This window comes from uncultured Polaribacter sp. (assembly GCF_947495205.1).
Taxonomy (GTDB): Bacteria; Bacteroidota; Bacteroidia; order Flavobacteriales; family Flavobacteriaceae; genus Polaribacter.
In genome coordinates, this window is sequence record NZ_CANLXV010000006.1 from 57,672 (window position 1) to 173,014 (window position 115,343).

Here is a 115,343-nt window from a genome sequence, read left to right on the forward strand (position 1 = left end):
AAGCACCACTTTTTAAGGAAGCGCAACAAATGCTTTTAAAATGGGAAGCTGGAGACCAAGAAGTTGTACAACTTTGGGAAACTATGAATGCTTGGGTGTACGCTGGTTTTGATGTTACTTACAAAAATTTAGGTGTAGATTTTGATAATTTATATTACGAAAGCAATACTTATCTTTTAGGAAAAGACATTATAGAAGAAGGTTTAAAAACCCAAGTTTTTTACCAAAAAGAAGACGGTTCTGTTTGGTGCGATTTAACAGAAGATGGTTTAGATGAAAAACTGGTATTACGCTCTGATGGAACTGCAGTTTATATGACGCAAGATATTGGTACAGCCATACAAAGAGCTAAAGATTTACCAAATGTTGGCGGAATGGTATATACTGTTGGTAATGAGCAAGATTACCACTTTAAAGTATTGTTTTTAATCTTAAAAAAATTAGGATATTCTTGGGCAGAAAGTTTGTTTCATTTAAGTTACGGAATGGTAGATTTACCTTCTGGAAAAATGAAATCTAGAGAAGGAACTGTAGTTGATGCAGACGATTTAATGCTAGAAATGGCAAGTACTGCCAAAGAAATTTCTGAAGAATTAGGCAAATTAGACGGTTATTCTGAACAAGAAAAAGAAGAATTGTACAAAACCATTGGTTTAGGAGCTTTAAAATATTTTATTTTAAAAGTAGATCCTAAAAAGAGAATTTTATTCGACCCAAAAAGTTCTGTAGATTTTCAAGGAAATACGGGGCCTTTTATACAATACACATACGCAAGAATACAATCTATTATTAGAAAAGCAGATTTTGATTATTCAAAACCTGTTGCCATAGATTTACATGAAAAAGAAAAGGAGTTGTTGAAACAATTGGAATTATTTCCAGAAACAATTCAACAAGCGGCTGCCAATTATTCGCCAGCAGTTATTGCAAATTATACCTATGATTTGGTAAAGGAGTTTAATTCTTTTTATCAGAATATTTCTATTTTAGGCGAAGAAGATTTAAACAAAAAAATATTTAGAGTACAATTGGCTAAAAAGGTTGCAGACACTATAAAAGCTGCATTTTCTTTATTAGGAATTACAGTTCCTGAGAGAATGTAGAATCCCATCCTAACCTTCCTGAAGGAAGGAACTAGTTGTGTAAATTTTATGTTTTTATTGAAAAAAATTGAAGAATAGTAGTAAGTAAATATTAAATAAAGTTTTAGTAAATAACAAAAGTTCGTAAATTAGCACGCGTTAAGGATTGAACGGCTTGTTTGAGCTCTTTTTTATTCTTTTTCTGAATAAAAAAAGCGAGTAGTGAAAGCCTGTTAAAACGCCCAAATTAGATAAATTAAAAGAAATGAAATACGACATCATTATTATTGGAAGTGGACCTGGAGGTTATGTTACAGGAATTAGAGCATCTCAATTAGGTTTTAAAGTTGCCATTGTAGAGAAAGAATCTTTAGGTGGAATTTGCCTTAACTGGGGATGTATACCTACAAAAGCGTTATTAAAATCTGCACAGGTTTATGATTATTTAAAGCATGTAGATGAATATGGTTTAAAAGCAGAAGCTATTGATAAGGATTTTGATGCCGTTATTAAAAGAAGTCGTGGTGTTGCAGATGGAATGAGCAAAGGTGTTGCTTTTTTAATGAAGAAAAACAAAATTGATATTTTAGACGGTTTTGGTAAGATTAAAACCGGTAAAAAAGTTGATGTTACTGCAGAAGATGGAACAGTTACAGAATATAGTGCAGACAATATTATAATTGCTACAGGTGCACGTTCTAGAATTTTACCAAACTTGCCACAAGATGGTGAAAAAGTAATTGGTTACAGACAAGCAATGACGTTGCCAAAGCAACCAAAATCTATGATTATTGTTGGTTCTGGTGCTATTGGTGTAGAATTTGCGCATTTTTACAATACTATGGGAACTGAGGTTACTATTGTAGAGTTTCAAAGTAACATTGTACCTGTTGAAGATAAAGATGTTTCTAAGCAATTTGAGCGTTCTTTTAAAAAGGCTGGTATTAAGGTAATGACAAATTCTTCTGTAGAATCTGTTGATACTTCTGGCAGTGGTGTTGTTGCTACAGTAAAAACTAAAAAAGGTGAAGAAAAATTAGAGGCAGACATTTTATTATCTGCAGTGGGTATTAAAACAAACATTGAAAACATTGGTTTAGAAGATGTTGGTATTATTACAGATAGAGATAAAATTTTAGTAAACGATTTTTACCAAACAAATATACCGGGTTATTTTGCCATTGGTGATGTTACTCCTGGACCTGCATTAGCGCATGTTGCTTCTGCTGAAGGAATTACTTGTGTAGAGAAATTGGCTGGTTTACATACAGAAACAATTGATTATGGAAACATACCTGGTTGTACGTATGCAACTCCAGAAATTGCATCTGTTGGTATGACAGAAGAAAAAGCAATTGAAGCTGGTTATGAAATTAAAGTTGGTAAATTCCCGTTTTCTGCATCTGGTAAAGCAAGTGCTGCTGGTACAAAAGATGGTTTTGTAAAAGTAATTTTTGATGCTAAATATGGCGAGTGGTTAGGTTGCCATATGATTGGTGCTGGTGTTACAGATATGATTGCAGAAGCTGTTTTAGGACGTAAGTTAGAAACAACTGGGCATGAGGTTTTAAAAACAATTCACCCACACCCAACAATGAGTGAAGCTGTAATGGAAGCTGTTGCAGATGCTTATGATGAAGTGATTCATTTATAAGAAAATTTTAATTCTTGAATGGTTAGATTTATTACAGAATTTACGATTTAACGAATTTAAATATACATTTATCGAAAAACCAAAGCATTTTGCTTTGGTTTTTTTGTATATTGATATCAGAATTAATTAATAACCAAAAAAAATAAAATTAAAAATGAGAGCAAAATATCAAAGTGTATTAAGTCTAGGAGAAGAATTAGCTATTAAAAATGGCGATGTAAAAGAAGAAAATGGAGTTTTACATGTAACAGGAACTGCCAAAACACCTTATGAAAAAAATCTTTTATGGGATGAAATTAAAAAAGTAGGTGGCGAAAACCCAACAGACATTATGGCAAATATTGATGTAGAAGACGAATCTGTTTTTGCAAGACATACTGTTGCCAAAGGGGAAACTTTAGGTAAAATTGCAAAACAATATTATGGACAGCCAATGAAATATACTGCTATTTTTGAAGCAAATACAGCTATTTTAAAAAATCCTGATGTAATACAGCCAGGGCAAGAATTGGTAATTCCTAATTTATAAGAAATTACTTTTTATAAAATTGAAACCGAAGTTTTTACTTCGGTTTTTTTTATATTTGAGTTTTTAAAGTAAGAGATGAATTCTAAAGAATATTACAAAAAGAAAACCGAAGGTTTTATAACATTTTGGGAAACAAAAAGAGATCATAAACTAAAGTATGCTTTGTTACAAAGCGTTTATTATGCCATACCTTTTAGTATTGTTTTTCAGGCATTAGAAAATACAAGCGGCTTTTTAACTTTACAATTTGGTTTTAAATTGTTAGCTATTTTTTGTATTTATTTTTTATTGAGTTTCTATGTATCATTCAACATTTACGAAAGAAAATATCAAAAATTAAAAAAAAGAGGCTCAGAATTTTGATCACTAACAAAAAGAAATTTTTAGTTGAACTTCTAAAAGGATTTTTAAAACTAGTTATTGCTGGTGCTTTTATTGGCTATCTTAAAGAATATGATTTTTGGATTGCATTACTCCTGTTTTTAAAAATTTTACACAACTTATATAAAGATATTTACAAACCAAAACAAAAAAACTGGTTGTTATTAGTTGGTATGTTACTTACTTGTTTTGGCGGCATTGTGGGCGAAACTTGGGGCGTTGCCAATGGATATTGGGAATATCATGCCGTTTCTAGAGCCTTGCCTTTATGGTTGCCCTTTGCTTGGATTTTGGCTTTTCATTACTTGTATAAATTAGAAGGAAAGTTAATTCCGTTATTGAAAAATCCGTCTCAAAAAAATAAAATAATCCTTGCTATTTTACTTGCTTTAATTTTACCTGCTTTTGGTGAAGTAATTACCATTTATCTTGGAGTTTGGACGTATTATTGGCCTTATCAACTATTTGGTGTGCCTTTATATGCTTTTATTTGTTTGCTTTTTGTGCACATGTTGGTATATACTATTTTACATTTTATTTGCAAAAAGTACAAAATTAAAGATGTAGTTTTTAATTAGCAATTGCACAGATATTCACCGAGAAAAGAAGATACGAATTAGACAATTTACACAGATTCTTTTGAGTTTTCATCTAAAGGATGACTGAAAACTGCCAACTGAAAACCGTTACTGAAAACGCCAACAAACAATTCTGGTTACTTTGTTTCCTTGATTCATTGGTATTACTTTAAATTCTGTGACACCTAATTTAGCAGATGATTTCTCTAAACTTTCTACATTTTCTTTTTTAGAAACCAAACTAGTAAACCATTTAGATTTTTCTTTAAACAAAGAACTTTCATACAAATAATTGTGTAAAAACGCTTTTTCTCCACCAACATACCAAAGCTCATTATTGTTTCCAGAAAAATTTCTAACGGCATTACTGCCCAGGTTTCTTGTTTTTCTTCTATTTGCGCCTTGGGCTTCTTCTGCAGATTTGTAAAAAGGCGGATTGCACATAACCGCAGAAAAAGAATCTGTTTCTTCTAAAATTCCTTTTAAAATATTTTGTTCGTCAAATTGTTGTCTTAAGGCAATGTTGTCTGTAAAACTATTGTCATCTATAATATCTTGTGCACTATCCAAAGCATCTAAATCAATGTCTGTAGCCACAAAACTCCAGTTGTATTCTGCAACTCCTAAAAGCGGATAAATACAAGTGGCGCCTGTGCCAATATCTAAAATTTTAATATTTTTTTCTTCTGAAATTAAATCTGCCAAATAATGTATGTAGTCTAAACGCCCAGGAATTGGCGGACATAAATTTTCATCGGGAAAATCCCAAACGGAAATGGTATTGTAAGAAAATAATAAAGCTTTGTTTAATTCTTTTACTGCTTTTGGGTTAGAAAAATCTATGGTTTTATTGCCATGCTTGTTTTCTGAAACATAGGTTTCTAAACTAGGATTTTCTTTTGTTAACGCATCAAAATTATAACCTGAATTAAATTTATTTCTAGGATGTAAGTTTTTTTGTTTCATAATTGTAATCATTCTAAAGAAAGCAGCAATGTGTTCATCAATTTATTGCAAAAATAAGATTTACACCTCATGCTTACTCTAAATGACGGACAGTAAAATTACATTTCTAAAATAGTAAATTGTAAAGCTAAAGGTTTAAGATTTAATTTTAGCGTTTCTATAAAAGAGTTTCCATACTCTAAATAATATTCAGAAAAGTTACGTTGTCTTTCTTCTAAACTTTGGTTTGGCAAAATTTCATTTTGAAGTGCAGTAATTCTTTCTACCAAATCGTTTTGTCTTCTTTTTTCTGCTTTTATCAATCTTTTTTGTAGGTTTTGTAAACCTTTAATTTGTTTTACTTCTTGAGCTTTAACAGCACCAATAAAAGAAACATCTGTTTTTTCTGCAACGGTTTTTAATTCTGCAAACTGCTTTTCTAAAGCTTTAATTTTCTCTTCAAAATTTACTACTAAATCAGAATTTTCAATTACTTTTTTAGCAAGTAATTGGTGTTGTTTCAAAAATAGTTCTTTGTGAGAAATAGCTAAATTATTTAATTTTTTTTGTTGTTTCTCTGCTAAAACTTGTACTGAATTTCGCAATAATAAAATAGGGAAAGGAATATTTACACTATTAAAATAATTTTTCAACTCAAACCAATATGCCATTTCGCCACCACCACCAATGTAACAAAGGTTGGGTAAAATTACTTCTTGGTACAAAGGTCTCATAATAACATTAGGTGAAAAAGCCAAAGGATTTTCTGCTACTTCCTTTAAAATTTCACTTTTAGAAAAAGAAATTTTTGTGTTGTTTACTTTGTAAATTCCATCTTCAAAAATAATGCGTTCTCTAAAATTATCTCCCAAATAAAACAAATTAATTTCTCTAGGATTTACCTGTATTTTATAGATTTCCTCTAATTTTTTAATGGTTTTAGAAACTTCTTTAAAAGCGGTATTATTCTCTAGTTCGTCTTTTACAAACGGCGTGAATAATTCTTTCAATTGGGTATCATCTCCGTCTACAATTACCAAACCATACTCTTTAAATAATTCGTTGGCAATAAAACGCATAGCATCTGCTAAATTGTGGTGTTTTAAATAACCATCTGCAAACAATTGCATAATAAATTGTGCATTTTTAGACGTTCCCAATTGCGTTTTAAAAACGGCTAAAACATCTTTTAAACCTTCTGTAGAAAAACGTCCTACTGCCCCACCATCTTCTCTGTTCCATTTTACTTTTTTTCCTTCGAAATTAAAGTAGTTTATTTCCTCAAAATCATGATCTTCTGTTGCCATCCAATATACGGGTACAAAATTTTTCTCAGGAAATTTAGCCGACAGTTCTTCAGCTAAATTAATGGCAGAAATAATTTTATATAAAAAATATAAAGGTCCAGTAAATAAATTAAGTTGATGGCCTGTAGTAACTGTAAATGTATTTTTTAACTTTAATAAAGCTATATTTTCTTCTATTTTTTCTGAAACATTAAAAGTTTTATATTGATTTTTTAAAGCCTCAACCAAAACCAAACGAGATTGCAAACTGTAAGCTTTCTCTTTTTCTTCTATCTGATTGTAAAACCCAGCAATGTCTGGAAAATTGTTATAAAAATCTTGTATGCTCTCTTTTTGCTCTAAATAATCTACCATAGTTTTAGAGAAAAAACCAGTGGTTTTAAAAGGTATTTGTGTTATTTTCATCAATTTAAAATTTTATAACACAATTCATACAACAATCGGCGTCGGTCATTTTAGAATAATTTTTGTTAAAAGTACAATTATTTTATGGGTAGTCGAAAATGAGAAATCAATCTAACAAAGTTTTAACAAGTTTAAAATTTATCAACTTAAAAACCAAAATTAAATTTCTTATTTTTGATTTTCTAATGACACTTTTTTTTATGAAAATCAAAGCATTTTTACTTGTTTTTGTGCTATGTACAACAACAATTTTTTCTCAACAAATACAAACTCCATCAGCATTTTTAGGATACGAAATTGGTTCTCGTTTTACAAGACACCACAAAGTAGTAGACTATTTTACTTATGTTTCTAAAACTTTAGCCAATGTAAAATTAGAAAAATACGGAGAAACAAATGAGCACAGACCTTTGTATTTAAGCTATATTTCATCAACAGAAAACATTAAAAATTTAGAAAATATTAGAAAAAGTAACCTATCTCAAACGGGAATTATCAGCGGAAATTCAGAAAACAAAAAAGCCATTGTTTGGTTAAGTTATAATGTACATGGTAATGAAGCCTCTAGTACAGAAGCTGCAATGACAACACTTTACGAATTGGTAATCAACAAAAAAGCGTGGTTAAAAAACACTGTTGTAATTATAGATCCATGTGTAAATCCAGATGGAAGAGACAGGTATGTAAATTGGTACAATCAAGTAAAAAGCACACCTTTTAATGTAGATCAAAACGCAAAAGAACATAAAGAACCTTGGCCAGGTGGAAGACCAAACCATTATTTATTCGATTTAAATAGAGATTGGGCTTGGGCAACTCAAGTAGAATCTGCGCAAAGAATAAAAATGTATAACAAATGGATGCCACATGTACATGTAGATTTTCATGAACAATACATAAACAATCCGTATTATTTTGCCCCAGCTGCAGAACCTTTTCACGAAATAATTTCTGATTGGCAACGTAATTTTCAAACCCAAATTGGTAAAAATCACGCTAAATATTTCGATAAAGAAGGTTGGCTATATTTTACAAAAGAAAGTTTCGATTTATTGTACCCAAGTTATGGAGATACCTACCCAACTTATATGGGCGCAATTGGTATGACTTATGAACAAGCAGGTCATGGAATGGCAGGTTTAGGAATAAAAACCGATGAAGGTGAAGTTTTAACACTAAAAGACAGAGCAAAACATCATACCACAACAGGACTTTCTACCGTGGAAATTGCTGCTAAAAATGCAGAAAAACTAAATATAGAATTTAAAAAATATTTTAATAATTCTAATTTAGAATACAAAAGTTATGTTTTAAAAAATGAAAATCAAGATAAAATTAATCGTTTAAAAGTGCTTTTAGATTTGCATGAAATTAAATATGCAAAAACAAAAAAAGGCATTGTAAGGGGTTATAATTATGCAACACAAAAAGAAGATAAATTAAACGTTACAGAAAAAGATTTAGTAATACATACCAAGCAACCAAAAGGTAAAATGGTAAAAGTTTTATTTGAGCCTAAAGCAAAATTAGTAGATTCTTTAACGTATGATATTACTGCATGGTCTTTACCTTATGCACATGGTTTAAATGCTATTGCTAGTAAAAATGCGGTCCCTTCAATTACTAAAAACAAATCTTTTTCTTTTCAAAATAGAACAGACAAAAACGCATACGCCTATATTTCTAAATGGAACAGCCTAGAAGATGCAACATTTTTAGCAGATATATTAAAAAACAATATCGTACCAAGATTTGCAGAAAAAGCATTTAAAATTAATGGTAAAAACTACGAATCTGGTAGTTTAATTATATTAAGAAATGATAATAGAGCTTCTAATTTTGATACAGCATTAATTAAAATAGCAGATAGAAATATGCGTCAATTAACAGCTGTTTACACTGGTTTTGTAGATGCTGGTTTAGATTTTGGTTCGGCCTCTGTAAAACCAATTAACAAGCAAAAAATTGCAGTAATTTCTGGTAAAGCAACCTCTTCTTTAAGTTTTGGAGAAGTTTGGCATTTCTTTGAAACACAACTGCAATATCCAATTACTAACATTAATTCAGATAATTTTAGATCTGTAAATTTAGATAATTATGATGTTTTAATTTTACCAAGTGGCTATTACAGCAGTATGTTAAATTCATCTGGAATAGACAAATTAAAAAACTGGACACGAGCTGGAGGAACTTTAATAGCCATTGGAAACGCATTAAATTCTTTAGCAAACAAAAAAGATTTTGCGCTAAAAACAAAAATTAATACAGACAAAAGCGAAGATTTAAACTTAACACCTTTTGCAGAAAGAGAGCGAGAAAATGTTGCCAATTTAATTACAGGAAGCATTTTTAAAAGTACTTTAGACACCACACATCCTTTGGCCTTTGGTTATAAAAACAAGTATTTTTCTTTAAAATTAAGCAGTACAACTTACAGCTATTTAAAAGAGGGTTATAATGTTGGTTATTTTGATAAAAACACTAAAAATGTTTCTGGTTATGCTGGCAGTAAAGCCATAAAAAACATACCAGAATCTCTATTTTTAGGAGAACAACCTATGGGAAAAGGAAGTGTAATTTATATGGTAGATAATCCTTTATTTCGTTCTTTTTGGGAAAACGGAAAATTATTTGTTGCCAACGCTGTTTTCTTTTTAAACTCAGATAAGTTGAAGTAATATTTTTATTTGGGCGTTTTAACGGGCTTTCCACTATATCTTTTTGCTGAGTTCTCGATACAAATTTGCAAAAAAGCAAATTCACTCGAACTAAGCAAAAAGGATGCCGTTGCAATCCCTAACGCACATTGCACATTTAAAAACTTTATTTACTTTTTTACAAGTTATAGATTTTAAAAGTAAGCAAAAAAAAACCTCACAAGTTTTTAAAATCTGTGAGGTCTTATCATTTATAGTTTAATTGCAATTTAAATTTTTAATCAAATCTTCAAAACCTTCTCTTTCAGAAGATTTTAAATGATTACAGTTTTCTGAGATTTTAAGTAATTCAGAAATATCATTTTTATAGTTTAAACAATTTGCACTGCTTTTATCATTTACATAATCTGTAGCAGATTTACTCAACTTACCATAAATATCCTGTAAATCTTTATCACAACTTTGTGGTGGTGTTACAATTTCATTTTCAGTACAATTGCATAAAATAAAACATAAAAACAAAACTACTTTTTTCATATTATTTTTTATTAAAAAAAAGACCTCACAGGTTTTAAAAACCTGTGAGGTCTAAAATATCAAAATATTTTAAAAACTACTTCCTTTTTTGATGCAAAGGAACTGGTTTTTCTTGTTTTTTAACTGGCGTACCATACAAATCATAATCTCCAGCATCGTGAATTTTTACATCTATAAACTCACCTATTTTAATGTAATGTTCTTTGGCATCAACTAAAACATCATTATCTACATCTGGCGAGTCAGATTCTGTTCTTCCATAGAAAAACTCACCATCTTTTCTATCAAATAAACATTTAAATGTTTTGCCTATTTTCTGCTGATTCAATTCCCAAGAAATCTGAGACTGAACTTCCATAATTTCATTTACTCTTTTAAACTTCACTTCTGCAGGCACATCATCTTCTAAAACATAAGCGCCAGTATTTTCTTCATGAGAATACTCAAAAGCACCCAAACGTTCAAAACGCATTTCTTCTACCCAATCTTTTAACTCTTGAAACATTTCTTCTGTTTCTCCAGGATAACCAACAATTAAAGTGGTTCTAATGGCCATTTCTGGCACTTTTTCTCTAAATTTATGTATTAACGCTGTCGTTTTTTCGTGAGTTGTACCACGTTTCATCGACTTTAATAACTCAGTATTTATATGTTGTAGAGGAATGTCTAAATAATTACACACTTTTGGTTCGCGTTTCATAACCTCTAAAACATCCATAGGAAAACCTGTTGGAAACGCATAATGCATTCTAATCCATTCAATTCCCTCTACTTTTGCCAAAGCTTCTAAAAGTTGTGCTAAAGCACGTTTTTTGTAAATATCTAAACCATAATACGTTAAATCTTGTGCAATAAGCATTATTTCTTTAATACCTTTTGCTGCTAACTTTTCTGCTTCAGTTATAATGTCTTCAATTGGTGTAGATCTGTGCTTACCACGCATTAAAGGAATGGCGCAAAAAGAACAAGGTCTATCACAACCTTCTGCAATTTTTAAATAGGCATAATGTTTTGGAGTTGTAGTTAAACGCTCGCCAATTAATTCGTGTTTATAATCTGCTTCTAAAGCTTCTAATAAATTAGGTAAATCGTGCGTACCAAAATACTGATCTACATTTTTAATTTCCGCTTCTAAATCTGGTTTATAACGTTCACTTAAACAACCAGAAACAAAAACTTTATCTATTTCACCTGCTTCTTTTCTTTGTGCATAATGCAAAATAGTATCTATAGATTCCTCTTTTGCTTTGCCTATAAAACCACAAGTATTAATTACAACAATATTTCCATCGTCATTTTCATCTTCATGAACTACATCTTTTCCGTTTGCTTTTAGTTGGCCCATTAAAACTTCACTATCGTAAATGTTTTTAGAGCAACCTAAAGTAACAACGTTTATTTTATTTTTTTTGATGGTTTTTGTACGCATAAATAAAGCTTTTTACCTTAAGCTAATTCGCTTTTGGCAGTAATCATTTTTAAAAATTTGTTTTACTCATTTATAAAATTCAATTTGAATACAACAGAATTTTTTAAAATTAAAACGAGTGCAAAAATACTACTTTTAAAATTATAGATAATCTAACTATTGATAGTTTTTAGGCATTTTTCTAACCTTGGTTAACTGCTCAAACGCAAAACCAATTTCTAATAATTTTCTTTCCGAAAAAGGTTTTCCTACAAAAGTTAAACTTACAGGTTCTCCTGAATTTTTATAACCCATAGGTACTGTTAGTGTTGGGTATTTGGCTGTTGCTGCAAAACCAGAATGGTAGTTATTTATAGACAAAATAGCGTCTAATTTTTGATCTTCTAATGCACTAAAATACTTTTTACCTTCGCTTTCTAAATTGTTTTTAATAATTTCTAAAGCTTCTAATGTAGTTTCATCTGCTACAATTCCGTCAAATAATTGCTGGCCATAAGGCGCTCTTAAAACAGTATCTTTCAAATTAAAATTAACTACATCTTTTACAGATTTTACAGAAATGCTCTTATCTGCATTATTTGCTAAATATTTAGGTAAATCATGTTTCATATCAATATTTAAAAGCGTTACAAAACCATTAAATGAAATATTTGGTGGTGTAATTTCTACCAACTCTACTCCTGCAGCTCTCAATTTATCAATATTCATTTTATAAATTGAATCTGTTAACAAGGGCTTTAAAACTCCTAATTTTATGTTACTAAAATTGTTACTCAATCCATTTTTAAAATAATCTTCTTTGATTTCTTTTGATGCAGCATCGTTTTTATCAAAACCACGCATTGCGTTTAGAAAAATTGCGTTATCTATAACGTTTTTAGTCATTGGTCCTGGTGTGTCTAGAGTTGATGAAATAGGCACAATACCACTTCTGCTTAATACACCAATAGTTGGTTTTAAACCTACTACAGAATTTTGACTTGATGGTGATGTAATTGAACCAGCAGTTTCTGTACCAACAGCAGCAACTGCAAAATTAGAAGCCACAGTAACACCGCTTGCTGCAGAACTTCCGCCTGTTTCAAATTCTCCTCTTCCATAAGGATTTAAAGTTTGCCCGCCAATTGCAGAATAGCCTAAAGGACAACCAGAGCAGAAAAAATAAGCCCATTCACTCAAGTTTACTTTTCCTAGAATTAATGCGCCATTTTCTTTTAATTTTTCAACAATAAAAGCATCTTTTGTGTTTTTATTTTCTGCCAAAGCTAGTGCACCTGCTGTAGTTGGCATATTATTGGTATTAATATTATCTTTTAATAAAATTGGCATACCATAAATAGAAAAATCTGAGGTTAAATTTCTATTCTTGTCTTTTGCTCTAGCTTCTTTTAAAGCATTTGGATTTAGAGTAATAATACTATTTAAAGATTTTGTAGAATCACTTTCAAACTTTCTAATTCTGTATAAATAAAAAAGCGTAAGTTTTTCGTAATTCAAATTTCCTGCTGTAATATTTTTTTGAATTGATGGTATATTCTGCTCTAAAATAAAAGGTTTTAATGCATTGTAATCCGCTTCAGAAAAATAAGCCAAATCTTCTTCAAACGGTTTAAAAACAGTGTTCATATCTAAATATTTAGATTGAAACAATTTAAACTGCATTCTACTACTTTTATGATTTTGCTGTTTTTCTAAGGCAACAGTTTCATTATATTTTTTAAAAATAACAGGAGCTTGTTTTTCTTTCAGTTCTTTTTGCTGACAAGCAAAAACAAAAAGCGCAAAAAATAAAAGGATAACTATTTTTTTCATTAGAGTAATGTTTAGTTATCAAAGATAATGATTTATATATTTTTTAAATCCTAAACAATGTTTTAATAGTTCTATTTAAAACTTGAATAAGTAAAAAATTTTGAAAAAATAGTTAATTTTTTAAAATAAAGTATAAATTGCGGAAAAAACAACTATTATGAAAAAAATTACTTTACTACTACTTATTACAGTTACTAGTTTTCAATTTTTACAAGCACAAGATGACCCGATTGAAAGCGCCTTTAAAAGCGCCTTTGAAGGTGATAATGTATTTAATTCTAATTTAGGTTTAACCAGTATTGATGGTCAAAATTTCTTTGGAATGCGTTTACAGCCAGAATTTAGTTTTGGTAAATTTGGTTTAGGACTAGATATACCTTTGCTTTTTAATTTAGAAACTGGCGATATTAGAAAAGAAGAATTTGAACAAGGAGCAGGTCTTTTAAGAATGATTCGTTTTTTAAGGTATGGAAATAAAAATATAGATCCTTTTTATGCCAAAATAGGAGATTTAACTGGCGAGCGCTTAGGTTTTGGTAATTTAGTGGGTAATTATACAAATGCCACTTCTTTTGAAAGAAGAAAAGTTGGTGCTAGTGTTTCTATTCTTATCAAAAAAATGGTTGGATTAGAGGCAATTTACAGTGATTTAAATTTTAGCGGTTCTCAAAAAATGCTTGCTTTAAGACCGTTTATAAAGCCTTTTGGAAGAACTAATATTCCTATTGTAAAAACAATTGAAGTTGGTGCAAGTTTTGTAACAGATAATGATGATTTTCAAGAAGAAGGTGTAGATAACAGAACAACTAGATTTAGTGCAGATGGTGTTAGCGCTAATGGTTTTGATATGGGTTTGAGCCTTTTAAGAACAAGTTTATTAAACTTAAGAGTGGATGCACAATATAGTAAAATCTCTAAAATTGATTTGCTTGCTACTGAAAATCCAATGGCAGACTATGACGAAGGAGATGGTTTCTCTATTGGTGTTGAAACAGATTTTAGATTTCTTGCCAATACAATTTTTATGAATGCAAGAATAGAAAGACAATGGTATAGTGATAATTATATACCACAGCTTTTTAATTTTGCTTATGAAATTAATAAAGATGCAAGATTAAGTGAATTGCTTACAGCAAAAAAATCTCAAGGTATATTTGGTACATTAAGTGCAGAAATTTTACAAACGGTTAAAATTGGTGGTTCTTTATTAATTCCTGATAATCTTGATGAAGATGATCCTGATAGCAGAGGTGCTATTGTAAGTGTAGATTTAGAAACAAAACAAATTGGGCGTTTTAAAGCTAGAGGTACTTACCTTAAAGCAGGTTTAAATAATTTAGGCGATGCTTTTCGTTTAGATGAAAGATCTTTAGCTAATTTAATTGTAACCTACAGAATAGGTAAAATTTTTGAAGCTGGCGTAGACTACCAATGGACTTTTGCAGCTAATGAAAGCGGAAAATTTATTGCTACCAACCAAGTAAGACCATACGTTGGTGTGAGTTTAGACTTTTAAAACAAAATTTCATTATAAAAAAACCTCTAAAAAATTAATTTTAGAGGTTTTTCTGTTTTTTAAAATAGCTATAACTAAAGTAAACGTAATTTTATAATCTTGCTAAAAGTTCTGCTTTTTTACTTTCAAATTCTTCTTTAGAGATAATTTCTTTACTTTTTAGGTTTGCTAATTTTTCTATCTTAACAAAAATATCTTCTTCAGAATCGTTAGTAATAGTATTGTTTTGTACCGGTTCTGGTGTAATAACTTGTTCTTGAGGTGTATTTTGAGCATAATCATTAACAAACTCTTCTGGTTCTTGTTTTGCTGCTGTACCAGAAATAATTGGTAAAGTACTTAAATCTACCACACCATATTGACTAGAGAAATTAACAGAATAATTGCCTCCTTGCTGCTGTCCTACTCCACCAATTTGGTGATCTAAAGTATCAAAAATGGTAACTTTTCCATTTTGCTGAATTGCCAAACGATTGATATTTGAAAAAATAGCATAACTTGTATTGTTTTGGCTACCTGTAGAATTCGGAAATCCTAAATTTCCCCACCAATTTTGCTGAAAATTAGCTTGTGAATTTGAATTGTTTTCTACTTTAGGTAAAGGTTTATATTGAATGTTGCCTTGTTGTATTAAGTTAGACAACTCATTACATAAACCATCTACAGTAGCTTTTAATTGGTTGTTAAACATATCTCCAACCATAGTCATACCACCTTGCATCCATTGGCCACCGCCGCCTAATTCAAATATATTAAATTGAGCCATTGTACCATTACTTCTCATTAAAGTGTTCGTTAATTCTGTAACTGCATTAACACTTATTCCATAACGATTTGCTATTGCTGTTATATTTTGAAAACTAGCGTCTGTAAATATTGGATTCATAATTTCTATTTCCTATTAATTTTAAATGCCTTATTTGCATTTTGCTGCAAAGGTACTCTTAAACAGCAGATTATTATGTTTATTTGAAGTTTCTTTTTGCTAAAAAGGTTTAATTTACTTTTAATAAATGATGTTGGCTCTTGGTTGTAGCCCAGATTGAAATGGCATCCTTTTTTTTGATAAATAGCGTTTGGTATTTGTAAAAAAACTGCTGTTGTTTATAAAGCTATAGCTATTTTAAAATGTTTACATTAAAAAAAAAGATATAGTGGAAAGCTGGAAGTAGCTCCAAAAAAAAACCTTTCAACATACATTGAAAGGCTTAAATATTTATTTAAGAACAAATTGCTTTGTTCCTAACAATGACTCCAAATTAATACAACACTCTAAACTTAATTGTACCTTCTACAGCTCTTAATTCTTCTAATACTTGTTTGTTGTATTCTTTATCTAAATCTGTAATTACATACCCTACTTTTGGGTCTGTAGATAAATATTGGCCATTAATGTTTAAAGAATATTTAGCTAAAATCTCATTAATTTTTGCCATTACACCTGGTACATTTTTATGAATGTGTAAAAAACGGTGTGCATTGGTTTGTCTTGGTAAACGAATGTTTGGAAAATTTACTGCATCTACTGTGTTTCCAGAATTTATATATGCCATAATTTTGTTGGGTACAAAATCTGCAATGTCTCTTTGAGCTTCTTCTGTACTACCACCAACATGTGGCGTTAAAATTACGTTGTCTAAACCTTGTAATTCTGTAACAAACTCGCCATTTTTTCTTGGTTCTGACGGATATACATCTATTGCAGCACCTGCTATTTTTTTAGATTTTAAAGCAGCAACTAAAGCTGGTATATCTACCACAAAACCACGTGCTAAATTTACTAAAACTGCGCCGTCTTTCATTTGTGAGATTTCTTTTTCACCAAAGAAATTTTTATTGGCAGCATTGTCATCTACATGCAAACTAACTGCATCTGAAATTGATAATAATTCTTCTAAATTGCTAACTTTTGTTGCGTTTCCTAAAGCTAATTTGTCTTCAACATCATAATAATAAACGTCCATACCTAAAGCTTCTGCTAAGATTGATAGTTGTTTACCAATATTACCATAACCTACAATACCTAGTTTTTTACCACGTACTTCTCTAGAACCTGCAGCTGTTTTTTGCCATTGCCCATTGTGTATTTCTGTACTTCTTTGAAAAACAGAACGCATTAACATAATAATTTCTCCAATAGCCAATTCTACCACAGAACGCGTGTTGCTATAGGGTGCATTAAAAACAACTACTCCACTTTGTTTACAAGCGTCTAAATCTATTTGCTTGGTACCAATACAAAATGCACTAACTACCATTAATTTTTCTGCTGCAGCCACTACTTTTGCAGTTACCTGTGTTTTAGAACGAATTCCTAAAACGTGTACATCTTTAATTTTTGCAATCAGTTCTTCTTCTGATAAACTTTTAGACACTGTTTCTACAGAAAAACCATCTGCAGATAACTTTTTAAATGCATCTTGGTGTACGTTTTCTAGTAGTAATATTTTAATTCTGTTTTTTGGGTAACTTATATTTCTTGGCAAATCGTTTATGTATAAAAATTCGTCTAAATTGGGTGTAATGTGGTCTGCGTTTTCGGTTGTTTTTTGGCGAGAAACATTTTCTGTATAAGCAAAAAATTTATCTGCAATACCTGCTTCACGCGTTACATAATCGCTATAACCGTCTCCTATTACTTGTATTTCTCCTTCTAAATTCATGTCTTTTAAACATTGAATTTTTCCGTTGTGTTTTGATAGTGGATTATTGACATCAAAACCAATAATTTCTCCGGTTTTAGAAAACTCAAAAGTATTGGCAAATACTCTTTCTGTGGGTATGTTGTACTCTTTAACTATTGGATCTATAAATTCTTTAAAGCCACAAGAAATTACATAAATATCTTCTGCAAATTCCTCAAAAAAATCTTTATTGCTTTCTATAGATTTAGAAACTTGTTTTCTTAAAGCACTAACCAAACCTGTTAAATCTGCTTTATTTGCCTTTAATAATTTAATTCTGCGCTCTAAAGATTCTGTAAAGGAAATTTCTCCATCAATACCTAAATTGGTAATGTCAATAATTTCTTGAATTATTGCGTCTTTTTTAGGGTTTTCTTTTAACGTAATTTCTGCTAAAACATCTAACGCTTCTACTTTGGTTAATGTACTATCAAAATCAAAAACGTAACTTCTTTTCTTTGTAATCATTCCTTGTAATCTTGGTTGATTTTTAATTGGTAAATCTACAAATATCATAGCTTACTTAAAAGTACATTTTAAATTTTATGATATGTATTGTATTTTCCTAAAATTACCTTTAAGTTGATAAAAAAAAACTAATTTTTTACAAAAATTTATGAAATCCGAAAAGAAATAAGCTCCAAATTATGGGTAATGATTCTACCCAAAATGCGCTATAATATTTAGACTGATTTATTTTGGAGCGCATTAATAATATTAGCGTTAGAAAAAAGAAAATCATAAATACATTTTTAGAAATATCATTTGCATTTATGGCATATTCTATTAAAAGCGCAACAATCATAATACCTAATCCTAATCGTTTTGTTTTTTCGATGCCAATTTTCTTTGGAATGGTTTGCAAAGAAATGGCATCATACTTTACATCTCTTATATCAAAAGGTAATATTAAAACTACTACAATTAAAAAGCGCTGTAAAAACAACAAAAAAATAGTAGAATTTAAAACTCTGTTTGCGTTGCACGCAGGTATTAAAACTGTAAAACCTGCCCAAACTAAGGCCACAACAATAATTTTTAAATAACTAATTTGCCTTAAATTTTTTGATAATCCGCTTAAAAAAGGAATGGCATAAAGCACAGTAAGCAGCATAAACGGTATGGCTAAAAGTAATATTTTAACAGGTAAAACATAAGCAAAATAACAAAGTGTCAAAAAACAAAAAAACGAAAATATTTGAATTACTTTTAAATTATTTGTTAAACTCTTGTGATGCAATTTTGCCACACCCGCATATTTTACAAAATTATAGCCTGTAATAGTTCCAAAAAAAACAAAATAATTTAAATGCTCTTGTTGCGAAATTTCTAAATATTGTTCCGTTATTCTTAAAAAAGCATAAACCGCGAAAGCCACGTGAATGCTGGCATTTAAATAAAAATTAAATATATTTTTTAAAATCTTCATAAAACAAAAATAAACTATATGTTTATAACCTGCTATTTTAGTTAATAATTAACAGGATTTTATTCCTTTATGGCTTTAAAATAATTTGTGAAAGTCTTATTTTTGACAACCCTTAACTCTAATTTTTGGGAGTGTTAAAAATTTATACGAAATCGATTGAAATCAATCGTTCATAAAACTAAATTAATGAATACAAATTCGTTTCAACTTAGACATATTGGTCCTAATAAAAAGGAACAAGAACAAATGCTAGCCACTATTAAAGCAGATAGTTTAGAACAGTTAATTAGTGAGACTGTTCCTGAAAATATTCGCTTAAAAAAAGACTTAGATTTAGATCCTGCAATGAGTGAATACGAATATTTGTCTCATATTACAGCGTTAGCAAACAAAAATAAAGTATTTAAAAGTTACATTGGTTTAGGATATCACGAAGCAATTGTACCAAGCGTTATACAACGTAATATTTTAGAAAATCCTGGTTGGTACACTGCGTATACACCTTACCAAGCAGAAATTGCACAAGGTAGATTAGAAGCATTGTTAAACTACCAAACCATGATTTGCGATTTAACAGGTATGGAGTTGGCAAACGCCTCTTTATTAGACGAATCTACAGCAGCTGCAGAAGCTATGGCTTTATTATTTGATGTAAGAGAACGTACAAAAAAGAAAGCAGGTGCTAACAGGTTTTTTGTTTCTGAAGAAATTTTACCACAAACATTAGCGCTATTGCAAACACGTGCTACACCAATTGGTATAGAATTGGTTGTTGGTAATCATGAACAGTTTGATTTTGCCGATGATTATTTTGGTGCAATTTTACAATATCCAGGTAAATTAGGTCAAATTTTTGATTACGAAAGTTTTGTATCAAAAGCGAACGATAAAGCTATAAAAGTGGCTGTTGCTGCCGATATTTTATCACTTGTAAAATTAAAAGCGCCAGGAGAATTTGGCGCCTCTGTAGTTGTAGGTACCACACAACGTTTTGGTATTCCTTTAGGTTATGGTGGGCCACATGCTGCCTATTTTGCCACTAAAGAAGCTTACAAAAGAAGCATTCCTGGACGTATAATTGGTGTAACAAAAGATACAGATGGTGGTTTTGCTTTAAGAATGGCCTTACAGACTAGAGAGCAACATATTAAAAGAGAAAGAGCCACATCTAACATTTGTACTGCACAAGTTTTATTGGCAGTTATGGCTGGTATGTATGCTGTTTACCATGGAAAAGAAGGCATACAGTTTATTGCAGATTCTGTACATAATAAAACAAAATTAGTTGCTAATTATTTAGAAAAAGCAGGTTTTAAACAATTAAATTCGTCTTATTTTGATACGCTTTTAGTAGAAATAGATGCCATTAGATTAAAACCAATTGCAGAATCGTTTAAAGTAAACTTTAATTATGTTACCGATTGTTTGGTTTCAATTTCTATTAATGAAGCTACTACGCAAAAAGATTTAATGCAATTGTTTACCATTTTTGGTCAATTAAAACCAAGACCTAATCCTTTAAATGAAGATTTTAGTGGTAGTTTTTCTCAAATATTAACACAAGAACCTTTTCATTCTAATTTTGAAGTAATTTCTAAAAACGTAGCTAGAAATACTTCTTTCTTAGAAAATGAAATCTTTAATACGTATCAATCTGAAACAGACATGATGCGTTATATTAAAAAATTAGAACGTAAAGATTTGGCTTTAAATCATTCTATGATTTCTTTAGGTTCTTGCACAATGAAGTTGAATGCTGCTTCAGAAATGTTGCCCTTAAGCAATCCTCAATGGGGAAATATACATCCATTTGTACCTTTAAATCAGGCACAAGGCTATCAGGAAGTTCTGCAAAAATTAGAACATCAATTAAATATTATTACTGGTTTTGCAGGCACTTCTTTGCAACCAAATTCTGGTGCACAAGGAGAATTTGCTGGTTTAATGACTATTAGAGCTTACCACCAATCTAGAAATGAATCGCATAGAAATATTTGTATTATTCCTGCTTCTGCACATGGTACAAACCCTGCTTCTGCTGTAATGGCAGGTATGCAAGTAGTAGTTACCAAAACTGCTGAAAATGGTAATATTGATGTTGCTGATTTACGTGAAAAAGTAGAATTACATTCAGTTAATTTAGCAGCTTTAATGGTTACTTACCCATCTACTCATGGTGTTTTTGAGAGTGAAATTCAAGAAATTACTAAAATTATTCACGATCACGGAGGTCAAGTATATATGGATGGTGCAAATATGAATGCTCAAGTTGGCTTAACAAATCCTGCTACTATTGGTGCAGATGTTTGTCACTTAAATTTACATAAAACATTCGCCATTCCTCATGGTGGTGGTGGTCCTGGAGTTGGTCCTATTTGTGTAGCACCACAATTAGTACCATTTTTACCAACCAATCCGTTAGTAAAAACAGGTGGTAAGCAAGCAATTTCTGCAATTTCTGCGGCGCCTTGGGGTTCTGCTTTGGCCTGCTTAATTTCTTACGGTTACATAACCATGTTAGGTTTTAGAGGATTGACAAACGCTACAAAAATGGCAATTTTAAATGCAAATTATATCAAAGAACGTTTAAATGGCCATTATGATACCTTATATACAGGTGAAAAGGGACGTGCTGCTCATGAAATGATTATAGATTGTAGAAGTTTTAAAGAAAGAGGTATTGAAGTAGTAGATATTGCAAAGCGTTTAATGGATTATGGTTTTCATGCACCAACAGTATCATTTCCTGTAAATGGAACAATGATGATTGAGCCAACGGAATCTGAAAGTATTGCTGAATTAGATCGATTTTGTGATGCCATGATTTCTATTAGAAAAGAAATTGTAGAAGCTACAAAAGACGATACGAATAACGTACTTAAAAATGCACCACACACTTTAGCCATGTTAACTACAGATGAATGGGATCTCCCATACACAAGAGCGCAAGCTGCTTTTCCGTTAGATTTTGTATCTGATAATAAATTTTGGCCAACAGTTAGAAGAGTAGATGACACTTATGGAGACAGAAACTTAATTTGTTCTTGTAAACCAATAGAAGATTATATGTAGCAGACAAGGTCTGCAGATAAATTTTTAAAAACCGTTTCTTTTTAGAGGCGGTTTTTCTTTTTTCCTTTCAATTTTTAATGTTTATTTGTCAAAAACAAAAAATGAAGAAATTATTAATTATTACACTTTTATTTGCAAGCTTTTTAACATCTGCTCAACAAGCCAATAGTTGGGTGTTTACTGGTGAAATGAGTTTTTTAAGTGAGAAAACGGAAACTTTAAATTCCTTTTCAAATAACTCTGAAAATTCTCAAACTCGTTTATTAGGAAGTGTTGGTTATGTTTTAGCCAAAAGCAACTTAGAATTAGGATTAAGTATTGGTTACGATAGAAGCGATTTAGTTTCTTTCTTATCTGAAAACAATGATAAACTAGTCTCTATTAATTTTGCGCCTTACATTAAAAAATATTTCATTTTGAATGATAAATTTGCATTACATTTAAAAGGAGCGTTAGCTTTTGGAAAAGGTTATATAGAAAGTGATATGAGTAATGATGAATTTGACTTGAATCAAGTTGGGTTTATAATACGTCCAGGGTTTGTTTACTTTTTAACAAATAAAATTGGCTTAATAGGAAATATTGGTTCCTTAGCTTATATCTCTAGTACTACAAAATTTAGAACAGGTAGTGATAGTAAATCAAAAACATTTGGCTTCAATTTAAACGGATCAAATATATCGCTTGGAATTGCATTTTATTTGTAAACGTTTATTTCTGATTAAGGTTTTAAACATTTATAAATGTATTAGTTCTGGAAAAGACAAATATTGTTATTTTTAGTTCACATAATTCATAAATAAAGGTAAAGTTACATAGACTTCAAAATTGCCACAAAAAAAACACTTGATTCAAATTAAGTGTTTTTTTGTATTTTTTTGGTAATTAAATTATTGCTTTTCTATTTTTTCAAAAGTAGTATCTGCCCATCTAACTTGTGCTCTGCCTCCTTTTACGCGATAAGCTCCATATCTAATACCAGATTGTATACCTCTTTCTGGTTCTGGAATATTCCAGTTAAACTCTTTTCCGCCAATTGTAGCATCTGAATAGTGTATTTTTTTACTAGCATCTGCAGGATCTGTTCTAAAACCAACCTCTAAAACAATTTCTGTAGGTTCATTTCTTTTAACATTTGTTAAGAACACAAATTGTCTTCCATTAGCACCAGAACCACCTCTAAAGTTGATTTGCTCACGAAAAATATCAAAAGAAACTTGTACTCTTTTTCCATTAGTGTTTTGCCCATAAACAGGTTTAGCAATATACAAGCAAATTGCAGGATCATTAGAGCCACCACCACCTGTATGTTTTCCTTTGGCTTGCATAATGTAAGAACCATCATCATTATCTCTTACTGCGTCTCCAGCCTCTAAAATTCTTACAAGCCCAGTAAATTTTACGTAACTTCCTACTCCTGTAGTTTGTGCTCTAGAAAAAGAGCGTTCTATTCTGGGTTGTAATGTATTGGGTGCATCTTGGTGGTTAGAACCATCTGTTATATTATAAACACCCCAAGTTTTACCAAGGTAAGTACTTTCTGTATAATTCGCATAACAGCTTCTATCATCTATAGTACCAACATTTACAGAGTTTGCAATATCTGTTTGTCTGCTGCTATTATTACCTTCATCTGTACAAGTGGTTATAGGACTTGTATCTTCATCTGGAATTGCTTCTGCACTAACTGGATCTGACATATCCACAGGAATTACCACATCAACTGCATTTTCTTCTCCTGCCAAACTATCTTGAATAATTTGTTCTAATTGAGAATTCATTTCTGGCTCAGATTCACAAGAAGAAAATGTAATAATAATTGCTAATAAAGCTACGGATAAATATTTATTTATATTTTGCATATGACTTGTAATTTAAAGATTAATAGTAAAAAATAATGATTAAAAATTTTCTAAGAATCCAAAAACTACACTGCAAAATTTACAAATTATAAAAAATAAAATGAATTAAATAAAATTTTACAGTTTGTAGAGTTCATGTAAACTTAAAACTTCTTCGTCTTTATTTCGTCTGTAAACATCTAAAGAACTTACATTTTCTATGGAATTTTTCCCCATTGCTGCTATCATTTCTTTTACTGCTTGTATGGTTTTATTGTGATAGTTTTTAATTCTAACATTTTTTTGAGCTACCACTAACGCTTTTACCAAATCTGGATCTTGTGTTGCCACGCCCACAGGACAGGTGTCTAAATTACATTCTCTTGCTTGAATACAACCTAAACTTAACATAAAACTACGTGCCATACCAACAGCATCTGCACCTAATGCTAGATACTTAACAATATCAAAAGCATCTACAGCTTTACCACTTGCAATTATTTTAATTTGTTCTTTAAGTTTGTGTTTTTTTAGTAAGTTATTTACAAAAACCAAACCTTCTATTAATGGGGTACCTATATAATTGGTAAATTCTAGAGGTGCAGCTCCTGTACCTCCTTCTCCACCATCTACAGCGATAAAATCTGGGTAATTATCTGCTTTTGCGAAAGCAGTAATCATTTCTTCTATTTCTGCGTTGTTCCCAACACAAAACTTAATTCCTACGGGTTTACCGTTTGCTAATTCTCTTACTTTTTGAATAAAATTTATCATTTCATCAAAATTAGAAAATGCAGAATGTCCTGGAGGAGAATCTACTTGAGTACCTACTGTTACTTTTCTAATTGCTGCAATTTCTGGTGTATTTTTTTTGGCTGGTAAAATACCTCCATGACCTGGTTTTGCGCCTTGAGATAATTTTATTTCTATCATTTTTACTTCTGGTCTAATGGCATTTTCTTTAAAAACCTCTGCATCAAACATGCGTTTGCCGTTTACAGATTTACCTGCACCAAAATATCCTGTTCCTACTTGAAAAATTAAATCGCCACCAGTTAAATGATAAGGAGAAATACCACCTTCGCCTGTATTGTGTGCAAAACCACCCATTTGCGCGCCTTCATTTAATGCTTTTATTGCATTTTTACTTAAAGAACCAAAAGACATTGCAGAAATGTTTATAATAGAACTGCTGTATTTTTGTGTACATTTATCTGAACCAATTACTATTCTTTCTCCTTTTATATTGTGGTGGTCTTTTGGAAATAAAGAATGTTTTACAAATTCGTAACCTTTTTTGTACACATTATGTTGTGTACCAAAAGGTATGGTTTCTTTTTCTAACTTAGATCTTTGGTAAACAATACTTCTTTTTTCTCTATTTATTGGCGTACCATTTAAATTGTCTTCTATAAAATATTGTTGAATTTTATCTCTTTCTTCTTCAAAAAACCAACGCAAACGAGCTATTAAAGGAAATGCTCTTAGTAAAGAGTGTTTTTTTTGAAAGCTGTCATGCAACACAATTGCTGTAAGTATTACAGCTATAGATAAAAGTATATAACTCCCTGTTTGTGGTATAAAATATGCTAAGATTCCGCAAAGTATGGTCGCAACAATAAAAATAGCAAGAATAGTATTTCTCATAAAATAGTTGTAAAATTAAATGGGTATAAAAATAAACTATTCGTTTGAATTACTAAAAATAGTTGGCCAATAGTTGCGTTAGGGATTGGAGCATTTGTTTGAGCTCTTTTTTCTTTTTCTGAAAAAAAGCGAGTGCGTAAAGCCCGACCTTTAGGTAACGCCCAAAAATAAATGAAGAGTTCCTAAAATAGATTGCGTGCTAAACGAAAAAACTCCAACATTTCTGTTGGAGTTTTAAGTATGTTTAAAATTCTAAGCGTTTTACTTCTTGAATTTTGCGTATTTGTTTTTGAACTTGTCAATACGTCCTGCAGCATCAATAAGTTTAGATTTACCAGTGTAAAATGGGTGAGATGTTCTAGAAATCTCTAATTTTACTAAAGGATACTCAACACCATCAACTTCTAAAGTTTCTTTAGTGTCTACAGTAGAACGTGTTAAAAAAACATCTTCATTAGACATGTCTTTAAATGCTACCATTCTGTAATTTTCTGGATGAATTCCTTTTTTCATTTTATAATATTTTAATACTTTAATGTTTTATTTGTAAAGTAAAATTGGTAAGGTTTTACTTAATTTCTAAAATAGTTCTTTAAAAACCATTTTGAGGATGCAAATTTAATCTTATTTTTTAATTTACAAACATTTAAACCTTTTTTATTTCTGGTTTTTCTTACTTTCGTTAAAAAACCAATAAAAACAGGGTTTTTAGTTGCTTTTTAACCTTGTTTTTATGAATATTTACCAATATATTTTATTGAAATTCAGCAAACTAATGAAACAACTTACTTTTTATTTTACCATTTTAGTAACTTTCTTATTACTAAGCTCTTGTAGTACTGATTATAAATTTAATTTAGAAACGCCCAAAAAAGCAGTATTGGATGAGACCATAAATATTGCTTTAGTTGAGCAAGAAAATAAGCCTTTAGAAAAAGTGCAGTTTTATGTAAACGGAAAAGAATTTGCAAGTAATGGAAATAATATAGTAATGAAAACCAATAACTTGGGTGTTGGTAAACATGCCATTGCTGCTTTGGCTTTTTTTGATAAAAAAACAAAGAAAATAAATAGCACTATAGAAATTTTTGCTAAAAATAAACCGGCTATTTATAGTTATAAAATTGTAAATACTTATGCGCATGACACCAAAGCTTATACGCAAGGTTTAGAATACTATAATGGTTTTTTGTATGAAACTACAGGACGAAAAGGACAATCTACCCTGAGAAAAGTTGAAATTAAAACGGGTAAAGTTTTGCAAAAAGTGGCGCTAGATAATAATTATTTTGGTGAAGGAATGACGATTGTTGGTGACAAAATTATTTGGCTAACTTGGCAAAATAATAAAGGTTTTATTTATGATTTAAATACTTTTGAACAAAAGGGTGAATTTGCTTATGATAAAAGTAAAGAAGGTTGGGGTTTAACACAAAACGAAACCGAATTAATAAAATCTGATGGAACTCATAAAATTTGGTTTTTAGATAAGGAAACCCAAAAAGAAATTAGATACATTCAAACGTATACGCATGATAGAGCGTTAAGTCAGTTAAACGAATTAGAGCTAATTAATGGTAAATTATATGCCAATTATTACCAAAAACCCATTATTGCAATTATAGACCCTGCAACAGGAATTGTAGAAGGTTTAATTAACTTAAAAGGTTTGGAAACGGAAATGGCCAAAACTCAAAAATTAGCAGCAGGAGACGAAGTTTTAAATGGTATTGCTTTTGATAAAGTTAACAACCGACTTTTTGTTACTGGAAAATATTGGGGAAAGCTGTTTGAAATTGAATTGATAAAGCAATAATTTTATCAATTTAAAGTTTTAATGTAATAGAAATTTCATTTTAAAATATGCGTTATTTAATTACTCTTATTATAGGTCTTGGCATTATTTCTATGAGCTCTTGTAGAAAAGATTTTAGCACTACCTTTAGCTCTGGTAACTTAGAATTCTCTAAAGACACTGTTTTTTTAGATACTATTTTTACCAATATTGGGTCTGCTACCTACAATTTAAAGGTATATAATAGAAGTAATAACGCTATTACAATACCTACAATTGGCCTAGAAAAAGGAAACAATTCTAAATATAGATTGAATGTAGATGGTATTCCAGGAAAAAACTTTACAGAAATAGATATTTTAGCAAAAGACAGTATTTTTATTTTTGTAGAAACTACAGTTGATGTGGCTGCTGCAAATACACTTTTATATACCGACAGAATTTTATTTGATAATGGTACTAAGCAACAAAATGTAGATTTGGTAACTTTGGTAGAAGATGCCAATTTTATTTTTCCGGGTAAAGACCCAATTTCTATGAAAATTGATAGCCTAACTTTAGACGGAAATCCTACAACAATACAAGGTAGATTTTTAGAAGATGCAGAACTTAATTTTACCAAAATAAAACCCACTGTTATTTATGGTTATGCAGCAATACCTGCTAATAAAACCTTAACAATAGATGCTGGTGCTAGAATTCATTTTCATGACAACTCTGGTTTAATAATAGACAAAAAAGCTACGTTAAAAGTAAATGGAACACTTTCTGAAAAAGTTATTTTTGAAGGAGATCGTTTAGAAAATAATTTTAGCAATGTACCAGGACAATGGGGCGCAATTTGGCTTAGAGCTGGTAGTTTAGAAAACGAAATTAAACACGCACAAATTAAAAATGGTGTTATAGGTGTTTTGGTTGATAGTATTGGAAGCTTAACATCACCAACCTTAAAGTTAGAAAATACAGAAATTTATAACCATGCAAATTTTGGTATTTTGGCAAGAGAAACTAACATAGAAGCGCATAATGTAGTTGTTGGCTCTGCAAGACAGGCGTCTTTAGCGGCAACAATTGGCGGTACTTATAATTTTACACACAGTACATTTGCTAACTTCTGGAATAACGGAATTAGACCTTTACCCGCAGTCTTAATAAACAATTTTTTTGTTTTTAATGATGAAAATGGCCAAGAAATTACAGAAACAAGAGATTTAAAGGCCGCAAATTTTACCAATTGTATTTTTGATGGTAATAATAACATTGAATTTTTGGTAGATAGAGTTGATGATGGTAGCCTTTTTAATTATACTATTGAAAACTGTATGATTCAATTTAATGATACCAATAGCTCTTTTGAAGGTGTTTTTGAAGTTGATTTTGCCAATAACCCCAATTACAACAATATTATTTTAAACGGTTTTGCAAACTTTAGAAATTCGCAAAACAACGATTTTATTATTGGTGAAGAAAGCAGTGCTATTAACAATGCAAAGTTAAGTGTTTTCCCTTTTGATATTTTAGGTATAGATAGAACTGCAAGCCCAGATATTGGTGCGTATCAGCATATTATTTTTGAGGAAGAAGAATAAGCTATTCTTACCATTAAAAATGAAAAAATTTCGACTTCCAAGAAAAACTAAAAAAAATTAAAAGGTATTTGGCTATACCCAAAAGATGAAAGAGGAGACTCTTTAATGGCATTTCCTAAAAGAAATCAAAAAGATTATACTGCACTAAAAAAAGGTATTGTAAGAAATATTATTGATAAAAAAAACTCAAGGAAAAAAAGTAAAGAATTTCATAAAAAGATAAATTCTGAAATTTATATTACAGACAGTCTCTTAAAAATTTATATAGAGGAATGTTTTTGCAAAGATGTAAGAGCAAAAGCCTATCAATTGTTTATACGTGCTAAGAATAATAAAAAAGCAGTTGTAAGCTATTTTAACTTTATAAATGCCCATAAACTTAGTAAAAAAGATGTTAGTTATGGCAATATTGCAGCGATGTCTTTTGATTTGGCCGAGAAATTATTAAAGAAAAAATACAAGAAAAAACGTCATAGCAAAAATAAGCCTCAAAAAATTTAACTTTTCAGAGTTTAGCAATCTATAAGATCTTTAAAAATTATTTCTTATAAACAACACCATCTTTCATTACAAAAACTACATTTTCCATTGTAGCAATGTTTTTTGTAGGATCATCATCAACAGCAATAATATCTGCAAAAAAGCCTTTTTTAATTTGGCCAATTTCATTTTCCATTTTTAACAATTTTGCATTGGTAATTGTTGCAGATTGTATGGCTTCCATTGCTGGCATACCTACTTCTACCATAAAACCAAACTCCTTACCATTGTTACCGTGTTTAAAAACACCTGCATCTGTACCAAAAGCAATTCCTACTCCTTTTTTATACGCTTTTGCAAAAGTTCCTTGTATTTGTGGGCCAACTGCCAAAGCTTTAGGCACCACAATATCTGGATAAAAACCGGGTATTTTCGCCTTCTCCTCTACTTCTTTTCCTGCCGTTAAAGTTGGTACTAGGTAAGCATTGTGTTTTTTCATCAATTCCATAGTTTCTTCACTCATATATGTTCCATGTTCTATCGTTTTAACTCCGCCAATTACTGCACGTTGCATTCCTTCATCTCCATGTGCATGCGCTGCCACGTGCATACCGTAATCTTTTGCAGTGTCGCAAATTGCTTTTACCTCTTCTAATGTAAACTGCGGATTATCTCCAGATTTTGCAACACTTAAAACACCACCAGTAGCAGTTATTTTTATACAATCTGCTCCATTTTTGTAACGTTGTCTTACTGCTTTTTTAGCATCTTCTACAGAATTTACAACACCTTCTTTTGGTCCTGGATTACCAATTAAAACTCGGCTACTTCCGTTTGTTGGGTCTGCATGCCCACCAGTTGTTGCCAAAGATTTGCCAGCTGTAAAAACTCTTGGCCCAGGAATTTTACCTTTATTTATAGCATTTCTAACAGAAATATTTACACCTGTTCCTCCTAAATCTCTAACAGTTGTAAAACCTTTCATTAAAGTGGTTTTAGCAAAACCTACAGAGTTAAAAGCAATGTCTGCTTCGTTTAAAATATATTTATTTAATCTTGTGTTTCTATCAAATTCTTGTTCTATGTGTACATGAAAATCTATGAGACCTGGCATTACAACCTTGTCTCTTAAATCTATTAAGTTGCCACCTTTAGGCATTATATAGCCATCTTTAACCGCTAAAATTTTATTTTCTTTTACAAAAATTGTCTTTTTAGAAGAAATTTTACCTGATGCTGTATCAACTAATTTTCCACATAAAATATAAGTGGTTTGCCCCGTTGTTGTTTGTATTAAAAAGACCATAATTAAAAGGAAAAATAATTTCTTCATTTGTATAAATTTTAAGTTTAAATGTATGAAAAAATACCTAATTTGCTCTTTATTAAACCAGAAAGAATGAAAAACGTTGTAATTACAGGTACAAGTAGAGGAATTGGTTTTGAACTTGCCCAAAAATTTGCGAATAACGGGCATAATGTCCTTGCAATTTCTAGAAATACAAAGCCTTTAGAAGCTGTAAATCATAAAAATATAAATAGTATTGCTGTTGATATTTCTAAACCAGTAGAATTGTCTAAAATAACTGACTTTGTAAAGTCTAATTGGCAAAAAGTAGATATTTTAATAAATAATGCTGGTAAATTGGTTAACAAACCTTTTACAGAAATTTCTTCGGAAGATTTTTTAGAAGTGTATAAAGTAAATGTTTTTGCTGTGGCAGAAATTACCAAATTGATGATTCCTTTTCTAAAAAAAGGGAGTCATGTTGTTACGGTAAGTTCTATGGGAGGCATACAAGGCAGTATGAAATTTCCTGGTTTAGCAGCATATTCTTCTGCAAAAGGTGCTGTGATTACGCTTTCTGAATTATTAGCAGAAGAATACAAAGAGCAACAAATTGCTTTTAATGTACTGGCTATTGGCGCTGTACAAACAGAAATGCTAGAAGAGGCTTTTCCTGGATACGAAGCACCACTTTCTGCAAAAGAAATGGCAGATTATTTGTTTAATTTCTCTTTAACGGGTAATAAATATTATAACGGGAAGGTTTTACAGGTTTCTTCTTCTACTCCATAAAGTAATGTACAGAAATTAAATTCGTGAATTACGTTCAATCAAAAGCGGGTATTATTTCTTTTAAAATTTCAATTTAAAAAAACATGAAATCTTTCTCTTTGGGAAATAGTTTAGCATGGGAAAATTTTGTTCCGCCAAAGGCGATACCTTTTGTTGGTTTTTTAATTGATGCGCATCAATTTGAATTAAAAATTGTGAATCAGCGTGCAACAAAACATGGCGATTTTAGGCAATTAACTAATGGAAAATTTCAAATTACAGTAAATAACAACCTCAACAAACATCAGTTTTTATTAACTTTAGTTCATGAAATTGCACACCATGTTACCCATCAAAAATTTGGACGAGTAATACCTCATGGCAAAGAATGGAAAGCTATTTTTCAGCATTTAATGTTGCCTTTTTTAAGACCCGATATTTATCCAAATGAAATCTTACCACATCTTGCCAATTACCTAAAAAACCCAAAAGCTAGCACAGATAGTGATGTGCATTTATCTTTAGCTTTAAGAGGCAATGTAGCAGAAACGGGTAAACATTTTATCTTTGAAATTCCTTTAGGTACAATTTTTATTTTTAAAAATATTGCTTATCAAAGAGGCAACAAAAGACGTACTAGATTTGAATGCTTAAATCTAAATAATAAAAAAGTATACCTCTTTAACCAAAATGTTGAAGTACGAATTAAACAAAATTAATAACTCAAAAAAAACTTCCAATACTGGAATTTTTTTTTTGAGTTAATCTCTTTTTATAAATAAAGTATCTAATTCCATTTCTTTCTGTAACCAAACTCTTAAATCGCTTTCTTTTGGAGTTATAATACTGTCTGGTAACTTTAAATTCCATTTTACAATTGCAATTGGTATGGTATCTATTTTTATAAAATCTTTAGAAGATAATACACTTGCAAAACCAATTTCTTCAATATCTACATACCTAATTTTAGCATCTTTAGCTATTCTACTAAAGGCTACTACTTTTTTATTATTATTAAGTGCATCTTGCTCTATTCTGTTATTTAAAGAAGAAATGGTAGTTTGCAAATCTGCAATTTCTCTTTGTAAACCGTCAATTATATTTTTACTCAATTGCAATTCTTCTCTTTTCTCTTTGTAAGCAGTAGTTATTAACTCAAAACTTTTTGTATCACTACCTTTTATTAAAATTTTAAAATCTTTAATTTTAGTATAGTTAATGTTATTTTTTAACTGATTACTTAGCAGGTTTTTGGTAACATCTGTTACTTCATTAAAAAAACTAAACTTAATTTCATTTTTATCAATATTAATATCTGGTTCTCCTATCAATTGAAAATCTGGAATTTCTCTTACCTCTGTATTTACAAAGTTTTGAAATTGCGTTTGAATTTGATTTTCATTAAAAACTCTTAAAAACGTAAAAATTGCAGGAATCATAACGGCAATACCCACAACAGATGCTATAGTTGCATAACGCTTTCTTTTAGCTGCATTGGCGTATTTATGCATAGGAAAACGTAGCATTTTTAATACAATAAAGGCTGCCAAAGCAATAAAAATAGTATTTATTGTAAATAAATACATGGCTCCAAAAAAGTAAGAAAAATTACCAACAGCCAAACCATAACCAGCAGTACATAATGGTGGCATTAATGCTGTTGCTATAGCAACACCAAAAATTACGGAAGCCATAGTACCTTTTTTTGTTCTGGCTACCATTAAAGCCAAACCACCAAAAAAGGCAATTAAAACATCTCTAATATCTGGACTAACACGCCCTAATAATTCTGAGGTATCTTTACTTAGAGGAAAAAAATAAAAAAATAAAAAGGAAGCAAACAAACTTAAACCAATCATTACACCTAAATTGGTTAATGATTTTTTAAAAGTAACAATGTCATTTAAAGCAAAAGAAGCTCCTAAACCCAAAATAGGGCCCATTAATGGTGAAATAAGCATGGCACCAATAACTACAGCAGTAGAATCTGCATTTAAACCAATGGAAGCTACAAATACAGCAAAAATAAGAATCCATGCTGTTGCACCTTTAAAAGGAATATCTGCCCTAATAGCCTCTAACGTGGCCTCGTGATCTGTATCATCTCTAAAATCAAAAAGATCTATTAAAAATGTTTTTATACTTTCAAATAAACCCTTTGCGTCTTTTTGAACATTTTTTTTAGCTGCATCTCCTCCAGAATTCAGCTCTACATTATTATTAATATTTTCTTCCATTAATTACGGTTTTAACCAGGGAAAGATATAAAAAAAACTAGTATAAACTGATATTTAGTTTTTATTGCAATTTTATAAAATCAATTTCTAATTTAAAATTTTGTTCTTTTTTATTTCCTATTAAAAAAGCAACTTCTTCTATAGTTGTAGATGAAAAATTAGGTATTTGCAATTTTCTTCCTCTAAAGGCTGGATACATTTCAGAAAGCGGCACTTTTATCGTTTGCCATTCACCTGTTGTTTCTAAATTATAAATGAAAGAATGGCGATTATAAACGTTATCTTTTATGCGGAATTGATAGTTTTTAGCATCTCCTTTTATCTTTAAAACAACAAAATTATAATTGATAACTTCTTTTTTTTCAAAACGAAATCTTAAAGACGAAAAACCTCCATTATTTTCTAAAGAAACGTTTCCATAAAATTCTCCAAAACCATCTTTATTCAATTTAAAATTCCCCTGAGATCTGCCACCCATAACAACATCATCTACAGTTCTCCATTGATTAATATTTACATTTTTAGTGAAATCAAAAATTATTTCTTGAGAATCTTGCATATATAAAAAGGGTAATAGGATTAAAAAATATTTGTTCATAATAAGTAGTAATAAACAAAGTTATTTTTTTTGAGAAAAGTATTGTGTTGCAGTTCTGTTAAAATAAAAAAACTTCATACAAAATGTATGAAGTTTTTTAGTCTGTGTGACCGGGCTGGGGCTCGAACCCAGGACCCTCTCCTTAAAAGGGAGATGCTCTACCAACTGAGCTACCAGGTCATTGTTTTTCTTCTTAGCGGGTGCAAATATATACCTTATTTTTAATAATCCAAATAATTTTTTAATTAGTTTTATTTAAATGTACTTCTCTCACTTTTTTTAATAAGTTAGAAGAATACACAAAATCTACAACTGCTTCATTTTCAGTAGAAAATATAGTTTCACTAGAACCTTCCCATGCTTTTTTACCTTTTGATAAAAAAACAATTTTTTCCCCAATTTCCATTACAGAATTCATATCATGTGTATTAATTACCGTTGTAATTTGAAATTCATCTGTAATTTCTTGAATTAATTTATCTATTACAATTGCCGTTTGTGGGTCTAAACCTGAATTAGGTTCATCACAAAAAAGATATTTAGGATTCATAACAATAGCTCTAGCAATTGCAACTCTTTTTTGCATTCCTCCAGACAATTCTGCTGGCAATTTATAATTAGAATTAGGTAAATTTACACGATTTAAAACCACATTTACACGGTCTAACATTTCTTCTTTTGTTTTATTAGTAAACATTTTTAAAGGAAACATTACATTTTCTTCTACAGTTTGCGAATCAAAAAGTGCACTTCCTTGAAAAACCATACCAATTTCTTGACGCCATTGTTGTTTTTCTTCTTCTGTAAATTTGGTATTAATTCTACCATCAAAAGTAATTGTACCTTTTTCTGGAGTATGCAAACCTACAAGAGATTTTAAAAACACAGTTTTACCAGAACCACTTTGCCCAATAATTAGATTTGTTTTACCTGGATAAAATTTAGTATTTATCCCTTTTAAAACTTCTACATTGCCAAAACCTTTATGTAAATCTTTTACTTCAATCATAATTATGTAAGTAATAATTGGGTTAAAATATAATTTGCTATAACAATTAGTATTGTAGTCCAAACAACAGATTGTGTACTTGCCATACCTACAGCAATAGAACCTCCTTTTACATAATACCCATGGTAAGAAGGCACAGTTGCAATTAAAAAAGAAAATACTAGTGTTTTTATCATGGCATAAACAATTAAAAAAGGTTTAAACTCTGTTTGTATCCCTAAAATATAATCGGCGCCCGTAAACAAACCAGAAAGTACACCTGCTAGCCAACCACCAAAAATACCCAAGCACATGGCTAATAAAATCAAAAAAGGATAAAAGAAAAGTGTTGCTAAAATTTTTGGCAAAATTAAATGGTTAATAGAATTAATTCCCATAACATCTAATGCGTCTATTTGCTCTGTTACACGCATTGTACCAATACTAGAAGTAATATAAGAGCCTACTTTACCTGCCAAAATGATACAACAAAATGTGGGTGCAAATTCTAAAATGATTGATCTTTTTGCAGCAAAACCAATTAAAGAATCTGGTATAAATGGGCTGTCTAAATTTAAAGCGGTTTGTAAGGCTATAACACCACCTATAAAGAAAGAAATAAACATAATTATACCAATAGATTTTAGGCCTAAATCTTCTAATTCTTTTAGTAGTGCTTGATAAAAAATACGTCCTCTTTGAGGTTTTTTAAAAACCCTACCCAACATCATAAAATATTTACCAATATGTTCTAAATAAATCATTATCGCTAATTTTGGGCTAAAGTATTAAAATATGATTAATTGATTGTTAAATCTACTCTATCAAAATAAAAAATATTTATTTTTGAAAAATAAAAATTCACCACTTATGAAAAAAGTTTTTTTTTCTCTTTTTACGTTGCTCATAATTATTTCTAGCTGCAAACCAGAAATAAAACCTACTAAAAAACCAAAATTAGTGGTAGGAATTGTAATAGACCAAATGCGTTACGACTATTTAACAAAATTTATGAATAGGTATGGAGACAATGGTTTTAAAAGACTTTTAAATGGTGGGTTTTCTTTAAAAAACGCCCATTATAACTACATACCAACTTATACTGCTGTTGGTCACACTTCTATTTATACTGGAGCTACACCTTTTAGTCATGGTATTATTTCTAACAATTGGTATGACAAATTTTTAAAAGAAACAATTTATTGTGTAGATGATAAAAATTACAAAACTATTGGTAATGATGACAATTACGGCCAAAAATCTCCTTATCGTTTAAATACAACAACTGTTGCAGATCAATTGCAATTGGCACAAAATAAAAGAGGAAAAACAATAGGTATTGCAATTAAAGATAGATCTGCAATATTACCAGTTGGTCATACCGCAAGCGGCGCTTATTGGTACCAAGGCAGTAAAGCAAACCAATGGATTTCTAGTTCGTTTTATATGGATAATTTACCTGAATGGGTTACTACATTTAACAAAAATAGCAAAGCAGACGCCTATTTAAGTAAACCCTGGAAAACACTTTACGACATTAAAACATACACCAATAGTAGAGCAGATAATAACGATTTTGAAAAACCTTTTAATGGCAATACAAACCCTGTTTTTCCTAAAGATATACCAAATATTAAAAGTAAAAATGGGAATTATTCAATAATTAGTAGTATTCCTGCTGGTAATTCTTTTACCGCAGATTTTGCTAAAGCAGCAATTATAGGCGAAAACTTAGGGAAATCTGAAACGAATACAGACTTTTTGGCAGTTAGTTTTTCTTCTACAGATTATATAGGACATAGATATGGCGTTGCAGCTGTAGAAACAGAAGATACGTATTTAAGGTTAGATAAAGATTTAGCTAATTTTTTTAGCTTTTTAGATAAAGAAGTTGGTAAAGACAATTATACATTATTTTTAACTGCAGATCATGCAGCTGTTCATGTACCCTCTTACTTGCAATCGCTAAAAATACCTGCACATTACATTAGAACAAGAAAAATGAGAAGTTATATAGATTCACTTACTTTAAAACATTTTAATTCAGATAAATTGATAGAAAATATTTCTAACTATCAAATATTTCTAGATAAAAAAGAATTAGAAAAATTAAAATTAGACAAGAATATTATAGCTGAAAAAATTGTTGATGAGATTGTAAATTACCCAGAAATTTATAAAGCGGTTTCTGCAAAAACACTACAAACCACAAACTTTACTTCTGGTATCTTAAATGCACTGCAGAATGGTTATAATCAAAAGTTATCTGGTGATGTAATGCTAATTCCGTTGCCTGCAACCTTAGGTTCTGGTAGAAAAGGAACAAGCCACGGTTCTGGTTACTCTTATGACACGCACGTACCTATAATTTTTTATGGAAATGGAATACAAAAAGGAAGCAGTTCTAAAAAATATAATATCACAGATATTGCACCTACAATTTCTACACTATTAGACATTGAGTTTCCTAATGGAACCACAGGTAAAGTAATTGAAGAAGTGCTTAAGAATTAATTTTTTTTACAGTTACACTAGAATAGCATTAAATTCTAGGAAGAAAGATTTCTGCCATCATGCAACGTGCACTTCCACCACCACAAGTTTCTATGGTTTTTAAAGAACTTGCTATTATTTTAGAATGATTGTTTATTTTAGCAAGCTGGCTTGCATTTAAAGAGTTGTAAGCAGCTTGACTCATTACCAAGAAAGACTCTTCTTTTTTATTATGAACTTGCAACATATTCCCTGCAAAATTATGCATTTGAGCTTCAGAAATTTCTATAATTTGTTTACCATCTTCTTTTAAATGCTTCAAAACAGCTTTACGTTCTTTTTTATCATCGATGGCATCTAGACAGATTACCGCAAAAGTTGTGGCAATACACATCATAACATTGGTATGATAAATTGCCATTCTTTGTTTGTTTACAGTTTGGTTAGCTGTAAAAATTACAGGTGTATATTCAAAATCTTCACAAAACTCAATAAACAATTCCTCATCTGCTCTTGGTGATAAAGCGCAGTAAGCTTTTCTATTTACACGATCTAAAATAATACTACCTGTACCTTCTAAAAATATATTTTCTTCTTCCGCAGAAGTATAATCTAAAACATTTTCTATAATAAAACCTTTCTTTTCTAACTCGTCTAATATATCTTCTCTTCTTTCTAACCTTCTATTTTCTGCAAACATAGGATAAAGACCTACCGTTCCGTTTTCATGAAAAGATATCCAATTATTAGGAAAAATAGAATCTGGAGTATTAAACTCTACTGTATCATCAACTACAATTACATCAATTCCAAAACTTCTTAATTTAAAAACGTATGCATCAAATTCTGCCTGTGCTTTTTTATTAATTTCAGTATTTTGTAAATTTAAATCTTCTTGAAAAAAATTATTAATAGCGGTTTGTTCGTTTTTCCTAAAACGTATAGGACGAATCATTAAAATAGTATTTGTAGTTTGTTTCATTTATCTATTTAATATCGTTTTTAAAATTTAGTAATTATTTGATAGTAAATTAATCTCTAATTAATGGCATTGTAGAGCAACGCAATAAACCTTCTTGTTTTGCAATTTCTGAGTAAGGTACTTCTTCTACTGTAAAACCATTTTTTCTTAACCAAGCATTTAATCTTACAAAGTTTTTTTCTGATATAATTACATCTTCAGAAATAGAAAAAATATTACTATTCATGTTATACATTTCCTCTTTATCAATCTCAAAAATGTTTTCTTTTCCAAAAAAGTTTACTAACCAATTATATTCTTCTTCAATTAAAAATCCGTTTTTATGCAAAATGGCTTTGTCTTTACCTATTGGTTGAAAACAACAATCTAAATGTAATGCATTTTCCTTAGCATTTGTATTAGATTTTCTTAGTTCAAAAGATTTTACAATTTTATGCGGAAATAATTCTTGTAAAGCATGTATAGCTTCTTTATTTGTTCTAGCCGTTATAAAATCTTCATAATCATTTCCAGAATAAGTACCTACAAAAATATAATTGTTCCAAGGCATAACATCTCCACCTTCTACGTGACATTCATTTGGTAAAGTAATAATTTTTTCTGTGCTTATTTTAGAGATTACATGATTTATAGCATTTATTTCTTTTTCTCTATCCGGTAAAATATTAGCTTTAATAAATTTATCATCTATAACAAAAGCAATATCTCTAGAAAAAATTTGGTTGTAATCTTGTATAACTTTTGGTCTAAAAACAGCTACATTATATTTCTTAAAAATAGCGGCAACTGCATCCATTTCTAAAATCATATCTTTTTCTATGGGATAAGTACCTGCCTTTACATGGGCTAAACTCTTAGGATCGTAGCAATCTTTTGCACTTGGAGTTGGCCCATTACTAGTTGCAGTTCCCAGAACAACTGCTCTTAGTCTAGAGGTTTCATTTGTAATATTTAAATTAAGCATAGCTATAAAATTAAAAAAAGCTTCATAAAATGAAGCTTTTAAATCTTTAATAAAAATATAAAATATTATCTATTTTTTATATCAACAAAAGGTCTAAGATTTTCTCCTGTATAGATTTGTCTTGGTCTACCAATTGGTTCTTTATTAAGACGCATTTCTTTCCATTGCGCTATCCAACCTGGTAAACGCCCCATTGCAAACATTACCGTAAACATTTCTACAGGAATTCCCATTGCTCTATAGATTATACCAGAATAAAAATCTACATTAGGGTAAAGTTTTCTGTCTACAAAATATTGATCATTTAAAGCTTCTTGCTCTAAACCTTTTGCAATTTCTAAAATAGGATCTTGTACACCTAAACTTGCTAAAACTTCGTCTGCAGCTTTTTTAATAATTTTTGCTCTTGGATCAAAATTCTTATAAACTCTATGTCCAAAACCCATCAATCTAAAAGGATCATTTTTGTCTTTGGCTTTTGCCATATATTTTTTAGTATCTCCACCATCTTCCTTAATAGCTTCCAACATTTCTAATACAGCTTGGTTAGCACCACCATGTAATGGACCCCAAAGTGCAGAAATTCCTGCAGAAAGTGATGCAAATAAACCAGCATGAGAAGAACCTACAATTCTTACTGTTGAAGTAGAACAGTTTTGCTCATGATCTGCATGTAAAATTAATAACTTATCTAAAGCATTTTTAATGATAGGATTAATTTCAAACTCCTCATTTGGTTGCTTAAACATCATGTACATTAGGTTTTCTACATACCCTAATGATTTTTGACCGTAATTTAAATGCAATCCTTTTTTCTTGCTCATTGTCCAACCTACTAAAACTGGAAATTTACCAAGAATTCTAACTATTGCCTTATACATATCTTCTCTAGACTCGATATTCACAGACATCGGGTTAAATGCAGTTAATGCACTTGTTAAAGAAGATAAAACGCCCATTGGATGTGCCGTTTTAGGAAAAGCCTCTAAAATTTTTCTAACATCATCATCTACTAAAGCATGTTCTCTAATATCTGCATGAAACTTTTCTAATTGCTCCTTATTTGGCAAGTCTCCAAAAATTAATGCGTAACATACTTCTAAAAAGTCTGCTTTTTCTGCTAACTCTTCTATAGAATATCCTCTATATCTTAAAATTCCTTTTTCTCCATCTAAAAAAGTAATAGCACTTTCACAAGAACCAGTATTCTTATAACCAGGATCTATTGTTACTACTCCATTTGTTGCTCCTCTTAACGTTTTAATATTTATGGCAACTTCATTTTCTGTACCCTTAATCAACGGAAATTCATATGAATCCTCGCCGATATGTAATTTAGCTATTTCTGACATTTAAACTGGTTTTTTTTGTATTTTCTTGTAGTTGCGAAGATAACATTTTTAAAGTATTTTTAAATTGGTTATCGCAGATTTTTGTTTATTTTAAATTAAAATTAACGAATAATTATAGAAGCAAAAAAAAACCTTGTAATTTCTTACAAGGTCTTTTAAATATTTGTTAAAATTTAGATTTTAAATGCATTTTCTTTTGGGAAATATGCTACAGAACCTAACTCTTCTTCAATTCTTAATAATTGATTGTATTTTGCCATTCTATCAGAACGAGATGCAGAACCTGTTTTAATTTGTCCACAATTTAAAGCTACAGCCAAATCTGCAATAGTATTATCTTCTGTTTCACCAGATCTGTGCGACATAACAGATGTATAACCTGCATTTTTTGCCATATTTACAGCGGCAATAGTTTCTGTTAAAGTACCAATTTGATTTACTTTAATTAAAATTGAATTTGCAATTCCGTTTTCAATTCCTCTACCTAAACGCTCTACGTTAGTTACAAATAAATCATCACCAACCAATTGTACTTTGTCTCCAATTTTTTCAGTTAAATACTTCCAACCTTCCCAGTCGTTTTCATCCATACCATCTTCTATAGAAATAATTGGGTATTTTGCTGAAAGTTCTGCTAAATAATCTGCTTGCTCTTGGCTAGTTCTTATTTTTCCAGTTTCTCCTTCAAATTTACTATAATCGTATTTACCATCTACATAAAATTCTGCAGCAGCACAATCTAAAGCAATTTTAATTTCATCTCCAAAAGAATAACCTGCATTTTTAACAGCTAATGCTATAGTTTCTATGGCATCTTCTGTACCTTCTAATGTTGGTGCAAAACCACCTTCATCTCCTACAGCTGTAGATAAATTTCTATCGTGTAAAACTTTCTTTAAGTTGTGAAAAATTTCTGATCCCATTTGCATAGCTTGTGAAAACGTTTCCGCTTTTACAGGCATCACCATAAATTCTTGAAAAGCTATAGGAGCATCAGAATGTGAACCACCATTAATAATATTCATCATTGGTAGTGGTAAAGTATTTGCAGAAACACCACCAACATATCTATATAAAGGCATACCTAATTCGTTAGCTGCTGCCTTAGCAACTGCTAAAGAAACACCTAAAATTGCATTAGCACCTAAAACAGATTTATTTGGTGTACCATCTAAATCAATCATTAATTGGTCTATTGTATTTTGTTCAAATACAGAAACTCCTAATAATTCTTCAGCAATTGTTTCATTAACATTTTTTACTGCTTTTAAAACACCTTTACCCATGTAAGCAGCGCCACCATCTCTTAATTCTACGGCTTCATGCTCTCCTGTTGAAGCACCAGAAGGAACTGCTGCTCTTCCTAAAACTCCACTATCTGTTACTACATCTACTTCTACTGTTGGATTTCCTCTAGAATCAAAAATTTGTCTTGCGTGAACGCTGATAATTGTACTCATTTTATTTTTATTTTAAAATAATCTATTATTAATATAATGGCTAATTTATGAAATATAGAACGTTTACTTATATTTTATAACAGATTCTTACGAAAACGTTTTCTACAAGTAATTCTAATTTCTTTAAACTAATTTTAACTTTTTACTGCTTGTAAACTTTCTATAAATTGATCAAAAAGATATACAGAATCATTTGGTCCAGGACTAGCTTCTGGATGGTATTGTACAGAAAATACAGGCTTGTTTTTCATTCTAATTCCTGCCACTGTATGATCATTTAAGTGAACATGCGTAATTTCTACATTCTCATTTGCCTCTGTTTCTTCTCTATTAATTGCAAAACCATGGTTTTGAGAAGTGATTTCTCCTTTTCCAGTAAGTAAGTTTTTTACAGGATGATTTATACCTCTATGACCATTATGCATTTTATAGGTAGAAATTCCGTTTGCTAAAGCAATAACTTGGTGTCCTAAACAAATACCAAATAATGGTAAATCTCTTTTAATAATTTCTTTAGCCACTTCTTGTGCACCAATTAAAGGCTCTGGATCTCCAGGTCCATTTGAAATAAAATAACCATCGGGATTAAAAGAAGCCAAATCCTCAAAACTTGCATCAAAAGGAAATACTTTTATATAAGCTCCTCTATTCGCTAAATTTCTTAAAATATTCTTTTTTATACCAATATCTAATGCTGCTATTTTTATATCTGAATCTTCATTACCAATGTAATAAGGTTCTCTGGTAGATACTTTAGATGCCAACTCTAAACCTTCCATTGAAGGTACGTTTGCAAGCTGTTTTTTCAATTCTTCTATATTATCGATTTCTGTAGAAATAATAGCATTCATTGCACCATTATCTCTAATATATGCTACTAACGCTCTTGTATCTACATCTGAAATGGCTACTAGATTATGCTTTTCAAAATAATCTTTTAAATTACCATTAGAATCTACTCTAGAATGCGTAAAACTAAAATTTCTACAAATTAAACCAGATATTTTTATTCCATCAGATTCTATTTCTTCATCATTTACACCATAATTACCTATATGTGCATTCGCCATAACCATTATTTGACCAAAATAAGAAGGGTCTGTAAATATTTCTTGGTAACCAGTCATACCTGTATTAAAACAAATTTCTCCTGTAGAAGTCCCTTCAATACCAACAGATTTACCGTAAAATATTGTTCCATCTGCTAATAATACTAATGCTTTTTTTCTAGTTTGATATTTCATTTCTAGTTGTTGCTATAATGTTGTTGTATTCGTTTGCAAATCTACAAATTATAAGTTTTATTTTTTTGTGATTTACGTATTGGTTTTCAAAAAATGTACTTTTTCAAACAAAAAAGTCATAAAAAAAGGGATAAACGCAAACGTTTATCCCTTTAATATTTCTTAAAAAACCTTCATTTTTTAATTACTCTTCTGATTTTATTTCTGTTGCAGTTTCTTCTACCTGAGCAGAATCAGCTTTTTTGCTTCTTCCTCTTCTTGTAGTTTTCTTTGCTTTTTTACCCTTTGGATTATAAATTTCGTTGTAATCAACTAATTCTACCATAGCCATAGGTGCATTATCTCCTTGACGGTTTCCTAGTTTAATTATACGAATATAACCTCCTGGTCTATCTGCAACTTTTACAGAAATCTCTCTAAAAAGTTCTGTAACTGCATATTTATCACGTAAATAAGAAAATACGATACGTCTATTGTGAGTTGTATCTGCCTTAGATTTTGTAATTAAAGGCTCTACAAATACTCTTAACGCTTTGGCTTTTGCAACCGTTGTGTTAATACGCTTGTGCTCTATTAAAGAACAAGCCATATTCGCTAACATTGCTTTTCTATGCGCTGTTTTTCTACCTAAATGATTGTGTTTTTTTCCGTGTCTCATTGTGACGTTTGTTTTTTACTTTCATCTTGCATCTACTCTCTTTGAGGAGCAAAATATGAAAGATTAATCTTTATCTAATTTGTATTTTGTTAAATCCATTCCAAAACTTAAGCCTTTAACAATAACTAGCTCTTCTAATTCTGTTAATGATTTTTTACCAAAGTTTCTAAATTTCATTAAATCGCTCTTATTAAAAGAAACTAAATCTCCTAATGTATCTACTTCTGCTGCTTTTAAACAATTTAAAGCTCTTACAGAAAGATCCATATCAATTAATCTCGTTTTTAATAATTGACGCATATGTAATGATTCCTCATCATATGTTTCAGTTTGTGCAATTTCATCTGCCTCTAAAGTAATACGTTCATCAGAGAATAACATAAAGTGATGAATTAAGATTTTAGCAGCTTCTGTTAAAGCATCTTTAGGATTAATTGAACCATCAGTATCTATATCAAATACTAATTTTTCATAATCTGTTTTTTGCTCTACACGATAATTTTCGATTGCATATTTTACATTCTTAATTGGTGTGTAAATAGAATCCGTAAAAATTGTTCCTATTGCTGCAGATGCTTTTTTATTTTCTTCTGCTGGTACAAATCCTCTACCTTTTTCTATATTGATTTCTGCGTTTAATTTAACAGATTTATCCATATTACAAATTACTAGATCTGGATTTAGTACTTGAAATCCTGAAATAAATTTTTGTAAATCACCAGCAGTAAATTGCTCTTGACCCGATACTGAAACCGAAACAGTTTCTCTGTCTGTTTCATCTATCTGTTTCTTAAAACGAACTTGTTTTAAGTTTAAGATAATTTCTGTAACATCTTCTACAACACCAGGTACTGTAGAAAATTCGTGTTCTACACCATCTATTCTTAAAGATGTAATTGCAAAACCTTCTAAGGAAGATAATAAAACTCTTCTTAAAGCATTACCTACTGTTAAACCAAAACCTGGTTCTAAAGGTCTAAACTCAAATCTACCAGTAAAATCAGTAGATTCAATCATAATTACCTTATCAGGTTTCTGAAAATTTAAAATTGCCATGTTTTTCTTCGTTTGAATTGTTACTTAGTTGCGCGATATATAAGTTTGAAGAAGCCTTATAAATCCTTTGGCTAAATACCAATATTATTAATAGATTACTTAGAATATAATTCTACGATTAATTGCTCTTTGATATTTTCTGGTATTTGTAATCTTTCTGGAGTTTTTACAAAAGTACCTGTTTTAGTATCATTATTAAAAGTCAACCACTCATATACATTACTGTTAGATGCTAATGCATCTTCAATAGCTTGTAAAGATTTAGACTTTTCTCTAACAGCAACCACATCACCTTCTTTTAATCTGTATGAAGGTACATTTACGATTTCTCCGTTAACTGTAATATGTCTGTGAGACACTAATTGACGTGCTCCACTTCTAGACTTACTTAATCCCATTCTAAAAGCCACATTATCTAAACGAGACTCACATAATTGTAATAAGATTTCACCAGTAATTCCTTGTGATGCAGATGCGTCTTTAAACAAGTTTCTGAATTGACGCTCTAAAATACCATAAGTATATTTTGCCTTTTGCTTCTCCATTAATTGAGTTGCATATTCAGATTTTTTTCCTCTTCTTCTTGCATTTCCATGCTGTCCTGGAGGGTAATTTCTTTTTTCGAAGTTTTTGTCTTCTCCAAAAATTGCTTCACCAAATTTACGAGCAATTTTAGTTTTTGGTCCTGTATATCTTGCCATTTCGTTGTTATTATAATTAGGGATTATGAATTAAGGCGTTCTCCTTCGATAATCGTGTTCCTAATTGATTAAAAATATAAATAAATACTCAAATAAATAATTAAAGTAGATTTTATAAAAATCTACTTTAATTGAATTATCCTTAAACTCTTCTTCTTTTCGGTGGACGACAACCGTTGTGAGGAATTGGTGTAACATCAATAATTTCTGTTACTTCGATACCTGCATTATGAATAGATCGAATTGCAGATTCTCTACCATTACCTGGTCCTTTAACGTAAACCTTTACTTTACGTAGACCAGCCTCTTTTGCAACTGCTGCACAATCTTCTGCTGCTAATTGAGCTGCATAAGGAGTATTCTTCTTAGAACCTCTAAAGCCCATCTTACCTGCAGATGACCATGATATAACGTCACCTTTTTTATTTGTTAAAGAAATAATGATGTTGTTAAAAGATGCAGTTACATGCGCCTCTCCAATAGCATCAATAATCACTTTACGTTTTTTTGTACTTGCTTTTGCCATAATTTAAAATGTTCAGCTATCGTTTTTTAGTAAATTGCACTACAAAAGTACGGCACACTAAATAGAAATAACTTGTTTAATCTCTAACTTATTTTTTCTTGTTAGCTACTGTTTTTCTCTTACCTTTTCTTGTACGAGAATTGTTTTTAGTTCTTTGTCCTCTTAAAGGAAGGCCAAGTCTATGACGAATTCCTCTTTGACAACCAATATCCATTAAACGCTTAATGTTTATTTGAACTTCAGAACGTAATTCACCTTCAATAGTAAATGTACCTACTTGCTCTCTAATTGCTGCGATTTGATCATCAGTCCAATCTTGAACTTTGATACTCTCGTCTACTTTTGCATCTGCTAAAATTGATTTAGATCTGCTGCTTCCTATACCAAAGATGTAAGTTAAAGCAATAACTCCTCTTTTATTCTTTGGAATATCAATACCTGCTATTCTTGCCATATTAATTAGTTATTAATGTTAATACATAATTTTTAGATAAAATCTAATAAGTTTAAGTATTAACGTCAACTCTATCCTTGTCTTTGTTTAAATCTAGGATTTTGTTTGTTTATTACGTATAATCTACCTTTTCTGCGTACTATTTTGCAGTCGGCACTTCTTTTTTTAACTGATGCTCTAACTTTCATCTGTTTCTTGTTTTTTAGTATCTGTAAGTAATTCTTGCTTTTGATAAATCGTAAGGACTCATTTCCAATTTTACCTTATCACCTGGTAATAATTTTATATAATGCATACGCATTTTTCCGGAAATATGAGCCGTAACTATATGTCCGTTCTCTAATTCTACACGAAACATAGCATTTGATAATGCCTCTGTAATAGTTCCGTCTTGCTGAATTGCTGATTGTTTAGCCATATTATTCTTTATTCGATTTTCTATTGCTGTTTCCTGCTTTCATTAAACCATCATAATGGCGATTTAACATATAGGAATTAATTTGTTGCGTGGTATCAATAGCAACACCTACCATAATTATTAATGATGTACCTCCGTAAAACATAGCCCAACTCTGTTGTACTCCAAACTGAACTACAATAGCAGGTAAAATAGATAAAGCTGCTAAAAACAATGAACCTGGAAAAGTTATTCTAGATAATACACTATCTAATTTTTCAGCAGTATCTGCACCTGGTCTAATACCTGGTATAAAACCGCCGCTTCGTTTTAAATCTTCAGCCATTTTATTCGTAGGAATAGTAATAGCAGTATAGAAAAAACTAAAAATAATAATTAACAACGCAAAAATAACATTGTACCATAAACCATTAATATCTTGCAAACTTGCCATTGCTGGAAACCTTTGCGCCAAAGCTACAGGCAAAAACATAATTGCTTGTGCAAAAATAATTGGCATTACACCCGCTGCATTTAATTTTAAAGGAATATAATCCCTAGATCCAGCAACATTCTGTATATTTCCGGCAACTGTTCTTCTAGCATACTGCACTGCAATCTTTCTAACGGCAGTTACCAATAACACTGATAGTAATATTACTACAAACCAAACAATAATTTCAATTAAAATCATCATAATTCCACCTGCTCCAGCGTTATTTGTTTTTGCAACAAATTCTTGCAAAAACGCAGCCGGGAAATTAGCAATAATACCTACTGTAATTAATAATGAAATACCATTCCCAATTCCTTTTTCAGTAATACGCTCTCCTAACCACATTGCAAATATTGTACCTGCAGTTAAAATAATAATAGATGAAATCCAAAAAGTTGCTCCACTTACTAAAAAAGCCTCTGGTCCTAAACCAAATTGAGTTTTAATAGCTGTAATATACGTTGGTGCTTGCACCAATGTAATTGCAATGGTTAACCATCTTGTAATTTGTGTAATCTTTTTTCTTCCACTTTCCCCATCTTTCTGTAATTTCTGTAAATAAGGAACCGCAATTCCCATTAACTGAACTACAATAGATGCCGAAATGTAAGGCATTATACCAAGTGCCATTACTGACGCTCTAGCAAATGCACCACCTGTAAATGCATTCAATAATCCTAAAAGTCCACCTGAAGTACTCTCTTTTAAAGCTGAAAGTTGTAATGGATCAATTCCCGGTAAAGGAACAGCCGCCATAAAACGATACACAGCAATTAAACCGATCGTAAGAAGAATTTTATTCTTTAATTCTTCAATCTTAAAAATGTCTTTTAGCGTATTAATAAAACTCATATTATAGGTTTATTATAAAGCAACAGCTTCACCTCCTGCTGCTTCGATAGCCGCTTTTGCTGATGCTGTAAACTTGTGTACAGTTATATTTAATTTAGATGTTAATTCTCCATTACCTAATATTTTTACTAGGTCGTTTTTACCAGCTAAACCATTAGCTACTAAAATATCTAAATTTACTGTATCTGTTAATTTTCCGCTATCTACTAAAGATTGCAATTTATCTAAGTTGATTCCTTGGTATTCTTTACGATTAATGTTTGTAAAACCAAACTTAGGAACACGTCTTTGAAGTGGCATTTGCCCACCTTCGAAACCAATTTTTCTAGAATAACCTGAACGAGATTTTTGCCCTTTGTGACCTCTTGTAGAAGTTCCACCATGACCAGAACCCTCACCACGTGCGATTCTTTTCCCTTTTTTTACAGATCCTTCTGCTGGTGTTAAATTATGTAAACTACTCATAATATAATATTGTTATTTAGTTTCTTCAACAGAAACTAAGTGTTTAACTGTATTTACCATACCAATAATTGTAGGAGTTGCCTCATGTTCTACAGTTTGGTTCATTTTACGTAAACCTAGTGCCTCTAAAGTTCTTTTTTGATTCTTTAAACGCCCGATTTGACTTTTTACTTGTGTAACTATAATTTTCGCCATCGTTCTTAGATTTATCCGTTAAATACTTTTTCTAAAGAAATACCTCTTTGCTTCGCGATAGATGCTGCACTGCGCAATTGCAATAAAGCATCAAACGTTGCTTTTACTGCATTATGCGGATTAGAAGATCCTTGAGACTTAGATAATACATCATGCACCCCAACAGATTCTAATACAATACGTACTGCACCACCAGCAATAACTCCTGTACCAGGAGAAGCAGGTTTAATGAAGATTTTTGCTCCACCAAATTTACCTTTTTGCTCATGAGGTAAAGTACCCTCTAAAATTGGTATTCTTACTAAATTTTTCTTTGCATCTTCAACCGCTTTCGCAATTGCTGAAGAAACATCTTTTGATTTTCCTAGACCGTGACCTACAACTCCGTTTCCATCACCAACAACTACAATAGCAGAAAAACCAAATGCTCTACCACCTTTTGTTACCTTAGTTACACGTTGTACACCTACTAATCTATCTACAAGCTCTAATCCGCTTGGTTTAACTCTTTCTACGTTTTTATAACCTTGCATAATTTCTTAAAATTTTAAACCAGCTTCTCTTGCAGCCTCTGCTAATACTTTAACTCTACCATGGTATAAATAACCATTTCTATCAAAAGCAACTGTTTCAATACCAGATTTTGTAGCTTTTTCTGCGATAGCTTTACCTACTGCATTTGCTGCTTCTGACTTTGATTCTGCCTTTATATCTTTATCTCTAGATGAAACTGAAGCTAATGTTACCCCGTTTACATCGTCAACTATTTGAGCGTAAATTTCTTTGTTACTTCTATAAACCGATAATCTTGGTTTCGCAGCAGTACCAGAAATAATCTTTCTAATTCTACGCTTTATTCTAGCTCTTCTTTCTAGCTTTGATAATGCCATAATGCTATATTATTATGCAGATTTACCTGCTTTTCTTCTTAATACTTCACCAACAAACTTAACACCCTTACCTTTATAAGGTTCTGGAGCTCTGAAAGAACGAATCTTTGCAGCAATTTGACCAACTAATTGCTTGTCAAAAGAAGTTAATTTAATGATTGGGTTTTTCCCTTTCTCAGATACTGTTTCTACTTTAACTTCTGGAGCTAATTCTAAAACAATATTATGAGAGAAACCTAAAGCTAAATCTAATTTTTGACCTTGGTTAGATGCTCTGTAACCAACACCAACTAATTCCAAGTCTTTAGACCAACCTTTACTTACACCTTCTATCATATTAGCGATTAAAGCTCTCATTAAACCATGTTGTGCTTTATGGTCTTTACTTTCTGATGCTCTATCTAAAGTGATAACGCCATCTTCTATACTTACAGAAATTCCTTCAGAAATTGTTTGAGATAACTCACCTAACTTCCCTTTAACTGTAACTACATTGTCTTTTATGTTTACATCTACACCTTGTGCGATGCTAACTGGGTTTTTTCCAATTCTACTCATCTCCTAAGATTTAATAAACGTAACATAAAACTTCTCCTCCAACATTTTCTTGTCTTGCTTTTTTATTTGTCATAACACCTTTAGATGTTGAAACAATTGCAATTCCAAGTCCGTTTAATACTCTTGGCATCTCTGTAGAGCCAACATATTTACGTAAACCTGGTGTACTAATACGTTGAATTTTTCTAATTACTGACTCTTTTGTTTCCTTGTCATATTTTAAAGCTATTTTAATAGTTCCTTGCACTTTATCTGCATTGAACTGATAACTTAAAATATACCCTTGATCAAACAAAATTTTAGTCATTTCCTTCTTCAAGTTTGAAGCTGGAATTTCCACTACTCTGTGTCCTGCTGCGATTGCATTTCTTACTCTTGTAAGAAAATCCGCGATTGGATCTGTATACATATTTATTTAAATTGCGATTACGGTTTTCAAAAAACGCTATTGTTTTTACAGATAATTCTGTGAATTTTGAACCTTTAATCAGTTAACATTCTTATACTCAAAAAAAATAGAGCGTGCAAATGTACACATTCTATTTTTAATTTTTAAGCTTTATTCAAAAATTCTACCAACTTGCTTTTTTAACACCTGGTATTAACCCTTGATTTGCCATTTCACGAAAAGTAACACGAGATATTCCAAACTGTCTCATATATCCTTTTGGACGACCAGTTAATTTACATCTATTATGTAATCTAATTGGTGAAGCGTTTTTTGGAAGTTTCTGCAATGCCTCATAATCTCCAGCTTCTTTTAAAGCTTTTCTTTTTTCAGCATACTTTGCAACTGTGCGTTCTCTCTTGCGCTCACGCGCTTTCATTGATTCTTTAGCCATTTCTTAATTTTTTTTGAATGGTAAACCTAATTCTCCTAATAGCGACTTCGCTTCTTTATCAGTGTTCGCAGATGTTACAAAAGTAATATCCATTCCATTGATTTTTTTAACTTGGTCAATATTAATTTCTGGGTAAATGATTTGTTCAGTAATTCCTAAGTTATAATTACCTCTTCCGTCAAAACCGTTTGCCTTAATACCGTTAAAGTCTCTTACACGAGGTAAAGAAGCTGTAACTAATCTGTCTAAAAACTCGTACATCTTATCTCCACGTAAAGTAACTTTTGCACCAATAGGCATCCCTTTACGTAATTTAAAAGAGGCAACATCTTTTTTAGACATTGTAGATATAGCTTTTTGACCAGTAATTTTAGTTAACTCCTCTAAAGCGTAATCTATTAATTTCTTATCTGCAATAGCAGCACCAACACCCTTAGAAACAACAATCTTCTCTAATTTAGGCACTTGCATTACATTCTTATAACTGAATTCTTCGGTAAGAGCAACAACTACTCTTTCTTTGTATTCTGCTTTTAATCTTGGTACGTAACTCATGATTATTATTATTTTTTAGTTTTTTTAGAGATTCTAGATTTTGTATCTCCATCAACCTTATAACCTACTCTTACAGCAACACCATCTTCTACTAACATAACGTTAGAAATATGTAATGAAGCCTCTTTTTTAACAATACCACCTTGAGGACTTTGAGCACTAGGCTTTGTGTGCTTAGATACAAGGTTTACACCTTCTACTAAAACTCTATCCTTATCTTTGATGATTTGTAAAACTTTACCTTCAGATCCTTTATGATCTCCTGCAATTACTTTTACAGTATCTCCTGATTTTAATTTAAACTTCTTCATTTTATTATAATGTTAAAGCACTTCAGGTGCTAATGATACTATTTTCATGAATTGTTTCTCACGAAGTTCACGTGCTACAGGTCCAAATACACGTGTTCCTCTCATTTCCTCAGTAGGATTTAAAAGTACACAAGCATTATCATCAAATCTGATATAAGACCCATCTTTACGTCTAACTTCTTTCTTTGTTCTTACAACAACTGCTCTAGATACTTGACCTTTTTTAACAGTTCCGTTCGGAGTTGCAGATTTCACAGATACTACAATTTTGTCTCCAATACTTGCATATCTTTTTCTTGTACCTCCTAAAACTCTAATTACTAAAACTTCTTTTGCTCCAGTATTATCTGCGACTTTTAATCTTGATTCTGTCTGTAACATATTATTTAGCTCTTTCTAGGATTTCTACTAATCTCCAACGTTTAGATTTACTCATAGGTCTTGTTTCCATGATCCTAACTGTATCTCCTTCGTTGCAATCATTCTGTTCGTCGTGTGCAACGTACTTCTTAGTCTTTAATACGAACTTTCCGTACATTGGGTGTTTTACTCTTTTAGTTTCTGCCACAACAATAGATTTCTCCATTTTGTTACTAGATACAACACCAATTCTCTCTTTTCTAAGATTTCTTTTTTCCATCTTTAAAATTGACTATAGAATTATTGTAATTCTCTTTTTGTTAATTCTGTTGCAATTCTTGCTACAGTTCTTCTTAAGCTTCTTAACTGCAAAGGATTTTCCATTGGAGTTATGGCGTGAGCCATCTTAAGATCAGTATAATTTTTCTGTAACGCTCCAAGCTTTTCGTTAAGATCAGCTACAGATAATTCTTTTATTTCTGATTGTTTCATTCTATTTAGAATTAAGCGTTAATATCAAAATCTCTTGCTATAACAAACTTCGTTCTTACTGGAAGTTTTTGAGCTGCTAAACGCAAAGCTTCTTTTGCTACTTCCATTGGTACTCCACCAACTTCAAACAAAATTCTACCTGGTTTAACAACCGACACAAAATGAGACGGTGCACCTTTACCTTTACCCATACGTACCTCTAAAGGTTTCGCTGTAATAGGTTTATCTGGAAATATTTTAATCCATAACTGCCCTTCTCTTTTCATATGACGAGTCGCTGCGATACGAGCTGCTTCTATCTGACGTGAAGTTAATAAATTCTGATCTACAGATTTTATTCCAAACATACCATTAGAAAGCTGGTTTCCTCTTTGAGAATTCCCAGTCATATTTCCTTTCGCCTTCTGTACCTTACGGTATTTTACTCTTTTTGGCTGTAACATTGTTAATTTCTAATTTTAAAAATTATTTTCTTCTACGAGGTGTACGCTTAGATCTATCATTACCTTTACCACCAGATTGTTTCTTAGACAACCCAACTAAAGGAGATAATTCTCTTTTACCATAAACTTCGCCTTTCATAATCCATACTTTCACACCTAATCTTCCGTATGTCGTATGAGCTTCAACAAGTGAATAATCAATGTCTGCTCTAAAAGTAGAAAGAGGAATTCTACCTTCTTTAAAATGTTCTGAACGCGCCATTTCTGCTCCATTTAAACGACCTGATATTTGGATTTTAATCCCTTCAGCGTTCATTCTCATTGTAGCTTGAATAGCCATTTTAATAGCTCTTTTATAAGAAATTCTATTTTCGATTTGACGAGCAACACTAGTTGCAACTAATCTTGCATCTAATTCTGGTCTCTTAATTTCAAAAATATTAATTTGAACCTCTTTTCCGGTAATTTTCTTAAGCTCTTCTTTTAACTTGTCTACTTCTTGACCACCTTTACCGATAATAATACCAGGTCTTGCAGTTGTAATAGTAACGGTTACAAGTTTTAAAGTACGCTCTATAATTACTCTAGAAACACTTGCTTTAGATAGTCTAGCATGTATATACTTTCTTATCTTATCATCTTCAGCAATTTTATCTCCGTAGTCATTACCACCATACCAGTTAGACTCCCAACCTCTGATGATTCCTAAACGATTTCCTATTGGATTAGTTTTTTGTCCCATTTCTACTTTGATTAATTACTTAAATTTTTACTACCTAACTCTAAAGTTACGTGGTTAGAACGCTTACGAATTCTATGAGCACGCCCTTGTGGAGCTGGTCTTAATCTCTTTAACATTCCTGCACTATCTACACAGATAGACTTCACATATAAATTTGCATCTTCTATAGTTGCATCTTCGTTTTTTGCTTGCCAATTAGCAATTGCAGATAACAATAACTTTTCTAAGTTAATTGATGCCTCTTTTGGACTAAACTTTAAGATCTGTAAAGCTTTTTCTACTTCTACACCTCTTACTTGATCCGCAACTAAACGCATTTTTCTTGGTGATGTAGGACAGTTAGTAAGCTTTGCAAAAGCACGTAGCTTTCTTTCTGCTTTTAGCTTATCTGCCATATTTTTTTTACGAACTCCCATTTCCTACTTATTTTTTTCCTTTATTTTTTGCACCAGCGTGTCCTCTAAAAGAACGAGTTGGTGAAAATTCGCCTAATTTATGCCCTACCATGTTTTCTGTTACATAAACTGGTACAAACTGACGGCCATTATGCACAGCAATTGTTTGTCCAACAAAATCTGGAGTAATCATACTTGCTCTTGACCAAGTTTTAATCACAGTTTTGTTACCAGCTTCTACATTAGCTAACACTTTTTTCTCTAATTTATAGTGAACGTAAGGTCCTTTTTTTAATGATCTTGCCATAACTTATTATTTCTTTCTACGTTCTAAAATATATTTATTACTAGCTTTAGTCTTAGACCTAGTCTTAAATCCTTTAGCTGGTATACCATTTCTAGATCTTGGATGTCCTCCTGAAGAACGTCCTTCACCACCACCCATTGGGTGATCAACAGGATTCATTCTTACAGCATTCGTTCTTGGTCTTCTACCTAACCATCTTGATCTACCTGCTTTACCAGAAACTAATAATTGATGATCTGAATTAGATACTACACCAATTGTTGCCATACAAGTTAACAAGATTAATCTTGTTTCCCCAGACGGTAACTTAACTGTTGCATATTTCCCATCTCTTGCCATTAATTGCGCAAAAGAACCTGCAGAACGTGCCATAACAGCGCCTTGACCTGGACGTAATTCTATACAAGAAATTGTAGTTCCTAACGGAATCTCACTTAAATTCATTGCATTACCGATTTCTGGAGCTACATTTTCTCCTGAAACGATTGTTTGCCCTACTTTTAACCCGTTTTGTGCAATCACATAACGCTTTTCTCCATCAGCATAACTAAGTAAAGCAATAAATGCAGTACGATTTGGATCGTACTCTATAGTTTTAACTGTTGCGGGAATACCTGCTTTATCTCTTTTAAAATCGATAATACGGTATTTTTGTTTATGACCACCTCCAATATTACGAGTTGTCATTCTACCCTGACTGTTTCGACCTCCAGATCGTTTTTTCGGAGCAAGTAAACTTTTCTCCGGCTTATCAGTTGTTATGGTGTCGAACCCATTTACAACTCTAAAACGCTGACCTGGTGTTACTGGTTTTAATTTTCTAACTGACATTCTGTCTTTTCTTAAAGATTGTTATAAAAATCAATGCTTTCTCCTTCTGCTAATTGCACGATTGCCTTCTTGTATCCACTCTTAATACCAGTTACCAAACCTTTTTTAGTAAACTTAGTATTTCTTTGAATTGGATAGTTTAAAGTTTTCACACTAGATATAGAAACTCCATAAGCAGCCTCAACAGCTCCTTTAATTTCTAATTTATTAGCTTTACTATCTACAACAAATGCATAACGGTTAAATAACTCGCTATCATTTGTCGCTTTTTCCGTAATAATAGGTTTTATTAAAATACTCATTTTGAATCCCTATTTGCTTAAATTTGTATTAATACCTTCTAAAGAACCTTCAGTAATAACTACTTTATTAGCATTTAACACACCATAAGTATTTAATTCTGAAGCCTTAACTACTTTAGAGTTTTTTAAGTTACGTGAAGACAAATACACATTAGTATTTTCATCACTTAAAACAAACAATGACTTTTTAGCATCCAATTGTAACGCTTTTAAAACATCTACAAAGTTTTTTGTTTTTGGAGTCTCAAAATTAAAATCCTCAACAATTACTAAATTTTTATCATTTGCTTGAATAGATAAAGCTGACTTACGAGCCAAACGCTTTAAATTCTTATTCAACTTAAAAGAATAACTTCTTGGTCTTGGTCCAAACATACGACCTCCACCTCTAAAAACACCAGACTTGATAGAACCTGCTCTTGCAGTACCAGTACCCTTTTGCTTTTTTATCTTTCTTGTAGAACCAACTATTTCTGCTCTTTCTTTAGCTTTATGCGTTCCTTGTCTTTGATTAGCCAAGTATTGCTTAACATCTAAATAAATAGCATGATCATTAGGTTCAACACCAAATACATCGCTAGAAAGTTCAACTTTTCTACCTGTATCTTTTCCTGTAATATCTAAAACTGCTACTTTCATTATTTCTGAATAGTTACAAAAGCATTTTTGTGTCCAGGAATTGCTCCTTTAACAACAAGTAGATTCTTTTCAGCCACTACCTTTAATACTCTTAAGTTTTGTACTTTCACTTTATCTCCACCCATTCTACCTGCCATACGCATTCCTTTGAATACTCTTGCAGGATAAGATGCAGCACCAATAGAACCTGGGGCTCTTAATCTGTTATGCTGACCGTGAGTTGCTTGACCCACACCTGCAAAACCATGACGCTTCACAACACCTTGAAAACCTTTACCCTTAGAAACACCAGAAACATCGACAAATTCGCCTTCTTCAAAGTGCTCAACAGTAATTGAGTCTCCTAATTTATACTCTTCTTCAAACCCTTGAAATTCAACGACTTTTTTCTTAGCAGTGGTGCCAGCTTTTTTAAAGTGACCGTCTAACGATTTGTTAGAACTCTTCGCCTTTTTGTCATCGAAACCAAGTTGCAACGCATTGTATCCGTCAACCTCTTCGGTTCTGACTTGGGTAACAACGCAAGGACCTGCTTCAATTACTGTACAAGGAATATTCTTCCCGTTTTCATCAAACAAGCTGGTCATTCCAATTTTTCTACCTATTAACCCAGACATTTTGTTAATTTTAAGACGATAGATTTAATTTATCCAGCGCGTCTATTTATAAATATTTGTTTGAAACTAAAGTTTCACTGTACACATCTTTTAAGTTTAGTTCAAAAAAAACAGCGCAAAACAAATTCAACGCTGATTTTGTTTTTACCGTTTTTCCTTTGCGAAACGCTCCGGACATGTAACTATTATTGAATTTTAAATCAAAATAGATTTCCCAATCTCTATTTGGGGTTGCAAAAGTATAAAAAACTTTCGGTTTAACAAAATTAAACCGAAAGTTATATACTTTTAAAATTTTAGAGATTCCGAGAAGAACTCGGAATGTATTTAAATTTTAACTTTTCTGTTGAAAAGTTCACTTAAATTACACTTTAATCTCCACTTCAACACCGCTTGGTAACTCCAATTTCATTAAAGCATCAATAGTTTTTGATGAAGAACTATAAATGTCTAATAATCTTTTGTAAGCAGCTAATTGAAATTGCTCTCTAGATTTCTTGTTTACGTGTGGTGAACGTAATACCGTAAAAACCTTTTTATGTGTTGGCAATGGTATTGGACCGTTAACTACAGCTCCAGTACTTTTTACCGTCTTTACTATTTTTTCAGCAGATTTATCTACCAAATTGTAATCGTAAGACTTTAATTTTATTCTAATTTTTTGACTCATCTTGTATTATTTAGTAGATTATCCTTTTGAAGCAGCGATTACTTCTTCTGAAATATTAGAAGGAGTTTCTGAATAGTGAGAAAATTCCATTGTAGAAGTTGCTCTACCAGAAGACATTGTTCTTAAAGCAGTAACATAACCAAACATTTCTGACAATGGTACAATTGCTTTTACAACTTTAGCGCCATTTCTATCAGACATATCATTAACCTGTCCTCTTCTTCTATTTAAATCTCCAACGATATCTCCCATGTTCTCCTCTGGAGTTAACACTTCTAATTTCATTAAAGGCTCCATAATTTTGGCTTTTGCAGCTTTTGCCGCATTTTTATAACCTAATTTTGCAGCTAACTCAAAAGATAGTTGATCAGAATCCACCGCGTGGAAAGAACCGTCTTTTAAAGTTATTTTCATAGAATCCATTTCGTAACCTGCTAATGGTCCATTTTTCATAGCTTCTTTGAATCCTTTCTCTACAGAAGGTACAAATTCTTTAGGAACGTTACCACCTTTAATTACTGATTCAAACTGTAAACCTTGAACACCTTCATCTGCAGGCTCCATAGTAAATACAATATCTGCAAACTTACCACGACCACCAGATTGTTTCTTATAAACTTCTCTATGGTCTGCAGTAGCCGTAATAGCTTCCTTATACTCTACTTGAGGTTGTCCTTGACTTACTTCTACTTTAAACTCACGCTTTAAACGATCTACAATTACATCTAAGTGTAATTCTCCCATTCCTGAAATAATAGTTTGTCCTGAAGCTTCATCTGTTCTTACTGTAAACGTAGGATCTTCTTCAGCTAACTTACCAAGTCCTATACCTAATTTATCAACATCTGCTTTTGTCTTAGGCTCTACAGCAATACCAATTACTGGATCTGGAAAATCCATTGATTCTAAAACGATTGGGTGCTCTTGAGACGATAAAGTATCTCCAGTTTTAATAGATTTAAAACCTACAGCAGCTCCAATATCTCCAGCCTCGATATAATCAATTGCATTTTGCTTATTTGCATGCATTTGGTAAATACGCGAGATACGCTCTTTTTTCTGAGAACGATTGTTTAAAACATAAGAACCCGCATCTAAACGACCTGAATATGCTCTAAAAAATGCTAAACGACCTACAAAAGGATCTGTAGCAATTTTAAATGCTAAAGCAGCAAATGGCTCCTTTACATCTGGTCTACGAATTTCTTCTTCGTTTGTATCTGGGTTTGTACCAACAATACCTTCCTTATCTGTTGGAGAAGGTAAATAACGACACACAGCGTCTAATAAGAACTGAACACCTTTGTTTTTAAACGCAGAACCACAAATCATAGGAATAATAGCCATATCCATTACAGCAGCTCTAAGTGCAGCATGCACTTCTTCTTCTGTAATAGAATCTTCGTCTTCCATAAACTTTTCCAAAAGATTCTCATCATAACTTGCTACTTCTTCAATTAAAAGTGCACGATATTTACGAGCTTCTTCTTTCATATCCTCAGGAATATCGATTACATCGAATGTTGATCCTTGAGTTTCATCATGCCAAATAATAGCACGGTTTTTTACTAAGTCGATAATACCTTTAAACTCATCTTCATCACCAATGTTTAAAACAATTGGCACTGCGTTAGACTTTAACATATCTTTTACTTGCTGACATACTGCTAAAAAATCAGATCCTTGACGGTCCATTTTGTTAACAAAACCAATTCTTGGTACTTTGTAGTTATCAGCTAATCTCCAGTTAGTCTCAGATTGAGGCTCAACACCATCTACTGCACTAAATAAAAATACTAAACCATCTAAGACACGTAAAGATCTGTTTACTTCAACAGTAAAATCTACGTGACCAGGAGTATCAATAATATTAAAGTGGTATCCTTTAGTTTCTGGAGTTGGTTGTGCATTTTCTAATGGAAACTGCCAAGTACAAGTAGTTGCAGCAGAAGTAATTGTAATACCTCTTTCCTGCTCTTGTTCCATCCAGTCCATTGTTGCTGCACCATCATGTACTTCTCCAATTTTATGAGAAACACCTGTATAATACAATACACGCTCTGTAGTTGTGGTTTTACCAGCATCAATATGTGCTGCAATACCAATATTTCTTGTATATTTTAAATCTCTAGCCATTTCTATTAAAATCTAAAGTGTGAAAAAGCTTTGTTAGCTTCTGCCATTTTATGAGTATCTGTACGTTTTTTAACAGCAGCACCTTCTTCTTTAGCCGCAGCCAAAATTTCAGCAGCTAAACGCTGTGCCATTGTTTTCTCATTTCTTTTACGAGTATACAAAATCATCCATTTGATAGCCATAGATACTTTACGATCTGGTCTAATCTGCATTGGAATTTGGAATGTTGCACCACCAACACGTCTAGAACGAACTTCTACGTGAGGCATTACATTAGACAAACCTTCTTTCCAAATTTCTAAAGCCGACTTTTCTTCGCCTTCTCCTTTTCTTTCTTCTACAATCTCTAAAGCATCATAAAATACTTTAAAGGCTACTGACTTTTTACCACTCCACATTAAGTTGTTAACGAAACGTGTTACGAGCTGATCGTTAAATTTTGGATCTGGTAATAAGACTCTTTTTTTTGCTGCTCTTTTTCTCATGTCTTCTCTTGAGTTTTTTTCGCTATTGACTGTTCGCTTTTTGCTATTGGCTTTTCGCTTTTCGGTTTTTACTGTTGGCTTTTCACTAACGGCAAACAACTAATAGTTAATCGCTAATTACTTTTTTGGGCGTTTTGCACCGTACTTAGACCTACGTTGAGTTCTTCCCTCAACACCTGCTGTATCTAATGCACCACGTACTACGTGATATTTAACTCCTGGTAAATCTTTTACCCTTCCACCTCTAACTAATACTATCGAGTGCTCTTGTAAGTTGTGTCCTTCTCCTGGAATGTACGCGTTTATCTCATTACCATTTGTTAATCTAACTCTGGCAACTTTTCTCATTGCAGAATTAGGTTTTTTTGGCGTAGTAGTATAAACTCTAGTACAAACTCCACGTCTTTGAGGACAAGACGACAAAGCAGCCGATTTACTCTTCTTAGTTATTTTGGTTCTTCCTTTACGAACTAATTGTTGAATAGTTGGCATACTAAATTATTACTGTTTTACGTTTATATTAAACATTCCCTTATTTTTAAGGGTCCGCAAATGTACAACTAATTTCTAATTATACAAATATCAGCAAGTTATTTTTTAGAATAAGAAAAGCTTAGAAAAATTTTGTACTATTTTTAGCATACTTTTACTCCATAAATCAAGCACATCTTTATAAGTGAATTTTAAAAAAATATTTTTCTTTACATTATTTATTTATTTGTTGGTAAATTTAAATATCGTTAGCCAAACTACAAACCTACGCCTCTTATCAATTAAAAAAAATGAACAACAGTTTCTAAATTCAGTTTCTTTAAGAAGTACTTATAATAAAAGTGAAGTTGCAAGCACGATTGCATTAATTCAAAAAAAAATAAAAGAAAAAGGTTACTTTTTTGCCAATTTAGACAGTATTGTAAAAAGAAAAAAAGAAATTTTACTACATTATTCTTTGGGTAAAAAATTTGACTCAATTTACATTGATACAAATTATTTAAAAAATGACCTCATTATTGAAACTGATAAACATCAACCAATAATTAAGTTGGGAATAGATGAAACCCAATCCTTTTTAAAAAAACAATCAAAACTGCTTGAAGATAAGGGCTATTCTTTTTCTGAGATAAAACTAAATGATTTCAAAACCATTGAGAATACCTTATATTGTACATTAACTATTCAAAAAAAAATAAAAAGAAAAATAGATAAAGTAATCTATAGAAACTACACCAAGTTTCCTGTTAGTTTTACAAATAATTATTTTAATATTAATAAGAGAACTATTTTTAATCAAAAAAAAATAACTCAAATATCTAATCTTACTAAAACATTAAAATTTATTGAAGAAATAAAAAGTCCAGAAATACTTTTTAAAAAAGATTCTACCTTATTATATCTGTATTTCAAAAAAAAACAAAACAATAGTTTTGATGGCCTTGTAAATTTTGCATCTAATGACACAGGCAAATTAAATTTTAACGGACATTTAGATTTAAAACTGAATAACGTATTTAATAATGGTGAAAAGTTTGAACTATTCTGGAACAGCTTGGTAAACCAAAGCCAAGAAATAAAACTTGCTACCACCCAACCTTATATATTCAATAGCAAAATTACACCTGAAATACAATTATCAATATTTAGGCAGGATTCTTTGTTTACCAATACCAAATTTGAAATCAAAACAAATTATCAAATCAAACCAAATTCTAACCTTAGATTAATTTATTCTACCACCAATTCATCAGAAAGTAATAATAATTTAGACGAATTAAAAAGTTTTCAAAATTCATTTTTTGGCATTGGTTACGAGTTTACAAAATTTGATAATGCTTACATTAATGATGAAAAAATTCACATCAACCTAGAAATTAATTTTGGAAAAAGAAAAACCGATATTTCAACCAATCAAATAAAGATTGAATCTACAGTATCTTATAATTACAAAATAAACGCAAGAAATAGCATTTACTTAAAAAATATAAGCGGTATTTTAAACTCCAGTAATTATATTCAAAACGAACTTTTTAGATTAGGTGGCGTTAATTCCATAAGAGGTTTTTTAGACCAAAGCTTATTTGCCAACACCTATAGCATTCAAAATATAGAATACAGATTATTAACCTCTAGAAATTCATATATTTTTAGTGTAACAGATATCGGTTTTTTAAAAAACAATCAATTAGAAGAAAAACTTATTGGCCTAGGTTTAGGCTTTGCTTTTACAGTAAACAATTCTAAAATTGAAATAAACTCTGTAATAGGCAACTCTTTGAATCGAAAATTCGACTTTAAACAAACACAATTACTCATAAGTTGGACCTCTTTTTTCTAATCTAACTACATAATTTACGAAATCGTTGTAATTATTCTAGCGAAATCAAAAAAAAATCAAAAATACTTAGTAATAAAAATAAAGGAGTGTATTTAAAAAATCACTACCAAAATCAATAAAAAACAATGAATATCACAACAAAAAGCTTAAAAAACAAACAATACCATAAATACACCAAACAGAAATGACTAAAAAAAACCAAAAACATTTAAACATTTTGTGTTAAAAAATTGTTTTATTAAGTTTAATTTAAGACTTTTGAAACTAATTAATTCAAATAATTATACAAATGAAAACAAAGTTTAATGGATTTTTAACGCTATTACTGGCGTTAGTTGTGCAAGTAGCCTTTGCACAAAAGAAAACAATAACTGGTACAGTTTCAGATAGTTCTGGAAGTTTACCTGGAGTTAGTGTTATTCTAAAAGGTAGTACCTCTGGTACGGAAACAGATTTTGATGGTAAATATTCTATCTCAGCAAAAAAAGGTGATGTATTAGTTTTTAGATATCTTGGTTACAAGACCATTGAAAAAACAGTAGCAAATGCTGTGGTTATTAATTTAACATTACAAGAAGATGCTAGTGTTTTAGATGAAATTGTTGTGGTGGGTTATGGTACTAACAAAAAAGAAACGGTATCATCTGCAGTAAATTTTTTAAAAGCAGAAGATATTGAAAATAGACCTACAGGATCTTTGGTGCAAGCAATGCAGGCGCAAACTCCAGGACTTAATATTTCTACAGCAAACGGACAACCAGGTGCTAATAGTACGATATTATTAAGAGGTGTTAATTCACTATCAGGGAATAACGAACCTTTATTTATTATCGATGGAATTCCTGTTGATGAAGATAATTTTAGATCTATAAATCAAAATGACATTGCATCGATATCTATACTTAAAGATGCTTCTGCAACAGCTATTTATGGTAATAGGGCAACTGGTGGTGTAATTATTGTTACTACTAAAAGAGGAAAAGCAGGACAAAAAACATCTGTTCAAGTAACCTCTCAATCTGGTGTTAACTTTATACCTGAAGCTAATTTTAGTTTAACAAATTCTAAAGAATTGTTAAGAATTGAGAGAGATAGAGGTGTAGCCATAGGTGGTGGTAGAGCTAGTGCATGGGCTGCAGAACAATTAGGCCTTCCTTTTGTTGCCGGTCAAGTTACTCCTTTAACTGATGCACAAATAGACCGCATTGGAGCTAGAAATACAGATTGGAAAGATCACCTTTTAAGAATTGGGTCATTTAACAATCATAACATTTCAGTTACAGGAGGATCTGAAGATTTAACAATATTTACTTCTTTAGGTTATTTTGAACAAGAAGGAATAACATTAAGATCTGGTCTACAAAGAATGACTTTAAGAAACAACACTACTTTAAAGAAAGATAGATTTAAGTTAAGCACAAATTTATCGGTTGGTTTTAGTAGAAGTGATTTTCCCGGTGGTATTGGAGGAGCTGGAACAGCGAGTGGTTCTTTAAGTAATCCATTCATCGTGCCATTTGTTGGAAAACCCTATTTAAATCCATTTAATGCTGATGGAAGTTTAAACTTATTTGGTGATCCTGATTTTGCAAACTCTTCTGGTTTCTTAAATACGCCTTATGTTTCTTTGAATGTAGCTGAATTTGACCAAAATAGAGACACAGAAATAAGATTAACAGGTGGTATAGGTATGGAATACGACTTTCTAGACAACTTGAAAGGATCTGTGAATTATGGTATTGACCATATAAACGAAACAAATTTTCAATTACAGCCAACCAATAGTATTAGAGGAAATACAATTTTTGGAAATGAAGACCCAGCGTTTAGAGGTTCTCAAAACGAAAGTTTAGATAAAGATACAAGAATGAACGTGGATGTAAGGTTAGCTTACAACGACACTTATAATGATAAGCATAATGTATCTTTATTAGCTTTATCAGAGTTTTTGTATTCAGAAAATAGTGGTTTTGGCTTTGGGCAAACAGGTTTGATTCCTGGATTGGAAGGTACTTCTGCTGGATTTGTATCTGGACAGACAACAGAAGATCCTGATGGTGACGGTGCAGATAATTACTTTTATATACCTGGTTTATTTTCTTTTAAAAATAACGTTTCGCAATTCTCAATTGTTTTTAGGGGTACATATGACTATGATGGTATAGTTGGTGGAGACTTTACAGTTCGTAGAGATGGATCATCTAGATTTAGCGAACAAAATAGATGGGGTACTTTTGGTGCTGTTGGAGCTTTTGTTAATTTAACAAAATTCTTAATTGAACCTTCAGATATTATAAATGATATTAAATTAAGGGGTAGTTATGGTACTACTGGTAACGATAGACTTGTTAATGCGTACTATGGCGGGCTTGTTAATCCTTTTGATCTTTTCAATACTGGAGTTGGATACAACGGATCTGTTGGTCTTTTTCCTAGCCAAATTGGAAATAGGGATTTAAAATGGGAAACTGCATTTAAAGCTAATATAGGGCTTGACTTTAGGTTACTTGACAATAGGTTGAGTGGTGCTTTTGAAGTATACAGAAATATTACAAAAGATTTATTTTTAGCAGGTAGAAACACATTAATCTCTGGATTTGGTACTATTTCAGGTAACTTAGGTGAAATGGAAAACAAAGGAATAGAGGCGAATTTGAATTATGATATTTTTTCTGGTCAAGATTTTAAATGGTCTATTGGAGGTAATATTGCCTACAATAAAAATACTATCTTAGAACTTAAAGATGTAGATCCAGATGACAATGGAGAAATAATTCTTAATCCGGGACAAAGATCTCCAGAATCTGTAGGAAGATCATTTAATTCTTTTTATGTAGTTAAATGGGCAGGCGTAAATCCAGCAAATGGAGCTCCACTATATTTGGATAGAGATGGAAATATAACTGAAGTATATGACGAAGCTAATAGGGTTTTTGATGATAGAAATTCTCTTCCAGGAATACAAGGTGGATTTAATACATCTATTTCTTACAAAGGTTTCTTCTTGGACGCATTATTTTCTTATGCGACAGATGTATATAGAAATAATGGAACATTAGGTGTAGCTGAAGACCCTACGCTAATTGGAATATCTAACGTAAATCGTACATTATTAGACGCTTGGAAAAACCCTGGAGATTTAACTTCTATACCTGCTTTAAACACAGGTTCTACTAGATTATTACTTACAGATAGATATATAGAAGACGCATCTTATATAAGATTAAAGAACGTATCTTTTGGTTATCAATTAACAAAAAAGTCTCTACAAAACACACCCTTTGATTCAGTAAGAATTTTCGCACAAGGGGAAAATTTATTAACGTGGACAAAATGGAGAGGTTTTGACCCAGAATTTGACCCTTTTGCTAACAGCGATTTCTTTTCGTTTCCAAACGGTAGAAGTGTAACTATAGGTATAGATTTAAAATTTTAAAATAAAATGAGAAAAATAAAATATACATTAGGAGTGCTTGCATTAGCTTTAATGCTAACCACCCAATCTTGTGAAGATAAATTGGAAATATTACCAAATTCATCTTTATTGACAGAAACTGCATTTAGAAATGTAGATGACTTACAAAACGCTCTAAACAGCGCTTATTTAAACTATAACAATACCACTGTTGCATTTAACTCTATATTTACAGATAATACGAGAATAGGTATAGATAATGGAGGGCAACAAGTGCCGTTACTTAGTTTAGTAATGAACCCTAATAATGGTACAGCTGCAAATTTATGGATATCTCGTTATACTATGATTAATCATGCTACAAGACTTATTGAAGCTTCTGATTTAGTAGACAAAACAGGTAGACAAGCGGAAGTAAACCATATTCTTGGTCAAGCATATGCTTTAAGAGCTTTTGCACATTTTGAATTGTTTCAATATTTTACGCCTGATTATTTAGATAGAACTGGACTAAGTGTTCCTGCTGTAGATCAAGTAATTACAGTAGAAGATTTGCCAAGAAATACGGTAGAGGAAGTAGATACTTTAATAGAATCAGATTTAGCTAAGGCACTACCATTATTAGATGCCTCAGAGACAAATGTAGAATTTATTACTACAGACTTTATAACTGCGTTAAAAGCAAGAAAAGCTTTATTTATGGGTGATTACCCAACAGCTCTAACGGAAGCAGATAAATTAATAGCTAAATACCCGTTGGCTAATCCTTTAGAATACCGCTTAATGTACACGGATCAGGACAATACCGAGGTCATTTTTAAGGCAGCAAGAGTATTGGGTAATGCAAGACCAGGAAATATTTGGCACTTTGGTAGTGGTAACCCATTTTTAGAAATGTCAGCTGGTTTACAAAGTATTCTTGAAGATGGTGACATTAGATCTGCAGTACTTTTCAACGACGAAAGAATATCAGAAGATGTATTTCTAATAAATAAGTACCCTTTTAACGTTGCTTTTCCATTCTTACTAGACGTTAAGGTATTTAGAGTTTCTGAAATGTATTTAATTAAGGCGGAAGCAGAATTAAGAGCAAACCGTTTTGAAGACTCTAGAGGTACTTTAAAACTTCTTAAAGATGCGAGATTTGGGTCTAGTCAGCCTGCTTTTACATATACAAGTTTAGCGGACGGATTAGAAGCGATTGTTAAAGAACGTAGACTAGAATTAGCATACGAAGGTCATAGATGGACAACTTTAAAAAGACTAGGTTTAGATTTAATTAGAGAAGCAAGCGATTGTGCTCCTTTAGATAATGCTTGTCAGTTATTGAATAATGACAGAAGATTTACATTACCAATACCTGCTGGAGAAATTGCTGCAAACCCACTTATGGTTCAAAACCCAGGTTATTAATTTTAAAAACAAATAAGATGAAAATAAATTTAATAAAAATAACAAAATTACTTTTCGCTTCACTATTATTCTTGTCAGTGTATTCTTGTAAAGACGCTGAACTAGAAGTATTAGATATTGGGGAAGGTTTCTTACAAGTTGCAAGAACTGCTGAAAATATAAGTGAAGGTAATGCTGCAGGAACAAAAGTAAGGTTTCTATTTGGAGGAACATCTAACGAGAATGGTATTACAGTAAAGTATACAGTAACATCTGAAGATGACTCGAGATTTACAGAATCTAATGGAGGTACTGTAGAAATTCCAGCAGAATCATTTGAAGCAGAAATTACAATTGTACCAATTAATAACTTGGCTACCGATGGTAATTTAGATGTAGTAATTACTTTAAGTACCGATAATGACTTTCCTGTGGGTATTGCTGGTGGTATAAATAATGTATCTAAAGTTGTATCTATTATAGACGATGATTGTCCAATTAGTATTAATGACTGGGTTGGTACATATGCCGTAGATGAAAACTTTACAGATGGTCCTAATGCGCCTAGAGGTTTAAGTGACTTTTTTAATGAACAATACCAATTTGAATTAGCCTTAGACCCTAATGATACTAGTGGTACTAAATTAATAATTACAAATTCAACTGGTTTCAATACTTATATGGCCAATGGTACTGTTTTAAGTTTTGATACTTGTAACAACAACGTTGCTTTTGATGATAGCAATACTGTGTTTATAGCTTTATTTGAAAATTTCACTTTTACTGAATCTTCTTATGATGAAGAAAAGTTTACTATAAAATGTGAAGGATCATACAGGGGTGAATATCAATTTACACTTACTAAGATATAATCAGTATAATTAAACTATTAAAACCATCACTTTTTAAGTGGTGGTTTTTTTTTGCTCTATATTTAAATTACATTTGCTACATGAATACAGAGATGACAACTATTTTTGGAATAAGAGCCATTATTGAAGCAATAGAAAGCGGTTCTACAATTAATAAAATCTATTTACAAAAAGGTTTACGAGGAAATCTATATTATGAACTAGATAAACATATCAAACAACATAAATTAACTACAAGTTTGGTTCCTGTAGAAAAATTAAATAGACTTTCTAAAAACAATAATCATCAAGGTGCAGTTGCTCAAATTTCTCCTATAGAATTTTACGACTTAGAACAATTAATAGAGCAAACACTTGCTAAAAAAGAATTGCCTTTATTCCTATTATTAGACCAGTTATCTGATGTTAGAAATTTTGGTGCCATTATAAGAACTGGAGAATGTGCAGGTGTAAATGGTATTATTGTTCAAAAAAACGGTAGTGCACCCGTAAATGCAGAAACTATTAAAACTTCTGCTGGTGCAGCGTTTAAAATTCCTATCTGTAAAGTAGATCATATTAAAGATGCTATTTTTCTACTACAAGCGTCTAACATAAAAACAGTTGCTGCTACCGAAAAAACAGAAGCATCTCTTTACGATGTTAACTTAAAACAACCTATTGCAATTATTATGGGATCAGAGCATAGAGGTATAAACCCATCTATACTAAAAATGGTAGACTATAAAGCAAAATTACCTTTACTTGGAGAAATTGCTTCTTTAAACGTATCTGTTGCCTGTGGTGCTTTTCTTTATGAAACTGTAAGACAACGGTTAGCAGTTGTTAGTTAATGGTTTGTGGTTTGTGGTTTGCAAATCTTATCAAAAAAGGTGTTTTTATTTTAGTTAAGTTATTTTTATTTCATAATTTTAATCTATTATTTTATCATCTAACTTCTCCTCTATTTCTGGAGGAATAAAATTTCCATCTGAATCAAACATTAAATCAAATTCAGTTGCTGTGAATTGATGTTCTTCCTTAACAATACCCTTATTTTTGTAAATAAAAGCAAGTATTAAACCCATTATAAAACCTGACAAATGCCCTTCCCAGGACATGCCTTCTTTTATGGGTAGCACATACCAAATCATACTTCCGTATAAAAAAATAATTATTAAAGAAAGTGCCACTAACCTGTAATGTTTTCTAATAATACCGCTAAAAAAAACAAAACTGAACAATAAATATATAATACCACTTGCCCCAATATGATAACTTTCTCTTGCAATACACCAGGTTAACAAACCTGTACATAAACCACCATAAATAAGTACTTTTAAAGCTACTTGGTTATAAAAAGAATAAAGACTGGCTAAAAGAACAAATAATGGTATAGAATTATTAAAAAGATGATTTGTATCACTATGAATAAAATGAGTAAATACCACTCCTCTTAATCCCAATAAATCTCTTGGATAAACGCCAAACTTGTTAAAATTAAACCCAAATTTAATTTCTACAAAATATAAAACCCAAATACCTACAACATAAATTGTGGGTATTAGAAAAATGCTTTTCGTAGTATCTATTTCATTTTGTTTATTCATCAAAATTAAAATAGCAAATATTTTACCAAATTAAAAAACTACAAATTCTGTCATAAAACTTTACTATTTTTACCTTATGAATGAACCTTTGGCAGAAAGAATTAGACCTAAAAAACTAGAAGACTATATTAGTCAGCAACATTTGGTTGGTAAAAATGGTGTTTTAACCAATTTAATTACAAAAGGAATTATACCTTCTTTAATTCTTTGGGGACCACCAGGTATTGGTAAAACCACGCTAGCAAATATTATTGCAACAGCATCTAAAAGACCTTTTTATACATTAAGCGCTATAAGTTCTGGTGTAAAAGATGTTAGAGAAGTAATAGAAAAAGCTAAAAAAAGTGGCGGCTTATTTACTGCAAAAAATCCTATTTTGTTTATAGATGAAATTCATAGATTTAGTAAATCTCAACAAGATTCTCTTTTAGGTGCTGTAGAAAAAGGATGGGTTACTCTAATTGGCGCCACTACAGAAAACCCTAGTTTTGAAGTAATACCAGCTTTACTTTCTAGATGCCAAGTATATATTTTAAACTCTTTTGATAAAACAGATTTAATAGCGTTAGTACAAAGAGCAATAAAAGAAGACAAACTATTATCTACAAAAACAATTAAATTAAAAGAAACAGAAGCATTGCTACAAGTTTCTGGAGGTGATGCTAGAAAATTATTAAATATTTTTGAGTTATTGGTTGCCGCAGAAGAAGAAATTGACATTACGAATAAGCTGGTGTTAGAAAAAATTCAACAAAACACAAGCAGATATGACAAAACAGGCGAACAACATTACGATATTATTTCTGCTTTTATAAAATCTATTAGAGGAAGTGACCCTAATGCTGCAGTGTATTGGTTGGCTAGAATGATAGAAGGTGGAGAAGATGTGAAATTTATAGCTAGAAGATTGCTAATTTTAGCGTCTGAAGATATTGGTAATGCCAACCCAACTGCGTTAATTTTAGCCAATAATACTTTTCAGGCGGTTAGTACAATTGGTAATCCAGAATCTAGAATTATTTTAAGCCAGTGTGCCGTTTATTTAGCCAATTCTGCAAAAAGTAATGCTTCTTATTTAGCAATTGGTGAAGCTCAAGAATTGGTAAAAAAAACAGGAGACCTTTCTGTACCTTTGCATTTAAGAAATGCACCAACCAAATTAATGAAAGATTTAGATTATGGTAAAGCGTATTTGTATGCACATAATTATCCAGATAGTTTTATAGATCAGGAATTTTTACCTCATGAAATATCAGGTACTAAATTGTACAAACCAGCTAATAATGCAAGAGAAAATCAATTTAAAGATATTTTAAAAAAAAGATGGAAAGACCGTTATAATTATTAAAATTTAATTTGATAAGTTTCTTTTACTAGCACATTATTTTTATAATATTCTGCTATCCAAACTTGTCCTTTTTTAAATAATAATCCATTTTTTTCTTTTAAAATAAAGAGATCACTCTTAGTTGTATTTAGAATCACAAAAATTATTTCTGGTTTTTCATCAATCAATTGAAAACCATTTTTTTTAGGCTGCGCATACAACGTTTTCAATTTATGTTCTAATACTTTTTTCTTACTAGCATTTCGAACCTTTGTAACCTTTACTTCTTTTTTGGGACTTAATTTGTTTTTTATTTTTTCTACAGGCAATTGATTTAACACTACTTCTTCTGGTTTTGACAAAGTTATGTTTTTTGAATATCGAAGTGTATTCATTGTAAGATGCGCATTTCTAATGGCTTTTTGAAAACTCTTTTTATAATCTTTCTCTTTACTCTCCCCTACTTCAGAAGTATATACTACCTTTCCGTTACAATCTTTTAGAACAATAATCAATTTTGTTCTAAACATAGAAGACTTACTCTCTACCTCTGCCTCTAAAGCATTACATGGATTTAGTTTAATTTCTGTGGGTAATTCCTCTGAGTTTAAATACACCTTAAAACCGTTTTTTTTCAACAAAAATTTAGTTAAGGAACTCGTTTTATGTTCGTCTATTTTTTTTAAAAAATTAAAACGTTCCTTTACAATAATGTATTCGTATTCATTTACTTTTTTTTGCTGAGCAAAAGTAGTTACAGCAATTATAACAAATACAAGTGTTAAAAATTTATGCATATTATCACTAATTAAAAATTAAATTAAAACCAAATTGCGCAGAAATATTCTTAGCCGAAGAAACGTCTCCTAATGCCGCCAAATTATCTAAAATACCATAAAAATTCACCTTCCAAATTTGTGCAGAAAGACCTACACCAATATTCGTTCTAGAATAATCATCAATAGTATAAGTAATTTTTGTGTGTAATTTATTTGTAATGGATTTTTCATAAAACCCTGTTAATGCAAGTTGTTGTGTTAAAGGTCTAAAAATTGAAAATAGTTGTAAACCAAAACCATCTGTATAAAAATCTTTATAAGTATTGTCATAACAATATTTACTTCTTTTCTCTCCAAAACTATATTTTATGGCTGCATTAAATTTTGTTGGTCTCCATGAAATATAAGAGGTTTCGTTTTCAAAACTAGGCAATTGTTCTTTAAAAGCTTCATCTAGGTTATCCCAATCATTTTCATTTTCTGAATTGAACTGAAAACCAATACCTTCAAAAATAAAGTTACCCTTAACAGAATTCGTTTTTACATTTTTGTTATAATTTATAAAACCAAAATCTACTAAACTTCCAGACACTTGCAACTGTGAATTTACCTTATAAGTAAAACCAAAATCTAAACCAACGCCTAAATTACCTCCTAAAAAAGTGTTTCCTAAATAGGTAGCTGGGTCTGTAATAAATTTATCGTCCTCAATTATTCCAGATGTTCTAAAATTTAAATTAACATTTTGTAAACGATGTACGTAAATATTATTATTGCCCAAATTAGTTGTAAAGCTACCTGTATTATTTGTTGATTCTACATTGGCAGCAGAAGAGTAAATTTTAAAACGACCACCAATAGTTAATTTTTGATTTACTTGTCTAGAAACACCTGCATGTATTACGCCTAAAGCGTCTGCTTTGTACAAAATTTGAGATGCATTAAAACTTCTATTTAAGTATGGTGCATTGCCTTCTGTTGCTAATACTAAAAGGTCTTTAGGTATGTACCCAATAGCATCTAATTCTTGATAAAAACCAAAGCTTATGTAGTTTTTATCTTTAAACCTAAAACCAGCACTTAAAATTTCTATTTGCTTATGAATTGCGATATGATCTCTTTCATCTAACTTTTCTAATAAATTATTCAATTTTGTATTAATATCTACATTGTCTGCCACAAAAATATCTGAAAGAACAAATTCTGTTGAGCCAATTTGAGCAGAAATACCAGAAACAAAAGGCACACCAACATGCTTTTCGTAATTTATTGCTGAACCAGGATTAGACAATAAAGTTTGCGGCAATTCTGCAAAATCATATAAAACTTGTTTGTTTTGAGAGAAACCAAAAACAGCTAAAAAAGTAAAAAAAATAAAGGTTAATTTTTTTAGCATTAAAGTGAGGTTTCTAAATAAATTGTAGCTCCAGATTTAAAGTTTAAAACGGATAAATCTGAATTATTTATTGGTGTAACAGTATCATTTAAGCGAATATTCAACAAAACTTTTGTAAAGTTTTTTACTTCAATATTCTGGGTAACATCAATAATTTCTGTTTGCGTAAAACTTGTGTTATTGGCATTAATATTTAAATCTTCTAAGTTATAAATTACATTTTCACCTTCATCTAACAAACTAATTTGAATGGTAAAATCTCTATTAAAATTATTTTCAATTTCAAAGTCAAAATCTATTCTAACCAAATTATTTTTAATTAATTGATTTTGAAAAAGTTTAAATTCTGCAATTTCTTCTATTTCAAAAACTGGGGTTGTACCTCCTGTTGGCATTGAAAACCCGCTTGCATCAATTGAGAAAAAGGCTATAGAAGAATTAAAAACGGGAGCAATAGTATAGCCTTCTGTTTGCTCAAAATCTAATGTTTGAGAACAAAAAGAAAAGAGAAAAACAAATAAAAAACAGTAATATTTTTGAATGAAACGCATTGTATTAAATCTTCAAGGTACAAAATTTTATAGATATTCTTTAATTTCTAAAAGATGATTTACTGATGTAATTTTTTCATCACGCTTTGTAAAAGCATCAAAAACACAGTGTATCGTTTGCATACCAACATTTAAAGCTCCCAAAATATCAGCTTCTAAACTATCACCTATCATTATAGAATTTTCTGCCTTTGCTCCTGCCAATTCTAATGCGTGGTTAAATACTTTAGGATTTGGCTTTTTTACACCAACTGATTCAGATGTAACTATTGCTGTAAAATAATGATGAATTTTAGAGTTTATCATTTTTTTACTTTGAATTTCTTGAAAACCATTAGTTATTATATGTAAAGTGTATTTTTCTTTTAAATAATCTAAAAGTTCAATTGCTCCTTCAAATAAATGATTAAAGCTCGATAAATACTTTATATAATCGTCTGCCAATTGATGTATTAAATCGTCGGAAACAGTATAATTTATGGCATCAAAAGCACTTTTTAAACGTTCATAACGCAATGCTTCTTTAGAGATTTTTTCTTCTCTATACATTTTCCAGTATTTCAAATTTAATGGAATATAAACTTTTAAGAAATCTTCTATTTTAAGATTTACATTATTTTCTTTAAAAATTTTCTCGAAAGTTAAAGCAGAATTTTTTTCAAAATCCCAAAGTGTATGATCTAAGTCTAAAAAAACGTGTTTTATTTCCATCTGCTAAAAGTATTAATTTTTGATAATAAAATACTGCTTTCTACGTTATATTTGTGCCAACTAAACCAACAAATTTTGCCTAAAAAACTACATGTTTTATTTTTATGCGGATGGTATCCTTCTGTAATTTTACCTACAAATGGTGATTTTATTCAAAGACACGCAGAAGCCGTTTCTTTAAAACATAAGGTTAGTGTTTTGCACATTATTACAGATAAGCCTGGAACTAAAAAAATAAAATATTCAAAAGAAATTGTAAATACGGTTGCCACGCATATTGCTTACCTTCCTTTTACTAAAAACCCTTTTCTTAAAGTTTACCTATTTTTTGCCGCTTTTAACCATCTAATTAAAAAAATTGATGTTTTTGATGTAGTGCACCTTAACGAAATTTACCCGTTTGGTACCTTTTCTCTATATTTAAAATGGTTTCAAAAAAAACCTTTTATAATTTCAGAACATTTTACAGGTTACCACAAACCAGCTTCTAATAATTTGGGCCATCTTAGAAAATTAGTTTCTAAAATTATTACTAAAAACGCAGCTTTTGTTTGCCCAGTTTCTGATAATTTAAAAGCATCTTTGCTAGATTTAGGGTTTAAGGGCACCTATAAAAAAGTACCCAATGTAGTAGATACCAATCTTTTTAAACCCAATAAAAACACAAACAAAACATTTACAATAGTACATGTTTCTAACATGATAAATGCGCACAAGAACGTAAAAGGAATTTTAAAAGTTGTTAGAAAATTGCAAGACCAAACCCCTAATTTTCTTTTTAAATGTATTGGAGAAAATGCTAATAAATATGCAGATTTTGCAGAAGAATTAGGAATTTCTAATACAAATATTGAGTTTAAAGACCAAATTAAGCATACTGAAGTAGCAGCAGAAATTGCAAAAAGTAATTTGTTTGTGCTTTTTAGTAATTATGAAAACTTACCCTGTGTTATTTTAGAAGCTTTTTCTTGTGGTGTACCAGTTATTTCTTCTACCGTTGGTGGCATTCATGAATATTTTCCAGATGATTTTGGTACACTTATAGCACCAAGAGATGAAGGTGCATTATTAAAAGCTATTACAACAAAAAAACAGCAACATGTTGCTAATAAAACTAAAATGCATAACTATGTGATAGCTAATTTTTCAAAAGAAAAAATAGCAACAGATTTTGAAAAATTATATTACAAAGCTTTAAAAGAACAGATTTGAAATTAATAAAAAATTACATCTTAGATTTTTTAAATCGTTCTGGAAGCCATGTTTTTGTAGCTACCTTATGCAGTAGATTGTTTTCTTTTTTAGCAGCTTATTTTGCCTTAAAATTAATACCTAACAAAGAACTAGGTGTGGTATTATTTGCCTACAATATTGTACTTTTTATAATACCAATTAGTGGTTTAGGGCTGCACCAAAGTTTTATAAGATATGGTGCATTATTAAAAACAGATACAGAAAAAAACAGTTTGTTTTTATACGTTTTAAAAAAAGGAATTTTAGTTTCTTGTATAATGATTTTGCTTATTGCCTTAGTAAGTATATTTATAAATTTTCAATTTAAAGAAACAAAAATGTATTTAATACTTTTGTCTTTAATTATAATTCCGTCTTTTTTATTAGAAATTATAAAAGCAAAACTACGCCTAGATTATAAAAATAAACAATTTGCATATACAGAAATAATACAAAGTGTTTTACTTGTGTTGTTGGTTGTTTTACTTAGTTTTTTCTTTAAAGAAATGGGCTATGCGTTAGCTTTAGTTTTAGCGCCTTTAATGACCACTTTTATATTTCTAAAGAAAATTAATCTAAACTTAAAACCAATTAAAACAGCTACAATTGTTGATTTTAATTTTTGGAAATATGGTTTTTTTGCCAGTTTATCTAACGTAGTTACACAATTACTTTTTGTAATAGATATTTTACTAATAGGTTATTTATTGTCTAATACAGAAATGGTTACCAATTATAGATATATTTCTTTAATTCCTTTTAGTTTGTTGTTTTTACCACGTGTTTTTATGGCTACAGATTTTGTTGCCTTTACTGAAAACATATTTAACAAAGACTATATTTATAAGTATATAAAAAGTTATATGTTGCTTTTCACTATTCTTAGTGTTGTAATGGTTGTTTTTTCTTTTTTCTTCGGAAGTAAAATAATAGCACTTTTAGACCCTAATTTTACAAAGTATGCAGATACTTTTTTAATTTTAATGATTGGTATTGCTGGTATTTTTGTGCTTAGAGGGCTTTTTGGCAATCTGCTTTCTTCTATTGGCAAAGCACATATAAACTACTATATAGCTACAATAGCACTTATTATAAATATAGCAAGTAATTACTATTTAATACCTAAATTAGGTATTAAAGGAGCTGCAATAACCTCTGCTGTTTTAATGTGGTTAACAGGTATATTGTCTTTTATTTGTTTTTTTTATAGCTACAATAAAGAGCTTTCAAAAACAATATAATTCTCTTCTACTGCATTAAAACTTCTGTAAAACTTACCTATGCTAGTTATGTTTCCACCTTCAAAATCTAAAACAGTTTTGGTTTTTTGATATGTATTTATCACATTATTCAGTAAATAACTTGAGGCTTGCAAAGCCCTACCTTCTTTAGAAAAAGCAGCAAATAGATACGTTATTCTAGTTGTAGTTTTTGTAAAAATAGCACCTCCCAAAAAAACATCATCTTTAAAAACACCTAATAGTATTGCTTTTTTATCTTTTAACAAGAAAGAATAGAGTTCACTTAGAATTTCTTCAGAGATTTTATATTGGTAATGCTTATGGTATACATCTAATAAACTTTTAAATGAGACTTCTTTAGCTTGTAAATTGTGCTTCTCTCCTACTTTAATGGCATGTTTTCTTCCTTTAGAAAAATCTTTTTTAATTGCCGCATACTCTTTATGAAGTGGTAAAACGTAATTTTTTAAAATTTTAGTTTTTCCAGAAACATTTACTATTTGTTTTATATTTAAAGAAACTTTTAAAAAAGTTTTTGGGACTTTATTCAAAAATTGAATGATTACTTCTTCTTTTTGTTCGTTGGCAGAAAAAACACCTAATTGCTGGCAAAAAACAGGCTGCGTAACATATTTTATTCCGTATTTTTTTTTCCAAGGAATTGGCATTACAGCTTTGTAATCATTCAATACCAAAACATCCCAATTGGTTGCAACAATGTCTAAATACCAAGAAAAAGCATAAATTCTAGATTGTAAAGAATTTTCTATACAATAATTATATTTTTCTACGTCTAAATCTTTTCTTTTTATGTATTTAATCATCTTAAGAAATTCCTATTTTAAGCATAGATTCATACAAACGGCTCCAACCTTTCCATCTTAAATGATCGCTTAAACTTTCGTTATGAAACAACGTTATAAAAACACCATTTACTGCTTTTACTTCGTTTTTTAAATCTCTAATTTTACCTAAAGATTGTTTGGGCGTTATTTTTAAATAATCGTTTAAAGTAGTATCCATTAACGCAAAAGGAAATACTTTTAATGGTGTTTGTATTTCGAAATCTAAATCGTAAAAATAAAACGGTGTGCATGTACTTGCTCTAAAACCAACATTACTTGCATAACCCATAGAGTAATCTTCTGTAATTTCTAAATCTATTAATTGTTGATAGGTTTCTGGTAAGCTAAAACGCAAATAATGCTGTCTAGATTTATGTATTGGAAAATTTGTAATATTTTCTAAACGATTTTTTTCCTTTTTTAAAAGCGTTGCATTTTGCATTGTAAAATAAGAAGGATGCAAACCAATATTTGTATAATCTGCTAAGTTTTTAATAAGTAATTTGTATTTCCTTTTTGATGCGGGTACATTGGTATCAAAAGTAGTATAATCTCCTACAGAGCAAAAAAAAATATGTTTTGTTTTGTATTTATTTTTAAAACTTAAAATTTTATCAAAGGTATAAAGTGGGTCTTTTTTAATTCTAGTAATTACTGCAAATCGATTCCAAAAACTAAGTAATCTAAACTTAAAAACATCAATTAAAAACCCACCTGCTGTTCTTATTAAACTTTTATATTTATATGCATAAGCATTATCTATATCTATGGTAGAAATAAATTCATATGCTCTTTTTTGCACCTTAAAATCTGGATATTTTTCTTGGAGTTTTGCTAACAATTTATAAGCCCAAATATCTACTACTGGTTTTTCTAAAAAACCGTGTTTATAGGCCAAACTTTCTTCTGCGGTGTATCTAGAATGTACATCTTTTACATGTGGTAAATATTCTTCATATCTAGAAATTAAATAAAAGCTAGCCGCAAAAACATCAAAAGGAATAGAAGATTTAGCGCCTAATTTAAAAAAACAAGGTACATTGTCCCATTTGTGCATATTTATTTCTAAATCATTAACACCTTGTTCAAACAATAAAGCGTTACTTTTTACAAAAAACTCATTTCCTAAAGGATTTTTAGTATAGGTTAATTTTGGCCCATTATGTGCTACAAATTCCTCTACTTTAGTTGTAAAATCTATAGCTACTAACAATGTTCTTGTAAAAATATGCTTAAAGATATAACGAACTCTAGGTGTAATCTTGTGTGTATATATTAGTATCATTAATTGTAAATTAGCAGTTTTTTTCTCAGCAAAACGCATTACAAAATTCCTTCATCTGCAAAGCTAAAATACGCTTTTTGTGTAATTATTAAATGATCTAGAAGTTTAATATCTAAAGTAACCCCTGCATCTTTAATTTTTTGCGTAATTTGTTTATCTGCATTACTAGGTTGTAATTTTCCTGACGGATGATTATGACAAACAATAATACCAACACAGGCCAACTCTAATGCGCGTTTAAAAAGCAAACGCACATCTACTACTGTTGCTGTTAAACCACCTTTACTAATTTGAAATTGAGATAAAACTTTATTAGAATTATTTAAAAAAAGTACCCAAAACTCTTCGTGTGGTAAATCTCCAATAACAGGTTGCATTAAATTAAAAACAGCTTTACTACTACTAATTTTTGGTTGTTCTAAAGCCGTTTCTAATTGCCTTCGTTTCCCCAATTCTAAAGCTGTAATTATAGCAATTGCTTTAGCTTCTCCAATTCCTTTAAAGGTTGATAAATTTTCTACAGATAATTTGGCCAATTCATTAATATTACCATTAACAGATTGTAAAATTCTTTTAGCCAATCCCACCGCACTTTCGTTTCTATTACCAGAGCCAATAAGAATTGCTATTAACTCTGCATCTGACAGTGCTGTTTTTCCTTTAGCAAGCATTTTTTCTCTAGGTCTGTCATCTAAAGCCCAAGATTTAATTGTTAATTTTTCTAATTCATTCATTTTTTAAAAATACAAAAAAGCTGTAAATAGTATTAAAATCTTTATTTTTTTATGAAACCTCACTAACTCTTTTATATCTTTGTAAGTATATTCTTTTTGATATCAAAATATGAAGATTATTATAGCAGGTGCAGGAGACGTTGGTTTCCATTTAGCAAAGCTACTTTCTTACGAGTCTCAAGATACTTTCATTATAGATTTGGATGGAGACAAATTAAACTATCTTAACAACCATCTAGATGTTATTACACAAAAAGGTGACGCAACTTCTATAAAGCTTTTAAAAGAAATTGGTATAGACTCTGCAGATTTGTTAATTGCCATTACAGAAAGTCAGAATACTAATTTTACAATTGCTGTAATTGGTAAATCTTTAGGTGCAAAAAAAACCATTGCTAGAATAGATAATCCTGAGTTTTTAAATGAATGTGAGATAGATTTTAAACAATTTGGAGTTGATTTTATGATTTCTCCCCAAGAATTGGCGGCTAATGAAATTAAAATGCTCTTAAATCAATCTTCTTTTAATGATACCGTTTCTTTTGAAAGTGGTAAATTTAATGTCATGGGAACTTCCCTAGAATACAAATCGCCATTATTAGATTTAACTGTAAAAGAAGCAAAACAAAAGTTTAGAAATGTAGATTTTACAACAATAGCAATTAAGAGAGATAATATTGCACAAACCATTATTCCTAGAGGAGATACTACTTATAAATTAAACGACCAAGTATATTTTTCTGTGCCCAATTATAGTATGAAAGATTTGTACCCCATAATTGGTAAAGAACAATACAACATAAAAAATGTTATTATTTTAGGTGGAAGTAGTATTGGAGAAAAAACAGCTAGAAATCTTTGTAAAGACAATTTTAAGGTTAAATTAATTGAAAAAAACAGAGAAAAGGCAGAAGAACTTGCAGAAAATTTAAATGGAGCTTTAATTATTAATGGTGATGGAAGAGATTTAGAACTCCTAGAGGAAGAAAATATTAGAGAAACCGATGCTTTTATTGCTGTTACCAATAACTCGGAAACGAATATAATGTCTTGTTTAGTAGCAAAGTCTAAAGGAGTAAAAAAGACAATAGCGCTAGTAGAAAATATGGATTATATAGATATTTCTCAAACAATAGGCATAGAATCTCTAATTAATAAAAAATTAATTGCTGCAAGTAATATCTTTAAACACATTAGAAAAGGTGAAATTTTAGCACTTGCCAATTTACATAATATAGATGCAGAAGTGTTTGAGTTTGAAGTAAGACCAAATGCAAAAGTTACACACAAACCTATTAAAGATTTAAATTTTCCAAGAGAAGCCGTTTTTGGTGGTATTATAAGAAAAGGAGAACCTTTAATGTCTTTTGGTAGTATGCAAATACAAAATGGCGATAAAGTAATTGTATTTTGTTTACCAGAAGCTATAGAAACTGTAGAAAGCCTGTTTAAATAAAATGGGAACTTTAAACAAAAAAATAATTTTTAGATTTTTAGGAATAACAGCCGTGTTAAACGGTTTATTTATGTTCCTAGCAGTTCCTTTTAGTTTGTATTATGACGAACCTGAAAAATGGGGAATGTTAAATGCAGGAATTATTACTGTTTTTATAGGTACAATATTATATTTTGCTAACAAACCCCAAAGCACGCATATCTATAAAAAAGAAGGTTACTTAATTGTTACTTTTGGCTGGCTAATTCTTTCCTTTACAGGAATGCTACCTTACCTATTATCTGGTGCAATACCCAATATTTCCGATGCTTTTTTTGAAACAATTTCTGGTTATTCTACAACAGGCTCTTCCATACTTACAGATATAGATAATATGCCAAAAAGCATTCTTTTCTGGAGAAGTGCTACGCATTGGATTGGTGGTATGGGAATAATTGTATTAACCATAGCCATTTTACCACTTTTGGGAATTGGTGGTATGCAATTATTTATGGCAGAAGCTCCTGGGCCATCTGCAGACAAATTACACCCAAGAATTACAGATACAGCAAAAAGATTATACCTAATTTATGTAGCTTTAACAATCGTAGAATTTTTATTGCTTAAAGTTGCTGGTATGACTTGGTTTGATGCCCTAAACCATGCAATGGCCACAATGAGCACTGGTGGCTTTTCTACTAAAGGAACAAGTGTTGCTTTTTATAATGATAAGCCTATTATACAATACATCATAACCTTTTTTATGTTAATTGCAGGAACAAACTTTGTACTTACCTACTTCGCTTTAAAAGGAAAAGTACAGAAAATGTTTAAAAGTGAAGAATTTCGTTATTATTTCTTTGGGATAATAGGAGTATCTGCAATTATATCTTTAATTATTATCTTTTTTCAAGATTCTAACTTACAAACTACAATTGCACATCCTAAAGTTTTAGGTGATGTAGAAAGCGCCATAAGACATTCTCTATTTATGGTTACTTCTGTAGTAACAACCACGGGATTTGTAAGTGCAGATTTTACCATGTGGAATTTCTTTGCAACCGGTATTTTCTTCGCTTTATTCTTTACAGGAGGTTCTGCGGGTTCTACAAGTGGTGGTGTAAAAATTGTAAGACATATTGTAATGCTTAAAAACAGCTTTTTAGAATTTAAAAAAGCACTTCACCCAAATGCAATAATTCCAGTAAGGTATGATGGGCATTCCGTAAAACAAACTATTGTTTTTAATATACTATCATTTTTTATTATTTACATGCTCATATTTATTTTATCGTCTGTAATATTAACATTATTTGGTTTAGATTTTATGTCTGCAATTGGTGCTGCTGCATCTTCTTTAGGTAATATAGGCCCTGCTATTGGCTCTGTAAGTCCCGTAGATAATTTTGCCCATTTAACCAATAGTGCCAAATGGTTTTGCTCTTTTTTAATGTTAATTGGTAGATTAGAATTATTTACCGTTTTAATTTTGTTTACACCCTTCTTTTGGCGTAAAAATTAAAAGTCTTAAAATAAATTAGTTTCTTTTTGATATATTTTGTTTTAAATAACTACATTTATTTTTTATGAAAAAACAAAAAAAATTACATTTTAAAGTTATAGATGATAAAACCATTACTTGGTTTAAAGATAATAATGAATATCTTGTCCTAGAAAATACAACAGCAGATATTATTAAAAGATTAAATAAAGGTATCTCTGTAAAACAAATAGCTGAGACTTTAGCTAAAAAATTAAATGTACCAATAGATAAAACTATAGATTTTATTTTAGATTTGGAAAAAAACATTTATCAACCAAAAACCCAAATACAACCAACACTAAATAACGATTATAGAGATTTAAAAAAACCAACAACTTTTAAGCATACCAAATATTATAAAGTAAACGATGTTGTTTTCAAAATAGAATTTGCTACAGAATATGAATTGTATTTGGTACATCCTAAATTTTCTCATTTAGAGACAAAAAACAGCACTCATTTTAACTATACTTTTACTGTTTTTGTAAATAATAATTTTATTACTTTTTTTGTTGATGATAATTTTATTGGGGCTTGGCATAAAAATGAAACCCATTATTTTCAAGGAAAATTCTCTATGGAACTCATCCAAAAAATACATCAAAAAGAAGAGAAAAAATGGATGGGCGTTTTTCATGCTTCTGCAGTTTCTAATGGAGAAAAATGTATTTTGTTTTTAGGAGATTCTGGAAATGGAAAAAGTACATCACTAGCTTTATTACAAGCAAATGGTTTTACTTGTTTAGCAGACGATTTTGTTCCCATAAATGCATCTAACCAAGAAGTTTATAGTTTTCCTGCAGCCATCTCAATCAAAAAAAACAGTTTGCCAACATTAACACCTATTTACCCTGAATTAGAAACTACTGCCGAATTTCATTTTAAAAAATTAAACAAAATAGTACGTTATTTAAAACCAAATAACGCCAATTACAAAGCACATTTACCTTGTAATGATTTGGTTTTTATTAAATATGAAAAAGATAGTGATTTAAAAGTAGCTGAAATTCCTAAAATAGATGCCTTTCAAAAGTTAGTACCAGATTCTTGGCTATCTCCAAAAACAGAAAATGCGCAAATATTTTTAGATTGGTTTTCTAGTTTAAATTGTTATCAAATAACGTATTCAGAAAATCAAAAAATGATTACAACCGTTTCTAAAATATTTAAAAATGACTTATAAAGAAACTCTTTTTTTTGTAGCCAAATGTTTAACAATTTCTCTAGATAAAAAAAACAAAAAAGAAATTGAAACCCAATTAAAAACCACAGAAATAGATTGGGATGCTGTAGTAAAATTAAGTACAGGGCACTATGTATTTCCTGGTTTGTATTGTAACTTTAAAAGAGTAAACTTCTTAAAGTATGTACCAGAAGAATTGGTGAATTATATGGAATATATAACCAATTTAAACAGAGAAAGAAACGAGCAAATTATTGCGCAAGCTAAAGAAATCAATCAACTTTTGTTGGAAAACAATATTACCCCAATATTTTTAAAAGGAACAGGTAATTTATTGGAGGGTTTATATGAGGATATTGCAGAGCGAATGGTTGGCGATATAGATTTTGTTTTTTCTGGAAAAGAGTATCCAAAAGCAATAGAAGTTTTAATAAATAATGGTTATTCTAATGTTGATAAAGAAAACAAAACCAAACCAAATTTTAAACACTATTTTAGACTTCAAAAAGAAAATTACATAGCAGCCGTAGAAATTCATAAAGAACTACTAATTGAAAAATATGCCAAAGAGTTTAATTATACGATAGCAAATAATGATGCTCAAACTATTAACGGCATTAAAGTAATGAGTTATAAAAACCAACTTTGTTTATCTATAATTGCAAAACAAATTAATGATGATGGGTTTGAATTTAAAAACATTGCTTTAAGAAATGCTTATGATGTCTTTCTTTTATCGCATAAAACAATCGCAAAAGAAGCTTTTTCAAAATTGAATACTCTAAAGAATCCATTGAATTGTTTTTTAGCTATTTGTTTTGAGGTGTTTAACAAAGTAAATTCTTTAGAATATAATAGAACTAAAGAAACTGAAAAATATGTTGATACTTTCTATAAATATTCAATAGATAACCTTAAAGCACAGTCAAATACTAAAATAAAAACAATACTATTATTTATCAAAAAAAGGCTTGAAGTTATAAAACAGTCCTTTTTAGACAAAGAAATAAGAAATTGGCTACTAAAAAGAGTTACTAGCAAAACTTGGCAACAAGAAAAATTGATTCAATTGGGTCTAAAAAAACCTAAACCAAACGCTTAACCTCATCAAAATCTAAACCTCCATAATTACCAGAACTCATTAAAACAACCGCAGATTTTTCTAAATTCTGACGAAACAAAAAGTCCTTAAATTCTTGCGGATTCGTATAAATAATTAAATCGTCTCTATCAAATGCAGCTGCAATTTGTTCTTTAGAAACCTCATCTAATTGTTTAATTTTTACTGCGTGTGGTGCGTAAAAAACAACTGCTTTATCTGCAAAATCTAAAGCTCCTTTGTATTCAGTCAAAAATTCTGCATTTAAGCTAGAATACGTATGTAACTCTAAACATGCCAAAACTGTTCTTTCTGCATATTGTTCTTTTACAGCTTTTGTAGTTGCTGCCACTTTAGATGGCGAATGTGCAAAATCTTTAAAAATTACTTTTGAATTACTTTCAGCAATTTTCTCTAAACGTTTGCTAGCTCCAGAAAAACTTGCAATTGCTTCGTAAAAATCATCTTCATCTATACCCATATGCTGACAAATCCATTTAGCACCAGCTAAATTTTGAAGATTGTGTTTTCCAAAAATTTCTAATGGTAAATCTCCTTCTTCCGTTTCTAAATAAGTAATTCCGTTTTCTATAAAATGTTTAGGCGTTTCATAAGGATATTTCTTAATATGATTTGTGGAAGATTCTACAACATCTTTCACATTAAGATCTTCGATATTATATACCATGCTACCTCCATTTACCATAGCATCTGTAAAAATAGAAAACTGCTCTTTATAGTTTTCAAAAGTTGGAAAAACATTAATATGATCCCAGGCAATACCACTTAATAAAGCAATATTTGGCTTATATAAATGAAACTTAGGTCTCATATCAATTGGCGAACTCAAATATTCATCTCCTTCTAAAACAATAAAATCGTTTTCTTTAGTTAAATGCACCATGGTTTCAAAACCTTCTAATTGTGCACCCACCATATAATCTACCGCTCTTTCGTGATAATTTAATACGTGTAAAATCATAGAAGTTATGGTTGTTTTTCCATGAGAACCACCAATTACAACTCTAGTTTTATCTTTAGACTGCTCATACAAAAACTCCGGATAAGAATATATTTTTAAACCTAACTCTTGCGCCTTTAATAACTCTGGATTGTCTTTTTTTGCATGCATTCCTAAAATAATAACATCCAATTCTGATGTTAATTTTTCTGGAAACCAACCAAATTCTTTTGGCAACAATCCATATTTTTCTAAACGAGATTTAGAAGGATCATGAATGGTATCATCACTTCCTGTAACTTGGTATCCTTTTTGGTATAAAGCAATGGCTAAGTTGTGCATTGCAGAACCTCCAATGGCTATAAAATGTATATTCATTTGAAACGAGTTATCAGGTCGAGCGCAGTCGAGACCTTAATAATAACCTCTCGACTGCGCTCGAGGAGAAATAAAATCAGTTACAAAAATACAAAAGCTTGGCACAATATTAATTATATTTAGAACGAAACTCAACCAAAAATTAGTTTTACGCGTTTAAACAGATGGTTTACTCATTTTAAATTGTTTGTTAAACCCAATTAAACGTGCTTTACAAAACTAAATGCATTTGTTTATGAAAAAAATTACAACCACACTTATTATAATCATCTTATTTGCTACCAATTTTAATGCTCAAAAACCATTTGAAAATCTTTGGTTACAAGTAGAAAGGTTTGAAGTTGAAAACTTGCCAAAATCTGCATTAGCAATTGTAGAAACTATTTATACAAAGGCAGAAAAAGAGAAAAATGGTCCTCAATTGATAAAATCGCTTTTTTACCAAAGTAAGTTTGCCTTAACTTTAGAAGAAAATGCACAGCTAAAGGTTATTACAAACTTTAAAAAACACATTTCTAAAAGTAGTTTTCCTACAAAAAATGTATTACAAAATGTTTTAGCTAATTTGTATTGGCAATATTTTACCCAAAACCGATATAAATTTTATAAACGAACCAAAGTTGCGCCAAACTCAAAAAAAACTTCTACGAACTCAGAGCAAGATTTTAGAACTTGGGATTTAAATACACTATTTAAAGAAATTCATACTTATTTTAATGCCTCTTTAAAGAATGCAGAGGAACTTCAAAAAGTACCAACAAAAGATTTTGATGCCATTTTACAAATTGTTGAAGATTCTAAAAAGTACAGCCCTTCGTTATATGATTTTTTAGCAAACAATGCTTTACAATTTTACAAATCTTCAGAAACTACGATAACAAGTCCTTCTTATAAATTTATGCTTGATAACACTGCTTTTTTAAGTGACTTTAAAACTTTTAGAAACATAAAACTAACATCAAAAGACCCTTTATCTTTACAATTTAATGCTTTAAAGATTTACCAAAAATTAATACAATTTCATCAAAAAGAAAACAATGTAAATGCTTTAGTAAATACAGATATACAGCGTATTAATTTTGTGAAACAACACGCAACTTTTAGCAATAAAGAGCTTGTATTATTAGCAACATTAAAAAAATCTAAAGCACATTTTACAAGTAATAAAGTAAGTGGTTTGTATGCTTTTGAAATTGCTCATATCAAAAGAAAAAAATCAGAAAATAAAACTGCATTAGCAATTTGTAATAATGTTATAAAGCAATTCCCTAAAAGTTTAGGCGCTAAAAAATGTGCTATTTTAAAAAATCAAATTGAAACAAAATCGCTTGCAATTACTGCAGAAAAATTTATACCAATCAATACAAATTCTAGAGTTTTAGTAAACTATAAAAATATTAACAAACTCTATTTTACAGCTTATAAAATATCAGAAAAACAACTTCTAAATTTTAATAAAAGCTATCAATTAGAAGATAAAAAGCAATTAATTCAAACTTTAAAAAAAGTAAAAAACTGGAATGTAAAACTAAGAAATGAGTACGATTATTTACAACACACTACAGAAGTTATTGTACCAAAATTTACAAATGGAAGATATTTAATTGTTACTTCAGAAAGTAAAAATTTAAATAAGGATGCTATTTATGGCACTACAACCATACAAGTAAGCAATTTAACTTTAATAGAAAACAGGTTTGGCGATACATACAATTATCAAATTGTAGATAGAATTACAGGCAAACCTGTTAAAAATGCAAAAATACATCTTAAAAACAAAGTATTTAAAAACACCAATTACATCAACAAAAAACTTACAACAAACGCAAAAGGTTTTGCTTCTTTTAAAAGCGATGAAACGTATAGAAACGTAAATATTTCTGTACACACAAAGAACGATTTTGCCACCTTTGGTAATTATTATTTATACGAATATAACAGAACGCGTTATACAGATTCTTTAGATGAAGAAATTACAATTAAACCCTTTATTTTTACTGATAGAAGTATTTACAGACCTGGACAAACTGTTTATTTTAAGGCGATTGTTATTCAAAAACAAGGAGATAAATCTGAAGTTTTTAAAAATGAATTTGTCTCTGTTATACTTTATGATGCGAACGATCAAGAGGTAAAAGAATTGGATTTACAGTTGAATGAATTTGGTTCTGTTTCTGGAGAATTCGTTATACCAAACAATGGTTTAACTGGTGAATATACCATAGAAATAGATGAAACTTATGAAGACCACAAGAGCAAATTTTATGATGATAAAGACTTTGATTTTCTGTCTGAAACAACCTATATCTCAGTTCAAGAATACAAAAGACCAAAATTTGAAACTGAGTTTAAACCTGTAACAGAAAGTTATAAAATTAACGATGCTGTTATTGCAAAAGGTTTTGCAAAAGCATTTTCTGGAGCCAATATTACAGATGCAAAAGTGGCGTATCGCGTTCAAAGAAAAGTGCAATACCCAAGTTGGTATTATTGGTACAGACCACACCAAAATTCTAGTTCTCAAGAAATTACAAATGGAGAAACAGTTACTAATAATAAAGGGGAATTTAAAATTGTATTTAAAGCAATTCCTGATGCATTTGTTTCTAAAGAAAGTAACCCTGTTTTTACTTATGAAATTACAGCAGATATTACAGACATAAATGGAGAAAGTCGCTCAGCAACCTCAATTATAAAAGTAGGTTATCATGCTTTAATTGCAAGTATTTCTTTAGATGATACAATTGATAAAAACAGAAAAGAAACTCTTTTAAAAATTGATACAAAAAATTTAAATGATGAGTTTGTTGCTGCTAAAGGAAACATAAAAATTTACAAATTAAATGCTCCTAAAAATCCACTTAGAAAAAGACCTTGGTCTGCTCCAGATTATCAAGATATTTCAGAAAACACCTTTAGAACTTTATTCCCAAATGATCCGTTTACTAACGATGAAATTGATGAGAAAAACTGGAAAAAAGGGGCTTTAGTTTTTACTAAAAATTTTAACACAGAAACATCAAAAGAAATGCTTCTTAAAAACACAAAAAATTGGATTTCTGGTAAATACATTATTATTTTAGAAAGCAAAGACAAATTCAACCAAAAAGTAAAAGACGAAAAGAGGTTTCATTTATTTTCTAGCAAAGATAAAGAGGTTGCAGATGCCAAATTGTTTGCCATAAATACAAACAAAGCTACTTATAAGGTTGGCGATAATGCTATTATTTCAATAGGTTCTGCATCTAAAGAAATTACGGTAACTGTTCAAATAGAAAAAAACCATAAAATTGTAAATACTTACCTAGTTAAGTTAAATAATGCTACAAAAACTATTAAAATTCCTATTACAAAAAAGGATTTGGGTGGTTTTGCCATAAAATATCATTTTGTAAATTATAACTATTTTAAAAGTGGTAATCTAATTATAGATGTGCCTTATCCAGAAGAAAAAAACATTACTATTAATACCAATATTTTCAGAGACAAATTACAACCAGGAGCAAAAGAAACGTGGAGTTTTACAATTAAAGATGATGAAAATAATGTTATAGCTACTGAATTATTAGCTGCGATGTACGATGCTTCTTTAGATGAATTCAAACCTCATTCTTGGTATTTTAATCCTATAAATACTAGAAAAATATACAATTCTTACCAAACTAGTAATGCTAATAACAGTTTTGGAAACATTAATTTTAGAGTTTTAAATTACGCAAAAAACTATTACAGTTTCCCTTCTATTGCTTATGATACTTACAATTGGTTTGGATTTAGCTTGAATAATAGTAGATGGAAAAATAGCAAATATTTAGACAAAACAGTCCGTAAATTAAACCAACAGATCGTAAAAAATAAAATCAGAAAAAATGGTGAATTTAATAGCGTAATACAAGGTATTATTACAGATAAATACAATATACCATTACCAGGAGTTTCAATAAATATAAAAGGAAAAAGTAAAGGAACTAATACTGATTTTGACGGTTATTACAGTTTAACTGCCAAAAAAGGAGATGTTATTAGTGTTAGTTATTTAGGTTTTAAAACTGTAGAAATATATGTTGGCAAATTCTCTTCATTAAATATTGCGTTAGAAGAAGAAGTAAATAGATTAGAAGAAGTTGTAGTTGTTGGTTATGGAACACAAAGAAAACAATCTGTAGTTGGTTCAGTTCGTATGATAAAGGCAGAAGACCTAAAATACGATTCAGATATAACATCTATTTTAGAGGGAAAAGTAGCAGGAATTAGCGTTGAAAAAGAATCAACTAATGCTATTAAAATAAGAGGTATTAGCACTGTTAAAGAACAAAATACACCTTTATATGTTGTTGATGGTGTTGTTGTAGATTCTTTTAATGAGCGTGGCAATAACATTACAGACATTACAATTTTAAAAGATGCAGCTGCTATTGCAATATATGGTTCTAAAGGTGCAAATGGTGTTGTAATTATTACAACAAAAGCAGGTCAAGCAAAATTAGACAAAGAACTGGCTAAAGTAAAAGCTCGTAACAACTTTAAAGAAACCGCCTTCTTTTTTCCGCAATTAAAAACAGACAAAAACGGAAAAGTAAGTTTTACTTTTACAATGCCAGAAGCCTTAACAAGATGGAAATTGCAATTATTAGCACATACTAAAAATTTAAAATCGGCAATAAAAACACTACAAACAGTTACTCAAAAAGAAGTAATGGTAGTACCAAATGCACCAAGATTTTTAAGAGAAAAAGATACTATTACTTTATCAGCAAAAATCACGAATTTAACCAATAATCAATTATCTGGTTTTGCAAAACTGATTTTAACTGATGCTATTTCTGGGAAAGAAATAAATACTGATTTAGGGAATGTGAATTCTAATAAAAAATTTACTGTTGACACAGATGGAAATTCAAATGTATCTTGGAATTTATCAATCCCAGAAAATATGCAAGCAGTGCAATACAAAATTGTGGCAAAAGCTGGTAATTTTTCTGATGGTGAGCAAAACGTTTTACCCGTTTTAACCAATAGAATGTTGGTTACAGAAACCTTACCAATTTGGGTACTTTCCAATCAAACTAAAACATTTACACTAGACAAATTAAAAAATTTAAAGTCATCCACCTTAAAAAACCATAAACTAACGTTAGAAATTACATCAAATCCTGTTTGGGTTGCTATACAAGCTTTGCCTTATTTAATGGAATATCCTTATGAATGTGCAGAGCAAACCTTTTCTAAATATTATGCAAACACCTTAGCAAGTTTTGTGGCTAATTCAAATCCTAAAATTCAGGAAGTGTTTAACGCTTGGAAATCTTCAGATGCACTTTTATCAAACTTAGAAAAAAATCAGGAATTAAAATCATTAATCATTCAAGAAACACCTTGGTTAAGAGATGCACAATCCGAAAGCGAGCAAAAGAAAAGAATTGCCTTACTATTTGATTTGAATAAAATGAAAAATGAGCAAGAAAAAACCATCAATAAATTAAAAGATATGCAACTAAATTCTGGTGGATTTCCTTGGTTTAAAGGCGGTAGCTATGCCAGCAATTTTATTACGCAACATATAACAACTGGTTTTGGTCATCTACAAAAATTAGGCGTTACAGATTTTAAAAAATCAACCAAAAAAATGATTGAAAAATCGGTACAGTTTTTAGATGATGAACTTCTAGAACATTATAAAAAATTATTAGAAAGAGCCAAAGAAATAAGGCAAAAATCTAAAACAAAAAAGCAAGGAGAAAAAGCTTATGCCGCCTATTTAGCAAAAAACAATTTAAGCTATTTTACCATACAGTATTTGTATATGCGCAGTTTTTATGATGTTATGCCTATGAATGAAAAACTTAAAACTGCCGTAAATTATTATCAGAAACAAACAGAAATATTTTGGAACAACTATAATTTGTATGCCAAAGCACAAATTGCACTAGTACTTTTTAGAAATAATAAAAAAGCAACTGCCAATAAAATTGTAAAATCTTTAAAAGAAAATAGTATCACATCTAGTGAATTAGGCATGTACTGGAAGGAAAATACAGCAGGTTATTACTATTATCAATCTCCAGTAGAAACACAAGCGTTATTAATTGAAACGTTTTCTGAAATAGAAAATGATGTTGAAATTATTGACAACATAAAAATTTGGTTGCTGAAAAACAAACAAACCAATAGTTGGAAAACTACAAAAGCTACTACAGAAGCAATATATGCTTTATTATTAAATGGCACTAATTGGGTTTCAAATACAGAAATACCAACAGTTACAATTGGTACTAAAACCATAAATTCATCAACCTTAAAAGATACAAAGATTGAAGCTGGAACAGGATACTTTAAAACTTCTTGGAACAAAAACCAAATTAAACCAGCAATGGCTACAATTAGCATCAACAAAAAGGAAAAAGGCATTGCTTGGGGTGGTTTATACTGGCAATATTTTGAAGATTTAGATAAAATAACATCCGCAGAAACGCCACTAAAATTAAACAAAAAATTATTTTTAAAAGTAAATTCTGATACAGGAAAAGAACTGCAAGAAATTACAGAAAAAACAAAATTAAAAGTGGGCGATTTAGTTACCATAAGAATAGAAATTAGGTCTGATAGAGATATGGAATTTATTCATTTAAAAGACATGAGAGCTTCTGGTGTAGAACCAATTAATGTACTTTCTAAATACAAATGGCAAGACAATTTAGGCTATTACCAAAGTACTAAAGATGCAGCAACACATTTCTTTTTTAATAAATTACCAAAAGGCATTTATGTTTTTGAATACGATGTTCGTGCAAACAATGCTGGTAACTTTAGCAACGGAATTACAACCATACAAAATATGTATGCGCCAGAATTTAGCAGTCATTCTAAAGGTGATCGCATAAAAATAAATTAATTTTTTTTAACAAAACATTATTCAAATGAGTTAAACTTCTTTCATAAAAGACGCTAATTTTGCTTCAACAATTGTCAAAATAAAACAAGGATTATGAAAAAAATATTTTTAATGTTAAGTATCATTTTTACAGCAACATTTGCTACAAATGCTCAAGAAATTTCTGATAACACTATTGGATTGCGTTTTGGTGGTGGAAATGGAGTTGGCGCAGAAATAACATATCAAAAAGCATTAAAGAGCAACAACCGTTTAGAAATTGATTTAGGTTTAGCCAATGAATTTACTAATTTTAAAGCTACTGCTTTATATCAATGGGTTTGGAATTTAGAAGATAACTTTAATTGGTATGCTGGTGCAGGTGCTGGAATTGTTTCTACTAGTGGAGCAGGAATTTACGCTTCTGGTGTTGTAGGGATTGAATATAATTTTAATGCACCTATCTTATTATCCATAGATTATAGACCAGAAATTGGTGTAGCTGGTAATTTAGATGGTTTAAATTCCGATATTGCTTTATCTGTAAAATATCAATTTTAAGAATTTATAAAATCAATGCTTAAAAAAGGTTTTTTAAGCATTGATATCCATATTATTTTTAGGGGAAAAACACCCTAAATACACCAACTCTAAGTACTGAATACCAAAGTTTTAATATTTTTTTCTAATTTTGATAAAAAATTGAAAATGAAAAAAATAACACTACTTATTGCTTTAATTTCTTTAAGCGGTATTAGTCAAGTTACTGATATAGCAAAAGGTGGAGAATATAAATTAAACCCTTCTAAAATTGCTTGTATTAATGACAATACGAAAGCTAAAATTGCTATTCAAATTCAAAAGAGTAGACTTAAATTACGCAAACAAGGAAAATTAAAATCTAAAAAAACAGCGGAAAAACCTTCTTTTATTTGGCCTGTTAGAAAAAATGCACAAACACCTTACAACAATTCTTGGGCAGTATCTAACTTTTTAGATTATGACACAAATTTTCCTAACAAATTAAAAGATTACAATTGTGGTACAAGAACTTATGACACCCAAGATGGTTACAATCATAATGGTCTTGATATTTATACTTGGCCATTCAGCTGGTATCAATTTCAAAATAATATGTCTGAAGTTATTGCAGCAGCAGCAGGAACAATTATTTTTAAAGAAGATGGCAAACCAGACATGAATTGTGGTTTTAGCAACCTTACTTGGAACGCGGTTTACATAGAACATAGTGATGGCAGTGTAGCTTGGTATGGCCATTTAAAAACAGGTACATTAACCAATAAAAACGTTGGAGATAGTGTAGCTGAAGGAGAATATTTAGGCGTAATTGGTAGCTCTGGTAGTTCTACAGGTCCTCATTTACATTTTGAAGTATATGATAATAACAACAATTTAGTAGATCCTTTTACGGGTCCTTGTAACACAGCTGCTTCTTGGTGGAAAAACCAACCAGATTACTATTCGCCAAATATAAATACGGTATTAACACATAATTCTGCTCCAGAATTTAATACTTGTCCGCAAACAGAAACAACAAATATAAAAAATGAGTTTTTGCCTAATACTAAGGTTATTCTTGCCTCTTATTTTAAAGATCAAAAAGCTGGTACAAGCTCAAATTACAACCTCACAGGTCCTGGAGGTTTTAGTAGAAGTTGGAGTAAAAGTTTTACTAGTAATTTTGACAGTTCGTATTGGTTTTGGACTATGAAAAATCTAAATACTATAGGAGAATACACTTTTACGGTTACTTATGAAGGACAAACTGTTGCGCATAAATTTAATGTAGTTAATGTATTAAACGTAACTGCAGAAAATATAAAAGCGTTTAAAATACTTACCAATCCTGTAAAAAATGTTTTAAAAATAAATACCCCTAACAATACAAATATAAAAGACTATAATACAATTATATATAATAATTTAGGACAAGAAATGTATAAAAACAATGCCCTAACAACTAATTTAGATGTGCAATTCTTAAACAAAGGCTTGTATATTGTTAAAATATACAGCAAACTTAATTATTCATCTAAATCTATTAAAATTATTAAAGAATAGTGCTTGCACTAAATATCTAATTACAAACTAAACCTGTTTCCCAAAATGTAAACAATATTTTAGGAAGCAGATTTAATTTTTTAACACTACCCTACTTGGTGTATCTGTGCCGTTTACAATACTTTTAGTTCCTTGAGCCACAGCTTGTATGGTTTGTGTAATTACAGTCATATTTAAAGTTTCTGCCTCGTCAGATAATTGATGATAATCTGGATCTACATCTATTGGAGTGGTAGAAAATGTATGAGATGGCACACCTAACTTTGCTAAAGACGCATTATCTGACCTAAAAAACAAATTGTACTTTTTATAAGGATCTGGAAACAATTGATAACCTGTTCCTTCTAAATTTTTCTGAATAATTTTACCAAAATCACTTCTTTCAAAACCAGTTAACCAAGCCGTATTTGGACCAAAACTTGGTGTTTTCCCAATCATTTCTAAATTAATTCCTGCAACAAATTTGCTAGCGTCAATTCCTTTACCAAAATGTGTAGAACCAATTAAACCCATTTCTTCGGCTGTAAAAGCTGCAAAAACAATTGTTCTTTCAGTACCAATTTCTTTAAAATATTTGGCTAAAGTTAAAACTCCTGCAACTCCAGAAGCATCATCATTTGCCCCATTATAAATTAAATCTCCTGTTCCACTATTTTTCTTTCCTAAATGATCATAATGTGCAGAAATAATTACAATTTCATCTTTTTTACTTTTTCCTTCTAAAACGCCAATAATATTAAATGCCTTAATATTTTCTTTAGTTCTTCTGGCTTTAAAATCAAAATTTTGTCTGTAAGTATCTAAGCCGTTAAAAGTAGACAAACCAATTTTTTTAAATTCATTTTCTATATAAACCGCGGCTTTTTCAATACCTGGTGTACCTGTTTTTCTTCCTTCCATTTCATCAGAAGCCAAAGTGTACAAATGTTTTTTAACCAAATTAGAATCTATTACAATTTTAGTTTTAGCAGACAAACCTGCTTTCCCTGGTTTACCATCTGCACCACCTTTGCCTATTTGTACAGAAATACAACTAAAAGTAGTTACAATTATTAATAAAAGAACCTGTATTTTTTTCATTTACTTTATAAATTAAGCCCTAAATATACTGTTTTTTAAATTTATGTACATCCTTATCAAACTAAGAAAAAATCAAAATATATACCAATAAAAAATATGTATTTTTGTTAAAAAATAGATCAAATGATACTTTCTGAAATTCCTAATATAAAACATACAAATTCTAATAATTTCTTTTTGCTTTGTGGTCCTTGTGCCATAGAAAGCGAAGAAATGGCGTTAAGAATTGCCGAAAAAGTAATAGAAATTACTAACAAACTAGAAATTCCGTACATTTTTAAAGGCAGTTTTAAAAAAGCAAATCGCAGTAGAATAGATAGTTTTACAGGAATTGGAGACGAAAAAGCCCTGAAAATTCTTAAAAAAGTTTCAGAAACATTTAACGTACCAACAGTTACAGATATTCATGAAGTTTCAGATGCAGCAAAAGCTGCAGAATATGTAGATGTTTTACAAATTCCTGCTTTTTTAGTGCGCCAAACAGATTTAGTAGTTGCAGCTGCAAAAACAGGCAAAGTAGTCAACTTAAAAAAAGGACAATTTATGAGTCCAGCAGCCATGAAACATGCCGTACAAAAAGTAAAAGATGCTGGCTCTAACAAAGCGTGGATTACAGATAGAGGCACCATGTTTGGCTACCAAGACATGATTGTAGATTTTAGAGGAATACCAGAAATGCGTGCATTTGCACCAACTGTTTTAGACGTTACACACTCTTTACAACAGCCCAATCAAACTGCTGGTGTAACAGGTGGCAGGCCAGAAATGATTGAAACTATTGCCAGAGCTGGCGTTGTAAATAATGTAGATGGTCTGTTTATAGAAACTCATTTTGACCCTGCAAACGCAAAATCAGACGGCGCAAATATGTTACATTTAGATAATTTAGAAGCTCTTTTAACAAATTTAGTAGCCATTAGAAAAACTATAAATAAGTTATAAAAACCAAATTTCTAATATTGTTTGGGCGTTTTAACAGGCTTTCACTACTCGCTTTTTTTCTGAAAAAGAAAAAAGAGCTCAAACAAGCCGTTCAATCCCTAACGCAAATTCGTTATATTCATAAAAATTCTAACAAAAAAGGCACAATAATTGTTTAATATAAAGCATAAATTTTACAAAATATGAAACCCTTTTTGTTGCTTTTTTTATTAGTTTCTATTGCAGTAAATTCTCAAGAATTTGCCAAAGTAGATCAGTTGGTATTAAACTATCCCAAATTTTCTAATGTAGCAAACTTGGCTTCAAAAATAAAAAAAGACTTTTCTACAGATAAAGATAAAGCAAGAGCAGCCTTTATTTGGTTGGCAAATAATATAAATTACGATTTAGAAGAATATTACAATCCAAAACAAAGAACCTACAGCTTTAAATATAGAAACGAAGCCGAGAAATTAGAGAAAATTCAGCTTGCAAAAGACCAAATTATAAACACCGCCTTTAAAACCAAAAAAGGAGTTTGCGAAGAATATGCGCAAGCTTTTAAAAAAATTTGTGATTTACTACAAATAGAAGCTGCTGTAATTAGTGGTAATGTTAGAAACAGCGCCAGTGAAATTGGTATCATTAAAAACACCACCAACCACGCTTGGAACGCTGTAAAAATAGATCATCAATGGATTTTTTTAGACGCCACTTGGGCAGCAGGTTTTTTAAGAAATAACAAATGGATTAAAAGCTACAATAATTACTTTTACAACATACCCAAAGAAAACATATTTAAAACTCATTTGCCTAAAAAAAGCATTTGGATTTTACGTTTTGGAAGAATTACACCAAAAGAATTTTACAATCAGCCTATTTACAAAGAAGTTTTTTTAGATAGCAAAGCAACACTTTTAAACCCTAAACAAGGCATAATATCGCCAGATAAAGAAAATAAAATTGTACTTAAATTTAAAAATTTAAATGCAACAACACGTATTATTTACAACTTTAAAGGCAATAGAATTGCTAAAAAACCATTAAAAACAACAACAGGTAAAACCACAATAATTACCATACCTAATGCAAAAAGAAATACAGAATTAAACATTTTTATGAACGGCACAATTGCAATGCAATACAAAGTGCATTAAATACTATTTTTTTTTGTAAAAACCATTACCTTTTAGTTGATGAGCTTTCTCTAAAACGTAAAGCAATACGTCTTCATTTATGGCGTCTAAAGAAAAATAACGCAAAGATTTTACTACTTTTCTATTCTCAGCAATTAAATATTCGTTATATTTTGGTAGCGGTTGTGCTAACCAAAAACCAACATCTACATAACCTTTTTTTAGCGAAGTATTTAAATAGCAAAGCGGCTTGTTATCTAAATAATAAAAAGGTAATTTCCACTTGTATTGCAAATCTGTATCCGTAAAATTACTTTCTATTATAATTTGTAGATGCAATAAAATACTTTTAAAAGGCTCTGGCTGATTTAAAATATGTGCTTCTGCTGGTTTCATTAACAAAAAATTAGATGCGTTTTGTATATTTACCCAAGTTATACAATTTATGATAAACAAGAACAGTACTGCGAGTAAAGATAAAAATCATTTTAAACTAACTGGTTTTACAAGTATTTTAATTGGAGGTTATTTTATTATTTCTGGTTATATTCTTGAAACTATTTTAAAAGGTTTTTTAATAGATGACAACCCAATGGGAATGTTGTCTGCAGAAATTATAGAAATTGTAGCTATTATCATTATTTTTTTGGTTTTTCTTTTTTCTTCTTTAGCGTTATTTTTTAGTGGTAAAAGAAATGCGAAAAAACAAAACAATCAACTTTGGAATTCTCTGACAAAAAAAGCAACAAAAACATACCTTATCTTAGTTTTTCTAATTTTTGCTATTTTAATATTTTTAATGAGTTTTGGCAAAATAGACAGTATTACTCCTATTTTTTTAACGCTATATGCTATTTTATTGTTTGTTTTAAAGCATAAAAAACGCAAAAACATAGTAGTGTTATCTGGTTTAAGTATTTTATTGGCCATAATGTGTTTCTTAATTCCAACTTATTGGGCTTCTTCTTTGTCTATTTTAGGAATTGCACATGTAGCTTATGGTATTGCTGTTAGAGAGTAAAAAAACCTAATTCCAAAAATAATTATCTAAGTTTTGTTGTGTAATAACAAAATTATTATTTACTTTGTATTTCAAAGTTCTTTTATTTTTATGAGAAAAATTTTTATATTATTATTAATACCACTTTTACTATCTTCTTGTATAGAAGATAGCCTTTTTACTGATTCACATAACGGGTCTATAATCTTTAAAATTGATTGGGGAAATCGTAGAGAAAATTCTGAACTTTATAAAAAAATTGTAATTGAAAATGACACTTTAGAACTTTTAGATACAAATATTATTATTTCTGATATAAAGCTCATTGGAGAAAACAATACTTATAATCTTTCGGATTATTTAATGCTAAAAGATGTAAAATCTGTTTCATTCAGAAGTGTAAAGTTTGATAGTTACAAAATTTCCTTTACAATTGGTTTAGACACAACAATACATAATAACTTAAATAGTTTTGAAAATTTATATATAAACGATAATTATTATATTCTAAAATCAATCATATCAGATAGATATAATGAAAAAACATACTTTTATAATTTAACAGATATTAGTAAAGAAATTTCATATTTTGATGCTTCTCTAGATGGTTTTAAACCAGGAGCTGGTATATTTGTTAATCAAGCTGAAATTTACATTAATCTTGAGAACATTCTATTAACACCAAATATCATTAATAAAGACGAACTTACAGAAAGTGTTATAGACAATGAAAAATTACAGATAAAAATGTTTGAGAATCTTAAAAATAGTTCCATTAAAGCTAATTTTATTTACGATTAAATGAATATTAATAACTAATTTTCAAAGTTCTTTAAAGATGAGTAAAGAAGAGTATTTAAAAGACATATCAGAAATTAAAAACTTAATGAATAAATCATCTAAATTTATTTCATTAAGTGGTTTTTCTGGTATTTTAGCAGGAATTTATGCGTTGGCAGGAGCTACCTACTTTTACGCAACAAGTAGCACAATATTATTATCCGATTTAAATGAAATTGAAATACAAAAAGCCACAGTTATTTTAGTAATTATAGGAATTTTATCAACCTTAACAACTATCGCCTTTACCTCAAAAAGAGCTAAAAAAATTAAAGAAAACTCTTGGGATCATAAAACCAAAAATTTAATACATTCTTTTACAACACCTTTAGTTATAGGTGTTTTATTTGTTCTTATTCTATTTTTTAAAAATGAGTATGATTATTTAATTTCGTTGCTACTAATTTTTTATGGAACTGCCTTAATAAATTCCTCATTAAGAACTACAAATCATGTAAAACCACTTGGTTACATTCAAGTAGCTTTTGGTTTAATTTGTGCTATTTTTTCTAATTATAGTTTCATCTTTTTTACTTTTGGATTCGGCTTAGTTCACCTAATTTATGGATGTGTTATTTATGCTAAGTTTGATAAGAAAAAAGCATTTTGAAAAATATTCTTATCAATATAAACAAAGCTTTTGATCATAGAATTAGACTAGGTATTATGTCTATTTTAGTTGTAAATGATTATGCAGATTTTAAAAAGCTAAAAGAATTATTAGGTGTTACGGATGGTAATCTTGCCAGTCATTTAAAAGCATTAGAAAAAGTAGCATATATAAGATTTGAAAAACATTTTATAAATAGAAAACCCAATACAAAATATTTTACCACAACATTAGGTAGGCAAGAATTTAAAAAACACATAGATGCTTTGGAAAAATTAATCAAAAACTAATTTTAGGAACTTCTTTTAGTATTGGCGATTTAGTGGCCTACACTTTAGGAATTGTAACAATTATTATTCTTGAAAAAGTAGTGAGAAAACTAAAAGCTTAAAATAAAATACTACGTAAAATCTCTTTGAATTTTACGAACTACGTCTTCTAAACCGTTTAATTGCAATTCATAAACAAGTTCCATTTGTTTACCTAATTTACCATTGGGAAAACCTTTATTTTTATACCAAACAATGTAATGCTCTGGTAAATCTATTAAAAACCTGCCTTTAAATTTACCAAAAGGCATTTTTGCTTGTGCTAAATCTATTAAAAATTGTTGATTTTGTTCCAAAAAAAAAATATTTTTATGCGTCTTGTAAAGGTCTTAATTTAGGTTTGGTAATTGTTCTTTTTAGCTAAAGATTTTTAATTTTATTTTTTCTTTAATAAGTGCAGTTGTAATACTTATAACTTTTTGTACTTTTGCAGACCGCGTTAGGGATTGAGCGGTTTGTTTGAGTTCTTTTGTGTAATGTAATGGAACAAAAAACGAGTAGCGAAAGCCCGACCACACTTTTTCTGTGTGGTAACGCCCTAAAAAATGGTATTACTTTATGCTGTTTTTTTGTGTTCTTTGACAAAATATAATAAAAATTGCATTAAGAATTACAATTTCAAAACAAATTGGTATTCATGCAATAAGGCAAATTAAAATTTGCTTTTTTATTAAGGGGACGACTGGTTTTGACAGCAAGGTCAGTGAATTTGTAAGCATACCGAGTTATGAAATAACACTCGTTAAACCTAATTTCAACTTTTTAAACGGCGAAGATAACTACGCTTTAGCTGCATAATTCGAATCATAGTAGAATTTGCCTAGGCACACAAGGTGTGCAAGCTTTATGTCCACGAAAAGCCTTGGTTTATGGCGTTTCATTTTTGGGCATCGTAAAAATAAACATAGAAAATCTATTGCTTTGTTAGGTTTTTGAAATTAAAGAAGTTAAGCTTAAAGTGGATTGTTCTTAATCAGCTTTTTGTCGAAAATTAAGTAAGAACTAAGTATGTAGAAAGCTTTTTGGCTGCTTGTTTGGACCCGAGTTCGATTCTCGGCGTCTCCACAAATAACCCTGTAAATTATTAATTTACAGGGTTTTATTTTTTATATAAATTTTATTAAAAAAATTACAAAGCCCTTGGATCACTCAAAATTCCCAGTTTTTTAGACTTTATAACATTCATACTACAAAACCCAAAACGATTGGTAATTTTTCCATAACAAGCATAAATTCCCATTCCGTTTATGGGATATTGGTGTACAACGTCTGTAAAATGAACCGCATCAAAATAATCGCCTTCAGAATCTATAAATGTGCTCAATCGCATGAGTTTACCTTGTGATGTTTTGTTATAACGAGTGGTTACCAATTGCCCGTATAATAGTACATTTTTATCTGTAAATTGGTGCATTTCTTTTGCTTTTACATGCTTACAAAACGTTTCTGAAACCAAAGAAAAGTAATTATGAATAGTAAAACCTAACAGTTCCATTTCATCATAAATAGTTTCTAACCAATGTGTTTTTAGGTTGGGTAATGTAAATTTTTGGCGTTGAATTGGAAATAGCTTTCCTTGGTCTTGTATTTTTTTATTTTTGGTTGCATTTAATCTAAAAGTAGATTGCCATAATAAATTCTTCTTGGGTTGTTGGGTAAATCTAAATGCATTAATCCTGATTAAAATGGTTAACTGTTCTATGGAGATTAAAATTCGATTTAAAAAATCTTCAAGAGAACTAAACACGCCATTTAATTGTCTTTCCGTTAAAATTCTTTGTATGGTTAAATTTTCTAAGCTTTTTAAATAACCAAAACCCAAATAAATTGTTTTTCCTTTTACAATATTGGCATGATCACTGGTATTTATACAAGGTAATTCTACAATTGCACCACACATTTTTGCTTCATGTATGTAATGTTCTGCAGAATAAAATCCACCTCCATTATTTAAAACTGCCACCATAAATTCTATTGGGTAATAGCATTTTAAAAACAAACTTTGGTAACTTTCTACGGCGTAAGATGCAGAATGTCCTTTGGCAAAAGCATAGCCTGCAAAACTTTTAATCTGATTCCAAACTTCAAAAATTAGCTTATCTTCATATCCTTTTTTACGGCAATTGGCAATAAATTTATGTTCTACGGCTTTAAATTCTGCCAAAGAACGGTATTTCCCACTCATTCCTCTTCGTAAAACATCTGCTTCTCCTAAAGACAAATCTGCAAACTGATTGGCTACTTTTAAAACATCTTCTTGGTACACCATAACTCCGTAAGTTTCTGGCATAATTTTTAACAAAATAGGATGCGCTTCTTTGCGTTTTTCTGGAAATCGATGTCTTTTGATAAACTCCTCTTTCATACCAGAACCAGAAACTCCTGGGCGAATTATAGAACTTGCAGCTACCAAACCTAAGTAATCTTGGGTTTGCAACTTTTGCATTAAACCTCGCATTGCTGGAGATTCTACATAATACGCGCCAATTGCGCCACCTGTTTTTAAAAGGTTGTTAATGTTTTTATCGTTTTTAAAACGCTCTACATTGGTAATATCAATTGCTGGTGCATTAGGGTTGTTTTGTTTAATGATTTCTAAAGCATCTTTAATTTTTGCCAAACCTCGTTGTCCTAAAATATCAAACTTAAAAATACCCACATCATCTGCAATATTCATATCAAACTGAACGGTTGAAAAGCCTTTTGGTGGTAAACTTGTTGCAGAAAAGTAATGAATAGGTTTGTCTAAAATTAAAATTCCGGCAGAATGTACACTCACATAATTTGGAAAACCTTCTATAAGTTTGCCATATTTTAAAACCAATTGCGCCATAGAATCAAACTGATTTTTTGAAGCTGTAATCTGTTGTTGATTTTCTGTTGATGAAAGGCTAAAAACACTGGTAGATTTTGATGCAGAAGATTGGGTTTTCTTTTCTTTAATGCCTTTACTTAGTTTGTCTATTTCTTCTTTTGGCAAACCAAAAACTTTACCCAATTCTCTAACAACAGCTTTGTATTTAAACGTAACATATGTTGCCAATAAGGCAACATTTTTAAACCGATTAAAAATATATTGGGTAACAGTATCTCTATCTTTCCAAGAAAAATCAATATCAAAATCTGGTGGCGAGGCTCTGTAAGGATTTATAAAACGTTCAAAATACAAATCTAACTCTATAGGATCTACATCTGTAATGCCAATAATATAGGCAACAATACTGTTTGCGCCACTTCCTCTTCCTACATGAAAAAAATTGTTTTTTTTTGCATAAGAAACAATGTCATAATTAATCAAAAAAAAGGAAACAAATTTTAATTTGATAATTACGTTGAGTTCTTTTTGGAGTCTGTCTTTTATTTTTTGCGTAATTACGTTGTAGCGTTTGTGAATTTTAGCATCACAAAGTGCTATTAACTTTTCGCAATCTTCTTGAAAACTATTGTAATACAATTGCTTATTTTGATTTTCTCTTTTTTCATCAAAATTAAAATGTATTTCGCATTGGGCTTGTATATGTATTGTATTGTTAATGCTATAAGGCATTTCTTTATAAAATTCCTTTAATTCTTTTGCTGTGTACATTACATCTGTTTGCAAACATTGTTCTGTAGCACATAATTTACTTAGCAATACATTTTTATCTATAGCACGCAATAATCTGTGTGCGTTAAAATCTTTTTTATTTCTGATGGTAACTTGCTGCTGTATTACAATTTTATCTTTTAAACGATTAAGATGAGAAAACTTAAGTTTATGTACTTCTGCAACAGAAACGCCAATAAATTGGTTTTTAGAAAACGATGTAATCTCTAATTCTAATACTTTTTCAAAAGGATAAATAACAAAAACGTCTTCTAAAAGAGGAACTTTGTCTGGGAAATTAATTTTTGATTCTAAATGATATGATAAAAAAGTATTGATATGCTGAAAACCATTATTATTTTTCGCAATTATAACATACTCTTGTTTGTTTCCATTTCTAAAATCTACACCTAAAATTGGTTTAACATTGTATTTTTTTGCCTGTTTTACAAAACGCATGCATGCAGACGTATTATTAATATCTGTTAACGCAAGTGTTTTAATGCCATTTTTTACGGCAAGCTCCAATAACTCCGTTTCTGAAAACGTACCAAAACGTAAAGAATAATAAGTGTGGCAATTTAAATACATTTAAAAATTTGGTTTGCAATAATTTTATTAGGAAGCATTGTAAAAAACAATTACTGTTTTCTGTGTGCCAAAACCAAAGGTGGTTCTCCGCTAAACGGGTTGCTAAACCTACCAATAGTTTTTGCGCCCATGGCAGCTGCACGCATTACACTTAACTCGCCATATTTATTTCTAATACTATCCATGGCATTATACAAATGCAACATTTGCTCAGTATCATCAAAAAGATTAATTTGGTAATTGCCACTTACAATATCAGAAACTTTAACACCTACTAATCGTATTAACAAACGTCTGTTATACAGTTTTTTAAAGAGTTCTAAAACCTTTGGTATAATAATATGATCTGCACTTGTATATGGTATTTTAATTTGTTTGCTGTACGTATTAAAATCAGCATATCTAATTTTTACACTAATTGTTCCTGTTAGTTTATCACCTTTTCTAAGTTGATACGCTAAATTTTCTGCCATTGCAAAAATGGTTTCCTTTAGTTTATTTACGTCTATGGTATCTCTATTATAAGTGCGTTCTGTAGATAAAGATTTACGCTCGTGAAAAGCAATAATTGGCGAATTATCAATACCATTGGCCCGTTTCCAAATGGTTCTTCCATTGGCACCCAAAACGCTCATCATCATTTCTAAAGGCATTTCTTGTACTACTTTTACTTTATCTACACCTAAATTTCTAAGTATTTTGTATGTTTTTTCTCCTACGGATGGAATTTTACGAATAGATAAAGGCGCTAAAAAAGATTTCTCAAAACCCCGATCTATTTTTAATTGATTGTTAGGTTTGGCTTCTCCTGTAGCTACTTTAGAAACAATTTTATTTTGAGACAATCCAAAAGAAATGGGCAAACCACTTTCTTTAATAATGCGCTGTCTTAATTCTGATGCATATTTGTAACTTCCAAAAAAAGCATCCATACCAGAAAGATCTGCATAAAATTCATCTATACTTGCTTTTTCAAAAACCGGCACTTTTTCTTTAATAATTTCTGTTACAATATTAGAGAATTTAGAGTACGTACCTGTATTGCCTCTAATAATAGTAGCTTCTGGACACAATCTTTTGGCAATTTTCATAGACATGCCAGAGTGTATACCAAAACGCCTGGTTTCATAACTACAAGCAGCAACCACACCTCTATCTCCTGTGCCACCAACTAACAAAGGTTTTTTTTGTAACCTACTGTCTATTAAACGTTCGCAGGAAACAAAAAAAGTATCTAAATCTAGATGTAATATATTTTTTTTCACGTTGTAAAATTAGCTACAATTTCATACATTTGTTGCTCAAAATTGTAGCATTATGATTAATTTATCAAAAAACATAAAACATTTAAGAAATCTCAAAAAGTTAACACAAGAGGCTTTAGCAGAAGAATTGAATGTAACCCGAAGTAGAATTAGCGCTTATGAAGAAAATAGATCTTTGCCCACAATTGAGTTTTTAATAGATTTTTCTAAATATTTTAAAATACCAATAGATATTATTGTTAAAAACGATTTAACCAAAGCTACCGATGTTTCTTTTATAGAGGTAGGCAACAAACGGGTATTATTTCCTATTTCTGTTGATAGTGATAATGAAAATTTAATTGAAATTGTACCTTCAAAAGCATCTGCAGGATATTTATTAGGTTATGACGATCCTGAATATATAGAACAACTAGAAAAAATAAAACTGCCTTTTTTACCAACAGGAAAACATAGGGCTTTTCCTATAAAAGGAGATTCTATGTTGCCTATGAAAGATGGTTCTTACGTGGTTGCAGAATTTGTAGAAGACATTAAAAATGCAAAAAGCGGCCTGTCTTATATTGTAATTACTAAAGATGATGGTATGACGTATAAACGCGTTTACAATCAAGTAAAAGAAAAGCAAACTTTTTTATTAAAACCAGATAATACAGCGTACCAACCTTATGAAATTTCTGTTTCTGAAGTTTTAGAATTATGGCAATTTACCTGTAGCATTAACACACAAGAATATGAAGAACACGAACTTAAAATTAGTAGCATTATACAAATGTTTACTAGTTTGGGTGTAGAGTTAGAAGCTTTAAAAAAGAATTTGGCCTAATTTTTTATGCTGAAAGCTAATAATATACACACCAAAATAAACCACTTAAAAAATTAAACGAATTAGGCATTAGAGGTCTTTTAAAAACTTTAATTTGTATTATATTGCCAATAAATAAAGTACTTGAAAAAAATAATAATTTCTGTTACTAATGATTTAACTACAGACCAACGTGTAGCTAAAGTTTGCAACACGCTGTTGGCTAACAACTTTGAAATTACCCTTATTGGTAGAAAACTAAAAAACAGCTTACCAATTAACAGAAACTACCAAACAAAAAGAATGCAGCTTTTTTTTAATAAAGGCTTTTTGTTTTATGCTGAGTATAATTTTAGATTATTTTTTGTCTTATTATTTGCTAAAAAATCTATTTTATTGGCCAACGATTTAGATACTTTACTACCAAACTTCTTGGTTAGTAAAATAAAAAAAACACCCATAATATACGATAGTCATGAGCTTTTTCCAGAAATTCCAGAATTAGTTCACAAAAAAAATGTAAAAAAAATTTGGTCTAAATTAGAAGCTACAATACTACCAAAATTAACCAATTGTTATACGGTTTGTAATAGTATTGCTAAATATTATGCAGAAAAATACAATACACAATTTAAAGTAATTAAAAATTTACCGCTAAAAAACAAAGCCATTACAACTGGCAAACTAGGGTTTAAAACAGAAAATAAAAAAGTTATTCTTTACCAAGGAAGTGTAAATGTTGGGCGTGGTTTAGAGTTAATTATAGATACCATAACTTATTTACCAAACCACATACTTGTAATTGTTGGTACAGGAAATATTATAAACAATTTAAAACAATTGGTTTTGGTAAAAAAATTACAAAATCAAATTTATTTCTTAGGAAGAAAAACGCCAGAAGAACTTCAAAAAATAACACCTTTAGCAGATTTAGGTATAAGTATAGAAGAAGATTTAGGGTTAAATTATAGATTTGCTTTGCCCAACAAAATCTTTGATTATATACAAGCAACAATACCTATTTTGGTTTCTAACTTACCAGAAATGAAACAAATTGTATTAGAACACAAGGTTGGCGAAATTATTGCAGAGAGAAACCCAAAAGCTTTAGCAAATCAAATTAACAACATGGCAAACAAAGATTTTTCTGTTGCATTAAAAAAAGCCAAAGAACACTTAATTTGGGAAAAACAAGAAGATGAATTATTAACTATTTTTAAAAGTTTGATGTAAAATAGAAAGTCTAAATAAATTAAAAAGAAACAAAGACGAAGTATTAATTACCATTTTTTTCAACTGAAAATTAAGCAAAAAAGTTAGTTTTAATTTTTTAATTTTTAAGTAAACAGTTGTAATATTGGTATCCTTAAAATCTAACTGTTTATTTTTTAATAAACTAGTTAGGTTTTCTATAGCTAAAATTGTTTTTTCTACAAATACCATATTATCATCTATACCCAAATGATAAATTTCATTTTCAAGATGATTTATTTTAATCTTACGCTCTTGTAACTCTTTTGCAAAAAACAAATCTTCATAACCATAATTCACCAAATCTTCATTAAATAAAACGCTTGTAAAAACAGCCTTTTCAATTAAAAAATTTGAAGTGAAAAAATATTTATCGCCTTGTTTTTTCCTTACATCAATAGCAATTTGTTCGTGCTTTTTACCATATTTATATCTTAATAAATTTTTATTAAAATGATCTTCTTTATATTTTGTTCCGCCACAAAAAACAGTTCCTTTTTCTTGTAAACAAGCTATATATTTTTCTATAAAGTGGTTGGTAACTGGCGCTACATCTGCATCTAAAAAAAGCAACCAATTGTATTTTGCTGTTTTTGCTAGTAGGTTTCTTATGGCACTTCTACCTAAATTATTTTCTAAAGTTTTAAAAGAAGCAAATGTAAGTGTGTTAATTGCATCATTTTCTAGGTTTAAAGAAGATTTAGAAGCATCATCAAAACAAATAATTTCAAAAGCAATTGTTGTTTTACTAAGTTGCTCATGAATTTCTTTAACCAAAGAAAATGCGTTGTAATTATATGTAGGTATTAAAACAGAAAGCATTAAACGTTTGCTTGCTGAGTTACTTCAAAAAGAGCACCACCTTCGCACTTAATGGTTTTATGTTTAAATTTAACAATTAACTGGTAATCATGCGTTGCCATTAAAATGGTTTTGCCACTTTTGTGAATTTCATTTAAAAGCTCCATAACCTCTAAAGATGTTTTAGGGTCTAAGTTACCTGTGGGTTCGTCTGCCAAAATTAATTCTGGGTCGTTTAACAAAGCTCTAGCAATGGCAACACGTTGTTGTTCTCCTCCAGAAAGTTCAAAAGGTTTTTTGTAATAATGAGATTTTATGCCAACCTTATCTAAAACCTCGTGAATTTTGTGCTTAATTTCTTCTTTATCTTTCCAGCCTGTAGCTCTTAAAACAAATTTTAAATTATCAAAAACAGTACGATCATTCAACAATTTAAAATCTTGAAAAACAATGCCAATTTTTCTTCTTAAAAAAGGAATGTCTTTTTCTTTTATTTTTTTTAAATCAAAATCTACAATAGATCCTAAGCCTTTTTGCAGTTTTAAATCTCCATATAACGTTTTCATTAAACTACTTTTACCACTTCCTGTTTTACCAATTAAATAATAAAATTCTCCTTTATTAATTTTTAAATTAACCTTAGTTAACACCAAATTATCTCTTTGATAAATTGCTGCATTTTCTAATTCTAAAACTGGTTTTTCCATAAAAGCTGTAGTTTCTACAAACTTATAAGTTTCTATTGATTTTTTTACTATGAATTGCTAACAATTGTTACATTTGATGCAAAATGATAACATTTTTTAGAGCACATCAAACAAAATAAAAAAATGTACGTTATTAAAAATGAGTACAAAAATTATTCCATGAAATATCGTTTTTTAATAAAACTAATTTTTACTTGCCTTATTTCTACTACTACTTTTGTTAGTGTTGCACAACAATCTTTAGTAGCAACTAATTTTGCAAAAGAATATACTATTGCTCTAGAACACTACAATAACAAAGCTTATGCTATCGCAGAAAAAAACTTTGAAAGCATTAAAAATAAATCTAAAATTGGTACAAACTTAAAAGCAGATGCTTCTTTTTTTGAAGCCATGTGCGCTGTAAAATTAAATAAACCAGAAGCAGATAAAAAAGTACTAACTTTTGTAGAAGAAAACCCAAACAGCAACAAAAAAAACCGTGCTTTTTTTACCATTGCCAATTATTATTTTGCAAACAAAAAGGCTGCTTATGCCTTAAAATGGTTTCAAAAAGTAAATATTGATGAACTTTCTACCGAAAATAAAAAAGAATTAAACTTTAAAATGGGGTATGCTTTATTGGTTACTAAAAACTTAGCCCTAGCTAAAACAAAGTTTTTACCACTTATTAATGATGCCAAATACGGTAACGATTCTAGATATTATTATGGATTTATCTCTTATAAATTAGAAGATTATGGCATTGCAGAGTCTACTTTAAAAGAAATTGCAGATAATGATTCTTACAGAGCAGAAATTTCTTACTACTTATTAGATATTAGTTTTAAAGCAGGTAAATTTAAACGTTGTATAAACGTTGGTTTAAAAATTTATGAAACCATAGAAAAAAAATTAAAATCTGATGTTGCTAAAATTATTGGTGAAAGCTACTTTAATTTAGAAAAATATGCAGAAGCTATACCGTATTTAAAAAGCTACAAAGGCACTAAAGGCAAATGGAATAATACAGATTATTACCAATTAGGTTACGCCTATTACAAACAAAAAGATTTTGAAAACGCTATTAATAACTTTAATAAAATTATAGATCAAAAAAATGCAGTTTCTCAAAATGCATATTATCATTTAGGAGAATGTTATATGAATTTAGAAAAAAAATCTGAAGCGCTTAATGCATTCAAATCTGCATCTGAAATGAGTTTTAATACAAACATACAAGAAGATGCTGCTTTAAATTATGCAAAATTAAGTTATGAGGAAGGTAATCCTTTTAAGCCTGTGGCAAATATTTTACAAGACTACTTAAAAAAGTATCCAAAATCTAGCGCCTATGAAGAAATTAACCAACTATTAGTTACATCTTTTTTAAGTCAAAATAATTTTGAAGGAGCTCTTGAGTTTTTAAAACGAAAAAAATCAAAAGAAAATAAAAAACTAATACAAGTGATTTCTTTATACAGAGGTTTGCAATTGTTTAATAAAAATGAATACAACAATGCACTACCCTACTTTTTAGAAAGTAGTAACGCCACCTCTAAAACAATTAGCAATAAAGCCAAATATTGGGAAGCAGAAAGTTTATATCGTTTAAATAAATATGATGCCGCAGTAAACAAATTTATCAACCTTAAAAAAAGTGTAGCGCTAAATACTAACGAATTTTTATTGATAGACTACAATATTGGTTACAGCTATTTTAAATTAGCAAAATACAATTTAGCAAGTATTGCTTTTAAAGATTTTTTAAAAAAAGACGCTATTACAGATGATGTAAAATATGACGCTTTAATTAGGTTAGGCGATTGTTATTTTGCACTTACCAAGTATTCTAATGCTATAGAAACCTACCAATTGGTTACTAAAAACTTTGGTTTAGACGCAGATTATGCACAATACCAAATTGGAATGAGTTTTGGTTTTATTGATAAAAATGAAGCAAAAATTGATGCGCTAAAAAAGGTAATTAACAATTATACAACTTCTAATTTAAAAGATGATGCACTATACCAATTAGCCACAACTTACACCAATTTAAAAGATACCAAAAATGCAATTATTGCTTTTGAGAGATTAGTAGAAAAACACCCACAAAGTATTTTTATTCCAAGAGCTTTATTAAGGCAGGGCTTGTTATATTTTAATGATGATGAAAACAAAAAATCTTTAGCATCTTATAAAGAAGTTGCTTCAAAATTTCCAAATTCTCCAGAAGCTTTAGAAGCAGTTGCAAATGCAAGAAATGTTTATATAGATGAAGGAAATTTAGAAGATTATGTAAATTGGATAAGAACCTTAGAATTTATAAATATAACCAATGTAGAGTTAGATAATACCACTTTTGCTGTTGCAGAAAAAAAATACTTATCCTCTAAAAATGCAAAAGAAATTATAGAAAACCTTCAAACATACTTAAGAAAATTTCGAAACGGAATTCACATTATAAAAGCAAATTATTATTTAGCAGATGTTTATTATAAATTAAAAGATTTTAAAAAAGCAAAAATATACTATCAGTTTTTAACGGATAAAGAAATATCTGATTTCACAGAAGATTCATTAAATAAATTAGCGCAAATCTACCTACAAGAAAACGATTTTAATAGTGCTTTACCATTATTAGACAGGTTAGAACAACAAGCTTATATTGCAGAAAATATTTTGTTTGCTCAAAGTAATTTAATGCAAGGTTATTATGAATCTAAGGCTTATGATTTGGCTATAGAATATGCAAAAAAACTCTTACAAAAAGACAAATTACAACTGCAAGTTGCCAATGATGCTAAAATAATTATTGCAAGATCAGCTATAGCAACAAAAGATTTTTATACGGCAGAAGATTTTTATACACAAATAGAAACCACAGCAAACGGAGTATTAAAAGCAGAAGCTTTGTATTACAATGCATATTTTAAAAATCAACAACAAGCTTACGAAGCCTCTAACAAAGTAATCCAAAATTTAATTGCAAACTTTTCTTCTTATAAATATTGGAGCGTAAAAAGCTACGTTATTATGGGTAAAAATTATGCTGGTTTAAATGATGTATACCAAGCAAACTTTGTACTAGAAAATATAATTAAAAACTTTAAAGAATTCGAAGACATTACCAAAGAAGCGCAATTGGAATTAGAAAAAATTAAAGAAAAGCAAGCTAAAACCAACAACTCTATAAATTCAGAAAAAAAGAATTAATGAAAAGATCTTTCTCTCTTTTAGCCTTACTTTTTTCTTTTTTTCTTACAAATTCGCAAGAAAAAAAGAAAGACACACTTGTAAAAACAGAAGTGGTAAATGTGGTTACCAAATACAACCCAAAAATTACAGATGTAAATAAAATTAAAGAGAACCCAACCATACAATTATTAGACAATACAAAAAAGAAAAAATTAAAATACAATATATTTTCTGCTCCTGTAGCCTCTACGTTTATACCTAAAACTGGTGTTGTAAAAGGAATTAATTTAGGTGTAAAAGAAAGAATTTACAAGAACTACATTGCTGCTGGTTTTGGCAACTACATAAGTCCTTTTGCTGATGTATTTATCTACAACAACAATCGTTTTAATAGTGAGTTTGGTTTCTCTGCAAAATATAACGCTTCTTTACAAAATATAGAAAACACCTTATTAAACAGCACATTTACGAACTTATCTGTTGGCGCTTTTTACAAAAAAGAAGCACGTTATTTTAATTGGAAAGTTAATGCAGATGCAGTTTCAAGTGCTTACAATTGGTATGGTTTACCAGAAAACAATTATACTGATCTTGTGTTAAACTCTATAAATGAAGTACAAAAATACAACTTGGCTAAATTAAGCACAACGTTTAACTTTTATGATTCTTATATAGATTATGGTAAGTTAAATCTTTCTTTTTTTAGTGATGATTTTAATAGTCAAGAAATTTTAGCAGATTTTAATACCAAATTAAGTTTTCCCTTAGACTTTTTAGGGTATAATGTAAATGAAATTTCTGTAATAACTAGCTTTGAGTATTTAGGTGGTAATTTTCAAAAAAATTACGCAAACACAAATAAAGTAAAT

109 protein-coding genes, 1 tRNA gene and 1 other RNA gene (2 of these 111 cut by a window edge) are annotated in these 115,343 nt (G+C 30.2%); 41 read left to right on the forward strand and 70 right to left on the reverse strand.

Going from position 1 to position 115,343, the window contains the following annotated elements:
• From argS to Q0762_RS07430, 5 genes are all read left to right on the forward strand, one after another.
• Positions 1-1,103: the 3' portion of an arginine--tRNA ligase gene (gene argS / locus Q0762_RS07410; protein ID WP_298765446.1), read on the forward strand. The gene continues 673 nt to the left of window position 1, outside the view; the window shows 1,103 of its 1,776 coding nt (coding positions 674-1,776); its start codon lies off the left edge, out of view; it ends in the stop codon at positions 1,101-1,103.
• A gap of 244 nt (positions 1,104-1,347) precedes the next feature.
• Complete coding sequence (gene lpdA / locus Q0762_RS07415; RefSeq protein WP_298765449.1) at positions 1,348-2,736, forward strand: dihydrolipoyl dehydrogenase; 1,389 nt, start codon at positions 1,348-1,350, stop codon at positions 2,734-2,736.
• A 154-nt stretch (positions 2,737-2,890) separates the two neighbouring features.
• Positions 2,891-3,265 (forward strand): LysM peptidoglycan-binding domain-containing protein, encoded by a 375-nt coding sequence (locus Q0762_RS07420; RefSeq protein WP_298765452.1) that lies wholly within the window; start codon positions 2,891-2,893, stop codon positions 3,263-3,265.
• A 75-nt stretch (positions 3,266-3,340) separates the two neighbouring features.
• Complete coding sequence (locus Q0762_RS07425) at positions 3,341-3,628, forward strand: hypothetical protein (RefSeq protein WP_298765455.1); 288 nt, start codon at positions 3,341-3,343, stop codon at positions 3,626-3,628.
• Entirely contained in the window at positions 3,625-4,224 is a 600-nt protein-coding gene (locus tag Q0762_RS07430; protein ID WP_298765458.1) for a hypothetical protein, read from the forward strand. Before Q0762_RS07425 ends, Q0762_RS07430 begins: the two co-directional genes overlap by 4 nt.
• 108 nt (positions 4,225-4,332) lie before the next feature.
• Here Q0762_RS07430 and rlmF read toward each other — a convergent pair whose 3' ends face one another.
• Both rlmF and bshC read right to left on the reverse strand, forming a co-directional pair.
• Positions 4,333-5,190 (reverse strand): 23S rRNA (adenine(1618)-N(6))-methyltransferase RlmF, encoded by an 858-nt coding sequence (gene rlmF, locus Q0762_RS07435; RefSeq protein ID WP_298765459.1) that lies wholly within the window; start codon positions 5,188-5,190, stop codon positions 4,333-4,335.
• 98 nt (positions 5,191-5,288) lie between these two features.
• Positions 5,289-6,881 (reverse strand): bacillithiol biosynthesis cysteine-adding enzyme BshC, encoded by a 1,593-nt coding sequence (gene bshC, locus Q0762_RS07440; RefSeq protein ID WP_298765461.1) that lies wholly within the window; start codon positions 6,879-6,881, stop codon positions 5,289-5,291.
• A gap of 200 nt (positions 6,882-7,081) precedes the next feature.
• Between bshC and Q0762_RS07445 the strand changes: the two genes are divergently transcribed.
• Entirely contained in the window at positions 7,082-9,559 is a 2,478-nt protein-coding gene (locus tag Q0762_RS07445; RefSeq protein WP_298765463.1) for a M14 family metallopeptidase, read from the forward strand.
• A 237-nt stretch (positions 9,560-9,796) separates the two neighbouring features.
• Here Q0762_RS07445 and Q0762_RS07450 read toward each other — a convergent pair whose 3' ends face one another.
• The 3 genes from Q0762_RS07450 to Q0762_RS07460 form a co-directional block, all read right to left on the reverse strand.
• Positions 9,797-10,075: a hypothetical protein gene (locus Q0762_RS07450; RefSeq protein ID WP_298765466.1), complete on the reverse strand. Its 279-nt coding sequence runs from the start codon at positions 10,073-10,075 to the stop codon at positions 9,797-9,799.
• 76 nt (positions 10,076-10,151) lie between these two features.
• Complete coding sequence (gene rimO, locus Q0762_RS07455) at positions 10,152-11,504, reverse strand: 30S ribosomal protein S12 methylthiotransferase RimO (RefSeq protein WP_298765469.1); 1,353 nt, start codon at positions 11,502-11,504, stop codon at positions 10,152-10,154.
• A 156-nt stretch (positions 11,505-11,660) separates the two neighbouring features.
• Positions 11,661-13,316 carry an amidase family protein gene (locus Q0762_RS07460; protein ID WP_298765472.1) on the reverse strand — a complete coding sequence of 552 codons (1,656 nt, stop codon included), beginning with the start codon at positions 13,314-13,316 and terminating at the stop codon, positions 11,661-11,663.
• 157 nt (positions 13,317-13,473) lie between these two features.
• On the opposite strand from Q0762_RS07460, the gene Q0762_RS07465 reads away from it, so the two are divergent.
• Positions 13,474-14,832 (forward strand): hypothetical protein, encoded by a 1,359-nt coding sequence (locus tag Q0762_RS07465; RefSeq protein ID WP_298765474.1) that lies wholly within the window; start codon positions 13,474-13,476, stop codon positions 14,830-14,832.
• Between the two features lie 91 nt (positions 14,833-14,923).
• Here Q0762_RS07465 and Q0762_RS07470 read toward each other — a convergent pair whose 3' ends face one another.
• The 3 genes from Q0762_RS07470 to Q0762_RS07480 all read right to left on the reverse strand — a co-directional run bounded on the left by Q0762_RS07470 (position 14,924) and on the right by Q0762_RS07480 (position 18,945).
• A complete protein-coding gene (locus Q0762_RS07470; protein ID WP_298765476.1) occupies positions 14,924-15,718 on the reverse strand; it encodes an SHOCT domain-containing protein in 795 nt (264 codons plus the stop codon).
• A 373-nt stretch (positions 15,719-16,091) separates the two neighbouring features.
• On the reverse strand, positions 16,092-17,984 hold the full coding sequence (serA, locus tag Q0762_RS07475) for a phosphoglycerate dehydrogenase (RefSeq protein WP_298765754.1): 1,893 nt from the start codon (positions 17,982-17,984) through the stop codon (positions 16,092-16,094).
• Between the two features lie 136 nt (positions 17,985-18,120).
• Positions 18,121-18,945, reverse strand: coding sequence for a hypothetical protein (locus Q0762_RS07480; RefSeq protein WP_298765477.1), 825 nt, complete (start codon positions 18,943-18,945; stop codon positions 18,121-18,123).
• Positions 18,946-19,131: 186 nt separating this feature from the next.
• On the opposite strand from Q0762_RS07480, the gene gcvP reads away from it, so the two are divergent.
• On the forward strand, positions 19,132-22,017 hold the full coding sequence (gcvP, locus tag Q0762_RS07485; protein ID WP_298765478.1) for an aminomethyl-transferring glycine dehydrogenase: 2,886 nt from the start codon (positions 19,132-19,134) through the stop codon (positions 22,015-22,017).
• A gap of 101 nt (positions 22,018-22,118) precedes the next feature.
• Positions 22,119-22,724 (forward strand): hypothetical protein, encoded by a 606-nt coding sequence (locus Q0762_RS07490; RefSeq protein WP_298765479.1) that lies wholly within the window; start codon positions 22,119-22,121, stop codon positions 22,722-22,724.
• A 183-nt stretch (positions 22,725-22,907) separates the two neighbouring features.
• Here the strand turns inward: Q0762_RS07490 and Q0762_RS07495 are convergent, their stop codons facing one another.
• The 3 genes from Q0762_RS07495 to Q0762_RS07505 form a co-directional block, all read right to left on the reverse strand.
• Positions 22,908-23,879 (reverse strand): hypothetical protein, encoded by a 972-nt coding sequence (locus tag Q0762_RS07495; RefSeq protein WP_298765480.1) that lies wholly within the window; start codon positions 23,877-23,879, stop codon positions 22,908-22,910.
• 117 nt (positions 23,880-23,996) lie between these two features.
• Positions 23,997-25,505 (reverse strand): FMN-binding glutamate synthase family protein, encoded by a 1,509-nt coding sequence (locus tag Q0762_RS07500; RefSeq protein WP_298765482.1) that lies wholly within the window; start codon positions 25,503-25,505, stop codon positions 23,997-23,999.
• 261 nt (positions 25,506-25,766) lie between these two features.
• Positions 25,767-26,018, reverse strand: a complete 252-nt coding sequence (locus tag Q0762_RS07505; RefSeq protein ID WP_068363688.1) for a type B 50S ribosomal protein L31 — start codon at positions 26,016-26,018, stop codon at positions 25,767-25,769.
• A 262-nt stretch (positions 26,019-26,280) separates the two neighbouring features.
• On the opposite strand from Q0762_RS07505, the gene Q0762_RS07510 reads away from it, so the two are divergent.
• The 3 genes from Q0762_RS07510 (at position 26,281) to Q0762_RS07520 (ending at position 29,390) form a co-directional block, all read left to right on the forward strand.
• Positions 26,281-27,321, forward strand: coding sequence for a glutaminyl-peptide cyclotransferase (locus Q0762_RS07510; RefSeq protein WP_298765490.1), 1,041 nt, complete (start codon positions 26,281-26,283; stop codon positions 27,319-27,321).
• 47 nt (positions 27,322-27,368) lie between these two features.
• Complete coding sequence (locus Q0762_RS07515; protein WP_298765491.1) at positions 27,369-28,889, forward strand: hypothetical protein; 1,521 nt, start codon at positions 27,369-27,371, stop codon at positions 28,887-28,889.
• 105 nt (positions 28,890-28,994) lie between these two features.
• On the forward strand, positions 28,995-29,390 hold the full coding sequence (locus Q0762_RS07520; protein WP_298765494.1) for a hypothetical protein: 396 nt from the start codon (positions 28,995-28,997) through the stop codon (positions 29,388-29,390).
• A 37-nt stretch (positions 29,391-29,427) separates the two neighbouring features.
• Here the strand turns inward: Q0762_RS07520 and Q0762_RS07525 are convergent, their stop codons facing one another.
• Entirely contained in the window at positions 29,428-30,702 is a 1,275-nt protein-coding gene (locus tag Q0762_RS07525; protein ID WP_298765496.1) for an amidohydrolase family protein, read from the reverse strand.
• A 66-nt stretch (positions 30,703-30,768) separates the two neighbouring features.
• Between Q0762_RS07525 and Q0762_RS07530 the strand changes: the two genes are divergently transcribed.
• Together Q0762_RS07530 and Q0762_RS07535 are read left to right on the forward strand one after the other, a co-directional pair.
• Entirely contained in the window at positions 30,769-31,449 is a 681-nt protein-coding gene (locus Q0762_RS07530; protein ID WP_298765499.1) for an SDR family oxidoreductase, read from the forward strand.
• 83 nt (positions 31,450-31,532) lie between these two features.
• The gene (locus Q0762_RS07535; RefSeq protein ID WP_298765501.1) at positions 31,533-32,147 is read left to right on the forward strand and encodes a SprT-like domain-containing protein; all 615 of its coding nucleotides are present in this window, start codon (positions 31,533-31,535) and stop codon (positions 32,145-32,147) included.
• Between the two features lie 42 nt (positions 32,148-32,189).
• On the opposite strand, the gene Q0762_RS07540 is transcribed toward Q0762_RS07535, so the two are convergent.
• From Q0762_RS07540 to Q0762_RS07560, 5 genes are all read right to left on the reverse strand, one after another.
• Positions 32,190-33,665 carry a DUF389 domain-containing protein gene (locus Q0762_RS07540; RefSeq protein ID WP_298765503.1) on the reverse strand — a complete coding sequence of 492 codons (1,476 nt, stop codon included), beginning with the start codon at positions 33,663-33,665 and terminating at the stop codon, positions 32,190-32,192.
• A 61-nt stretch (positions 33,666-33,726) separates the two neighbouring features.
• Positions 33,727-34,224, reverse strand: a complete 498-nt coding sequence (locus Q0762_RS07545) for a CIA30 family protein (RefSeq protein WP_298765505.1) — start codon at positions 34,222-34,224, stop codon at positions 33,727-33,729.
• 146 nt (positions 34,225-34,370) lie between these two features.
• Positions 34,371-34,443 (reverse strand) — tRNA-Lys (locus Q0762_RS07550).
• A 61-nt stretch (positions 34,444-34,504) separates the two neighbouring features.
• The gene (locus Q0762_RS07555; RefSeq protein WP_298765508.1) at positions 34,505-35,272 is read right to left on the reverse strand and encodes an ATP-binding cassette domain-containing protein; all 768 of its coding nucleotides are present in this window, start codon (positions 35,270-35,272) and stop codon (positions 34,505-34,507) included.
• Positions 35,273-35,274: 2 nt separating this feature from the next.
• On the reverse strand, positions 35,275-36,015 hold the full coding sequence (locus tag Q0762_RS07560) for an ABC transporter permease (protein ID WP_298765511.1): 741 nt from the start codon (positions 36,013-36,015) through the stop codon (positions 35,275-35,277).
• Positions 36,016-36,121: 106 nt separating this feature from the next.
• Here Q0762_RS07560 and pafA point away from each other — a divergent pair, with 106 nt between their 5' ends.
• Positions 36,122-37,765, forward strand: coding sequence for an alkaline phosphatase PafA (pafA, locus tag Q0762_RS07565; RefSeq protein ID WP_298765513.1), 1,644 nt, complete (start codon positions 36,122-36,124; stop codon positions 37,763-37,765).
• Positions 37,766-37,793: 28 nt separating this feature from the next.
• Here pafA and ctlX read toward each other — a convergent pair whose 3' ends face one another.
• The 37 genes from ctlX to rpsL all read right to left on the reverse strand — a co-directional run bounded on the left by ctlX (position 37,794) and on the right by rpsL (position 61,613).
• A complete protein-coding gene (gene ctlX, locus Q0762_RS07570) occupies positions 37,794-38,726 on the reverse strand; it encodes a citrulline utilization hydrolase CtlX (RefSeq protein ID WP_298765516.1) in 933 nt (310 codons plus the stop codon).
• A 49-nt stretch (positions 38,727-38,775) separates the two neighbouring features.
• Entirely contained in the window at positions 38,776-39,690 is a 915-nt protein-coding gene (locus Q0762_RS07575) for a dimethylarginine dimethylaminohydrolase family protein (RefSeq protein WP_298765519.1), read from the reverse strand.
• 65 nt (positions 39,691-39,755) lie between these two features.
• Positions 39,756-41,042 carry a citrate synthase gene (locus Q0762_RS07580; RefSeq protein WP_298765522.1) on the reverse strand — a complete coding sequence of 429 codons (1,287 nt, stop codon included), beginning with the start codon at positions 41,040-41,042 and terminating at the stop codon, positions 39,756-39,758.
• A 173-nt stretch (positions 41,043-41,215) separates the two neighbouring features.
• Positions 41,216-42,502 (reverse strand): phosphopyruvate hydratase, encoded by a 1,287-nt coding sequence (eno, locus tag Q0762_RS07585; RefSeq protein WP_298765525.1) that lies wholly within the window; start codon positions 42,500-42,502, stop codon positions 41,216-41,218.
• Positions 42,503-42,636: 134 nt separating this feature from the next.
• Positions 42,637-43,746 carry a glutamine-hydrolyzing carbamoyl-phosphate synthase small subunit gene (gene carA, locus Q0762_RS07590; RefSeq protein ID WP_298765528.1) on the reverse strand — a complete coding sequence of 370 codons (1,110 nt, stop codon included), beginning with the start codon at positions 43,744-43,746 and terminating at the stop codon, positions 42,637-42,639.
• A gap of 184 nt (positions 43,747-43,930) precedes the next feature.
• Positions 43,931-44,404 carry a 50S ribosomal protein L17 gene (gene rplQ, locus Q0762_RS07595; protein WP_298765531.1) on the reverse strand — a complete coding sequence of 158 codons (474 nt, stop codon included), beginning with the start codon at positions 44,402-44,404 and terminating at the stop codon, positions 43,931-43,933.
• A 63-nt stretch (positions 44,405-44,467) separates the two neighbouring features.
• Complete coding sequence (locus Q0762_RS07600; RefSeq protein ID WP_298765534.1) at positions 44,468-45,460, reverse strand: DNA-directed RNA polymerase subunit alpha; 993 nt, start codon at positions 45,458-45,460, stop codon at positions 44,468-44,470.
• Between the two features lie 95 nt (positions 45,461-45,555).
• The gene (rpsD, locus tag Q0762_RS07605) at positions 45,556-46,161 is read right to left on the reverse strand and encodes a 30S ribosomal protein S4 (protein ID WP_298765537.1); all 606 of its coding nucleotides are present in this window, start codon (positions 46,159-46,161) and stop codon (positions 45,556-45,558) included.
• Positions 46,162-46,303: 142 nt separating this feature from the next.
• Positions 46,304-46,687: a 30S ribosomal protein S11 gene (gene rpsK / locus Q0762_RS07610; RefSeq protein WP_298765539.1), complete on the reverse strand. Its 384-nt coding sequence runs from the start codon at positions 46,685-46,687 to the stop codon at positions 46,304-46,306.
• A gap of 88 nt (positions 46,688-46,775) precedes the next feature.
• Positions 46,776-47,141 carry a 30S ribosomal protein S13 gene (gene rpsM, locus Q0762_RS07615; RefSeq protein ID WP_298765543.1) on the reverse strand — a complete coding sequence of 122 codons (366 nt, stop codon included), beginning with the start codon at positions 47,139-47,141 and terminating at the stop codon, positions 46,776-46,778.
• Positions 47,142-47,212: 71 nt separating this feature from the next.
• Positions 47,213-47,329 (reverse strand): type B 50S ribosomal protein L36, encoded by a 117-nt coding sequence (gene ykgO, locus Q0762_RS07620; protein ID WP_004568720.1) that lies wholly within the window; start codon positions 47,327-47,329, stop codon positions 47,213-47,215.
• Between the two features lie 14 nt (positions 47,330-47,343).
• Positions 47,344-47,559, reverse strand: coding sequence for a translation initiation factor IF-1 (gene infA, locus Q0762_RS07625; RefSeq protein WP_004568721.1), 216 nt, complete (start codon positions 47,557-47,559; stop codon positions 47,344-47,346).
• Position 47,560: 1 nt separating this feature from the next.
• A complete protein-coding gene (gene secY, locus Q0762_RS07630; RefSeq protein ID WP_298765552.1) occupies positions 47,561-48,886 on the reverse strand; it encodes a preprotein translocase subunit SecY in 1,326 nt (441 codons plus the stop codon).
• Between the two features lie 12 nt (positions 48,887-48,898).
• Positions 48,899-49,351 (reverse strand): 50S ribosomal protein L15, encoded by a 453-nt coding sequence (gene rplO, locus Q0762_RS07635; protein ID WP_298765554.1) that lies wholly within the window; start codon positions 49,349-49,351, stop codon positions 48,899-48,901.
• Between the two features lie 12 nt (positions 49,352-49,363).
• Positions 49,364-49,546 (reverse strand): 50S ribosomal protein L30, encoded by a 183-nt coding sequence (gene rpmD / locus Q0762_RS07640; RefSeq protein WP_298765556.1) that lies wholly within the window; start codon positions 49,544-49,546, stop codon positions 49,364-49,366.
• Positions 49,547-49,557: 11 nt separating this feature from the next.
• On the reverse strand, positions 49,558-50,082 hold the full coding sequence (gene rpsE, locus Q0762_RS07645; RefSeq protein ID WP_298765755.1) for a 30S ribosomal protein S5: 525 nt from the start codon (positions 50,080-50,082) through the stop codon (positions 49,558-49,560).
• Between the two features lie 3 nt (positions 50,083-50,085).
• Positions 50,086-50,436 carry a 50S ribosomal protein L18 gene (gene rplR, locus Q0762_RS07650; RefSeq protein ID WP_298765559.1) on the reverse strand — a complete coding sequence of 117 codons (351 nt, stop codon included), beginning with the start codon at positions 50,434-50,436 and terminating at the stop codon, positions 50,086-50,088.
• 12 nt (positions 50,437-50,448) lie between these two features.
• The gene (rplF, locus tag Q0762_RS07655; RefSeq protein WP_298765562.1) at positions 50,449-50,994 is read right to left on the reverse strand and encodes a 50S ribosomal protein L6; all 546 of its coding nucleotides are present in this window, start codon (positions 50,992-50,994) and stop codon (positions 50,449-50,451) included.
• 10 nt (positions 50,995-51,004) lie between these two features.
• A complete protein-coding gene (gene rpsH / locus Q0762_RS07660; protein WP_138536144.1) occupies positions 51,005-51,403 on the reverse strand; it encodes a 30S ribosomal protein S8 in 399 nt (132 codons plus the stop codon).
• Positions 51,404-51,566: 163 nt separating this feature from the next.
• Positions 51,567-51,836 carry a 30S ribosomal protein S14 gene (gene rpsN, locus Q0762_RS07665; protein WP_053973144.1) on the reverse strand — a complete coding sequence of 90 codons (270 nt, stop codon included), beginning with the start codon at positions 51,834-51,836 and terminating at the stop codon, positions 51,567-51,569.
• A gap of 3 nt (positions 51,837-51,839) precedes the next feature.
• Positions 51,840-52,391, reverse strand: coding sequence for a 50S ribosomal protein L5 (gene rplE / locus Q0762_RS07670; protein WP_298765568.1), 552 nt, complete (start codon positions 52,389-52,391; stop codon positions 51,840-51,842).
• A gap of 8 nt (positions 52,392-52,399) precedes the next feature.
• Entirely contained in the window at positions 52,400-52,702 is a 303-nt protein-coding gene (gene rplX / locus Q0762_RS07675) for a 50S ribosomal protein L24 (protein WP_298765571.1), read from the reverse strand.
• A gap of 12 nt (positions 52,703-52,714) precedes the next feature.
• A complete protein-coding gene (gene rplN, locus Q0762_RS07680) occupies positions 52,715-53,083 on the reverse strand; it encodes a 50S ribosomal protein L14 (RefSeq protein ID WP_004568733.1) in 369 nt (122 codons plus the stop codon).
• Position 53,084: 1 nt separating this feature from the next.
• Positions 53,085-53,342, reverse strand: a complete 258-nt coding sequence (gene rpsQ, locus Q0762_RS07685; RefSeq protein WP_065320234.1) for a 30S ribosomal protein S17 — start codon at positions 53,340-53,342, stop codon at positions 53,085-53,087.
• A gap of 20 nt (positions 53,343-53,362) precedes the next feature.
• Positions 53,363-53,554 carry a 50S ribosomal protein L29 gene (gene rpmC, locus Q0762_RS07690; RefSeq protein ID WP_298765574.1) on the reverse strand — a complete coding sequence of 64 codons (192 nt, stop codon included), beginning with the start codon at positions 53,552-53,554 and terminating at the stop codon, positions 53,363-53,365.
• An 11-nt stretch (positions 53,555-53,565) separates the two neighbouring features.
• Positions 53,566-53,997, reverse strand: coding sequence for a 50S ribosomal protein L16 (gene rplP / locus Q0762_RS07695; protein ID WP_298765577.1), 432 nt, complete (start codon positions 53,995-53,997; stop codon positions 53,566-53,568).
• Between the two features lie 22 nt (positions 53,998-54,019).
• Positions 54,020-54,739 (reverse strand): 30S ribosomal protein S3, encoded by a 720-nt coding sequence (gene rpsC / locus Q0762_RS07700; RefSeq protein ID WP_298765580.1) that lies wholly within the window; start codon positions 54,737-54,739, stop codon positions 54,020-54,022.
• 11 nt (positions 54,740-54,750) lie between these two features.
• Positions 54,751-55,155: a 50S ribosomal protein L22 gene (gene rplV, locus Q0762_RS07705; RefSeq protein ID WP_298765583.1), complete on the reverse strand. Its 405-nt coding sequence runs from the start codon at positions 55,153-55,155 to the stop codon at positions 54,751-54,753.
• 7 nt (positions 55,156-55,162) lie between these two features.
• On the reverse strand, positions 55,163-55,441 hold the full coding sequence (gene rpsS, locus Q0762_RS07710) for a 30S ribosomal protein S19 (RefSeq protein WP_015482224.1): 279 nt from the start codon (positions 55,439-55,441) through the stop codon (positions 55,163-55,165).
• Positions 55,442-55,447: 6 nt separating this feature from the next.
• Positions 55,448-56,272: a 50S ribosomal protein L2 gene (rplB, locus tag Q0762_RS07715; RefSeq protein ID WP_298765586.1), complete on the reverse strand. Its 825-nt coding sequence runs from the start codon at positions 56,270-56,272 to the stop codon at positions 55,448-55,450.
• 11 nt (positions 56,273-56,283) lie between these two features.
• Positions 56,284-56,574 (reverse strand): 50S ribosomal protein L23, encoded by a 291-nt coding sequence (rplW, locus tag Q0762_RS07720; RefSeq protein ID WP_298765589.1) that lies wholly within the window; start codon positions 56,572-56,574, stop codon positions 56,284-56,286.
• 9 nt (positions 56,575-56,583) lie between these two features.
• On the reverse strand, positions 56,584-57,213 hold the full coding sequence (gene rplD / locus Q0762_RS07725; RefSeq protein ID WP_298765592.1) for a 50S ribosomal protein L4: 630 nt from the start codon (positions 57,211-57,213) through the stop codon (positions 56,584-56,586).
• Complete coding sequence (gene rplC / locus Q0762_RS07730; protein WP_298765594.1) at positions 57,213-57,830, reverse strand: 50S ribosomal protein L3; 618 nt, start codon at positions 57,828-57,830, stop codon at positions 57,213-57,215. The genes rplD and rplC overlap by 1 nt, the downstream gene beginning before the upstream one ends.
• Before the next feature lie 364 nt (positions 57,831-58,194).
• Positions 58,195-58,500, reverse strand: coding sequence for a 30S ribosomal protein S10 (gene rpsJ / locus Q0762_RS07735; RefSeq protein WP_298765597.1), 306 nt, complete (start codon positions 58,498-58,500; stop codon positions 58,195-58,197).
• 18 nt (positions 58,501-58,518) lie between these two features.
• A complete protein-coding gene (gene fusA, locus Q0762_RS07740) occupies positions 58,519-60,636 on the reverse strand; it encodes an elongation factor G (RefSeq protein ID WP_298765599.1) in 2,118 nt (705 codons plus the stop codon).
• A 5-nt stretch (positions 60,637-60,641) separates the two neighbouring features.
• Positions 60,642-61,121: a 30S ribosomal protein S7 gene (gene rpsG / locus Q0762_RS07745; protein ID WP_138536169.1), complete on the reverse strand. Its 480-nt coding sequence runs from the start codon at positions 61,119-61,121 to the stop codon at positions 60,642-60,644.
• Between the two features lie 117 nt (positions 61,122-61,238).
• Positions 61,239-61,613: a 30S ribosomal protein S12 gene (gene rpsL, locus Q0762_RS07750; protein ID WP_018943587.1), complete on the reverse strand. Its 375-nt coding sequence runs from the start codon at positions 61,611-61,613 to the stop codon at positions 61,239-61,241.
• 184 nt (positions 61,614-61,797) lie between these two features.
• On the opposite strand from rpsL, the gene Q0762_RS07755 reads away from it, so the two are divergent.
• The 5 genes from Q0762_RS07755 to rlmB all read left to right on the forward strand — a co-directional run bounded on the left by Q0762_RS07755 (position 61,798) and on the right by rlmB (position 69,965).
• Positions 61,798-63,453, forward strand: coding sequence for a ShlB/FhaC/HecB family hemolysin secretion/activation protein (locus tag Q0762_RS07755; protein ID WP_298765604.1), 1,656 nt, complete (start codon positions 61,798-61,800; stop codon positions 63,451-63,453).
• 289 nt (positions 63,454-63,742) lie between these two features.
• Positions 63,743-66,889, forward strand: coding sequence for a TonB-dependent receptor (locus tag Q0762_RS07760; protein ID WP_298765606.1), 3,147 nt, complete (start codon positions 63,743-63,745; stop codon positions 66,887-66,889).
• A gap of 6 nt (positions 66,890-66,895) precedes the next feature.
• Positions 66,896-68,281 (forward strand): RagB/SusD family nutrient uptake outer membrane protein, encoded by a 1,386-nt coding sequence (locus Q0762_RS07765; RefSeq protein ID WP_298765609.1) that lies wholly within the window; start codon positions 66,896-66,898, stop codon positions 68,279-68,281.
• Between the two features lie 17 nt (positions 68,282-68,298).
• A complete protein-coding gene (locus Q0762_RS07770) occupies positions 68,299-69,132 on the forward strand; it encodes a hypothetical protein (RefSeq protein WP_298765612.1) in 834 nt (277 codons plus the stop codon).
• Positions 69,133-69,212: 80 nt separating this feature from the next.
• Positions 69,213-69,965, forward strand: coding sequence for a 23S rRNA (guanosine(2251)-2'-O)-methyltransferase RlmB (gene rlmB / locus Q0762_RS07775; RefSeq protein ID WP_298765615.1), 753 nt, complete (start codon positions 69,213-69,215; stop codon positions 69,963-69,965).
• Between the two features lie 78 nt (positions 69,966-70,043).
• On the opposite strand, the gene Q0762_RS07780 is transcribed toward rlmB, so the two are convergent.
• On the reverse strand, positions 70,044-70,721 hold the full coding sequence (locus tag Q0762_RS07780; RefSeq protein ID WP_298765618.1) for a rhomboid family intramembrane serine protease: 678 nt from the start codon (positions 70,719-70,721) through the stop codon (positions 70,044-70,046).
• A 76-nt stretch (positions 70,722-70,797) separates the two neighbouring features.
• Between Q0762_RS07780 and Q0762_RS07785 the strand changes: the two genes are divergently transcribed.
• Positions 70,798-72,069 carry a replication-associated recombination protein A gene (locus tag Q0762_RS07785; RefSeq protein ID WP_298765622.1) on the forward strand — a complete coding sequence of 424 codons (1,272 nt, stop codon included), beginning with the start codon at positions 70,798-70,800 and terminating at the stop codon, positions 72,067-72,069.
• Here the strand turns inward: Q0762_RS07785 and Q0762_RS07790 are convergent.
• The 4 genes from Q0762_RS07790 to Q0762_RS07805 are packed head-to-tail and all read right to left on the reverse strand — an operon-like array spanning position 72,066 to position 75,485.
• Positions 72,066-72,845, reverse strand: coding sequence for a hypothetical protein (locus Q0762_RS07790; protein WP_298765625.1), 780 nt, complete (start codon positions 72,843-72,845; stop codon positions 72,066-72,068). The two genes, Q0762_RS07785 and Q0762_RS07790, sit on opposite strands and share 4 nt — an antisense overlap.
• A gap of 7 nt (positions 72,846-72,852) precedes the next feature.
• The gene (locus Q0762_RS07795) at positions 72,853-74,223 is read right to left on the reverse strand and encodes a DUF5723 family protein (RefSeq protein WP_298765628.1); all 1,371 of its coding nucleotides are present in this window, start codon (positions 74,221-74,223) and stop codon (positions 72,853-72,855) included.
• Positions 74,223-74,774, reverse strand: a complete 552-nt coding sequence (locus tag Q0762_RS07800) for a hypothetical protein (protein ID WP_298765631.1) — start codon at positions 74,772-74,774, stop codon at positions 74,223-74,225. Before Q0762_RS07800 ends, Q0762_RS07795 begins: the two co-directional genes overlap by 1 nt.
• 27 nt (positions 74,775-74,801) lie before the next feature.
• Positions 74,802-75,485, reverse strand: coding sequence for a YjjG family noncanonical pyrimidine nucleotidase (locus Q0762_RS07805; RefSeq protein ID WP_298765633.1), 684 nt, complete (start codon positions 75,483-75,485; stop codon positions 74,802-74,804).
• A gap of 75 nt (positions 75,486-75,560) precedes the next feature.
• On the opposite strand from Q0762_RS07805, the gene Q0762_RS07810 reads away from it, so the two are divergent.
• Both Q0762_RS07810 and Q0762_RS07815 read left to right on the forward strand, forming a co-directional pair.
• Entirely contained in the window at positions 75,561-76,697 is a 1,137-nt protein-coding gene (locus tag Q0762_RS07810) for a glycosyltransferase family 4 protein (protein ID WP_298765635.1), read from the forward strand.
• Positions 76,694-77,959, forward strand: a complete 1,266-nt coding sequence (locus Q0762_RS07815) for a polysaccharide biosynthesis C-terminal domain-containing protein (protein ID WP_298765637.1) — start codon at positions 76,694-76,696, stop codon at positions 77,957-77,959. Before Q0762_RS07810 ends, Q0762_RS07815 begins: the two co-directional genes overlap by 4 nt.
• Here the strand turns inward: Q0762_RS07815 and Q0762_RS07820 are convergent.
• The 3 genes from Q0762_RS07820 to radC are packed head-to-tail and all read right to left on the reverse strand — an operon-like array spanning position 77,929 to position 80,823.
• A complete protein-coding gene (locus tag Q0762_RS07820; RefSeq protein WP_298765639.1) occupies positions 77,929-78,783 on the reverse strand; it encodes a hypothetical protein in 855 nt (284 codons plus the stop codon). The two genes, Q0762_RS07815 and Q0762_RS07820, sit on opposite strands and share 31 nt — an antisense overlap.
• Position 78,784: 1 nt before the next feature.
• On the reverse strand, positions 78,785-80,089 hold the full coding sequence (locus Q0762_RS07825; protein ID WP_298765641.1) for a polysaccharide deacetylase family protein: 1,305 nt from the start codon (positions 80,087-80,089) through the stop codon (positions 78,785-78,787).
• A 38-nt stretch (positions 80,090-80,127) separates the two neighbouring features.
• On the reverse strand, positions 80,128-80,823 hold the full coding sequence (gene radC / locus Q0762_RS07830; RefSeq protein ID WP_298765643.1) for a DNA repair protein RadC: 696 nt from the start codon (positions 80,821-80,823) through the stop codon (positions 80,128-80,130).
• 109 nt (positions 80,824-80,932) lie between these two features.
• On the opposite strand from radC, the gene trkA reads away from it, so the two are divergent.
• The 4 genes from trkA (at position 80,933) to Q0762_RS07850 (ending at position 86,086) form a co-directional block, all read left to right on the forward strand.
• Complete coding sequence (trkA, locus tag Q0762_RS07835; RefSeq protein WP_298765646.1) at positions 80,933-82,279, forward strand: Trk system potassium transporter TrkA; 1,347 nt, start codon at positions 80,933-80,935, stop codon at positions 82,277-82,279.
• A 1-nt stretch (position 82,280) separates the two neighbouring features.
• A complete protein-coding gene (locus tag Q0762_RS07840; protein ID WP_298765648.1) occupies positions 82,281-83,780 on the forward strand; it encodes a potassium transporter TrkG in 1,500 nt (499 codons plus the stop codon).
• Between the two features lie 64 nt (positions 83,781-83,844).
• Positions 83,845-84,984, forward strand: a complete 1,140-nt coding sequence (locus Q0762_RS07845) for a hypothetical protein (RefSeq protein ID WP_298765651.1) — start codon at positions 83,845-83,847, stop codon at positions 84,982-84,984.
• On the forward strand, positions 84,974-86,086 hold the full coding sequence (locus Q0762_RS07850; protein ID WP_298765653.1) for a nucleotidyltransferase family protein: 1,113 nt from the start codon (positions 84,974-84,976) through the stop codon (positions 86,084-86,086). The genes Q0762_RS07845 and Q0762_RS07850 overlap by 11 nt, the downstream gene beginning before the upstream one ends.
• Here Q0762_RS07850 and Q0762_RS07855 read toward each other — a convergent pair.
• Positions 86,070-87,422 (reverse strand): Mur ligase family protein, encoded by a 1,353-nt coding sequence (locus Q0762_RS07855; protein ID WP_298765655.1) that lies wholly within the window; start codon positions 87,420-87,422, stop codon positions 86,070-86,072. The two genes, Q0762_RS07850 and Q0762_RS07855, sit on opposite strands and share 17 nt — an antisense overlap.
• 235 nt (positions 87,423-87,657) lie before the next feature.
• Here Q0762_RS07855 and Q0762_RS07860 point away from each other — a divergent pair, with 235 nt between their 5' ends.
• The 3 genes from Q0762_RS07860 (at position 87,658) to Q0762_RS07870 (ending at position 96,375) form a co-directional block, all read left to right on the forward strand.
• On the forward strand, positions 87,658-94,314 hold the full coding sequence (locus Q0762_RS07860; protein ID WP_298765658.1) for an MG2 domain-containing protein: 6,657 nt from the start codon (positions 87,658-87,660) through the stop codon (positions 94,312-94,314).
• A gap of 93 nt (positions 94,315-94,407) precedes the next feature.
• Positions 94,408-94,854, forward strand: a complete 447-nt coding sequence (locus Q0762_RS07865; protein WP_298765661.1) for a hypothetical protein — start codon at positions 94,408-94,410, stop codon at positions 94,852-94,854.
• A 147-nt stretch (positions 94,855-95,001) separates the two neighbouring features.
• On the forward strand, positions 95,002-96,375 hold the full coding sequence (locus Q0762_RS07870; protein ID WP_298765663.1) for a peptidoglycan DD-metalloendopeptidase family protein: 1,374 nt from the start codon (positions 95,002-95,004) through the stop codon (positions 96,373-96,375).
• A 72-nt stretch (positions 96,376-96,447) separates the two neighbouring features.
• Here Q0762_RS07870 and Q0762_RS07875 read toward each other — a convergent pair whose 3' ends face one another.
• Positions 96,448-97,455 (reverse strand): M28 family peptidase, encoded by a 1,008-nt coding sequence (locus tag Q0762_RS07875; RefSeq protein WP_298765666.1) that lies wholly within the window; start codon positions 97,453-97,455, stop codon positions 96,448-96,450.
• A 123-nt stretch (positions 97,456-97,578) separates the two neighbouring features.
• On the opposite strand from Q0762_RS07875, the gene kdsA reads away from it, so the two are divergent.
• The gene (gene kdsA / locus Q0762_RS07880; protein WP_298765668.1) at positions 97,579-98,397 is read left to right on the forward strand and encodes a 3-deoxy-8-phosphooctulonate synthase; all 819 of its coding nucleotides are present in this window, start codon (positions 97,579-97,581) and stop codon (positions 98,395-98,397) included.
• 182 nt (positions 98,398-98,579) lie between these two features.
• Positions 98,580-99,533, forward strand: a complete 954-nt coding sequence (locus Q0762_RS07885) for a transglutaminase domain-containing protein (protein WP_298765671.1) — start codon at positions 98,580-98,582, stop codon at positions 99,531-99,533.
• A gap of 3 nt (positions 99,534-99,536) precedes the next feature.
• On the opposite strand, the gene Q0762_RS07890 is transcribed toward Q0762_RS07885, so the two are convergent.
• A complete protein-coding gene (locus Q0762_RS07890; protein ID WP_298765672.1) occupies positions 99,537-99,908 on the reverse strand; it encodes a DUF1801 domain-containing protein in 372 nt (123 codons plus the stop codon).
• Positions 99,909-99,957: 49 nt separating this feature from the next.
• Between Q0762_RS07890 and Q0762_RS07895 the strand changes: the two genes are divergently transcribed.
• The 4 genes from Q0762_RS07895 to Q0762_RS07910 all read left to right on the forward strand — a co-directional run bounded on the left by Q0762_RS07895 (position 99,958) and on the right by Q0762_RS07910 (position 102,252).
• Entirely contained in the window at positions 99,958-100,533 is a 576-nt protein-coding gene (locus tag Q0762_RS07895; protein WP_298765674.1) for a hypothetical protein, read from the forward strand.
• Between the two features lie 90 nt (positions 100,534-100,623).
• Entirely contained in the window at positions 100,624-101,313 is a 690-nt protein-coding gene (locus tag Q0762_RS07900) for a hypothetical protein (protein WP_298765676.1), read from the forward strand.
• 37 nt (positions 101,314-101,350) lie between these two features.
• A complete protein-coding gene (locus Q0762_RS07905; RefSeq protein WP_298765679.1) occupies positions 101,351-101,962 on the forward strand; it encodes a hypothetical protein in 612 nt (203 codons plus the stop codon).
• Positions 101,959-102,252 carry a transcriptional regulator gene (locus tag Q0762_RS07910; protein ID WP_298765682.1) on the forward strand — a complete coding sequence of 98 codons (294 nt, stop codon included), beginning with the start codon at positions 101,959-101,961 and terminating at the stop codon, positions 102,250-102,252. Before Q0762_RS07905 ends, Q0762_RS07910 begins: the two co-directional genes overlap by 4 nt.
• A 110-nt stretch (positions 102,253-102,362) precedes the next feature.
• Here the strand turns inward: Q0762_RS07910 and Q0762_RS07915 are convergent, their stop codons facing one another.
• Positions 102,363-102,587: a DUF3820 family protein gene (locus Q0762_RS07915; protein ID WP_298765684.1), complete on the reverse strand. Its 225-nt coding sequence runs from the start codon at positions 102,585-102,587 to the stop codon at positions 102,363-102,365.
• Between the two features lie 378 nt (positions 102,588-102,965).
• On the opposite strand from Q0762_RS07915, the gene ssrA reads away from it, so the two are divergent.
• Positions 102,966-103,359: a transfer-messenger RNA gene (gene ssrA, locus Q0762_RS07920) on the forward strand.
• A gap of 61 nt (positions 103,360-103,420) precedes the next feature.
• Here the strand turns inward: ssrA and dnaE are convergent.
• A complete protein-coding gene (dnaE, locus tag Q0762_RS07925) occupies positions 103,421-106,468 on the reverse strand; it encodes a DNA polymerase III subunit alpha (RefSeq protein WP_298765686.1) in 3,048 nt (1,015 codons plus the stop codon).
• Between the two features lie 50 nt (positions 106,469-106,518).
• On the reverse strand, positions 106,519-107,733 hold the full coding sequence (gene dinB, locus Q0762_RS07930) for a DNA polymerase IV (RefSeq protein ID WP_298765688.1): 1,215 nt from the start codon (positions 107,731-107,733) through the stop codon (positions 106,519-106,521).
• A 52-nt stretch (positions 107,734-107,785) separates the two neighbouring features.
• Here dinB and Q0762_RS07935 point away from each other — a divergent pair, with 52 nt between their 5' ends.
• Together Q0762_RS07935 and Q0762_RS07940 are read left to right on the forward strand one after the other, a co-directional pair.
• The gene (locus Q0762_RS07935; protein ID WP_298765691.1) at positions 107,786-108,559 is read left to right on the forward strand and encodes a LexA family transcriptional regulator; all 774 of its coding nucleotides are present in this window, start codon (positions 107,786-107,788) and stop codon (positions 108,557-108,559) included.
• A gap of 123 nt (positions 108,560-108,682) precedes the next feature.
• Positions 108,683-109,771, forward strand: coding sequence for a glycosyltransferase (locus tag Q0762_RS07940; protein WP_298765694.1), 1,089 nt, complete (start codon positions 108,683-108,685; stop codon positions 109,769-109,771).
• Here the strand turns inward: Q0762_RS07940 and Q0762_RS07945 are convergent.
• Both Q0762_RS07945 and Q0762_RS07950 read right to left on the reverse strand, forming a co-directional pair.
• A complete protein-coding gene (locus Q0762_RS07945) occupies positions 109,745-110,611 on the reverse strand; it encodes a glycosyltransferase (protein WP_298765696.1) in 867 nt (288 codons plus the stop codon). The genes Q0762_RS07940 and Q0762_RS07945 overlap by 27 nt on opposite strands.
• Positions 110,611-111,297 carry an ATP-binding cassette domain-containing protein gene (locus Q0762_RS07950; RefSeq protein WP_298765699.1) on the reverse strand — a complete coding sequence of 229 codons (687 nt, stop codon included), beginning with the start codon at positions 111,295-111,297 and terminating at the stop codon, positions 110,611-110,613. The genes Q0762_RS07945 and Q0762_RS07950 overlap by 1 nt, the downstream gene beginning before the upstream one ends.
• 123 nt (positions 111,298-111,420) lie before the next feature.
• On the opposite strand from Q0762_RS07950, the gene Q0762_RS07955 reads away from it, so the two are divergent.
• Positions 111,421-114,492, forward strand: coding sequence for a tetratricopeptide repeat protein (locus Q0762_RS07955; protein ID WP_298765702.1), 3,072 nt, complete (start codon positions 111,421-111,423; stop codon positions 114,490-114,492).
• Positions 114,492-115,343, forward strand: partial view of a hypothetical protein gene (locus Q0762_RS07960; RefSeq protein WP_298765704.1) — the start only. 909 nt of this gene lie beyond the right edge of the window; 852 of the gene's 1,761 nt are visible here — the first part of the coding sequence; it begins with the start codon at positions 114,492-114,494; its stop codon lies beyond the right edge, outside the window. Before Q0762_RS07955 ends, Q0762_RS07960 begins: the two co-directional genes overlap by 1 nt.

Excerpts from the sequence above, each read along its gene's own strand:
- Q0762_RS07760 (WP_298765606.1), top strand. The coding sequence starts at position 63,743 with ATGAAAACAAAGTTTAATGGATTTTTAACGCTATTACTGGCGTTAGTT.
- Q0762_RS07865 (WP_298765661.1), top strand. The coding sequence starts at position 94,408 with ATGAAAAAAATATTTTTAATGTTAAGTATCATTTTTACAGCAACATTT.
- Q0762_RS07560 (WP_298765511.1), bottom strand. The coding sequence starts at position 36,015 with ATGATTTATTTAGAACATATTGGTAAATATTTTATGATGTTGGGTAGG.
- Q0762_RS07875 (WP_298765666.1), bottom strand. The coding sequence starts at position 97,455 with ATGAAAAAAATACAGGTTCTTTTATTAATAATTGTAACTACTTTTAGT.
- Q0762_RS07855 (WP_298765655.1), bottom strand. The coding sequence starts at position 87,422 with ATGAATATACATTTTATAGCCATTGGAGGTTCTGCAATGCACAACTTA.
- rplN (WP_004568733.1), bottom strand. The coding sequence starts at position 53,083 with ATGTTACAGACAGAATCAAGATTAAAAGTCGCAGATAATACTGGAGCA.
- Q0762_RS07955 (WP_298765702.1), top strand. The coding sequence starts at position 111,421 with ATGTACGTTATTAAAAATGAGTACAAAAATTATTCCATGAAATATCGT.
- Q0762_RS07490 (WP_298765479.1), top strand. The coding sequence starts at position 22,119 with ATGAAGAAATTATTAATTATTACACTTTTATTTGCAAGCTTTTTAACA.
- Q0762_RS07580 (WP_298765522.1), bottom strand. The coding sequence starts at position 41,042 with ATGTCAGAAATAGCTAAATTACATATCGGCGAGGATTCATATGAATTT.
- gcvP (WP_298765478.1), top strand. The coding sequence starts at position 19,132 with ATGAATACAAATTCGTTTCAACTTAGACATATTGGTCCTAATAAAAAG.
- Q0762_RS07800 (WP_298765631.1), bottom strand. The coding sequence starts at position 74,774 with ATGCGTTTCATTCAAAAATATTACTGTTTTTTATTTGTTTTTCTCTTT.
- Q0762_RS07525 (WP_298765496.1), bottom strand. The coding sequence starts at position 30,702 with ATGAAGAAATTATTTTTCCTTTTAATTATGGTCTTTTTAATACAAACA.
- Q0762_RS07530 (WP_298765499.1), top strand. The coding sequence starts at position 30,769 with ATGAAAAACGTTGTAATTACAGGTACAAGTAGAGGAATTGGTTTTGAA.
- rplB (WP_298765586.1), bottom strand. The coding sequence starts at position 56,272 with ATGTCAGTTAGAAAATTAAAACCAGTAACACCAGGTCAGCGTTTTAGA.
- Q0762_RS07545 (WP_298765505.1), bottom strand. The coding sequence starts at position 34,224 with ATGCAAGATTCTCAAGAAATAATTTTTGATTTCACTAAAAATGTAAAT.
- Q0762_RS07905 (WP_298765679.1), top strand. The coding sequence starts at position 101,351 with ATGAGTAAAGAAGAGTATTTAAAAGACATATCAGAAATTAAAAACTTA.
- rplV (WP_298765583.1), bottom strand. The coding sequence starts at position 55,155 with ATGGGAGTTCGTAAAAAAAATATGGCAGATAAGCTAAAAGCAGAAAGA.
- Q0762_RS07860 (WP_298765658.1), top strand. The coding sequence starts at position 87,658 with ATGAAAAAAATTACAACCACACTTATTATAATCATCTTATTTGCTACC.
- Q0762_RS07890 (WP_298765672.1), bottom strand. The coding sequence starts at position 99,908 with ATGAAACCAGCAGAAGCACATATTTTAAATCAGCCAGAGCCTTTTAAA.
- Q0762_RS07780 (WP_298765618.1), bottom strand. The coding sequence starts at position 70,721 with ATGAATAAACAAAATGAAATAGATACTACGAAAAGCATTTTTCTAATA.
- rpsH (WP_138536144.1), bottom strand. The coding sequence starts at position 51,403 with ATGTATACAGATCCAATCGCGGATTTTCTTACAAGAGTAAGAAATGCA.
- Q0762_RS07935 (WP_298765691.1), top strand. The coding sequence starts at position 107,786 with ATGATTAATTTATCAAAAAACATAAAACATTTAAGAAATCTCAAAAAG.
- Q0762_RS07870 (WP_298765663.1), top strand. The coding sequence starts at position 95,002 with ATGAAAAAAATAACACTACTTATTGCTTTAATTTCTTTAAGCGGTATT.
- Q0762_RS07480 (WP_298765477.1), bottom strand. The coding sequence starts at position 18,945 with ATGAAGATTTTAAAAAATATATTTAATTTTTATTTAAATGCCAGCATT.
- Q0762_RS07520 (WP_298765494.1), top strand. The coding sequence starts at position 28,995 with ATGGCATTTCCTAAAAGAAATCAAAAAGATTATACTGCACTAAAAAAA.
- Q0762_RS07465 (WP_298765474.1), top strand. The coding sequence starts at position 13,474 with ATGAAAAAAATTACTTTACTACTACTTATTACAGTTACTAGTTTTCAA.
- Q0762_RS07445 (WP_298765463.1), top strand. The coding sequence starts at position 7,082 with ATGAAAATCAAAGCATTTTTACTTGTTTTTGTGCTATGTACAACAACA.
- rpmC (WP_298765574.1), bottom strand. The coding sequence starts at position 53,554 with ATGAAACAATCAGAAATAAAAGAATTATCTGTAGCTGATCTTAACGAA.
- secY (WP_298765552.1), bottom strand. The coding sequence starts at position 48,886 with ATGAGTTTTATTAATACGCTAAAAGACATTTTTAAGATTGAAGAATTA.
- rpsJ (WP_298765597.1), bottom strand. The coding sequence starts at position 58,500 with ATGAGTCAAAAAATTAGAATAAAATTAAAGTCTTACGATTACAATTTG.
- rplE (WP_298765568.1), bottom strand. The coding sequence starts at position 52,391 with ATGAGTTACGTACCAAGATTAAAAGCAGAATACAAAGAAAGAGTAGTT.
- Q0762_RS07840 (WP_298765648.1), top strand. The coding sequence starts at position 82,281 with ATGGGAACTTTAAACAAAAAAATAATTTTTAGATTTTTAGGAATAACA.
- Q0762_RS07825 (WP_298765641.1), bottom strand. The coding sequence starts at position 80,089 with ATGATACTAATATATACACACAAGATTACACCTAGAGTTCGTTATATC.
- Q0762_RS07885 (WP_298765671.1), top strand. The coding sequence starts at position 98,580 with ATGAAACCCTTTTTGTTGCTTTTTTTATTAGTTTCTATTGCAGTAAAT.
- rplO (WP_298765554.1), bottom strand. The coding sequence starts at position 49,351 with ATGAGTAGTTTACATAATTTAACACCAGCAGAAGGATCTGTAAAAAAA.
- rimO (WP_298765469.1), bottom strand. The coding sequence starts at position 11,504 with ATGCGTACAAAAACCATCAAAAAAAATAAAATAAACGTTGTTACTTTA.
- rpsM (WP_298765543.1), bottom strand. The coding sequence starts at position 47,141 with ATGGCAAGAATAGCAGGTATTGATATTCCAAAGAATAAAAGAGGAGTT.
- Q0762_RS07945 (WP_298765696.1), bottom strand. The coding sequence starts at position 110,611 with ATGCTTTCTGTTTTAATACCTACATATAATTACAACGCATTTTCTTTG.
- eno (WP_298765525.1), bottom strand. The coding sequence starts at position 42,502 with ATGAGTACAATTATCAGCGTTCACGCAAGACAAATTTTTGATTCTAGA.
- dnaE (WP_298765686.1), bottom strand. The coding sequence starts at position 106,468 with ATGTATTTAAATTGCCACACTTATTATTCTTTACGTTTTGGTACGTTT.
- Q0762_RS07765 (WP_298765609.1), top strand. The coding sequence starts at position 66,896 with ATGAGAAAAATAAAATATACATTAGGAGTGCTTGCATTAGCTTTAATG.
- Q0762_RS07460 (WP_298765472.1), bottom strand. The coding sequence starts at position 13,316 with ATGAAAAAAATAGTTATCCTTTTATTTTTTGCGCTTTTTGTTTTTGCT.
- rplP (WP_298765577.1), bottom strand. The coding sequence starts at position 53,997 with ATGTTACAGCCAAAAAGAGTAAAATACCGTAAGGTACAGAAGGCGAAA.
- Q0762_RS07950 (WP_298765699.1), bottom strand. The coding sequence starts at position 111,297 with ATGGAAAAACCAGTTTTAGAATTAGAAAATGCAGCAATTTATCAAAGA.
- Q0762_RS07515 (WP_298765491.1), top strand. The coding sequence starts at position 27,369 with ATGCGTTATTTAATTACTCTTATTATAGGTCTTGGCATTATTTCTATG.
- Q0762_RS07420 (WP_298765452.1), top strand. The coding sequence starts at position 2,891 with ATGAGAGCAAAATATCAAAGTGTATTAAGTCTAGGAGAAGAATTAGCT.
- rpsL (WP_018943587.1), bottom strand. The coding sequence starts at position 61,613 with ATGCCAACTATTCAACAATTAGTTCGTAAAGGAAGAACCAAAATAACT.
- bshC (WP_298765461.1), bottom strand. The coding sequence starts at position 6,881 with ATGAAAATAACACAAATACCTTTTAAAACCACTGGTTTTTTCTCTAAA.
- rpmD (WP_298765556.1), bottom strand. The coding sequence starts at position 49,546 with ATGGCGAAAATTATAGTTACACAAGTAAAAAGTCAAATCGGGCGTTTA.
- rplW (WP_298765589.1), bottom strand. The coding sequence starts at position 56,574 with ATGAGTATTTTAATAAAACCTATTATTACGGAAAAAGCGACAAATGAT.
- Q0762_RS07575 (WP_298765519.1), bottom strand. The coding sequence starts at position 39,690 with ATGCTTAATTTAAATATTACAAATGAAACCTCTAGACTAAGAGCAGTT.
- Q0762_RS07790 (WP_298765625.1), bottom strand. The coding sequence starts at position 72,845 with ATGCATAAATTTTTAACACTTGTATTTGTTATAATTGCTGTAACTACT.
- infA (WP_004568721.1), bottom strand. The coding sequence starts at position 47,559 with ATGGCTAAACAATCAGCAATTCAGCAAGACGGAACTATTACAGAGGCA.
- lpdA (WP_298765449.1), top strand. The coding sequence starts at position 1,348 with ATGAAATACGACATCATTATTATTGGAAGTGGACCTGGAGGTTATGTT.
- Q0762_RS07895 (WP_298765674.1), top strand. The coding sequence starts at position 99,958 with ATGATAAACAAGAACAGTACTGCGAGTAAAGATAAAAATCATTTTAAA.
- kdsA (WP_298765668.1), top strand. The coding sequence starts at position 97,579 with ATGATACTTTCTGAAATTCCTAATATAAAACATACAAATTCTAATAAT.
- fusA (WP_298765599.1), bottom strand. The coding sequence starts at position 60,636 with ATGGCTAGAGATTTAAAATATACAAGAAATATTGGTATTGCAGCACAT.
- Q0762_RS07535 (WP_298765501.1), top strand. The coding sequence starts at position 31,533 with ATGAAATCTTTCTCTTTGGGAAATAGTTTAGCATGGGAAAATTTTGTT.
- Q0762_RS07540 (WP_298765503.1), bottom strand. The coding sequence starts at position 33,665 with ATGGAAGAAAATATTAATAATAATGTAGAGCTGAATTCTGGAGGAGAT.
- rplF (WP_298765562.1), bottom strand. The coding sequence starts at position 50,994 with ATGAGTAGAATTGGAAAAAACCCAGTTAGCATCGCACAAGGTGTAGAT.
- Q0762_RS07820 (WP_298765639.1), bottom strand. The coding sequence starts at position 78,783 with ATGATTAAATACATAAAAAGAAAAGATTTAGACGTAGAAAAATATAAT.
- rpsD (WP_298765537.1), bottom strand. The coding sequence starts at position 46,161 with ATGGCAAGATATACAGGACCAAAAACTAAAATTGCTCGTAAATTTGGT.
- Q0762_RS07805 (WP_298765633.1), bottom strand. The coding sequence starts at position 75,485 with ATGGAAATAAAACACGTTTTTTTAGACTTAGATCATACACTTTGGGAT.
- rplD (WP_298765592.1), bottom strand. The coding sequence starts at position 57,213 with ATGAAAGTAGCAGTTTTAGATATTACAGGAAAAGATACAGGTAGAAAA.
- rplQ (WP_298765531.1), bottom strand. The coding sequence starts at position 44,404 with ATGAGACACGGAAAAAAACACAATCATTTAGGTAGAAAAACAGCGCAT.
- Q0762_RS07510 (WP_298765490.1), top strand. The coding sequence starts at position 26,281 with ATGAAACAACTTACTTTTTATTTTACCATTTTAGTAACTTTCTTATTA.
- rlmB (WP_298765615.1), top strand. The coding sequence starts at position 69,213 with ATGAATACAGAGATGACAACTATTTTTGGAATAAGAGCCATTATTGAA.
- rpsQ (WP_065320234.1), bottom strand. The coding sequence starts at position 53,342 with ATGGAAAAAAGAAATCTTAGAAAAGAGAGAATTGGTGTTGTATCTAGT.
- Q0762_RS07795 (WP_298765628.1), bottom strand. The coding sequence starts at position 74,223 with ATGCTAAAAAAATTAACCTTTATTTTTTTTACTTTTTTAGCTGTTTTT.
- rpsS (WP_015482224.1), bottom strand. The coding sequence starts at position 55,441 with ATGGCAAGATCATTAAAAAAAGGACCTTACGTTCACTATAAATTAGAG.
- rpsC (WP_298765580.1), bottom strand. The coding sequence starts at position 54,739 with ATGGGACAAAAAACTAATCCAATAGGAAATCGTTTAGGAATCATCAGA.
- rplR (WP_298765559.1), bottom strand. The coding sequence starts at position 50,436 with ATGGCATTATCAAAGCTAGAAAGAAGAGCTAGAATAAAGCGTAGAATT.
- ctlX (WP_298765516.1), bottom strand. The coding sequence starts at position 38,726 with ATGAAACAAACTACAAATACTATTTTAATGATTCGTCCTATACGTTTT.
- Q0762_RS07505 (WP_068363688.1), bottom strand. The coding sequence starts at position 26,018 with ATGAAAAAAGGAATTCATCCAGAAAATTACAGAATGGTAGCATTTAAA.
- Q0762_RS07495 (WP_298765480.1), bottom strand. The coding sequence starts at position 23,879 with ATGCAAAATATAAATAAATATTTATCCGTAGCTTTATTAGCAATTATT.
- trkA (WP_298765646.1), top strand. The coding sequence starts at position 80,933 with ATGAAGATTATTATAGCAGGTGCAGGAGACGTTGGTTTCCATTTAGCA.
- Q0762_RS07770 (WP_298765612.1), top strand. The coding sequence starts at position 68,299 with ATGAAAATAAATTTAATAAAAATAACAAAATTACTTTTCGCTTCACTA.
- Q0762_RS07450 (WP_298765466.1), bottom strand. The coding sequence starts at position 10,075 with ATGAAAAAAGTAGTTTTGTTTTTATGTTTTATTTTATGCAATTGTACT.
- pafA (WP_298765513.1), top strand. The coding sequence starts at position 36,122 with ATGAAAAAAGTTTTTTTTTCTCTTTTTACGTTGCTCATAATTATTTCT.
- radC (WP_298765643.1), bottom strand. The coding sequence starts at position 80,823 with ATGAATGAATTAGAAAAATTAACAATTAAATCTTGGGCTTTAGATGAC.
- Q0762_RS07500 (WP_298765482.1), bottom strand. The coding sequence starts at position 25,505 with ATGAGAAATACTATTCTTGCTATTTTTATTGTTGCGACCATACTTTGC.
- carA (WP_298765528.1), bottom strand. The coding sequence starts at position 43,746 with ATGAAATATCAAACTAGAAAAAAAGCATTAGTATTATTAGCAGATGGA.
- rlmF (WP_298765459.1), bottom strand. The coding sequence starts at position 5,190 with ATGAAACAAAAAAACTTACATCCTAGAAATAAATTTAATTCAGGTTAT.
- rplC (WP_298765594.1), bottom strand. The coding sequence starts at position 57,830 with ATGTCTGGGTTAATAGGTAGAAAAATTGGAATGACCAGCTTGTTTGAT.
- rpsG (WP_138536169.1), bottom strand. The coding sequence starts at position 61,121 with ATGAGAAAAAGAGCAGCAAAAAAAAGAGTCTTATTACCAGATCCAAAA.
- rplX (WP_298765571.1), bottom strand. The coding sequence starts at position 52,702 with ATGAAGAAGTTTAAATTAAAATCAGGAGATACTGTAAAAGTAATTGCA.
- Q0762_RS07470 (WP_298765476.1), bottom strand. The coding sequence starts at position 15,718 with ATGAATCCAATATTTACAGACGCTAGTTTTCAAAATATAACAGCAATA.
- Q0762_RS07600 (WP_298765534.1), bottom strand. The coding sequence starts at position 45,460 with ATGGCAATTTTAAATTTTCAGAAACCTGATAAGGTAATTATGATTGAA.
- rpsK (WP_298765539.1), bottom strand. The coding sequence starts at position 46,687 with ATGGCAAAAGCAAGTACAAAAAAACGTAAAGTGATTATTGATGCTATT.
- Q0762_RS07785 (WP_298765622.1), top strand. The coding sequence starts at position 70,798 with ATGAATGAACCTTTGGCAGAAAGAATTAGACCTAAAAAACTAGAAGAC.
- rpsN (WP_053973144.1), bottom strand. The coding sequence starts at position 51,836 with ATGGCTAAAGAATCAATGAAAGCGCGTGAGCGCAAGAGAGAACGCACA.
- Q0762_RS07850 (WP_298765653.1), top strand. The coding sequence starts at position 84,974 with ATGACTTATAAAGAAACTCTTTTTTTTGTAGCCAAATGTTTAACAATT.
- Q0762_RS07845 (WP_298765651.1), top strand. The coding sequence starts at position 83,845 with ATGAAAAAACAAAAAAAATTACATTTTAAAGTTATAGATGATAAAACC.
- Q0762_RS07425 (WP_298765455.1), top strand. The coding sequence starts at position 3,341 with ATGAATTCTAAAGAATATTACAAAAAGAAAACCGAAGGTTTTATAACA.
- serA (WP_298765754.1), bottom strand. The coding sequence starts at position 17,984 with ATGATTACAAAGAAAAGAAGTTACGTTTTTGATTTTGATAGTACATTA.
- Q0762_RS07555 (WP_298765508.1), bottom strand. The coding sequence starts at position 35,272 with ATGATTGAAGTAAAAGATTTACATAAAGGTTTTGGCAATGTAGAAGTT.
- Q0762_RS07900 (WP_298765676.1), top strand. The coding sequence starts at position 100,624 with ATGAGAAAAATTTTTATATTATTATTAATACCACTTTTACTATCTTCT.
- ykgO (WP_004568720.1), bottom strand. The coding sequence starts at position 47,329 with ATGAAAGTTAGAGCATCAGTTAAAAAAAGAAGTGCCGACTGCAAAATA.